Here is a 90253-nt window from a genome sequence, read left to right as displayed (position 1 = left end):
CTTGTAAGCTCTTTCTTATCTTCCAAAGTGGTATTAGTTGTATCATCGATGATGGTATAGGTTACTTTTTGCTTGTCAGCCTTGTATTTAACTATAACCTTGATGTCAGCCTGATCCGCAGTTACGTTTTCTGCGTCAACTTTAGCCTTATCTGGTGTATAGCCATCAACAGTTGGAGAAACTACCTCTGGGAAGGTTCCGACCGACGGAGTCCAAGTACCTTGCGTAGTCGTTTTAGTCACTTCATCTGTTTTCATTTCTCTAGAGAAAGTCAAGGTCGTTTTCTTCTCTGGAGCTGCTGGTGTATTGTCATCCTCGTAGAGGTAATTAATCGTTTGCGTTACAGTCTTGGTTTCTGTAGAAGTTGACACTTTGTGTTTCAAGCGAATGACAACGTTTTGGTCCACACTGCTATCAGTGTCAAATTGACTTGGAAGAGCATCCTGAGAAGCTACTTCGTAACCTTGTGCCAAGTAGCCTGCAACTACGGTGTCGTATTTCGTTTGAGCTGCGGCCGGAAGAGCTGCACCTGAATCACCTGTTGTCAATTCAACTTGATTTTCTAAAGTCTGGCCGGTTATCTCATCTAAAACTGTGTAAGTAACTTTTTGCGTTTGGATGGTGTAATGCACATCCTTGACAATATTTTCTTGAGTAACGGTTTCTGCTGGAACCGTCTCAATGTCAACACTATAGCCCGGAATCACTGGTGACGGCACAGCATCATAGTTTGCTTTGTCGCTTGTCCAAGGTGTGGCAGAAACTTCTGTACCTGTGATTTTATCTTTTGTTACGGTACGAGTCCAAGTCGCTGTTTGCACCTTATCTTCTGGTGTTTGTCCGCCAGCACCGTGGTAACGAACAGTCAAGTTTACATCCTTGCTTTCTTGGATATCAGTTGTACCATGCTTCAAGTGAACAACCACATTTTGATCGTGGTTACTATCAAGGTCGAACTTGGCTGGGAGCTGCTCTTTCGAAACCAATTCATAACCTTGAGCTAGATAAGCATTCACCATTAAATCATATTTTTCTCGGGCACTGTCTGGAAGAGGAGTATCAGAGCCTCCGCTGGTAAGTACTTCCTTATCTTTCAGCGTTTTTTGGGCAGTGTCGTCAATGATGGTATAGGTTACTTTTTGCTTATCTGCTTTATAGGTAACCGTTTCTTCAATATCTGCGCTATCTCCCGTAATCTGTTCAACGGCTGCTACAGTTGCCTTATCTGGTGTATAACCATCAATCTTTGGAGAAACTACCTCTGGGAAGGTTCCGGTAGACGGGAACCAAGGACCCTTATAGACAATCTTATTAGTCACCAGATCCTTGTTGTTAATCCGATAGAACTTCAAAGTCTGAACCTTCGTATCCGCTGCCTCTGTGTTATCTTCATAAACATACTTGATGGTCTCTGTGACTGTCTTTGTTTCTTGAACTGCAGCTCCCTTATGATGTAGATGAACTTCAAAGGTTTGAAGATTTTCATTATAGGTTACACCAGTTGCTGGATAATTATCTGAAACGAGTCCATAATTTCGATCAGTATACGTCTTAATGGTTTCAGCTGTTCGATAAGGATCAGTCTGCCCATAAAAACCATTCAAATCCTTCGTTTCAAGCGTTTCCCCTGTTGTGTCATCAATGTAAGTGACCTTTGCACTAGCTGGATTAGCCGTATAAACGACTGTCTTTTCGATATCGGCACTGTTAGCCGTAATATTGTCAACTGCTGGAACCTCCGCTAAATCTGGAGTGTAACCTTTGATTGTTGGTGATGTTACGGCCGCAAAACTTGTTCCATTTTCTGCTGTCCAATCACCAGTTGTAACATTTGTAACAAGGTCAGTTGTTGCTGTTCTGGTGAATTTTAAGCTACTAGTGCGGTCTGGAGCTGCTGGTGCACCGCCCTCGTATGTATAATGGATAGTTTCCTTAACCGTCTTTTCTTCTGCTACTGAAGTCTTTTTGTGTTTCAAATGAACTTCAAAGGTTTGAAGATTTTCATTATAGGTTACACCATTTGTTGGATAATTGTCTGAAACAAGTTCATAATTTTGATCGGTATACGTCTTAATGGTTTCAGCTGTTCGATAAGGATCAGTCTGCCCATAAAAACCATTCAAATCCTTCGTTTCAAGAACTTTTCCTCCGTTAGTATCATCGTCAATATACGTAACTTTGGCACTAGATTTTTTGGCTGAATAGACATAATAAAATTCTTGGTCGTTGCTAGTGAATGGAATTTGTTTAGTAGTCTTTAACTGTGTACCATACGACGCGATTGCCGTATCAGCTGTTACAAGTGTGTAGCCTGTAATTGTTTTTGGATTAGCGTTATAATCAGGGGTTGGAGTGGCAGTTCCTCCTGCTGGATAACCATATTTATAGTCCTGAGTTTCAATTTCCTTGCCGTTTGTATCGACATAGTGTATTGTAATCTTCTTCTGACCTTCAGCACGCGCAACGGACGGGGTTGTTGTGGCAGAAATCGTTTCTTCTTTAAGCTTAGTTACATTACCATTATCATCAACGTTATAACTATAACTTCTTGACTCATTCGTTATAGTATTCTTAATTGAGGAATCTGCAAAAGTAATTCGTGTTGAATGCCCAGTTCCTTGAATGACACTAGCATCCTTTAAAATAGCACTAACTTTTTTATTGACTTCTTCTGTTCTGTTGATTTCCTGATATTGATCGCCCATTTGAGCATAGTCGTCAGTTGGCCAAATATCATGATAGGTAGTAGCACCATTTCCTGTCATTTTTCCTAAATTAATAGCAACTGTGTAGGTCCCATCTCCATTATCAATAACAACTGAAGAATTTTTGCCTGCTTGCTTTAATGCTTTAAGAATAGTATCATTTGTTGAATTTGCAGGTAGATTTATTAACTTATTATCTGGATCTGAATTGATGCTAATAGAAGTTGAAGTATCTCCTTTAACAAGATATTTTCCATCCTCACTAATTGCTAAAGTAGAAGTATATCTTTTAAGGTCTGGTTTGATACTAACAATTTTTGACCCATTACCTGGTTTTATACGATGGACAGAAATGATATCACCATTTGGAATTCCTGTTTGTCCAGGGTTGGTACCATCGCTTGACAATAAATTATTATAATAATTTGCATCCCCAGTTGAAGTGCCTATTTTTATTGAATTTGCTCTATCGCTACTTGCACTATTATAAACAGCAAAAGGCGCCTGTGCTTTCTCAAATGTTCTTGGTGTTGGTTTAAAAGTAAACTTATTGCCATTTATTTCTAAAATAATATTTTCATAACTTGATTTTGCCGTAAATTTCCCAATAGTCGCTGCCTTTTGAATAACCGATACCGTCTTTTCAGTATTTTGAGGCATATCTTGGAAGCTTTGGTCTAATGTAATTTCATAGGCCAAATTATTGGGATCTGAATGCACAAATTTAATTGTTCCAACACCATCTATCCGTTCTGCTGTTCCAGAACCAAGATTTGAATAATAGGCACCATACGCATTATTTGTTAATTTAACTGGAATACGGAGAACATCACCTTTTTTCAGCGTCCCATCTTGTGTGATTTTAAAGTCCATTTGAACCTTGTCAAAGGGAACTTCTTGAGCAGGCAAAGGTTTTGTATCACCTGGACGCATAACAGTTCCATCTTTAGTCGTAACCGTTACTGAAAAATTCGAGATTTGAGTTGGGTTTTGTTGCAAACTTCTGCGCGTACGTACCGGAGCAGTCGAACGAGGAGTAGCTGCTGTTTGCCCATCAGTAGACTTTTCAACCAGCTTAGACTCAACAGGTGCCGGAGTTTCTTTCGCGACTGCTGTCGAGTTTGAAGGAGCTACGGATTTTTTGTCTGCCCCTTCCACTTTAGGTGCATTTTTTGAAACTGACACTTCCTTTTCTGCTTGTTCAACAGTTGGTGCTGGACCAGTAGCTTTTTCTGTTTCCTTAACTTCTGTGGTTGAAGATACTTTCTCTGACTCCACCACTGCTGATTGATCACTATTATTTTCTGATTTCACATCAGTTGTCGAGCTAGTCTCTACTAGACTGCTCAGATTGTTGTTTTCATCTGCTTGTACAGTTGGTGTGCCAAGCGCTACTCCATATATCGCCAAGCTAGCGATTGCAATCGAAACAAGTCCAACATTTTTCTTTCTTAGAGAAAATTTTTCATGTCTTCCCTTGTAAATTTTAAAACTCTTCACTTTCTATATTCCTTTCTAAGTTTGACATATGATTATTTTATTAGAGATGGACTTTTACAACCTCTACGCATAGGAAACCTCTGCTCTATATTATACATTTTACTCCTTGATAATTCAACTGATGCAGTTAAAATCTACCCACCTAATTTAATAAAAATCTTGATTCATATAGCTTTTAAGCACATGTATTGCTGAATATGTTATTCTATCAAATATCCCCCACTTTCTATATTTTATCTATTTTTAAATATTATATTTAAGCAAAAACATCTTCTTTTTATAAAGAAGATGTTTGTCAATATTCTACTCCTAAGTCGTATAAATCGTCGATGCGGTCGCAATGGTGTGCCACTGGTTAGCTGTGGTGGCTGCGAAGTCTTTGTCTCCATAAAAATCGTTGAATGGTAGGATTTCGACTTCTAATTCTTCGATACGGTCAATCTGACCTGCCAGATAAGCCTCGATGCGACTTTCTGCTCGCTTGATCCTTTGCAAGAGTCCGCCCATACGGATATCGACCGTATCCAAGCCAAAGACCTTATTTTCTTTCAGCCATTGGTGGCTAAAGAGCGCATGGAAGTGTTCAATCTCGCTTCTGAGTTCTGGTAATTCTTGTCTTGCGATTTCTTTCAAACTTTCTTTATCACCCGCTTGGTAGGCCTGACGAATGCGTCGTCCCACATCCACTTTACTACTTAAAATCTGGTTCAACTGGGCCTGAGTTTCAAAGAGATAAGAGTAGGCCCCAGCTTTTTCTTTGATTTCAGCAAGCGTCTCAGCAGCCTGAGCGAAGTGCGGCTTGTCCTGTTCAGGTGTCATGTGTCGATCAAGAATAGGGCAAAGAACATCCTGATAAAAGACGTAGCGGTTAGGATTGATGCCACTGAGATTGTCTGGTAGATCTGGCAAGAGATTGGCTAGGTCAATCTGCATAAAGCCCTCAACCGATAGACCTGTATTGGTTTTGAAGTGTGCAGACAGACAGTCTAGATCATTGCGATAGCTGAGTTCTGCCCAAATTTGCAAGCTGGGTAGAATAGAGAACTGTGCAGTTTCCCCACCGTTATCCCCCCAACCCGTCACGATAACTTCTTTTATCTGATTGGCACGACAGGCTTTATTGGCCTCGATAGCGATGAGACGGCTGAAATGGTTGTTGGGTGTGAAACCGATCCACTTCCAAGCTCCCCCTGCAAAGGCGATATCTTGGCTAATCTTGTGGTGATTACGGAAATTACGATTGTATTTTTCCTCGCTATCCTGATAATAGTCCCAGTAAACCAAGGTCACACGGTCTTTGAGACGGTCTAGGTAGACACGAGTTTCCTCTGGAATTTCCACGTCACGGTCGTACTGGCCATCTGCTGACATGAGTTTGAAGAACATGTCACTCCACATTTGGCAGTGGAAACCATACTTATCGGCAATATCCAGCACGCGCTCCAAGTGTTGACACATGAGGAGACTACGGTCCACAACACCGTTCAAAATGAGGTAGCGCCCCAAACCAACCAAGTGAGCTTCGTCCATCCCGATATTGACCTTGCGTGTCTGCAGTTTAGACAGAGTGGCAAACATCCCGTCAATCAAATCATAAACCTTTTCTTCACCGATAAGGAGAATGTCCTCTACATCACGGAGTTCCTGCACTTCTTTGACACCCCATTTGACGAAGGCCGACAAGTGGGCCAAGGTCTGGATACAAGGCACAAAGGTCATGTCAAACTGCTGGGCGTAGGCTTCTATTTCCTGCAACTCCTCAGCCGAGTAAGCACCACGGAAATAACCAAAGTAAGGTTGTCCTTCAATCTGATAAGTATCTTCCATGTAAAGCTCAAAGGTTGAGTAGCCCATGAGAGCCAAGACTTCAATCATCTGTTTGGCAGAAGCCACATTTAGTACTGCATTTCGCGAACAGTCTGCCATGTAGGCCAACTCTTCATAAGCAGCTTGTTCTTCAATCTCTACCTTATCACCTTCTACTAGAGCTGTTGCCAACAAGGACAAGGCGCGGTAAAGTTGGTGAGGTTTGCGATAAGTCAGTTGATAGTGGCCATCCTCACCCTTGATAGAGATAGAGGCTTGGTCAGACTGAGCGACAGCTACCTCTACATCTGGTAACGAAATGTGCTTTGTCAGCAAGTCGATTGCCTGAGTTTGTTTGGGACTAAGCCCTGTAAAAATTACCATTGGTTTTCCTCCTGCAACCAGTTGACAAGGGCACCGTAGAGATTGGCATCTGCGTGATAGGTGCAAGCTTGGATAACTGGTGCGACCGTGTATTCTTCGTAGGTTTCGACAAATGCTTCGACAGCTTTTTTGACCCCTTGGATAAAGTCTGGATTTTGACTGATAGAGCCTCCCAGACTAATGACATCTGGATCGATCAGATACTGGATATTGAGCAAGCCTTGAGCCAGATTACGGTTCATGCGCTCAATGGCTTCTTGGCAAAGGGCATTGCCAGCTGCAGCTTCTTGGTAAACCTTGCGTCCGTCCCAGTCAGTCTGACCAGATTTTTCAATTACGTAGCGAACCATATTTCCTGTAGATGCTAGTAGCGACCAGTTGTTGAGCTTTTCTGCTGGTGCAATGATTGTCATATAGCCAAACTCACCACCTAAGCCGTGGCGACCTCGGTGAAGTTTGCCATTGATAATCATAGCTCCGCCGATTCCTGTCCCAATCACGACACAGGCTGCATTTTCAATCTCTGGGTGAGCCAGCAGTTCACTAAGTCCAACACAGTTGGCATCATTTTCTAGATGGACAGATAGCTGATGATGAGCAAGAGCTTCATACCAAGAAAAGCCATGGATGTAAGGTACAGCACTGATGCCCTCGATGACACCTGTTTCTTGATTGACCGCGCCTGGCACACTCATGGCAATGCCGTTATAATCTTTCTCTGCCAAGCATTTGTCTAGCCAAGTCAGTAAATCCTCCAAACTTTCTGGCGTCGGAGTACTTGTCTTATCTAGTATTTTTCCATCAGGAGTTAGACTGGCAAACTTAATCCCAGTCCCTCCGATATCAATGGTTGCAATCGTCATATTTTCACCAAAAAAGGGGCGAATCAGTAGTTAATCCTTACTCTTTCGCCCCTCCTTTCTATCTCATAGTATTCGTTATAGAACACTTTATAACTATTAAATTTCTTCTTTTTTAATCAATTCTGTACGAATTTCTTGTGGAGCCAATAGTCCTGAATGAACTGGATATGGTCGTTCAAGTAAGTCAAGAATGGTTTGTTGGTGTTCAGATATGCGCACATTTTCTTGACTCATATTGTAGTAACGGAGAACATATCCTTCTTCATTTTCCGCCACTTTAAAGGCTGTTGGGCAAACTTGTGGTAAGCTGAGTGCCGCATGACTCAAGAGGCTACCAGTCGCAGCAACACTTCCTTCTTGTTTAGCAACTTGAAGACTAGTGAATGGTGTTTGGAAGGCTTTGGCACGACGGAAAGCTGAGAAGCGTTCTTGTGCTTGGTGACATTCAAGTGCAAACTCGACTTCAAAATCACGCAAACATTGAGCCTCTGGTGTCGGGAAGTAACCCCAGTCACCTAGCTCACCTGAAGCACGAAGGATGGTCACTGCAATAGTATCATCGCCAAGGATTTCATACTCATGCAATCCTTTATTGGCTACCGTCACCCCTTTTTCATCATCATAAAGGCTGACAAAGGCTTGTTGGTGTTGAGGATTTTCAGGATTTTCCCATGAAGCCGCTGGTTTGTGTGGTCGTGTCACCACCTCATAGATGCTTTCAGAGTCATTGCTTGGACGTGTGTTATGAGTCTTAACCAAGAGACGGATACGGTGGTCCTTGGCTGTGTTAGTAAAGCGAGTCTTGAAGCGGATTTGTGGATTGTCAACAAAGACGGTCATCTCCGTTTCAAGAAGAATGCTTGTCAATTCTTCTGAGCGCCCAGCTTCACGCGTCATAAACTCGATGATGCCTCTTTGTTCTGCATCTAATTTTTCGTCTGCACTTACTGGAATTGTCAATTCATGCTTGAGCAAGACCTTAGCAAAACGAGCTGTATTTTCCAAGACTTCATAGCCTTTGAGTTCTGCGTAAATAGGCTCTGTTCCTTTTGGTTGGAAATAGATGTACTCATTTCCAATGTCACCACGGTCTTCAAAGCGGATAACATCTTCATAAGCTTCATGAGTTGTCTTGTCGTAGACCGTGATATTTTCATCCACACTTACCGTTACAAATGGCGTATCAATCACTCCATTTTGGTAAATACCGTCACGGCCTTCTTGTTCTCCTTCAAGTAATTGGAAGGTTGTCCAAGAGAGAGGTGCTAGATGAACAGGGACTGTCACGCGCACTTGACGAGCGATGCGAGCCTGACGGAACTTGTCTTTTGGCAAATCATACTCAAAGTTAGCTCCCAGGTCTTCGATTTTCGCTTCTACAGCATGCCCCTCCAAGTCTTCGACACGGTAGTTTGGCAAGGTCAAGGCTGCCATTTTCTTGTAGCCTTCTGTTGGGTGCAATTCCTTGAAATCACAAATCGCCACATCAATCACTGTGCTGACAGTGTCAACCTTGTCATGCAAGCCTGTATTGATGACCGTAAAGAGATGGTCGCTTTGAGCTTCGTGGGTTGCAATTTTACCCTTCCACTCGTTGAGAAGATTGGTCTTAACGAAGTTTCCGACTTGGTTGACCTTGGCAAAACGTGTCTCCATCTCACGGTGAACTTCGTCCACGCTACAGCCACAGATACTATCATGCGGTGCATTTTGTAGAAGGACTTTCCAAGCATAGGTCAACTGGTCCTTGTGGTTGTGTCCACCAGTGATGACGGTCAAGGGTTCCACTACTTGCTCCAGCAAGTTGCTATTTTCTTGGAAGGCTTGTTTGAGGTAAATACGGGATGAAGAAGTGTTAGCCAGTGTATACCAACCATCTGTTTCCTGACTGGTCAACTCACCCGTAACGGTCGATAGTTGCTCTGGCAGAGCACTTTCTACTGCGTTGATATAGTCATCAAAAGAACTATGCACAAAGGTCACATCTGGGAAGAGTTCATTTGCCACACGAATGGCTTCGCTCAGATTTTTCTGCACAGGTTGGTGGTCACATCCGTTCATCATCAACCATTGGTTGGTCGAAGCGTAGTCACGCACGTCTGACAGTTTTTGTTTCCAGAAGGCCAGGGCCTCATCCTTATCAACTGGGATTTCATTTCCATTACTGTACCAGTTGGCAAAGAGGATACCGAGGACACGACTTCCGTCTGCACCCTGCCAGTACATTTCTGAAAACTGGGAAGTGAACTGCTCATCTTCGAGGACTTGGTTGTCAAAGCCAATCGGCTTGACACCACGGCCAAAGGCTGCCACGTGAATGCCTGATTTTTGAAGGATTTGAGGCGCTTGCCCCATATTTCCAAAGGTATCTGGGAAGTAACCAATCTGGGTTGATTTGCCCCATTTTGCACATTCTGCTTGACCAATCAAGGTGTTGCGGACATTGGCTTCGCTGGAAATCAAGTAATCATCCTGCAAGATGTAAAAGGGACCAATTTTGAGTTTGCCTTGGTCGATGTAACCTTGGACTTTGTCGCGATTTTCAGGGCGAATTTCCAAATAGTCATCAAGGACAATGGTTTGGCCATCCAAGTGGAAACTCTTGAACTCAGGGTCATTTTCAAAAAGGTCAAAAAGATTATCAAATAATTCCACCAACTGCATACGGTGGCTTTCAAAAGGTAAGTACCACTCACGATCCCAGTGACTATGTGAGATAATATGTACAACAACATTTTCCATGAGTAAAACCTCATTCTAACTTAAATTTTTATTTCTATCTAACTAAAGAACTGACTAGCGGATATCTAGATAATCCAAAACCAATTCACAAAACATCATGTTGGCCCAAGAGAACCATTCACGTGAGTAAAGCGTTGGGTCGTCCACGTGGAAGCTTTCGTGCATGACACCTGTGCCACCATCGCAGGCAACCAGCTGGTCCAGCAAGAATTTCTTCTCGGCCTTATCTCTTGTTGTCAAGCCTTGGATAGAAAGGGCAATGGGCCAGATATAGCGATAGAAGGTATGAGAACTTCCGAGACCGCTAGCGTATTCTCCTTGGTAGAAGTATGGATTTTCAGGGCTCAGAATGGTACGGCGTGTGGCTTGATACACTTCGTCTTCAATGTCGCAATAGCCCAGATAAGGCGCAGCCAGCAGACTCGGTACATTTGGATCATCCATGATGCTAGCATTTCCTAGGCCATCCACTTCAAAGGCGTAAATCTTTTCACCCTTGCTGTTAGTTGTGTAAGCGTAATTTTCGATGCCTTCTTGGATTTCAGCCTGGAGACGCTTAGCATCAGCAATAATACTCTCACTATCAGCTAGGTCTAGTTCTGTAAAGATTTCTTGCACGTACCCCAAGACTACTACAGCAAACATATTGGACGGAATCAAATAGCTATACTGGCAGCAGTCATCACTCGGACGAAAGGCTGACCAGGTCATACCTGTCACTGCAAAGGCAGGTCCAAAGCCATCATTTACCAGAGTATCTTCCTTGCGGTCCGTATCACGGACAAAACGATAAGGTGAATTGTTGTGGTCTTGTTCCACCGTCCACAGATGAAGAATTTCCTTGGTCGCTGCGACAAAAGTCTCATCAAACTGACTGGTTTCGCCAGTCTCTTTCCAAAGGAGATAAGCCAACTGCAAAGGATAGCAGAGAGAGTCCACCTCATACTTGCGCTCCCAAATCCAGCCGTTAAGGTCTGTGTGGTCTGTCTCATGGTGACCTTTCCAGTTCTCCTCAATGTTAAAGGAGTTGGCATAAGGATCCTTGAGCACCAAGGTCATCTGACGCTTGACCAAACCTGCAATGGTCTGACGCAGGAGAACATCTCTTTTAGCCACATGAAGGTAGGGTCTGAGTTGGGCAGTCGAATCACGAAGCCACATGGCAGGAATATCCCCTGTGAGCACAAAAGTTGAACCATCTTCCAATATCTCAACTGTATTGTCCAAGGTGTCGGTATAGCAACGCTCAAAGACATCCACCCACTCCGGATGGTCCTTGGCACGCTCTGCTACTTCGTCTAGCCATTCTCTAACAATTTCTTTTGAATAAATCATCGTGCAGTATCCTCTTTCAAACAAGTTTCATGTTCAGTATAAAAAAAAACGCCTCCAAAAGATATACACAAACTAAAGGCGTTTTGAAACAAACTTATGAAAAAATTATGTAGAGATTCCTATTGTTTCGTTTATTCTAAAAATCATAGTCATCATCTAGCATTGCTTCTGCATTTCCCATTAGATATCCCGCACCCACTTGAGAAAAGAAATCGTGATTAGCAGTTTCAATCGAAATACCATTCATGACAATTGGATTTACATCAGACGCTGTAATATTCGAAAAGTAACTTTGAAAACCCATATTTTGTAGCGCTTTATTGGCATTGTATTTAACAAATACCTTTATTTCTTCTGCCAGACCAATAGGTGCATAGACTTCATCTGTATATGCAAACTCATTTTCTAAAAGATCATCTAAAAAACGATACATCCAAGTTATGAACTCATGTTGTTCCGTTTCTGAGAGCTCATCAAAGGTTAAGCGAAACTTATATCCCAGATAAGTCCCATGTACAGATTCGTCCCTAATTACTAATTTGATTAACTCTGCTAGATTAGCTAGTTTATTTTGTCCACGATACCAAAGCGGTATGAAAAAGTTGCTATAGTATAGGATTCCTTCTAAAAACACACTCGCAACCATCACCTGTAGAGGGGTTCCATGCTGATACATCTCATTTATCTTTTGGGCTTTATACTGCATTTTAGAATCCTGATTCATCCAATCATATATTTTCTCAATTTCCTTAAAAGTATTTAACGAAATCAATATGGTACCGTATGTCTTAGCATGGATAGATTCCATAAATGTAAAATCACTCAGAACCGCTCTCTCCTTGCGAGTTCGAACGTGCTGTTTAATAGAATACAACCCCTCTTCGGATTGAAGCGTATCAAGCAAAGCCAAGCCCCCTACCGCTTTCTTGACAACCTCTTTTTCCGGATCTGATAGTTGCTTCCAATCAAGCAAGTCATTTGATACTGGAACACGAGTATCAATCCAAAATTGTGCCGTGGCTTTATCCCAAACATAGTCGTCTAACTCATCCTCAACTTCTTTCCAATTTAATGTCCGATGTAACATATAAATCCTCCTCAAAAATCATAGTCATCATCACGTGATTCTTCTATCCTATGGATAGACATCTGCCCGAGAAGCTCGTGCTTTCTCAGCCTGTTCAATACTCGATCAAGCGCAGAGAGAATCTCCCTATCAACCGGGTACCTCTCTTCAACCCCGATACTCTCTAACAAATGATTGGCTTCTCTTTGTACAAGGTTCTGAGTCAATTTTTGAATGTCAGCATCTACATAAAGTTCACGAATAATTTTCCCCTCTGTTTCTAAGATTCTATCAATCATTTCAACAGCCCAGGTTTGAAATGAAATTTGGCCAGCTCTATCCATTCTCGCCAAAAGAAGATTGACTTTATGTATCAGATAGTCACAATGCAATGACTCATTCAAGAGAATCATTTTCACCATTTCGCCAAGATTAGTAAAGCCCTTTTGAATCCACAGTTTCATCAAAAAAGCAAGTTGACTATAAGTCATAATTCCTTCCACACAAGTAGCCATAAAGCGCTTCTGAATCGCATTTTTACTATGATATACCGTATCGACTCTTTCTAGTCGCTCCACTACCAATTTATGTTGATCTACCCACTCAAATAAGGATGCCACCTCCCGCTCGTCCTCATTAAAGGAGTATAAAATAGTATTATAGGCCTTGGTATTTACCATTTCAGTGAACTGTAGATTATTTACAATAGCAACCTCCTGTTGCGAGCGTTCACTATGCCGTATAAACTCCTCCGCCTCTAGCGACTGGTAAGTTGATAAATTCGCCAGAAAGATCAGCGAGCGATTTAATTCTTGCTTCTCCTCTACCGACAAACGATTAAAAGCAGGTTTATCATTTTCAATTGGAATTCGATTGTCTAGCCAAAATAACGATGTCGCTCTCTCCCACGTAGCGTTATCCAATTCATCCTCAATCTCATTCCAGTTGATTGCTTTGTAATATAGAAATTTTTTTGACATCTTCTCTCCTTAAATCATACAAGATTCACAGCTATTTACACTGTTAAATTCGTCATCCTCTGTATAGGTTCTGACATAATAAAGTGATTTTATCCCTTTTCGCCATGCGTAATTCCGAAGACGATTCAAGTCACGTGTCGTTAGCATTGTATTTCCCTTAGTTTTCCATTCATATAGTCCTTCAGGTAATTGAGAACGCATAAAGAGAGTCAGACTCATTCCCTGATCAATGTGTTTTTGTGCGACTGCATATACATCAATAATTTTACGCTGATCCATGTTATAAGCAGTCTCATAAAATGGTAAGGTATCATTGGACAGATACGGAGCGGGATAAAAGATCGATCCCACCTTCTTTTCCTGCCGATTTTCTACCAACTGAGTAATCGGGTGAAGAGAAGCACTCGTTTCGTTGATATAAGAAATAGAACCATTAGGCGCCACTGCTAAACGATTTCGATGGTAGAGGCCATCTTTCATGACCTTCTCCCTTAGTACCTTCCAATCTTCTTTCGTTGGAATAGGAATATCCTTAAAAATGGCTGCTATCTTAGGAAATCTAAATACAAAATCCTGCTCTACATATGGTGAAAAGTAACTTCCATCGGCATAGCTCGAATCCGCAAATTCATAAAATGTCTCATGCCGCTCTCTTGCGATTCTATTGCTGGATACTAAAGAATAATAATTCAATGCCAAGAAGTAAGCTTCTGTAAATTCTAGAGATTCTTTTGAACCATACTTGATTTGGTGCAAAGCAAAAGCTGTGTGTAATCCCATCGCTCCGAGTCCTATCGTATGGTAGAGACGATTTCCTTTATTTACTGTAGGCACTTCTTCAACAGACTCTAGATCTGTAACAGTCGTTAAGGCACGAACCATTGTATCAACAGAGGCAGCAAAATCTTCAGATTTTAGTAAATTAACAATATTAGTTGATCCAAGGTTACAACTAATATCCGTTCCCACCTCATGATAGGATAAATCATCATTCAATACGGATGGAGTTTGTGGTTGCAAAATCTCTGAACAAAGATTACTCATAATGATTTTCCCTTTGACGGGATTCGCGCGATTAGCGACATCGATATTTAGAATATAAGGATAGCCAGACTCTTGTTGCAAGCGGGAAATTTCCTGTTCCAATTCTCTCGCTTGAACAACTGTCTTTTCAATAGCTGGATTTGCAACCAATCGGTCGTATTCAGCCGTGATATCTACGTACGAAAAAGGTTTCCCATAGACTTTTTCAACATGATAAGGATTAAACAGATACATGGGTTGATTTGTTTTAATCAGCTCGTAATACTTATCCGGAACGACCAACCCTAGAGAGAGGGTTTTAACACGAATTTTTTCATCTGCATTTTCTTTCTTTGTCGATAAAAAGGCGAGAATATCCTGATGAAAAACATTCAAGTAAACGACTCCTGCCCCATTTCTCTGTCCTAGTTGATTGCTATAGCTAAAAGAGTCTTCTAGTAGTTTCATTACAGGAAGTACTCCCGAAGAAGCATGTTCAATTCCTTTTATAGGAGAACCACTCGCACGTAGGTTCGATAAATTCACTCCAACCCCACCACCAAGTCTAGAAAGTTGCAAAGCAGAGTTGACCCCACGTCCGATAGATAACATAGAGTCATCGAGATCTATTAGAAAACAAGAAACCATCTCACCACGCCGTTTTTTTCCTGCATTTAAGAATGTGGGGGTCGCAGGTTGGTACCGTTGGGTAATCATTTCCTCCGCAATTTTTGTCGCTAAGTTCTGATCACCATTTCCTAGATAGAGGGCATTAAGGAACACCCGGTCCTCAAACGATTCCAAATAGGTCTTTGAATCATCAGTCTTTAGTGCATATTGATTATAAAATTTATAAGCTCCCATAAAACTCTTAAAGGTAAAATCATGTTCTTTGATTTTTTGATATAAGTCCTCTAAAAAATCACTATCAATCTCACCAGACTCTCCACGATACAAGCCCACAACCTCTTCATCCACATAATCCTCTCGAATTAAATACTGGAGACGTTCTTTCAGACTTGAAAAATGCATCGTATGAGGTTCAATTTCATTCTTTAAATAGTCTGTTAAGGCCTCTCTATCATAGTAAAGAGGAATTTCACCATCAATTGGAATGTTCACCATATTGTTCAAAACAAAATAATCCTTAGTAGCTGACATTTATTTTTTCCTCTACTTTCTCAAAACTAGCTAAAATATGTTTGGAGATCCTCTCTACATCTTCATCTGTCCCACGTAATTCAAAAACATCTATAACAGGAAAGCCAAACTGCTCTGCATATTGAAAAGCCGTTAGACAGAATTGCTTATTGAAATTTCGATTACCACTCCCGATAATTCCTAAGCAATAACGAAAATTTCCTTGATACTCCAAAAATTTTCGAAGATTCCCCGTCAGAATTTCTTGGAAACCAGTATCAATTCCATTTCCCCCCTCTAGATAAGTTGGTAAAAAACTGACAAAGGGACCATCTACCGTAATCGCTTTTCCCTTTAAATCTTTTATATTCAAAGACTCAACTTCTCTATGATGCGTCGTCTTTATATATTGACTGACCCGTTGTACAAAAGAACTTGTATTCCCACTTAAACTAATATAATAAAATCTAATTTTTTGCATGACTCCTCCTTTTTTGGTACAATATATTGTGTTTGTCGGATACATCTACGCTATATATTGTGTTTTTTATTTTACTGTATCTAAATGATAAAAAAATTGATATTCGTCAAGTTTCTATAAATTTCTTCAAAATTAGGAGTTTCTATGTCACAACCATGCTTTTATACCGTTCCCCTTTTTAGCTCCCTCTCCCGTGATGAACTTCAGGGTATCCAAAGTCTGTTTCACCATAAGAAATTTAAAAAGGGCGAGTTAATTTTCTCACCCTTTGATGAGGAAACTTTAATCATTGTTAATAGAGGACAATTTAAGGTCTATCGTCTAACTAATGATGGAACCGAGCAATGTATCCGTATCGTTGGCAAAGGAAATTATGAAGGAGAAAACTATCTCTTTGAAGAGAATAATCAGGATCTCTACGGGGAAGCCTTGGTCTCTACAGAAATCTGTGTCATTTATAAAAAAGATTTTCAATACCTTCTCCAGAGTTTTCCACATTTTAGTTGGCAACTTCTACGTCTTAATGCCAGAAAAGCAATCCAGACGGAAGAACAAGTCACCTTATTGGCCCTTGAAAAAATAGAACAACGCCTAGCTTGCTATCTTATTCATCTTACCGAAAAAAGTGACAATCCTAAATTCACCTTTACTTTGCCAATTTCAGAAAAGGAACTTGCTAGTTACCTCGGAACGAGACCCGAAACCATTTCGCGAAAATTTAAGATTTTTGAAGAACATCACTATATTCGAAAGATTCGTCGTACCATTCATATCATAGATGATCAAGCTTTAAGGAATTTATATTGATCTGAAGCTTTTTTGTTCATTTCATGTTATACTATATAAAATATAAAACGTTTACAAAGAGATAATCATGAAACTACTACTTGAGTCCATCGATACCCGCTTTGGCACTGCTAGCAAGCATGCCTTCTCTCGGGGAAATACCTTGCCCTACACGGGCGTGCCTTTTGGGATGAATTACTTTGTGCCCCAGACCAGTGACCAGGAGGGAGCTTGGTTTTTCGATCCGCATCTGCCCGTCTTTCAAGGGATTCGATTAACCCATCAGCCCAGTCCTTGGATTGGCGACTACTCTTGGCTCCTTCTGACACCTGTCACAGGCCAGCTTGGGGGTGACAGCCTCTTTCACCGTCAATCCTCCTATGATATGGATAAGGCCTCTTTCCAACCTCATTATCTGAAGATTTTCTCCCTGCGCTTTCAGATTGAAAGCCAACTGACACCGACTTGCTATGGCGCTTCTATTCGTCTAGAGCAAAAGCAAGGCAAAGTCCTCTCCCTCTATCTTCACGCAGCAGATGAACTGACAGTAGAACAAATAGGTAAGCGAACTCTTGCACTAAGACAAGAAGGCAAAACTGAGACCAATAAAAATCCTCTGATACTGTTTACTGCCCTACAAATAAATACGGATATTCTTGCTGTCAGCCAAGAAAGCGGAGACTGGCGAATTGACCTGACAGATAGTCATGCTGAAATCCAGCTAGCAACTTCTTTCATCTCTCCATCTCAAGCTCTGCTTAATCTACCTCAAAAGGACTTTGACAGCTGTAAAGCAAGTGCCCAAGCGAAATGGGAAAATCTTCTCCACCGTTTTGACGTTATCGAGACAGGAGAGGCTGACCGAACCTTCTTTGACCACTGCCTTTACAGACTCTTCCTCTTCCCGCAGACTTTTTATGAGGTTGATGAATCAGGGCAAGCCATCCACATGGATCTGGCTACTGGTACTGTCAAGCCCGGTGTCCTCTTTAGCAACAATGGCTTCTGGGATACCTTCCGCACCACCTTCCCCCTCTTTGCCCTTGTCATACCGGAACACTATCGTCTCTTTTTAGAAGGCTTTCTCAATAGCTACCACGATACTGGATTCCTTCCAAAATGGCTAGCTCCAGACGAACGGGGTATGATGCCTGGTACCCTTTTAGATGGCATTATCGCAGACAGCGCCTGCAAGGACATGGCCCCCGACCTAGAAAAAGAACTCCTTCAAGCCATGCTGGAGACAGCCACTAAGTCCGACCCTCTCGGCATCAATGGCCGCCACGGACTAGCCCAATACCAAGAACTGGGCTACCTCTCTACCGACCACCACGAAAGCGTCAGCCATACCCTAGACTATACCTATAGTGATTTTTGTATCGCCAGCTGTGCCGAAAAACTAGGTCAGAATGACATCGCGAAAACTTATAGAACTTCGTCACAAAATTACCACCATCTATTTGACACTGCGACGGGCTACATGCGTGCGCGAGATAGCCAAGGCAACTTCCGCCCCGACTTCTCTCCTTATAGTTGGGGACGCGACTACGCCGAATGCTCTGCCATTCAAGCGACCTTAGGCGTCCTCCACGACATCCCAGGCTTAATCCAGCTTATGGGCGGAAAAGAAGCCTTCAGCCGCTACCTTCTGAAAGCCTGTCAGGGTGCTCCTCTCTTTGAAACGACTGGCTATGGTTATGAGATTCACGAGATGAGCGAGATGGCTACAGCTCCTTTTGGGCAAATGGCTATTTCCAACCAACCTAGTTTCCACATCCCTTATCTCTTCCGCTACAGTGACTACCCTGACTACACTGCTCTACTCATCAAGTCGATAAGTCAGAAAGCCTTTCACCCAAGCTGGCAAGCCTATCCTGGCGATGAGGATAATGGCAGTCTCTCTGCTTGGTACATCTGGTCAGCTCTTGGATTCTACCCGACCTGTCCGGGCAAACCAAGTTACGATCTCGGAATCCCTCTCTTTGACCATCTCCGTATCTACCTAGCTAAGGAAAATAAATGGCTGGATATCCATGCCGAGCAAAACCACAGCCATTTCAACTTTGTCAAAGAATGCCGATTGGACAAGACCATAGTATCTAGCATTCAACACCAAGACCTCTTGAAAGCTGAGCAACTGACCTTCACCCTCAGCTGGCTACCAAATCACTCCTAACCAAAAGAACCTTTGCATCGCGCAAAGGTTCTTCTTTTATGAAACTTGGACCTGAAGTTGGTCAACAAGCTGCCCATCTACCGTCAAATTCAGATAAAAGTCCAAGGTTTTATCTCCTGCAAAATACAAGGTTGGTAGCGTTAGCTTTTTTTCAGTCTCGCCAACTTGAAACGCAAGGACTTGAATCTCGTCCCGATAAACGACACCATGCACACCCGTCCCTGGTTGAATCGAAATCTTAGCTTCCAAAGGACTGCTAGATTCTCTTCGCTTCACTGTAAAGTGGACATTTTCTCCCTTGGTCACAGCCAGACTTTTTTCTGAGAACTCTAGTTGCTGAACAGTTTCTTTTTTCGACAAGGTAGGTGTTTTATAGAGTGAAATCTTGGTTAACAAAGGCAAAGCCTGTGCCTCTGTAATGGTCACGCGTATCTTCTGAACCTCAACGACTGATCCTCGTAAGAGACGTTTGTAGCCAACAGTATAACCAGACCCAAACTCCTGCCAGACACCATCCAACTCTACCTGAACATGAAAAGCAGCGATGCGTTGCCCCAGCTTCAAATCTTCTCTTAACTCAATCACATCAAAAGTTTTAGGTGATCCTAAATCGAGCTCTAATTGGATTGGCAACTCTGCATCACTTGCCCATGAACTGGTCTCTAGCCCATCTGTCAGATGATGACAGGCATAGTCTGGTGATAGAGCAGGGCCAGATACCTTGGCTCCCAGAGCTAAATCTTCCCTATAGAGTGTGTCACGGTAGGCAGCAAATTCATAGAGACGCTGGATATCCTTTTCGTCAAAGAGGCCATCTTGGTTCGGTGGGATATTAAGCAAGAGTGGAGTTCCCCGCCCTACTGAGTGAAAGTAGATTTCGACCAACTCCTCGAGAGACTTGGGATCCTGATCCTCATGGTAAAACCAGCCCGGGCGAAGAGAAACATCTGCCTCACCGATTGAAAATAGCGTTCCAGAGGGGTCTCCGTGCTGTAGATAATCTAATTCCGCCTCGGTCCCCAACTGGTCTGGTTTGACTTTTTGCCACAAGGGATCTCCTGCATAGCCTCGTTCATTGCCAATCCAGCGAATACTAGTTCCCTCAGTTGAGAAAATCAAACAATCCCCCTGCAAGTCACGAATGGTTTCAAACTAAGTCTCAAATTCATAGTTGACTTTCTGGGCCCCTTCGCCTCGAGCACCATCCATCCACACCTCAGTGAACTTCCCAGCATTCCCATAGGCAGGATTTGACAAGATTTCCTTCAATTGAGCCAGATAGTAGGCATTGTAGTCCGCTTCTCGGCCCACGTGATAGAGGGGACTGTGAGCATCCCAAGGAGACAAATACACTCCCAAATCCATGTCAAACTCAGTTGCAGCTTTGGAAACCTCAAGGAGCAAGTCCCCCTTTCCATCCCTCCAAGGGCTAGCCTTGACCGAATAATCTGTGTGGGCTGTCGGGTAAAGCACAAAACCATCATGGTGCTTGACCACCAAAATTAGCTTTTTAAAACCTGTTTCTTTGAGCACTCGAACCCACTCACGCGCATCCAACTGAGTCGGGTTAAGGCGTTCAGGCTTCTCCTGACCTGTCCCCCATTCCTGGTCATAAAAGGTATTGGGTCCAAAATGGATAAAGGCAGCTAGTTCATCCTCTAAATAATCTAGTTGGGCCTGACTTGGTAATGGCCCATGTGGTTTTATGTTCGTCATCATCTCATATTTCTTTCTCTTGTTCACAAAGTTATCCACAACTTGTGGATAAGAAAACATGCCTACAAACTAATTTCTCCAGAATCCAGCTCTTAGACTTGGAAGCTTCCACCCTAAACAGACCTTTGTCAAATAGCTCTGTACTAAGGTTTTTACTAGCTCTCTAGCAAGTTACTAATGTACGGAACTATTATCAGAATACTTCAACACCATGAGTTGTATGTCATTTTCTCCTAGACTTATCCACAGACTGTGAATAAACTATTGTTCCAGACCGCTCTCTCCTTGACTATAACAAAAAGCGATAGTAGCGTCAATATGACTAAGATTTCTTCCTAAATTCCCTGAAAAGATTCTATAATTTGTACAATCGTAGCTTTTGCATTCGTCAGCTAGTTAGAAGCAGCAAGTAGAAAATGACTGCCTTATCACATTGTGAACAGCACTGCTGTGGTACTATAATACCTAACAACCTAATCATTTCTAGCAAAAAATCCCGCAGATTTGAGGGATTTTCTCTTGCATCAATGCGCCAACATTTCTTGGGCGATTTCTTGGCCAGATAGGTTATCTGGGTAGTAGGTTGGCCAGTTGTCCATCTCTTCAAAGAGGGCTTCTTGGCTGGTGCCTCCAAAGAAGATATGGAAATGTTCTGCCTTAACTGGGGCGATATTGTGGTCACTAAACTGAACGTACTTGAACTGTCCAGCGTCCGCATCTGTCGCTTCAAAAAGGAAGCGCACTCCACGATTACCTTTCTTATAAGTCAAGATTTTCTTGCCGACATACTTGTAGGTGAATTTCTTGCTTTGGCCACCTTGAACAAATTCCATAGTATTATCAGTGATGTTGATCTTAGTCACATCTGTCTGATAGCCTTTTCTATAGTAGGCCTTGTACTCATCCTTTGTCATCTTACCAGTCAACTTAGCCTTGTAGTCAAAGACTTGATCAAAGGTCCCATCTTCAAGGAAAGGATAGACTGACTGCCAGTTACCAGCATAGTCACTCAAGGTGCGATCCTTGACGTCTGCATCCTCAAAGTAACCATTGTGAACTGTCTTGGTGTTTTCTTCCTTCTCTGGTTCGATTTCTTGTCCTTCTTGGTCTGTTGTCTGCTTCAAAGCCTTGAGATTTTTCTCCATCACGGAGATGTAGTCCTCACCGGCCTTGGTTGCTTCTTCTGTCAGACTTTCTAGCGGATTGAGCACATCTAGTTTGACACCTGTTTCTTTTGAGAGTGTATTGGCTAGGGCTTGTGAGGCATTTTCTTCAAAGTAGATATAAGAAATCTTGTTTTTCTTGATATACTCTGTCAATTCTGCCAAACGTGCTGCTGATGGTTCTGCATCTGGTGAGAGACCTGAGATGGATACTTGCTTGAGACCGTAGTCCAAGGCAAGGTAGTTAAAGGCAGCATGCTGGGTCACAAAACTCTTTTGTTTAGCTTGAGACAAGCCATCTGTGTATGCCTTGTCCAAGGCTTGCAATTTTTCGATATAGGCAGCCGCATTCTTCTCAAAAGTCTCTTTTTTATCAGGATAATCTGCTGACAAACTGTCACGGATATGCTCTACCAGTTTGATAGCACGTGCTGGTGATAACCAAACGTGGGGATCGTACTCATGGTGATGGCCTTCTTCTCCATGGTCATGGTCTCCCTCTTCTTCCTCACCACCTGGCAAGAGGAGCATATCACCTGTCGCCTTGATGGTTTTCACTTTTTTCTTATCCAAGGATTCTAGCAATTTTGGAACCCAAGTTTCCATATTTTCATTTTCATAGACAAAGGTATCTGCATCTTGGATTTTAGCAACTGCCTTTGCAGACGGTTCGTATTCGTGAGGTTCTGTACCAGCACCGATTAGAAGTTCTACATTAGCAGTATCTCCTGCGACTTGCTTGGTAAATTCGTAGACAGGGTAAAAGGTTGTCACGATATTTAGCTTCCCATCTGCCTGTTTTTGATTGGAACAAGCCACTAAAAACAGGGCACATAGACTAGCTAGCAGTAAGCTCAGTTTTTTCATTTCATTCTCCTATTTGATAAAACGTTTCAGTAGACTGACTAACAAAAAGACAGCTACAAAGATAATGGTGATACTAGCGCTAGCAGGGGTTTCCGCATAGTAGGAAATATAAAGTCCTGCCACCATTCCCAAAAAGCCAATAGCGCTGGCTAGTAACATAACGGATTTGAAGTTTTTCCCCAAACGAAGGGCAATGCTAGCTGGCAAGACCATAATGGTCGACACCAAAAGGGCTCCTGCCGCTGGTATCATAAGGGCAATGGCAACCCCTGTCACCATGTTAAAGAGGATAGACATAGTGCGGACAGGTAACCCATCTACAAAGGCCGTATCCTCATCAAAGGTCAGGATGTACATAGGACGTAAGAACAAGAAAGTCAAGAGCAAAACGACTGCAGCAATGACAAAGAGGGCAATGACCTGCTCCTCACTGATAGTCACAATCGAACCAAAGAGGTATTGATCCAGACTCATGGAACTCGAACTTTTCCCCTTACTCATCACGATAAGGGAGACTGCAAGCCCTGTCGACATGAGGATGGCAGTCCCGATTTCCATAAAGTTCTTGTAAACCGTACGGAGATACTCCAGAAAGACCGCAGCTATCAAGACAATGACAATGGTCGAAATAGTTGGAGAAATCCCCAAAACCAGACCAAAGGCAACCCCTGACAAGGAAACGTGACTGAGAGTATCACTCATCAAACTCTGACGACGTAAGATAAGGAAGGTCCCCAGAACTGGTGAAAAGAGACTCATGGCAATGACCGCCAAGAAGGCACGCTGCATAAAGTCATAGGATAACAAACTAAGCATGTTCCACCTCCTGGTCGCTTTCGTGAACGTTGAAACAACGCCATGGCGAATCTTGATTGCGCACTAGATGAATATTGCGATCCGCATAGTCCTTGACCTCCTCAGGGTCATGGGTAATCATCAAAACGGCCTTGCCATGATGGTGGGCACTATGGTGCATGAGTTCGTAAAATTCATTTTTGCTTCCAGCATCCATCCCTGTTGTCGGCTCATCCAGGACAAAGATATCTGGGTCAGAAGCAAACATCCGAGCAATCACTGCCCGTTGCTTTTGCCCTCCCGAGAGGGAACCAATTCGTTTGTCACGGTGTTCCCACATACCAACTGAATCTAGACTAGCCTTGATATGCTCCTCATCATGGGCATTCAAGCGACGGAACCAGCCCTTTCGCGGATAGCGACCCGACTTGACAAATTCATAAACTGTACTTGGAAAACCAGCATTAAAACTAGCTATCTGCTGGGGAAGATAAGCTATCCTTAGCTTTTTCCCATGAGTATTTGTCTTTGAAATGGTTACCTTGCCAAATCTTGGCTGCAAGATGCCTAGGCTCGCCTTGATAAGCGTCGTCTTGGCAGCCCCATTTTCACCAGTCAGGGTGACAAACTCCCCACTATCAACACTATAGTTGATATGCTCGAGGACAGGTTCCTTGTCATAATAGAAAGACAAGTTCTCTACTGTAATATACCGCATTATTTGATTTCTCCTACTAAAGCAGTTAAAAACCGCTGGATAACTTCTTGTTCATTTGGAGTAAACTGACTTGCCACTTGTTCATAGGCTAAGAGCGTGTGTTCATGATGGTGGTGGTGTTCTGCCGCTACTGGTCGAGCTAGCTCTGTCAGTTGATAAAAGATCACACGCGCATCCTTTGGATCTCTAGATGTCTCTAACATGCCCTCTTTGACCAAAGACTTGATAGCCTTGGTCACTGCCGCCTGACTGACATTAAGGCGACGGGCCAACTCCGAGTTGGTTAGAGATTCTTCTGACAAGAGCATGAGGATGTGTTCCTGAGTGTTGGTCAAGGCAACGTCACTCGTGCAATGCCCAATCAGAATTTCATGCTGGTTCTCAGATCTCAAGATCACCTCGTTTAGAAAGTTATCGATTTCCTGTGCAAGCTGTCTCATGTGTTACTCCTTCCCTAGCTATCTTTTCCGTAAAAAAAAAACTTAGATAGCCACCGATTCTTTACTGGTTAATTATATCATAAACCAAAAAAGAGTCAAGGGAAAAAGGCGTAAAAACGTTTCCCTAGACTCTTCTAGATGGAAAATTTAACCTATTTTAGCTTTGGTTTTCGGCTCGATAAGATACCTGCCAAACCAGCTACCATTCCCATCAAGAGCAAGAAGATGGACTGCTCGCTTCCTGTATTTGGAAGAGCTTTTTCTGAGACAACTGCTTTCTTGCTAAATTGACCTGCCACCTCATAAGTCAATGGCACATTTGTAGTCGCATCGTTAGCAGCCGCATTCGTTTGAGGCGTTTCTACCGGCAGACTAAAAGTTGTAGAATCCACAGAAATCGTCCGTGAGTTCGGATTGATCTTTTCATACTGGGTCAAATCAGCAGTCTTCAGATACTCTTCAAAGGCTGCATCCATAGATGGGCCTTCTTCACGCGCACCACCTAACATAGTGTAGCCATCACCACCCGCAGCTAAGAAATCATTGGTTGCAAGATAGTAGGTTTTTGCAAGGTCTAGAAGATCATAACGACCAGTCGTGCGGTTTTTGACCTGGATGGCCAAGACACGTTTTCCTGATGGTAGGTTGGTATCATAGTAGACCTTCACACCCGAAACTTGCAAGAAGCCCCCACTTGGCTCTAACAATGGTTGCCCATTCTCATCCAAGACCTTCTTGCCATCCTTATCGACCTGCAAGATAGATCCGAGTGACTTTTCAAACATATCCAATACTTGTTGCCCAGTCACTTGGATTTGTGAAATTGTGTTTCCAAATGGAAGAACCGCAATGACATTTCCTTTCGTAATCGGTTTGCCTTTTGCTATGGTTTCACGCAAGCCACCACCATTTGTCACAGCGATGTCTGTCGGATGGCTAAATCCTGTCTGACCATACTGATAGAGGGAGTCCGCTACGACGCTTCCGAGGTTGGTTTCACGAACTCGAACATTTTCACGATCACCGTTTAGTTCTACAGGACTGTTTGAAACGACTTCAACAGCATTTTCAGCATCGTATTTTTGTTTAATGTCTTTGACTAGTTTTTCAACTGTTGGATTTGCAGTTAGTTTCTTGGGGTCAGCAGCTGCAATCAACGTAGGATTGCCCAAAAGCTGACGTGATTTGTAGATAACTTTCCCAACATTATGAAGGTAACTCCCTGTCTGGTTATAGGTAACATTGTCGCCATAAGTTGTAGAAGCTACTGTATGAGAATGCCCATCAATAACTGTCACACGTTTACCTTTGAGACGAGGATTTTTAGATAGAGCTTCTGCCAAGGTTGAACCACGCCACTCGACTGGGGTTGTAGTATCAACACCCAGGTGAGCGAGCACAACATAGTGTTTGTAGTCCTTACCTTCTGCACGAGCCTTTGCTTGAACTTCTTCGATGACCTTATTGACTTCAGAGATTGGATCTGTAAAAGTTACCCCTTTAATGTTTTTAGGGTGGGTTTTTGTAGCTGTTTCAGGTGTTGTTACACCGATTACAACAAACTCATCACCTTCCACAGTCTTATCTTTATCAACGATTGTAGAAGCTTCAAAGAGACGGGCGCCATTGACGTAGGTATTTGAGCTAAGTAATGGGAATTTCAGAATTTCCTTGTATTTTTTAACTTCATCAAGGCCAAAGTCAAACTCATGATTTCCTACTGCCATGGCATCATACTGCATCTGATTGAGAATTTCGGCGCGTGCTTCACCCTTAGTAGAGTTGGAAATCGGCAAACCTTGGAAAGCGTCTCCCGCATCTACGACGAGAGTCGTTTGATTTGATTTCGCGCGTTCCTGCTCAATGACAGTCGCTAACTTGGCATCTCCAATTACTCCCTTTTCCTCTACGATACGACCGTGGACATCATTGGTGTGTAAGATAACGGTGTCCTTTTCTTCGCTTTTAGTAGATTCAGCAGGAGCTGTCGGAGCTTCTGTAGGTGCAACGGTTGCTGGAGTCTCTACCTCATTTGTTGGAGTTGCTGGCGCTGAAGGGTTCGACACAGGAGCAGGAGTCTCCGGCGTGGCGGGAGTTGCTACAACAGCTGAACTTTCTGCAGGAGTTGTTACTTCTTCAGCATAGACTTGTCCAGCTAAAAAGGCTGGGGCTAATAGAGCTGTCGACAAGACAGGTAACAAAGAACGTTTGTTCATTTTGAAATCCTTTTCTTTTCTTTTTTTCCTTTATATTATACGATATTTCTAGAAAATTTGAAACCTTTGACTTATTTTCATCTAAAACATTCGCTATTTAAACAAAAAAGCTTGGGTTCAAATCCCAAACTTTTAACTTATTTTATTGGAAATCTTTGATGTTCCCATCATAGGTCGCCCAGTCATTGCTGAAGAAGCGGTCATTCATCTTGTAGTCTGGAGCTGGTTTCGGATCCGTCAAGAAAGGATTGACAACCTTATCAAAAGCTAGCCAACCTAACCATCCTAGATGAATGGTATCCTTGACAAAATAAGGGTCCCCTCCATTTTTTGAAAAATCAGCAATATTGGTAAAACCTTGACTTTCTAATTGGTATCGAATTTTCTCCACTGCATGCTGGTACATCTCTTCGCTGAGCCCTGTGTACTCCATCCACTTCTTGTTGACGGGCTGGATGACAAAGAGTACATTGACCTTCGATTTTGCAAATTGATTGAGTACCAACTGTAGATCATTGTACTCCGTTGAGCTGAGGAAGCTGTAATTTTTTTGGGAACCCTCCCATTTTTTTAGATCTTTTTTCACCCGAGTATTATAAAAATGATTTTCAATCCCCATATCGTTATTGGTCGTGTTTGCTTCCGCATCCTTACGAGCAATTTTCTCCAACTCATCATACGAAAACTGATCTGGAAGATCTTTTAAATAGTTCTCCACATGTTCCTTGTATTTGAGTTTTCCTCGAATGGAAAATTGACCAAAGAGAGAGGACTGTTTTTCATTGAATCGTGCAAAAATATCAATAGTAAGCCGATCAACCTCTGACAATTCCTCGCCCTTCGATAGCTTTTGAACAATTCCTTTTAATGCAACATTAGGATTCTGCTTTAACAAACGAATAGCTGCATGCTGAGTAGCAGTATCATCAGATTGATTTTCCAAAAAAGCTGTCAACTGATCGCTGTTAAAATAGCTCTGAAAAGCTGAAGAATCAATGTCTGACTGTGTAAACCACTGAGGTGAAATCACAAATACCGCTTGCTTATTCTCTATTTCCGGCAAGATTTGTTGTAATCCAAAATATTGGATGAGAGAGGTTGCTCCTGCCTGACCTAGAAAATAAGGACGATAGGGACGATTGTATTTTTCCGCTAAAACAGCAGGATGCATACTGTCAAATCGAACCCATTCACTTGACCCTAGAAAAGGGATAAAACGCATATTTGGATCCGTAAGGGCCCTTACTTTTTGGCTTCTCTCTTTAAAGCTCTCTGTACTAACAGAAGCCGCCGAGTACTTCTCCTCCGTCAGATTATGGCTTGTTGTACTTGGATAAAAAAAGATGAGTAGAAGAACTAAAAATCCAGCAATGAAGATAGGCCCGAAGATCAGCCACAAGCGTTTAAGCATTCTGCAACTCCGTAATACCTTCTACGATTTTATTAGCCGTATTCCAGTCATCACGACCGAACTCCGTCACTGGAACACGAATGTCAAAACGATTTTCAATCTCAACAATCAATTCAACCGTTCCCATACTATCCAAGACACCGGCATCAAAAAGATCTTCATCCATCATGTCAGAAACATCTTCCATAAACAACTCATCAATAATTTCAATAACTTCTGATTTGATATCCATTTTTTATATCCTTTTATTTTTTAAACCATAAATCATTCAAAAATCCAGAAAAGATTAAGAATGAAACCATCACGACATGGAAGGTGACAACCATGCCAAGCAACTGAATCCAGCGATTCTCAGGTAAGGAACCCTTTCCAGCTTTTTTCCGTTCTTTATTGAGCGCTTTTTTCTTACGAACCCAAGCGTCATTGATGACTAGCCCAATCCCATGGAAAAGTCCATAGGCGATATAGTACCAGGTCACACCATGCCAAAATCCCATAATCAGCATATTGAGAATATAGGCTACACTTGAAGTGACATTGCGATTTTTAAAGACCTTCTTTCTGGTCAACACCATGACCATCCGCATAAAGACAAAGTCACGGAACCAGAAAGACAGACTCATGTGCCAGCGATTCCAAAACTCTTTTAAATCCCTTGACAAAAAGGGTTTGTTAAAGTTGATAGGACTATGAATACCCATCAAGTTTGAAATGGCTAAGGCAAACATAGAGTAGCCCGCAAAGTCAAAGAAGAGCTCCAGACCAAAGGTATACATAACTGCAAGAGCATAATGGTTAAAGAAACCACCTGTCTGCAAGGCTAAGTTCTTTAAAGGAGGTAGCAAAATCTCTCCTAGAATATGGGCCAAGATAAACTTGTAGAGGAAGCCAAGCATGATATACTTGACAGCCTCTTCTAGCATGTCCATCAACTCATCCCGTTCAGGAATGGTCTCATAATTTTCATTGAAGCGTTTAAAACGATCAATGGGACCACTGGAGAAAGTCGGCATAAAGAGAAGAAAACGTAAGAATTGCCAGACCGTTAAATCCTTAATGACACCGTCTCTTAACTCAACGATAACCCCAAATGCACGAAAGGTCAAGTAAGAAATCCCTAAAAATCCAAACAAAGGTTGAGAGCCATGAATAGCAGGAGATACTTTCACAAAGACGATTGGCAATAGGGATAAAAAGCTAACTAGGTAAAATATCCATTTACTATCCCGCTTTTTCCTGTACCTTTTGTAGAAAGATACAAGAAGTACTTGCCAGATAACATAAAGGATAAGAGCGCTTATTTGATTCGTCTTTCCACCGACCAACATGGTGACGATAAAGAAGAGACTAACGAGCACCTCATACCAGGCAAAACGTTTCTTGAAAAAAAGACCGATGAAGATAGGTAAAGTCGCAACAATTACGTATAAAAAGTACTGAAGATCACCATAAGGTTCCAAATGAGGTAGCTGTTTATAAAGCTCCATCATCTACTGTTTACCTCGTTAATCAAGCCCTTGATATCAATTTTACCATTAGGCGTTAGCGGCAAACTATCTCGATAAAGAAACTTAGACGGCATCATATAAGACATCATGATATCTGCTAGGTCTTCCTTGATAGCCTTGGTAATATCGATATCGCGTTCAAATTGCTGACGGACGCCATCCTTTAGGATCACATAGGCCAGTAGATTCTGTACCTTATGGTCCTTGTTATAACGTGGGACAGCAACAGCCGACTCGATATAGCGAGACTTGTTGAGGTTTTGAGAGACATCTTCAAGCTCAATACGATAACCATTAAACTTAATCTGGAAGTCCATCCGTCCACCGTAGAGAAGCAAGCCCTCATCTGTCATAGTTCCCACATCTCCTGTGTGGTAGGCTGGAAGACCTTCGAACTCAAAAAAGGCTTCTGCTGTTTTTTCAGGATTGTTCATATAGCCTTTTGAAACAGCTGGTCCAGAAATGATGATTTCTCCCTGTTCACCATTGGGAACTTTCTGACCTTCCTCATCAAGGATAAAGGTCGGAGAATCCGCCTTGGTATAGCCGATTGGCAGGCGTTTCATAGTTTCTAGCATCTCATCTGTAATTGCCACTGCCGATAGGGCTACTGTAGCTTCTGTCGGACCGTAGGCATTGATAATACGAGCATTTGGGAAACGTTCGCGCAGTTTTTGAGCTGTTTTGACCGTCAATTCTTCACCATCAAAGTAGAAATGCGTGATTCCTGGCATTTTCTCGCTATTGAAGTCTTCTGACAACATGGCCATATCTGCAAAGGAAGGCGTTGATGTCCAGATAGCCATTGGCAATGAAAAAATCGTCGCAAAGAGTTTTTTGAAGTCCTGAGTAATGGCTGAAGGAAGAGCGAAAAGCGTACCACCTAGTGCCAAGGTTGGCGCCCAGTACATAACAGATAGGTCAAAAGAATAAGGGGGCTGAGCCAGCATTTGTGGACGACTTGGTGTCGCAAACTCCTTATCTGTAATCATCCAGTTGGTAAAACTGAGGAGATTGTCATGGGAAATCTGCACTCCCTTTGGCTTACCGGTCGTACCAGAAGTAAAGATGATGTAGTAATTATCATCTCCCTTGACTGAATGCGTCATCTCATAGCTATCCCCTTGAGCAAAGGCTTCTTGAACCTGAGCTAAAGTCATCATTGGCGTAGAGACTTGCTCCAATGGAAAATCTGAGATGGCAATAATCAAACTTGGCTCTGCAACTTCTACGATAGCCGAAACTCGTTCCAAGGCTGAATGGCTGTCAATTGGAATGTAGGCATGACCCGACTTAGTCAGCGCTACAAAGGTAGCCAACATCTCATATTCCTGACCACCAAAAACGACGACTGGAGATTTCTCAGGCAAGTCAAGTCGATCGATAGCTGCAGCTAAACTATCTGAATCAGCCTTCAGATTGCCATAAGTATGCTCTTGACCTAAAACATTGTAGACAGGATATGTTGGCTGTGTTTGAGCAAAGTGCTCAATCGTTTCAATCATATCTTTTATCGGTTTATTAGACACAGTTCTTTTTCTCCTTTAAACTAGAACTCATTATAAATAAAGCCACCTTGTCCCTGCCCAAGATAACTAAAAAAATAAAGCAAGCCAAGTAAGATTACAAAATATAGGGCCGTCCGGCCTAAAAATACATGTAGGTTTCGTTGTTTTTTCATAAGCTATCCATTAATATATCATTCCTATCGACTACAAATACGCACTATTAGTAACTTATCTTCCTAACATTTTACCACTTTATCAACCTTTTTTTCAACTGTTTACCATAACTTAAAAGTTCGTTTTAGGTTATTTTAAGATAAATTAAAATGTTAATGTTTTTACCATCAAAAAAGAGCCTGAGAATTCCATCTCAAACTCTGTTGCAAATTGCTCTTTTATCTTAGACTAGTGAAAACACAAGGACTGCTAAGGCCGCGCTGAAGATAGGTCCCATAATAGGCATCCAAGAATAAGACCAGTCTCCGTCTCCCTTATTTGGAATCGGCAAGATGCTGTGCATGATATGAGGTCCAAGGTCACGAGCTGGGTTCAAGGCATAACCAGTTGTCCCACCTAGTGAAAGCCCGATGCCAACAGTCAAAGTTCCTACTGCAACTGAAGGTCATAGAGTCCCAAAGCAAAGATTGTCAACACCCGAACAAAAATTCCAAGGATTTCACTAATCAAATTAGATACTGTGTTCTTGATGGCTGGTGGGTTGCCGAACAAGTCTATTTATTTTATTCTATATTTTCCCAAATCAATTACTTGATTATAAACCGTTTCTGAATCAATATGATGAGCAACTTCAATCAAAATGATGGGCAACTGCAAAAGTAATTGGCGCACTTGATATGCATTATCCTTGTCTAAGAATGATGTAACCTCATCCGCCAACACAATGTCTTTTTTTCGAAGCAGACAGCGAACTAATTCAAGTCGTAAACGTTGTCCACCTGAAATGTTTTCTCCATTATTTATCAGTTGATAATCTAAAATATTGGTGATTTCATTCGTTAAGCCAACTTGTTCTAGGCAACAGAGTAATTCTTTATCTGAAATCTCCTGTCCTAATGTTAAATTTTCTCGGATTGTCCCATGTCTGAAAAATGGATTCTGAGAAATATAAGCGACATTCCCCTGATAATGAGTAAATTCTCGGCCTGTTTTATCACGTACGATAATTCTACCACTATTCGGACTTATCTTTCCTGCTACCAATTGTAGAAGAGTTGACTTTCCGGTACCACTAGCTCCCTTTATTAAAACTTTACTTGGCTTAGTTAATCTAAGTGACAAATCGTAAAAGAGCACTTGCTCTCCAAACTGTTTTGAAACGCCCTCCAAAACTAGCTCAGCTAAAGATTTGACTGTCGGATATGATGTTTCTAAACAAGATTCTTCCAATAATGAAAATATTTTTTCTTTCACTGTTTGCGATCGCTGTATATCAGATATGCTATACATAATTCTTTGAATAGGTCCGCTAAGATTCATTGTAGCTATGTACATAGAGACCAAACTAGCTGTTGTTAACTCTATTCCACTCTTTTGTAATAAAAGGCCAAGTGCAAGAGGTAGTACCTGACTAAGGAATTCTAAAGGACCATTGAAAAAATAAACGACATTGCTAGTCCATTCATTTTTCCAACGAGCATTCTCGTAACACTCGTTGTTTTTTCTCATCTCAGCAAAGTTTTCTTTACTAGCGCCATAAAAATATATCGTATCTGCTCCCTTAAAAAAATCTCCTACAGATAGATGAAAAGCTTTTTGCATTTCCGAAAAATTTGCACCACTTTTCATTAAACGATTATTCATTATCCATTGAGGTAATGGTCGAAGAACAGAGAATACGATAAAAACAAGACCAAGCCAAAAATTTTGCACCAAAATAAAAATAATCGTTGTACAAAGTATAAAAACTCTTCCAACTATCATATCCAAGGGTAAAAAGAAGCGATTATAGAGCAGTTCCATATCTTGTGTAACAATTGAAACTTTTTCATCATATACAACGTTTTCTTTCAAAAATAGTTTCCTAATAAGCTGATCTTTTAAACGAATTTGCAGATGACGCTGCAGATTATTACTGACAAAATTTGCTAGCAGCATTGTGCTATAAAAAAATAGGTGCAGACACAGGCCATATAAAACAAAGTATGAAATTGTACCAATTGTAAGTTGCTCTTCACGAATATTCAATAGCTTATCCAATAACAATGGCTTTATTAAAGCCATCCCGCTATTCAAAAGTACTCCTATTAAAAAATAGATAAAAATATTAGTTTTAATATATTTTAGAAATTTCATAAATATGCCTATCTAAAAGAAAGCGAATAGATATAAAAGCCTCGGTCTAAAAGTTATAAACAAATTAACTCCAACTGAGACTATACAATAATTTAATTAACCTATATATGCTGCTGTTTATTAAGAATGATTATGTTACTATTGAAAAATAATTCTCCTGTTTCACTTTTCTTTCTTAAAATATATGGAGATAGAACTTGCATATTAAATACCTCAAAATTCATAATTATGGAGACAACTTCGAAAAATCCTATCGCTCAAATACAATGAACTGATAAAACAACCGTAATTGAAATTTCTAAAGATAATTCTACCAAAATATTATTTCGAGATACTTCCTTTCCCATATCTGCGTATTACTTTTTACTTGCTAAAATTTTTTCTAAGTGCCTTTCATAAGTCTTTGCTAAGTGGTTACTTCCCGCTAATTTCATTGCTCCAATACACTTCCTCATTTCAATAATTGCTTTGCAATCCGTCTCTTTTTTATAGCGATATAGATATTGGGCATACTGGAATACCAATCGCTCATAAATTTCAGTTTCAGTGAAAAAGCATTGGTTTAGTTGCTTTTCAAAATACAAAGCATCAAGAAATTTTCCTCTTTCAATACATGTAATGTAGCCGTTTAATAACATAGATGAAATCAATCTTCTGTTATTAGGAATTTCTTTATAAAAGTCTGAACGTCTAGACATCTCTCTAGCCAAAACCATGAAAACATCATGTTTTAGGACATCTAGAGTATTTGAAAAAATTAATAATTCATAGTATCCCCAATATTCTATACTAAAGAGATAATCGGTTAGATACGCTAATTCATCACTAGAATAATAAGCTTCTCCCGATAGATCTTGTAAACGAATTTTTAATAAAATGATATTAAGCTTATGAAATTTCCCCTGTTTAGAATCTGACTCCATCTGAGAATAAAGTAATTTTTTCAACCCATCAACATCGTGATTTGATACACAATGCCTAACCTTTGATAAGAGTTCGTTCAGTTCATCACGATGAAAATCATGAACAGCATACATAAATTCATCAATAGGCATGTTAATTTCATCTAAAATAGCCATAAATTTTGAAATGGTTAAATCTGTCTCTCCTTTTTCAAATCGAGATAGCTGGGACACTGATATACCAGCCTTTGCAACATCTTTTAGTCGTAATCCTCTAGATTCTCGAAACATTTTAAAAATTTCTCCAAATTTTTTCATTATACACCTCCAATAAGCATATATGGGAATAATTTTTGATTTTTAACATTTTAGCATAAAATAGAAAAAAATAAAAATGAGGTATTTCACATGAAAAATCAAAAACTACTGCCTTTATTGTTCCTACTCTTTGAAGGAATTATTATTATCGTTGTTGGCTAGCACTAAGAAGTTATGCTCAATGAAAAAGAGCCTGTGCTTCCCATCTCAAGCCCTTTCAAAAATAGTTGCTTTTGAATTCAAGGCCGATTTCCTCGTTATTATTCCCCAGAAACAGCAAACACACGGCTCCCCCTTTGGGCATTTTTATGCTAAAATAGAAGGTATGGATAAGATTATTAAAACTATATCAGAAAGCGGAGCCTTTCGTGCTTTTGTCCTTGACAGTACAGAAACCGTCCGCACTGCTCAAGAAAAACATCAAACTCAGGCCAGTTCAACTGTTGCACTTGGTCGCACCCTTATCGCTAGCCAGATTCTCGCAGCCAATGAAAAAGGAGATACCAAGATTACTGTAAAAGTTCTTGGAACGAGCTCTCTCGGTGCCATCATCACTGTCGCAGATACCAAGGGAAATGTCAAAGGCTACGTTCAAAACCCTGGTGTTGACATCAAAAAGACTGCAACGGGTGAAGTCCTTGTCGGTCCTTTTATCGGAAATGGTCAATTTCTCGTTATCACAGACTACGGTACTGGAAATCCTTACAACTCCATGACTCCTCTCATCTCTGGGGAAATCGGTGAAGACTTGGCATACTACCTGACAGAAAGCCAACAAACCCCTTCAGCAGTTGGCCTCAATGTTCTTTTAGACAAAGACGACAAGGTCGAAGTTGCCGGTGGTTTTCTTCTCCAAGTTTTGCCAGGAGCCAAGGAAGAAGAGATTGCTCGCTTTGAAAAACGCATCCAAGAAATGCCAGCTATCTCAACACTTCTGGAAAGCGAAGACCATATCGAATCTCTCCTCAAGGCCATCTACGGTGACGAATCCTACAAACGCCTATCTGAAGAAGAAATTCGTTTCCAATGCGACTGCAGCAAAGACCGTTTTATGAACGCTCTTGCCAGCCTTCCAAATTCAGACCTTGAAGAAATGAAAGAGGAAGACCACGGGGCAGAAATCACTTGTCAATTCTGCCGAACAACTTACAACTTTGATGAAAACGACCTGGAGGAACTCATTCGTGACAAATCTTAATACACCTTTTATGATTGGCAATGTTGAGATTCCCAATCGTACCGTTTTAGCGCCTATGGCTGGCGTGACCAACTCAGCCTTTCGTACCATCGCAAAAGAGCTCGGAGCTGGACTCGTTGTCATGGAAATGGTCTCTGACAAGGGAATCCAATACAACAACGAAAAAACCCTGCACATGCTTCATATCGATGAAGGCGAAAACCCTGTCTCTATCCAACTTTTTGGTAGCGATGAAGACAGCCTAGCACGCGCAGCAGAATTCATCCAAGAAAACACCAAGACCGATATCGTCGATATCAACATGGGCTGCCCAGTTAACAAAATTGTGAAGAACGAAGCTGGCGCTATGTGGCTCAAGGATCCAGACAAAATCTACTCTATCATCAACAAAGTCCAGTCTGTCCTTGATATCCCCCTTACTGTCAAAATGCGTACCGGCTGGGCTGACCCATCTCTGGCAGTAGAAAATGCTCTCGCCGCTGAGGCTGCTGGTGTCTCTGCCCTTGCTATGCACGGTCGTACCCGTGAGCAAATGTATACTGGTCACGCTGACCTTGAGACCCTTCACAAGGTCGCTCAAGCTTTGACCAAGATTCCATTTATCGCCAACGGTGACATCCGTACGGTTCAAGACGCTAAACAACGCATCGAAGAAGTTGGTGCTGACGCAGTTATGATTGGCCGCGCAGCCATGGGAAATCCCTACCTCTTCAATCAAATCAATCATTACTTTGAAACAGGAGAAATCCTTCCTGATTTGACCTTTGAAGATAAGATGAAAATCGCCTACGAACACTTAAAACGCTTGATTAGCCTCAAAGGAGAAAAAATTGCAGTCCGTGAATTCCGCGGCCTCGCTCCTCACTACCTCCGGGGAACATCTGGCGCTGCTAAACTTCGTGGAGCCATTTCACAAGCTAGCACTCTTGCAGAGATTGAAGCCCTCTTGCAATTAGACAAAGCATAGTCTCACATCTACAACTCACAAAAACGGCAAAGCTCAAAAATGAGTCTTGCCGTTTTTATATATTTTCATCTTGTAAATCTAATTGCTTCACTCTAGCTATATAATAGGACATAATCAAAAACAAATTGAGGCTGACAATCCATATAGACCATTCATGAAGAAAATGCATCAATACAGCCAAGCTGATTGCGCCCACTATGAAACTTCCCACAACAATCCCATAATTTAAGGCCTGACGACGATATTCTTGGATATTTCCGTCTCTTCTAGCAATGCGATACAAAGCGGTCAGCATCTTTCGGTAATTTCCAGACGTCATAAAAATGACATAGGGATGATCTTCAATCAAACTGCCCGTAAATGTTAGCATCATCATTCCTGTTCCAAAAGCGATGAAAGGAACTTCTAATAGAGGAAATCGTGAAAAGAAAGGTAGAATGAGAGTTCCAATAAATAAAGGGAGCAGCATCTTAACCCGCCAGTAGGCCGTTTTGCGGTATTCTTTCATGTGCAATGCAAACAGAAATCCTAGAGAAAAGAAAATAATTGAGCAGAATCGTAGCATCGTATTGATGACATTTGAGTCGTGCCAATCAGATATCAATAGGAGAATATTCCCTGTCTGTGTCGCTACCAAACTATGGTATTGAATATGGCAAAACACATCCAAAGAACCACCTACAAACCCAAGAAATACTCCCATCAATCGTGTGTTTTGAGGTAAGATTAATTTATCCGCCATGTACTATCACTCGTTTTCCTTTGATTTTTTTATTATACCACTTTCTCTTGGAGAAACTAAGTGAAAAACAGTTGGCTCACTCTTTTACAGCACGATTTCTAGTAAAAGTTAAGGCACCAAATTTTATTATTGAATCAAGGCAACGCTTGAAACTTTACCATCCGCACCTGTTGTAATTTGGATGATTTTTCCTCCACCGATTTTGGCATTATACTTACCATCATCAAGAGTGTAAGAGTAGCCTCTGATAGAATAGTTTTCTTTCTTTCCATCTGCAGTTTCTACTGTGAATTGTCCCCCTGATGAAACCGTAATGGTTTCGCCATTTGCTCCCTTCCAGTTGCCCGCTGCGGCTGAGAAGTCACCATCCACCATGGTTAAAACTCCCTTGTAGCGTTTGTTGTATTCTGCTTGCTTGTCTTGAAGTTGGCGGTCAGTTGTCGGGTCATAGCTTGACTGGTTAGACTGGGCTTGAGAAGCCTGTTGAGTTGAAGGAGCCTGAGATGGGGCTGGTTGACTAGGGGCTGCTTGTTCTTGTCTTGATTCAGGTGCAGGTGCCGCTTGTGACTGTTCTGCCGTTGTAGAAGACTGACTAGAAGATGATTGAGCTTTTTCAGATGAAGCTGAGCTTGAAGATTTTTGAGTCTTGCTTTCTTTGCTAGAAGAAGCCGCTTTAGAGCTTGATGATTGACTTGTCTTTGCAGAGCTACTGGTTTGAGTGGTTTCGTTTTTATTTCCACAAGCTCCCAGTAGCAAGGTAGAAGCCAATACAGTCGCTGCCATCAATTTGATATGGGTTTCCTTTTTCATTTTTCACTCCTTTGTAACTTTTTTGAAATATTAAGAAATCTTTTTGTAATATAATTGTAACATTGGACCTTGAATCTGTCAACTATTTAGAGAAGCTATTTTAAAAATTGTTCCCTCCACTATTTCAATTCGTAATTGAAACGAAAAAATAGAAAATTTCTTAGATTAGAGTCCTATTTTTTGCATCGCTCTTGTGTAATTCTAAGAAAGATAGTCATTCATAAAAAATGATAATAAATAAAGAGGTCGGGATTTTGGTCCCGACCTCTTTATTTCAATCGATAGGTTTTTCTTGGTTTCTTTTTAGGCACTCGTTTGAGCCCGACTTCTTCTACATATTCGCCGTATTTTACGAGAAAGTTATTGCTGACGATGGACCGACCTGGGTTGATGAGATTGACCAGTTCGGTTCCTTCATAGACAGTAAACTCTTCCTCCAGCAGATAAAGGAAGGTCGGATTCCAGTCAAGTCGCCCTTGGATTCGTTTGATGGATTCTTGGATAATGGCATAATGATCAAAGGCGAAGGCTTGCTCGTCCAACTCGACTCCCTCTAGGAAGCATTTGCCTGTCTGGAAATCCACATCTACGAAAACGACATCCTTGGCATCGTCTCCAGCCTGAACGAGGTCTAAGGCACGACTAGGTAGGTACACCAAGTGGGCAATGGTCACCGTCCAGCCCCGTGGATCACGACCGGGGGTCGATACGGTCATCAATTGCTCGATTTTTTCCAAAGGTAGATCGAGATTGACTTCTTCTCTCACCTCGCGTTGACAGGCATGCGCAGCATCCTCTCCCTTATCCATAAAGCCTCCAACCAGAGCCAAACAGTTTTGATAAGGGTGGGCCTTGCGACGGATCAGTAAGAGCTTGATCTTTCCTTCGACAAAGCAGTAAGCCACCATATCTACTGTCACACTTGGTTTTTCATATTGAGGGAGTTCCTGCCTGTAGTACCAGTCTAAAAACTCCTCCTGACTGGCATGGATTTCATAATATTCTTTTTCCGTCATCCCGGCTGGAATCATCGTATCTGCCATCTTATGCCTCCTTTCGAACTGCCTTAGTCCATTGGTACCATCCCACTAGACTGTTGAGTGTGTAAACCCAGTACATCCCTTGAATGTGGATATTTTCACCCCACCAGAGATAAATACTAAAGAGATTGGTTGCAATCCAGAAAATCCATTGCTCACGGTAGAGACGTGTCATCAAGAGCTGACCAACACCATTGGTCGCATCAGTAACACTATCACGGAAAGGGCGAGCGCTATTGATACTTTGATAAGCCAAGCCCATACCAATCCAGATAATGGCAGTCAAGGCTAAGTACTTGAGCCAGTCAATCACAGATAATTTCTTAGCTTCAAAGTGGGATTCTTCTGGTTTTTCCTGTTCATTGATACGATTGGACAACCAAGCATAGAGACCAATCGGCTGCATGACAAAGAAGTAAACAGTCGTCAAGACTTCTCCATAAAAAGTCGCATTCATGGCCAAGATCAAGTAGATAGCCGAGTTAATAGCCCCAAAGAGATAATTGCTTGCACGCCCTTCTGCTACCAAGATAACACAGACAATCCCAGTCCAAGATGCAAACAAGCTCAGCCAGTCATGGCTTTCTGTATTTTGCGTGAACTCTAAGATCAAGGGAACACTTGATAAGGCGATAAGATACAACCACTGGAAAAGGCTACGGCCGACAAAGAGATCTTTCCATAGCAGGCGCATGATTCCTGCAAAACCAATCTTGCGAGCTTCGGCATGGACATTTTTAAAGTTTTCGATAAATTGTGTGATTTTTTTAGTTACTGTTTTCACCATTTTCTCCTAATCTGCTTGGTAAATGGCATCAATAGCCACTTTTGCTGCTTCATAATTGCCTAGGTAATCCTCCGCTAGATAAACTAAAGGAATGGTCGTTAAGTATAGCTCCCTCATCTGATCCAAATGCTGGGAAAAACTGTAGCGAATGTGGTCTTCTGCCATGGTCATATCTCTAAATCCGTCATTGACATAGGAACCGACAGGTTGCACGAAGAGAATCAAGTCCCATTTTTCCTTAGCCAAGATTGAAACAAAGAGATTGTCAAAGGTTTCTCCTGATAAGTCCCCTTGATCCTCAGTCTCCATGTAATAGTCATAGTAGCCCTTGGTTACCAAGGAGTTGGTATCGGCTATCACTAGACCTCGATTGGCATTGCTATCGATTAGCTTTGAGGTCTGGTCATACTGCCCTAAAAGGAGATAGTAGTAATCCTTTGGAGTCAATTCATCGTCGCGGACATTGTTTTTGATCTGGTACTCACGCGCGTATTCCAGACTGACCGGCGCATCGTAATACCTTGCCAAATCCTTGGCTAGAGTAGTCTTCCCATTGCTGGCACTTCCCATAATCAACACTTTCTTTGTAAACTGACGACGGAAGGGTTGAGCAATGTATTTCCAATATTTGCTTGGATTTTCTCGAATCATAGTCGCTGAAATACCAAATTTTCTTTCTTGCAAGACAGTCTCAAATCCACGTTTAGATAGCTCTTTCTGGTAGTCTTCTTCTCCTACAAAGAAGATCAGCTCTTGCTGGTTTTCATCGTAGGAAATCTCCGCTAACATCTGGTCCAACCACTCCTGCCAGCCCATAGGGTAACGGGGAAGGTTGGTCTCATCCAGCTTACAGACAGAGGTCAACTCATCGTCACGAAAAGCTTCTCGGATATAGCGAAATCGTTTTTGAAGAGTTAAGCCTACCTGCTCACCTCGGTCTCCTTCGTAGCCTGAAACGACTACCCAGACCTGGTCACACTGACGCTTCGCTCGCTGGATTAGATCGATATGACCCTGATGAAGAGGGGCAAAGGTTCCAAATACGACTGCTGTTTTCTTTTTCATAAACGTTTTGCCTTTTTATAATTTTTGATATTTTTATTTTATATGTTTTTATTATATACTATATTTTTGTTTTGTCAATAGTTTTTTATTATTTTTTATAAAAAGGTTTCAAAAAAAGAGAAGGCCATCTTTATACTGCCCCTCAAAAGTTGGACATAAAAACTCTAACTTTTGCGGTTCACTAGCCTTCTCTTTTTATATCTTAGATTCATCTCTATATGAAATGATTTATAATTATTAGATACCAATTATAAGTAAAATCTTTGGAATCTTCAATGGTTAACCAATCAAATGCTAAATATCGAAAGTGGATATTTTTAAAAAACTGAATCATTATTTTCTTCTTTTCATCGCGATGAATGAAGTTCCAATCAAACCAAGGAGACCAATGATCTCAAGAACTAGATTAGACGCTACTCCTGTAGATGGCAATTTCTTCTCAGTTGCTGATGTAGAATTTCCTTTTGCTACTGTTTCATTTTCAGTAGCCAGTGATTTACGATTAACTTCTTTATTCTGGAATTTTCCAGTTTGGCTCTCTCCTATCTGTGTTTGACTATCTTGGATAGACGGCTTAGTCTGCTTAGGTGTAGTGACATTTTGATTCTTAGAAAGTGTCTTAATCGCAAACAAACTGAAGTGGCTCGTTTTAAAGACAACTTGCCCATTTTCAACTTTAGAAGGAATGCGTTCAAGGTCGCCATTTTCCTTTACGTGATAGACGTGAACATCTGAGCCAGTCTGCCCAAGCGCGAGCCGAACAGTTCGCTCTCCATTGACATGGGTTTCCTTGCCTCCTTTAGAAAGAGATAAGTCAAACACACGAACTGTTCCTCCTCCTGTTTTACGAGCAATTTTATCAGCCAACTCTTTCGTCGTTACTTCCTTGAGATGTAACTTATCAGCATCTGTAGGTTTATCAAATACTACTGAAACTTTCGTCTTGCCATCTGCTGCTGTAAAGATTTTATGTGTCTTTGGTTGTGCCGGTGTGTGTGGTTTCTTGCCTTCTGGTTGAGGACTTGGTTGCATACCCGGTTTTGGAGCAGATGGCTTCTGATTTTCAGTACCGGGTTGTGCCGGCGTGTGTGGTTTCTTGCCTTCTGGTTGAGGACTTGGTTGCATACCTGGTTTTGGAGCAGATGGCTTCTTATCCTCAGTACCGGGGTGTGCCGGTGTGTGTGGTTTCTTGCCTTCTGGTTGAGGACTTGGTTGCATACCTGGTTTTGGAGCAGATGGCTTCTTATCCTCAGTACCGGGGTGTGCCGGTGTGTGTGGTTTCTTACCTTTTAACTTAGCTCCATCTGGGACTGTCTTCATTTCTTCTTCAAGCTGACTGATAGCCCTCTGAAGTTCCACAATCTGCTGAATCTTATTAAAGGATGGAAGAAATTCGTCCTTAAAGTAATCCGCTAGATATTTTCCTTCTAAGGTAGCGTAATTCTTATTCCATGTTTGCTTGATACCTGATTCAAATTCTTTTTCTAGACTAGGAATTTTTGCGTATTTTTCTCGATACAAAGCGACTTGTCTTGTCATCTTTTCGATTTGTGCATGGATTTGATAATAGATAAAGTCATCTATAAACGTTTGGAGAGTTTTGGCAGTGTATGAACCTTTTTCTAACTGCTCTCTAAATGCTTTTATTTTATCAGGAGCAATCTTTTTAGAATCATCCCAAATATCTTTTTTCTGCACCTTATAATCACTGTTATTTTCTGGTAACTCTGGATAGTTATTCACTTCAGCCAAAGCTTGCTCTAGTTTTTTTAGCTCTTCCTTAGCCTTATTCTTCAAAGATTCTATCTCTTTCGTTTCTTCAGTCGGTGTCTGAGATTTCCCATCTTTAGTTGGAGGAATATGACCTTCCATATCAGGCTTTCTTTGAGGCTCAGTTGGTTTCGTTAACCCTTTTTTGAATTCCTCCACAGTAGCATTTAGCTCTGACTTCGCTGTTTCTAGAATCCGATTTAGTTCCTCTTTTGTTTGAGCTTTAGAAAGCTCTGATCTATATTTATTTACAATTCCTAAGGCATTTTTAATTAATTCATCAAATTTAGACTCATACTCAGATTTCAGATCTTTTTTAGTTCTATCCAACAGCTCACTCATGTGATTAGAAAGCGATAGATTAGCTTCTGAAATTTGTTTAGCTAAATCTTGCTGATCAGTCTCCTTAGCACTTCGTTTGTCTCTCGGTTTCGTTGTCTCTTTATTGCCATTAGATGACTTGAGTTTTGCAATCTCATCAAGAAGACTGTGTTTAGCCTTCAGCACCTCTTCATTTTTCGCGGCCTGATCGAGTTGCTGAAGCGCCTTTTTTTCCAACTTGCGTAACTGTTTGATTGTGGCATCCTCGTTTGCTTCTTCTTTGTTTAGTTTTTTCTCCTTTATGTTTTCGTCCACTTGTTGATTGACGTAGTTTTGAATTTCTTTTTCAACGTAAGCTTTGTAAGATTTGAATAACTTACCTAGATCAGCAATAACTTCTTGTTTAATCGTTTGGAGTGATTTATCCGACTCGTTCTTAAAATCATTTACAATTCGCTCTTTGATTTTATTGATTTCGCCTACTAAAGAACTTTTATCCTCTTCAGTGATACCTTTTGTAGTTGCCATATCGCTAATCAATTTCTTTTGATGGTCGAGTTCTTCATTGATTTTTTTGAAAGTATCTTCCAGCTCTCTATGACTATTCTCCAATTCTCCCTCAATCTCTTTTATCAAGGAATCTTTCCGCTCATTTGGTAGAGTACCTTTTCTGATTTCTTCTTTTAAACGTTTTTGAATTTCAGCGACCGCACCTGTGTTCTCTTTTGTAGAAGTATCGTAAGACTGTTCCGAGCTCTCCTTAGTCGGAGGAACTACCTTATTTTCATCTTTCGATTGATTTTCTTTTTCCTTCCTTTCTTGTTCCATATGCTGCTTTTCATGGTGTTTTAGTAAGTCTAGGTGAAAATCATTATCTATCGAAAGCAAGCTTTCTGTATCATTCGCCTGTTCGATTTTCTGCTGATATGCTGCTTTTTTATCTGTAGGAAGGTCACTTTCCGCTAGCTCTTTTATTAATTTTTCTTTTGCATCTTTCAAAGTTTCTCTAGCTGGTTCTGTTTTTTTACTATTTTCAGAAGAAGTTTCTTTGTTTTCTCCTGCCTTACTCTTAGATGAAGTTTGCTCAGTGACCTTGGCACTATTTGTGGATGCACTAGAGCTTATCTCACCAGCATGAGCAACACTCCCCATAAAGAAGCTAGCTACTAGTACACTAGCTACTCCTACACTAAATTTACGAATGGAATAACGCATTCTTCGTTCATGATTTGATTTAAACATATCTATATCCTCCATGATTTTAATTAACTACAGTATATCCTGCTAATATGAATTGTATATGAAATTTGCTATATTATTTTCGCTATCCTTTCATTCTTCCATTAGGAATGATAACTTCTTGCAGTAATTTCTCTTCTTCTGCTATTCTTTGATAAAGAATAACCGCATAGACAGGAAAAATAAAGATAAAAGTTACGTAAGCATGACTCACCAAAGCTAAACCAACTAACTCAGGAAGAATATTCAAAAAGTAATTGGGATGTTTCACAATTCGAAAGAGAGGATGATCTACATATTTGTGATTATTGACAAGCATTAGCTTTACTGTCCAAATATCTCCCAACAAGTGAATCACCAACATCAACATCAGCATAGAAAAAATAAGCAAGACTAAACCAACCATGCTTATGCCATCAAACCTTGTCTTATGTACCATTGCTTCAACAAAGCAAGAGAGATAGAAAACAATATGAGCCATCGTTAATCGTTTTGTATTCTCAACTCCAAATTCTTTCCCGCCCTTGCTAAGGATTCGTTTTTCATTCTCCATTGAACGTTTTAAAAAAATCAATCGAACGAGGAAGGTTACTAAAATAATCGCTAATACCATACCAGTATCCTTTCTTTTTTCTATATTTAAAATAATATTCTCATGTTAAACCTATGTGAACTTTAACAAAAAAGAACGGAGAGATTTTCGTTCTTTTGCTTTATACAACTAATCTGCTTGCAAGCAAATTTTAAATTCCATTCCTTGTTCATAAGGGAGAAAACTATAGGACATTTGATAACTTTCTAGGATGTTATTCACGATATAAAGTCCTAAACCAGACCCTTCAGACTTGTCTGTGACAACTTGAGAGTGGTAAAAAATATCAAACAAATGATTCAACTCTTCTTGATTAAGAGGTTGGCAGGTATTTTTGATAGAAAGATAGCCATCTTGCTCGGATATGGTTACGCGCCCATTTTTATCTGAATATTTAATTGCATTACTAATCAGGTTTGTCAAAACCTTATCCAATGCCTTGAGACTCATGACGACCCTAGTAGCATCTGTCAATTGATTTTCAATTTCTATTCCTCTTGAGCGTGCTAATTCCTGATAGCGAGATAAAATATCCGTCAAAATAGTCTGGACTATCAAGGTCTCGCTACACTCTGTCCACTCTTGGAACTTAGAGGACTCCAAAACTTCTTCGAGCAAGTGGCTCATTTGATCAATTTGATCGATACTCTTTGCTATATACTTAGGGTGGTCTTTATAATCCCCAATATTGTACTGCATATTCTCTAGAATAATTCGAAGACTGGCTAAAGGAGTTTTCAACTCATGTGACGCTCCACGAACAAAAGAAACTTTCTGCTTTTGCAACCTGATAATCCGTTCATTTCTTCTTTCAGATTCATCAATGACTGTCAGCAAGTTTTCATACACATCATTGATTTGCTTTCCAACTTCCCCAACTTCATCCTTTCGCGTTTCATCAAAGTGAATATCATGATCCAACTCCTGCATCTTACCTGTAACTTTTGAGATATAAAAGAGAGGCTCCAATAAACGTTTCGTATAGAAGTAGGAAAAGAGAAAGGCAAATACAAGCGTTGCTAAAAAGGTATACGGGAGATAGAGAAGCATAATCCGTGTTGCCTCTTTATAAATATCCACACCTTGAATAAATTGAATGATTACCTTTTTACCATCAGCTGTCGTAATCTGACGGTCAATCGTTACGATATAGTTAGTGGGACTGCCTTCCTTTATTTCCAAGTCGTGCACAAGGGAAATTCTCTTATCCAGTACGTCATCTTTCAAATGGGCAGAGATGCGAAGAGATTTCGAATAGGACTCCAGCAAACTAGGCAGTTCATGAAAATTTTTGCCTTCTAAGTACTTGCTCATAATAGTAGCACTCTCATTAAACTTCTCACCCTCTTGCTGAATGTAATAAAAAGGAAAGGTCAGATAGATGGCAATGTGGATGACCAAAGCAATTGCACCTAAAAGCGAAAAACTTCTTAAAAATGATTTGGTTAATAATTTGGGGTTTTTTATCATAAGCTAATTTTATATCCGGCATTTTTCACTGTTACAATACAATCCAGATCCAACTTCTTACGAAGATTTCGAATGTAAACATCAACTACTCTATCAAGAGGCAAATCTGCAAAATCATTTGAGATAGACTCGAGTATCTGCTCTCTACTCAAGACCTGGTTCTTATGTTGGATTAAACATTTTAAAACCAACAATTCTTTCGGCTTAATTGCAACCTCCTCGTTCTTGACTCGAGCTTGGTAGGATGTGAAATCCACTGTCACATCTTGATAATGCCAAATATCCTCCACAACATAGTAACGCCTAAGCAAGGCTTGAATCCGTTTGACTAGGAGCACCAGTGAAAATGGTTTCGTCACATGATCATCAGCATAAAGGTCAAATACCTGCATCTGAGTTTCCTCATCTCCGAGCGCACTTAAGACGATTACAGGAATATCATGATTTCCATTAATTCCTTTTAACACCTCAAATCCACTCCGCTTCGGTAACATCAGATCCAAGACCATCAGATGAATAGGGAACTCATGAAATTTCTCCAAAGCCTCCTGTCCATCCTTTGCTAGAATGACATGATAGCCTTCTTCTCTCAAAAAAGCAGCTACTCCCTCTCTAATCATATCCTCATCATCTACAACTAAAATGTTCATCTATTTCCCTTCTTAACCTATCTAAAATTCACTCTTTGGCTAGGTTTACATTATTTTCATTTCATACGCAAAAAAAGAAACAGGGCTCTATTGAAATGGTGGAAATTTCAGGAAACTCTGCTCTTTTTCATTCTATACAAATCTTAATATCTATTTATTCTTATTATAACCAATATTTACATATTGTCAACTTATTTCCTTTAGTTTTATAAAAATAAATACAAAAAGAATCAGGATCACTCCTGATTCTCCATTTTTAAGCAATATCAAATTTTAATTGACCTGCTTTGACACCAATCTTGAGAGTCTTGCCTGCCACTAATTCTCCCTTAAGAAGAAGTTCTGCCAACTTGTCTTCCACTTCGGTTTGCAGTGTTCTGCGAAGTGGACGGGCTCCCATTTCTGGATCATAACCTTGGCTTGCTAGTAACTTCAACGCTGAAGCTTGCAGTTTCAAGTCGATGCCTTTCTCTGCTAGGCTGGCAATCAATGGTTTCACCATGATCTTGACAATTTCCTGCATGTGTTCGCTGTCCAAACTATGGAAGACCACCTTCTCATCAATACGGTTGATAAACTCAGGTCGATAAGCTTTTTTCAACTCTTCGAAGATTCGTTTTTCCATATTTTCCTGATCAAAACGAATGTCCTTGGCCCCAAAACCGACAGTCTTGTCATCACGAAGGGCTGTCGCACCAAGATTTGACGTCATGATGATAATGGTATTTGAAAAGTCAACCTTGCGACCCTTGCTATCTGTCAAGATACCGTCGTCCAAGACTTGCAAGAGGACATTAAAGATATCTGGGTGGGCCTTCTCTACCTCGTCAAAGAGAAGCACTGAGTAAGGTTTATTGCGGACCTTCTCTGTCAATTCCCCACCTTCTTCGTAGCCCACATAGCCCGGAGGAGCTCCATTAAGACGGCTGGCTGCAAATTTCTCCATATACTCACTCATATCAAAGCGGATAAGGGCTGATTCGTCATCAAAGAGAACTTCTGCCAAAGCCTTTGCCAATTCGGTCTTCCCGACACCCGTCGGTCCTAGGAACATAAAGGAACCAATCGGACGCTTGTGGCTGCGAATTCCTGATTGGTTGCGGCGAATAGCTCGGCTAATACTTGAAACAGCTTGATCTTGGCCGATGACACGTTTGTGTAGTTCAGCTTCGAGGTTAAGGTATTTCTTAGCATCTGTTTGCGTCAGCTTTTGGACTGGGATCCCTGACAAGCGGCTCAAGGTAGTCAAGATCTCAGTCTCTGTCACCAAGTCCTTATAAACTGGCAATTTTTGTTCTTTTGCGATTAGCTGACCTGCTTGTTTCCACTTGCCATCCATCAAGGCCTTGTCAGCTGGACTCAAGTCGGATTCGTCCATTCTCACATGTTTGGATTTGTTTTGCACTGTTGCTGCCGCCTCATCCAAGAGGTCGATAGCAGAGTCTGGCAAGTGACGACTAGTCAAGTAACGATGCGCCATCTTAACGGCTGTTTCGACAGCTTCATCTGTGATTTGCACACGGTGGTGTTTCTCATAGGTAGCCTTCAAACCTTGCAAAATAGTCATGCTGTCAGCTAAACTTGGCTCTTCAATCGTCACTTTTGCAAAACGACGAGAAAGGGCAGCATCTTTTTCGATGTGTTTTTGGTATTCTTCCTGAGTGGTTGCACCAACCGTTCTCAACGTTCCACGTGCCAAGGCTGGCTTCAAAATATTGGCCGCATCCAGAGTCGAATCAATACCGCTACCAGAACCCATGATGGTGTGGAGTTCATCGATAAAGAGGATCACTTTGCCATCTTCCTCGATATCCTTGATGATGTTGTTCATACGCTCTTCAAAGTCACCACGGAAACGTGTCCCTGCAACGACATTCATCAAATCAAGCTCTAGAACACGCATCTTTGCCATTTCCGCAGGTACATCCCCACTAGCAATACGCTGAGCAAGTCCAAGTGCTAAAGCTGTTTTCCCGACACCAGCATCTCCAACCAAGACAGGATTGTTCTTGGTTTTACGGCTCAAGATTTGAATCATACGTGAGATTTCCTTGTCTCGACCGATAACTGGCTCTAACTTGCCAGAACGCGCTTGCTCCGTCAGGTCATGCGTGTAGTCCTCTAGACCGCCACTTTGAGCTTGAGGCATGCCCATCATATTGGCCATGGAATTTTGCTTGTCAGTTACTGTGCGATGACGTTGACGCAAAGCCTTAAGGTCTTCACGAGTCCACCCTGCACGCTCTTCTAGATTGCGACGAAGAGCAGCAATTCTGACCTGATCTTTCTGGTCTTCATAAGAAAAGCCTGCTCTCTCCAAGATGCGAGTTGCCAAGGCATTACCATCATGTAAAATCGCATAGAGGACATGCTCTGTCCCTAGCACCTTTGCATGGACCACTGAGGCCACATACTCTGCTTCTGCAAAGAGAACCTCTAAACGATGGGAAAAGGGCAATTCCGTAATGGTTTCGTCTTGGCTATAGTCCGTTTCAGTTAGTTCTAAAGCAACCTCTTCTAAACGGTCCATTTCATAAGGATAATCATTTAGAGTTGCACCTGCCACACTGTAACTGTGATTGGACATGGCAATCAATAAATGCCAAGACTCTAGATAACGAGCTCCAAAATGGCCCGCAACCATGTAGGCACTTTCGATACATTCATTCAATGCTTTTGAATAGTTCATCTTACTTCTCTTTTCTATCTACCTCTTGTAATAGCTGTCGGAGCATATTGGCACGGACAACTGAGGATTCTTCCCCTAGGACACGATCTGTTGCTACAGAAGTCAGCAAGGTCATTTCCTGCTTGGTCATCAAGCCCTGCTCCACCAAAAGCTGGAGAATATCCTCATAGATCTCCTGACTAACTCGTTCACCAATCGAGTAAAGCAAATCGCGGAGCATCTCATGATGACTGGAAAACTCAATCCGCCCTATGCGAATGTAGCCTCCACCACCACGCTTGCTCTCAACCAAGTAACCTCTGCTTTCAGTAAAACGTGTCTTGATGACATAGTTGATCTGACTTGGCACAACCTGAAAGGTATCCGCCAACTGACTCCGCTGCAATTCCACGATACCAGACTGGTCTAAAATCGCCTTGATATAGGCTTCGATATGATCTGATGTATTTTTAAATCTCATAGTAAATCAAACTCCTTCTTTGAACCTTGACTATCTTTGACTATTATACCGAAATTTTCTCATTTTTAAAAGAAAAAGGGCGCTGATAAAGGATAATCTTCACCAACTCCCTATTTTTCTACTTATCTAATCCCAATTCTGCTAATATTTGTCGTTTGTAGGCAATTTTTTGGACGTCCTTGTCCTCGTCTTCAGACCAATCTAGTTTAATTTCTGAAACAATCTGCCCAGGGCGATTGTTCAAAATATAGATGCGGTCGCTGAGATTGAGGGCCTCCTCAATACTATGTGTGATGATCAAGGTCGTCAACTGCAACTGCTTATGAATCTCAAGGTACCAAGAGTGGAGTTCCATCTTTGTCATCTCATCCAAAGCGCTAAAAGCCTCGTCAAGAAGAAAGAGCTTGTGCCCAAAAAGATGGGTCCGGAGCAGGGCTACACGCTGACGCATCCCGCCACTGAGTTCATGAGGATACTTGTCCCGTACAGCTGTCAACTGGAAAGTCGCAAGAATTTCTTCCGCTCGGGAAATAGCTTCGGCCTTATCAACCTTTTGAATCAAGAGGGGCAAAATGATATTACCAAGCACCGTCTTGTGCTCCAAGAGGAGATCCTTTTGCAACATATAACTCACGCGCCCCTTGGGATTTTCCTCTCCGTCAAGGACAATTCTACCTGACTGGACTTCTAAAATCCCAGCGATTAGGTTAAAGAGGGTGGTCTTTCCAACACCACTAGGTCCCAGGATAGAAACTACTTCACCTGAAGTCACCTGCAGGTTGATATCCTCTAAAATCTTTTCATCGCCATAGGCATAGCTTACGTGTTCGAGTCTAATTTCTGTCATTATTTTACAAATTCGTTAGTGAAGCCTTTGTCTGTCAAGTCTTCTTTAAGGATACCATTTTCTTTATCCCATTTGTAGAAGGCATTCCAGCGAGCTGCGTCAAATTGTCCCCATTTTTCCTTGTCGCTTGCGTATTCTTTTGACAAGTATTTTTGCGATTCGATGACAAAGTCACGTTTTTCCTTAAGTTCAGGGGCATTCTTGATAAGAATATCCGCAGCTTCTTCTGGATGTTCCATAGCATATTGGTAGCCTTTTTTGATGGCTTGGATAACTTTACGAGCTTCTTCTTTGTTGTCTTTGAGATAGTCGTTGTTTGCAATGATAACTGGTGAGTAGTAGTCAAATTCCTTGACATAGTCTTTCAAGTACATGAAGTTGGCATCTACACCTTGAGATTTGGCAAGGATACCATCCCAACCGTAGTAAATCCAAGCAGTGTCAAAAACGCCATTGGCAATTGGTGTGATGGAGTTTGAGTCGTTGTTTGGTACTTTTTCGACCTTCTCAAAGTCTCCACCTTGCGATTCTACCAAGGTTTTCAACATAGCCAGTTCCGTTGGGTCATTCCAAGTACCGTATTTCTTACCAACCAAGTCCTTTGGACTAGTTACATTGTCAGATTTACGTGAGATGATACCTGATGTATTGTGCTCAACGATAGCGGCAACGGCAGTAATCCCTGCGCCTTTTTCCAATTTCTTAGCCATGTAGTCTTGGAAATAGATAGCAAATGGTGCCTTGCCATTGATTACCAAGTCAGATGAGCTTTCTTCTGGTGGCAATTTCAAATCAACATCCACTCCAGCTTCTTTGAAATAACCTTTTTCCTTGGCAACATAAAGCCCTGTGTGGTTAGTATTTGGCGTCCAGTCTAGGATAAAGTCAATCTTCTTAACTTCTGCTTCTTTGTTGTCCTTAGAAGCAGTCCCTTGACCACAAGCCACCAGCACGACAGCCACAAAAGCTGTTACAAGCGTTAAAAACACTTTCCATGTTTTCTTCATTTTATTTCCTCTTTTCTTTTTACAAAATGCTTCTTTTAAGTACGTTTCCATTTAATCACATATTTTTCACTAATATCGACCAACTTCATACCGAGAAGGCTGATAATCGACACCAGAATAATAATGGCAAACATGGTATCATACTGAAACAGTTTTTTAGACTGAATCATATAAACACCAAGTCCTTCAAAACCTCCCAACCACTCAGACACCACAGTTGTGATAAAGGCGTAGGAGACACTGACTCTCAGACCTGCATAAAAGTAAGGCAGGCTGACTGGGATTTTAAAATGCCAAAGGATTTGCCAAGGCTTGGCCCGCATCAGACTAAACAAGGTCAGCATATCCTTGTCACAATGCCTAAATCCATCCAAAATACTAACGATGATAGGGAAGGTTGTCGTCAGGATTATCAAGACAATCTTGGGTAAAATCCCATAGCCCAGCCACAAGACCAGGATAGGCGCTATGGCAATGGTCGGAATGGTCTGAACAACCACCATCATAGGGTAGATAAGATCATTGAGCCAAGTCAAACTGTCCATGAGCACCGCCATGAGACAGGCAATCAAGACACCTAAAACTAGACCTAGCAAAGCCACTCTCAAGGTCGCCCAGCTATGGTACCAGAGAAATTCTCTGTCACGAATAAAGGACTGGAGGATCTCAAGAGGAGTTGGCAGGATAAACTTGGGTAAAAGTTTGAATACTCCTGCTAACTGCCAGATTGACAAGACTCCTAGAAAACCCAACAGACTAATGTGTCGTCTCAGTATACTTTTCAAGTTTGTCATCGATGCCTAAAATCTCTCCTATATTTATTTTGACATTGGCAAAGACATTATCTGCCTCCTGCCCGGCCACTTCAAGCGCTTCTTTGAGAATGCGCATGAGCTCATCCAACTCCCCTTCCAAGACCGTTTCAAATGGTGTCACCACCATGGTCACGGACTGAGCTTGCAGATAAGCAATCACTTGATCGATAATAGCAATTCGATCAATCCCCTGTGATAGGGGCAAGACTTGCAAGGCAATGCTTGCTTTCATAAAAACCTCCTCTTCTCAGTTTTTCTTTTTGACAAAAAGAAAAACCTTTACCATATATGGAAAAGGTGCAGAATTCGGCTAAGTATCGTTCCCTACGCTGGCATTACCCAGATCAGGTGCGGTCGAAGTTTAACACTTCCTCTCAGACTGTACACAGACTCCCATATCTTATATGGACATATAGTAACGCAAATACAAGGAAAAGTCAAGGAAACTGCTTACAGAAAACCATGAAAAAGAGCTTGAAGGCAAATGCTTCAAACTCTTTCATAACTTTCTTATTTAGCCTCGTACCAGGTTGCCCCTTCATTTTCATCTGCAATGAGTGGAACACTGAGTTGGATGGCTTCTTCCATGGTTTGTTTCACTAGTACTTTAACAGCTGCTAGTTCTGATTTCGGAACTTCAAGGACGATTTCATCATGCACTTGCAAGAGCATCTTGGTCTGATAACCACCCTCAACTAGAGCTTTGTCTAGCTGGATCATAGCAATCTTGAGGATATCTGCTGCCGAACCCTGAATAGGGGAGTTAATGGCAGTTCGCTCTGCAAAACCACGAATATTAAAGTTGCGCGAATTGATATCTAGTAGCTCTCGACGACGTTTGAAGAGGGTCTCTACATATCCCTTATCACGCGCTTCACGTACCACTTCTTCCATATAGTTTTTAATCCCAGGAAAACGCTCAAAGTAGGTATCAATGTAGGCTTTGGCCTTCTTACGACTAATACCAAGATTGTTCGCCAAACCAAAATCTGAAATCCCGTAAACCACTCCAAAGTTGACAGCCTTGGCATTGCGACGGTCGTTTGGCGTCACATCCTCAGGACGTTCAATTCCAAAGACACGCATAGCTGTCGAAGTATGGATATCTGCTCCCTCTTGGAAGGCCTTGATTAAGTGCTCATCCTTAGAGATATGCGCCAAAACGCGCAACTCAATCTGTGAATAGTCCGAGCTGAGCAGCACGCTATCCTCCCACTCTGGCACAAAAGCCTTACGAATGAGGCGACCTTGTTCCAAGCGAACAGGGATATTTTGCAAGTTTGGATCTACACTAGACAAACGCCCAGTCTGAGTCAAATCCTGCACATAGCGCGTGTGGATCTTGCCATCATCTAAAATCCAATCCTGCAAGCCAACCACGTAGGTGGATTGAATCTTAGCAATCTGACGGTAGTCTAGAATTTTCTTAACAATTGACGCAATAGGAGCCAGACGCTCTAGCACATCCACGGCTGTCGAGTAACCTGTCTTGGTTTTCTTGGTGTATTCTAGAGGAAGACCGAGTTTTTCAAAAAGAAGGACGCCCAACTGCTTAGGCGAGTTGATATTAAACTCCTCACCAGCCAGTTCGTAAATCTCTTGAGTGAGTTGCTCAATGACGACCTCATTTTCAGCTTGCATCTCAAGTAGGGTTTCTTTTTTGACCTTGATACCAGCGATTTCCATCTTGGCAAGGACAAAAGCCAGAGGTTGCTCCATGTCATAGAGAAGGTCTAACTGTCCATGTTCACTGAGTTTTTCAAGTAAAACAGGCTCAGTCTCAACCAATACAGCAACCTTGCGAGCCAAATGCTCCAAGAATTTCTCTCTCTCAGGGATAGCTTTCTTGACCCCCTTGCCGTAGAAGGTCTCATCATCGACTATGTAAGTCTGACCATAAAGATTCGCAATGGTTGAAATTTCATTATTCTCGACAGTAGAGAGGAGGTATTTGGCCAAGCGACTATCAAAAGCAGGGGCCTGCAGGTTCAAGTCCAAACGATTTAAAAGAACCTTCGCTTTCTTAAAATCATACACTTTTAGAGGTGTTTTTTCTAGAAAATCCTTGAGAATCGGCTCCTGCAAGAGCTCAAGTTTGTCTGTAGCGTAAAGTTTGTCCCCACAGGACCAGGCAAAACCAACCAAGTCATCTGTATGGTAATTCTCACCAAAAAGTTCAAAGTGGAAGATGGAGTCTGCGCTCAGCATATCCTCCTTCACTTGGTCAACGATAGTGAAGTCTAAACTCTCAGGCGCATCCGTCGACGAAACATTTAAAGCTTGTTTAAGCTGTTTGAAGCCCATCTCATCGTAGAATTTTCCGAGATTTTCCACATCTGGGCCATTATAGACCAAATCATCTAGTCCAATCTCAATTGGTGCCTGAGTCTCAATGGTCGCCAAGGTTTTAGACAAAAAGGCTTGTTCCTTGTCATTGATGAGATTTTCCTTCATCTTAGAAGCCTTCATCCCATCGATATTTTCATAAATACCCTCTAACGAACCGTGTTCTAGCAAGAGCTTGATACCCGTCTTTTCACCGATTTTCGTGACACCAGGGATATTATCAGACTTATCCCCCATAAGAGCCTTAAGATCAATAAACTGAGCTGGTGTTAGTCCCATCTTTTCCATGAGATAAGCTGGTGTAAAGGCCTCAAACTCAGCCACACCTTTCTTGGAAATCTCAACCACTGTGTGTTCATCCGTCAACTGGATCAAGTCCTTGTCCCCGCTGACAATGGTCACATCGAAGGAATCTTTCTCAGCCAAGCGACCAAGAGTCCCGATGATGTCATCCGCCTCATACTGGGGCAACTCATAATGGCGAATCCCAAGATGGTCTAGTAATTCACGAATGAAGGGAAATTGCTCACGAAACTCATCTGGAGTTTTAGCACGGCCACCCTTGTAGTCTGCATACATCTCTGTTCGGAAAGTCGTCTTACCTGCATCAAAAGCTACCAAAACATGGCTGGGTTCAACTCGCTCCAAGACATGATTCAACATAAGTTGAAATCCGTAAATTGCATTGGTATGAAGGCCATTAGCATTTTTAAATCGATCCAGTTGCTGATAGAGCGCAAAAAAAGCTCGAAAGGCAACAGAAGAGCCATCAATTAATAATAATTTTTTCTTGTCCATACACCCATTATAAAGGAAAGCAAGGAAAAATACCATCGGAAAGAATAGGCAAATGGTAGTGAAGCCCTCTTTTTTATATTCTTTCTAGATTCTAGCTCCATTACTATCCACTCGATAGCCATCTACAGTAGTATTCACTGCTAAAGCCCCTGAAGCATTGACGTAATAAGACTTTCCTCCTACCTGGAACCACTGGCTAGACTTCATAGCCCCTGAACTCTCCAAATAATACCATGTTCCATTTTCCTTGAGCCATCCCGTCTGCATCTCCCCTGATGCCTTTAGATAGTACCAATGCGAACTATCCTTCACCCAACCTGTTGACATGGTTCCATTGTCTTTAAAGTGATACCAACTGCCATTTATTTTCTTCCAACCAGTTGCGAGTTTCCCATTCTCTCGGTAATACCAACTCCCTCCTTCTTTTTTCCAGCCCTTTTCTGTATTGCTTAGCTCTGCATACTGCACATATCTTCTAGAACCGCTATAAGACAAATAACCAAGCCACTTATAACCATCCTTTTCAAGAACCTGATCATAACTCACACTCTCACCAGCATAATAGTAGTCAATAACTTGTCCTGTACTTGATGGTTGGTCCATAATAGGCGATTTCCCCGTGAATACTATTGTCCCACTAGACAGAAGCTCTGAGCTACGAGCATTCTCACCCGCACTATGGCTAGTGGATAAATCCCTGAAATGAATAAAACCTGTCATCGAACTAGCCTTGACCTTTCGACGGTTATACTTTTCTCGAACTCCATAATTATACTCTTCTATCTCAATCGTATCCCCTGATACATTTGATACCCAGGCCACGTGCCCATAATAACCTTCTGTCGACCAAGCAATAGCCCCAACTTCTGGCTTAGTATCCACACGATAACCTTCACGACGAGCACGATGCCCCCATTCATTCGCATTTCCGTAGGCAGGAGGAATCTCAAAGCCATTTACACTACTCAAACGAAAGGCCGCAAAAGACGTACACTGGCGAGAATACATCCGCCACTGATCGATTTCAACACTACCATTTTTGTAGTGAAGCGGATAGTCATCTCCACGCGCTACACTGTCGGCCTGAACCGATTCCCCACCAAACAAAAAAGTACTCGTAACGAACAAAGTAGCCAGCCCTACACCCAACTGAGTATATCTACTCTTCTTAACTCCTGATTTAAAAAACGTCATTCATTCTCCTTAGTGATATAAATTTCTGAGGTTACCCTCGTTTATACTATTCGGGAGAAAAAGAAAAAAGTGAGCAAAGCTCACTTCATTTTAGGATTCTTGGTCTAGATAGCGAATCAAGTTCTTCTCTGTCAAGATATCTGAGTAGGTGAAGGATTCAACATAGACATTGGCTTGTTTGTCACCCTCAACATCCCCAAATTCAACGATAAATAGAGATGGATAAACCTCAATTAACTTACCCAATCTATTTTTTTGGCGCTTACGACCATTTTCCAAAGTCATTTCAACGACTTGTCCCTCATGCGCCTTGATCTCTTCTTTGATTTTTTTCATCTTGGCTACATCTGTAAATGCATCTGACATCTTATGCCTCCCTCTTTGAGATACTTGAAAATTTATTGTATTCTTTTTGGAAAATCAATTCCACCGTTCCACGAGCTCCACTACGGTTTTTCTCGATGATAACCTCTACCTTGTTATTTGGAATTCCTTCCTCTTCTTCACCCGCACGATCATAGTAGTCGTCACGGTATAGAAAGGCTACAATATCCGCATCCTGCTCAATGGAACCCGATTCACGAATATCAGACAAGACTGGTCTCTTATCTTGACGCTGTTCCACTCCACGAGATAACTGACTGAGAGCAATGACTGGAACCTTTAGCTCCTTAGCTAGAATTTTCAACTGACGAGAAATTTCAGAGACTTCTTGTTGACGATTCTCACGACCAGTCCCTGTGATAAGCTGTAGGTAGTCGATCAAAATCAAACCTAAATTACCTGTTTCTTGAGCCAGTTTACGTGAGCGCGAACGAATTTCCGTGATCCGAATTCCTGGTGTGTCATCGATATAGATACTCGCGTTGGCTAGGTTCCCTTGAGCAATGGTATATTTTTGCCACTCTTCATCAGTCAATTGACCCGTACGAATAGAATGAGACTCCACCAGACCTTCTGCTGCCAACATACGGTCTACTAGGCTTTCTGCACCCATTTCCAGTGAAAAGATGGCAACCGTCTTGTCCAACTTAGTACCGATGTTCTGCGCAATATTCAAGGCAAAGGCTGTCTTACCAACCGCTGGACGCGCCGCTAGGATAATCAACTCCTCCTCATGGAGACCTGTCGTCATATGGTCCAAATCACGATAACCTGTTGCAATACCTGTGATATCCGTTGTTTGTTGAGAGCGAACTTCTAGATTCCCAAAGTTGATATTCAGAATATCTCGGATATTCTTGAAACCACTACGATTGGCGTTTTCGCTAACATCAATGAGTCCCTTTTCAGCTTGAGCAATGATTTCATCTGCAGGCTTAGACGCTTCATAGGCCTGGTTGACAGACTCTGTCAACTTGGAAATCAAGCGACGTAGCATAGCCTTTTCTGCAACGATTTTAGCATAATACTCCGCATTAGCTGAAGTTGGCACAGAGTTGACAATTTCAACAAGATAGGACAAGCCACCAATATTTTGGAGATCACCTTGGCTATCCAAAATCGTCCGTACTGTCGTCGCATCAATCGCTTCTCCACGATCCGACAAGTCTATCATCGCTTGGAAAATCAACCGATGAGCATACTTAAAGAAGTCAAGAGAATCAATGTATTCTCGGACAAAAACGAGCTTACTCTCATCTATAAAAATAGCCCCCAGAACAGATTGTTCGGCCAAAATATCCTGAGGTTGAACTCGCAGTTCCTCTACTTCTGCCATCCGACTTTCCTTCCTTTTACAATCTTGTCAAGAAGTTGTAAACTTAACCTTCTTTTACACGAAGATTGATGACACTTGTAACATCTTGATAGATCTTTACTGGTACATCAATCAAACCTACTGCTCGAATTGGTGCTTGCACTTGAATATTGCGTTTGTCAATCTTGATACCAAATTGCTTTTGCAATTCTTCTGCAATTTTCTTGTTAGTGATGGAGCCAAATGTACGGCCATCTGGTCCAACCTTTTCAACAAACTCTACAACCGTTTCTTCTGCTTCAAGCTTAGCCTTGATGGCTTTTGCTTCAGCAATCATTTCAGCATGAGCCTTTTCTTCTGATTTTTGTTTACCACGCAACTCGCCCACTGCTTGAGCAGTCGCTTCCTTGGCCAAATTCTTTTTAATCAGGAAGTTTTGAGCATAGCCAGTTGGCATTTCCTTGATTTCGCCCTTTTTTCCTTTTCCTTTAACATCTGCTAAAAAGATTACTTTCATTCTTCTTTCTCCTTTTCCTTTAGTTCATCCAAGATAAGTTGGGTCAATTTTTCTCCTGCTTCTGACAGACTCATATTCTCGATTTGTGCAGCAGCTAGATTAAAGTGACCACCGCCACCCAACTCTTCCATAATACGTTGCACATTGATTTTACTGCGGCTTCGAGCTGAGATAGAGATAAATCCTTGTGTATTTTTTGCTAGAACGAAACTAGCCTCAATACCAGACATAGCCAACATAGCATCGGCAGCCTTACTGATGACAACCGTATCATAAGTAGTTGAGTCCTTAGCTTGGGCAATCAAGATATCTGACCCCAACTTACGACCTTGTAAAATGAGTTCATTTACCTCACGGTACTCTTCAAAATCTGTCGCAGCAATCTCCTGGATAGCAATACTGTCACTTCCCCGTGTTCTCAGATAGCTAGCCACATCAAAGGTTCGACTCGTTACGCGAGATGTAAAGTTCTTGGTATCCAACATCATTCCAGCCATCAGTACGCTAGCCTGCATACGACTCAAACGATTTTTCTTAGAATTTTGGAACTGAATCAATTCTGTGACCAGCTCACTCGCACTACTTGCTCCACTTTCAATATAGGTGATGACTGCATTCTCAGGGAAATCCTGATCACGTCTATGATGGTCAATAACAATAGTTTGAGTAAACAAATCATAAAAATCTTTCGATAAGGTCAAAGCCGTCTTTGAGTGATCCACTAAAATCAATAACGAACGGCTTGTAACTAGCTTCATCGCATCTGTAAGAGATAAGAGTTTCGTAGTATCTTCCTTCTTTAAGAACTGGATAGCACGCTCGATATCTGCTGACATTTTATCTGCATCATAGACAGCATAACTGTTTTCAATAATATTACTTGCAAACAACTGCATACCGACAGCAGAGCCCAAGGCATCCATATCTAGATTTTTATGACCGACTACAAAAACCTGGTCAACACTTCGAATCTTATCAGAAATGGCTGTCATCATGGCTCTCGTACGTGTACGAGTACGTTTGATAGACGCAGCAGTTCCTCCACCGAAGTAGACTGGATTCTTGGTCTCATCATTTTCCTTGACCACCACCTGGTCACCACCGCGAACTTCTGCTAAGTTCAAGTTGAGCAAGGCAATTTTCCCTATCTCTTCATGATTTCCATCACCATAAGAAAATCCCATACTTAAAGTTAGGGCTAGCTGCCTCTGTTTTGATTCTTCTCGGAAAGTATCAATAACAGAGAATTTATCATTCATCAATTCCTCGAGTACTGTATAATCTGTGAATAAATAAAAACGATCCATCCCCACACGGCGAGAAAACATAGCATACTTACTAGCAAATTCTGAAACAAAATTAGCTACAAAGCTATTGATATGGCTGATATCAGAGTCGGACGTCGCATCCTCCAAATCATCGTAATTATCCACTGAGATGACCCCAATGACTGGACGGCTAGTTACCAATTCGACAGTTGCCTCGTACTCCCCAGAAACATCAAAAAAATACAAAACGCCTGAAGCCTTGTCCATATGGACAGCATATCGTGTTTCGCCCAAGGTAGCATACGAACCAGGATTCCCAACAGAAGCCTTGATGATGGTTTGAATTAACTCAACATCAATTTCCCCTTCTTCATTTGTCAAAATTAACTCAGCATAGGGATTAAACCATTCCACTTCGCCACTAGATAAGTCTAATTTCAGGACTCCCACCGGCATTTGATCAAGCAATGTGCTCAAGCTATTTTCGGCTTGGTGATTTACATATTGGATTTGTTCAATTTCGCTCTTTTCATACTGTTTTTTTTGCCATACAAATAAAAGCAGATAAAGCAGTACAAATAAAAACAAAACAGTGATTGTTACAGCAATATTATGTGAAAAAATAATCAGCAAAGTTAAGATTCCGAAAGTTGCAAGTCCTAGCAAGACCGCAGAAAACGGGATTAAATTATTTTTTTTCATTCTAAACCTCTTGCGCATTATTATATCACAAATGCCCTTAAAAAGCGACTTTTAAAGAGAAAGCACTGCTTTTATTATAGCAAGATGCTCTTAAAAACCATATATAAAAAAGGACAGCAAATGCCTCGCTCTCCTTTTTCCACATCAGTGCAGAATCTTCCACCTAGATTACATTATTCACCTAATCCTAGTCGAATGTCTTGTAAGCGCTCTTTCGCCTGTTTCACAATTGATTCTAAAATAGCCTTGCATGGCTTGATGTCTTTCACCAAACCCGCAATTTGTCCACTCATCATTGAACCATGAACAGTATCACCTTCATAGACAGCCTTAGATAGGGAACCGATCGTGATTTCTTCCAGTTCCTCTCGGTTTGTACCTTTCTGCTCTAATTCAATGTAGTGATCCGTCATCTCATTGCGAATACAACGAACTGGCGCTCCCGCAATGCGGCCTGTAACCGCAGTCGCTGTATCACTTGCCGCCAAAATAGCTTCTTTATAGGCTGGAGAAATTGGACATTCTTCTGAAGCAAGAAAAACTGTTCCCATTTGAACTCCTTGTGCCCCTAGGGCAATCGCAGCAGCAAGTCCACGACCATCTGCCACACCTCCTGCAGCAATGACTGGAATCGTCACCGCATCAACGATTTGTGGGATAAGAGCCATTGTATTGGTCTCTCCAATATGGCCACCAGCTTCTGAACCTTCAGCGATTACAGCATCAACTCCCAATTCTTGCATTTTTTGAGCATGCTTGACACTGGCAATAACTGGAATAACCTTGATTCCTGCTTCTTTCAAGTAAGGCATGATATGCTTAGGTGTTCCTGCACCTGTAGTTACCACCGGAACCTTTTCTTCGATGATAACAGTCACAATATCCTTGATGTTTTTCATCATCAACATGATGTTGACACCAAAAGGCTTATCTGTCAACTTTCTCAGTTCACGAATTTCTTCTCGTAATTGCTCTCCAGTCATACCACCTGAAGCAATAATTCCCAATCCTCCAGCTTCAGAAACAGCTGCTGCGAGTTGATAGTGCGAGATTTGAGCCATAGCCCCTTGGAAAATTGGATATTGAATCTGTAAAAGTTTTGTAATTGACATATGAGTCCTCCTTTTATTTTCTGTTGATTCTTGTTGGCAAATGGATGCATGATGCACCAATATCCCCGTCAACAAGAAAATGTTATATTTGTCTCCTCATATTCTGCTATCCTAAAAAATCTGGCTTACGATCCTGCTGATCTGTAAAAGGAATGAGCGGAGGGCGAGATCGTAAAACATAATCTACAAATTCCTTCCCTTCCTTATCGAACTCTGCTACTGCAAAAAATTGATCATGATAAAAGAAAAACTTGTAATGATTCTCAAAAGCCTGACGAAGCCATTTATCCTTTGCTAAAATTGATTTCATAGGATAATCATCAACTGCTGGAACCCAGAGAGGATTTCGATGAACATGTGTTAACATCAAGTCCCCCATATGGATCATCGTATCTTCACCTTGCTTCAATAAAACAATACTATGACCATTACTATGACCACTAGTACGAATCATTTGAATCTCAGGAATGACATTGATATACTCTGAGAAAGTCGTCACCTGATCTTGAATCGGTTCCCAGTTTTCTCTCAGATAAGTTCCCCGCGTTCGATCATTAGGGTTTCTCATCTCATACCACTCGACATCATTCACAATAATCTTGGCGTTTGGATACTTGGAAACCAGCTTCCCTTGATCATTCACATACGTCAAGCCACCAGAATGATCGTGGTGCATATGTGTCATCAGCACGATGTCAATGTCTTCAGGCGATAGTCCTAAAAGAGCCAAACTTTCTTCTACCCGACTTTCAGACAAGATTCCTAAGTTACGCCTTTGTTTATCGGATAATTTTGCTGTATCAAAACTTGCATCTATCAAGTAATTTTTACCCTTGTACTGGATCAAAATAGGATCCGTCAATTCTGCCATCATATTAGCATCATTTGTTGGGTAGTAACGAGACCACACAACTTTCGGAACCGGACCAAAAAGAGTCCCTGCATCCGTCAATTTATCGGCTCCACGTAGCCATATCAGTTTCATATCATGAAATTGATATTCCTGTAAGGTGAGTTCTGCCATGCTTTACTCCTTTATCCATTGGGCTGCTATTCTTTTACGAATCGAATCCCCAGATTTTCCATAGATTTCAATCGTTTTGGCATCCTTTAGATAACGGTCTATAGGGATGTCATCCAAGGTTTCAAGAGGTCCAATTAATCTAATAATTTCCTCAGAAATCTCAATTGCTACTTTTGTAGTATAAAGTTTTATCTGAGATACAAAGAGAGAATCCGCCTTCATCCTATCCTTGTAGGAGGCAAAGTAAGATTCAGCTGCACACAGCTTAGTATACAAGTCTGCAAATTGATGTTGATAGACTGTCGCATCGATTAATCGTTTCCCAAATCCTCTTTTGACCTTTACAAAAGCCAGACCTTTTTCAAAAGCTCCCTCAGAGATACCAATAGAGATTGCGCTTAATCCTAGCTGTAATTTTTTGATAATATCATTTAACTGAGTTTCCCCATTTAAAGTCAATCCTAGCAGACTATCTTCTGGCAATATGACCTGGTCAAAAGTTACCGAATTCACAGGTAAACCCTGTAAACCAGGTTTTGCTATATCATCTCCAAAAGCAACCCCCGGTCGAGTCGTATCAACAATGAAAAATCCATATCCATCTTCTCCGTTAGTTTCCTGAACCTTGGCTAAGATTAACAAAATATCCGTATAGCGGCAATTTGATACAATTGACTTCTTCCCAGTTAAAGACCAACCTGCCTCTGTTTTCCTTGCGGTTGTTGCAATAACCTCCAAGCTTTCCATCAATTTTCCTTCGGAAAATCCCAAGCCAGCTAAGATTTCTCCCCTTACTAATGGTTCTACATAACGCGATTTTTGTTCCTGACTTCCATATCGTAAAATAGGATAGATACCATAACATGCCTGAGTTAGCAGAACAGCAGAAAAAGCAGGGAAATCTTTTGAAATCAAGCGAATAAAGGTCAAAAACTCGGTTCTCAAAACAGAATCTTGACTATCTAAAAGCAAGGAAAAGATATCAAATCGCTCAATAAACTGATAAAGCAATTCTCTAGGGAACTGTTGTTCATCCTCACGAGACTTGAAATAGTCCCGAATCAACACTTTCACGTCTGCCTTCAATTCTCGCGCCAGCACGTCATTATAGGTCATCGCATTCACCTCAGCTTAGTTGTCAGAAAACGGTTGATAATAATCTTTCAACAATTCTTCATATATATAAGACTCTACTTCATTGTAGGAGTTTTTATAGGGTCTACAAAACCAAATATTAAATGGAATAGGATCCTTGAATCTAACTGCCTTAAAACGACTCTTGTCCACAAAATATTCAACCGGCCTTGGTAAAAGGGCAATCAAATCTGTCTGATAAGTTGATTCAACTAGGAAGTCCCAAGTAGAGGAAAGATAAGCAAATTTAGCCTCAATTCGTTGTGAACGAAGTTTTTCTGTCACTAAATCATAAGTCGTAAATGTTTTGTTGAAGGTTGCCAATTCATAACCAGCAATATCAGACCATTCCAACAAGCTTTTCTGAGCCAGCGGATGATCCTTATCCATATAAGCAACGTATTCATCCAATTGAATGATATGTTGTTCATATTTTTTAGCATCCAGGCTCGTAGGCTCTATCAGAATAGAGAGATTCAAATCTCCATCAACCATTTTTTGACGAATTTCCTTCCCTCCACCTTCCGTAACCTGGATATGGATATGAGGATTATTTTTCAGAAAATGAGGCAAAGCACTAGCAAAATAAACTCGTAAAATCAAGGACGGAATACCAAGATTAATGGTGCCCTTTTGCTTTTGAGCTTCTATATGGATCATGGAAAGCATTTCTTCATGTCGATTCACAATCTCGGTCGCATAACGATAAATTTTGCGTCCCGCCTCTGTTAAACTTTCTAATCTTCCATTCTTGCGATTGAATAATTGAACCCCTTCAGCTGCTTCAAAATTTGTCACAAATTGACTCAAGGCTGATTGACTAATGTGAATCTTCTTTGCAGCAATGGAAAGGTTGCATCCGCATTCTATGATATTGATGAAATAGTTCATTTGGATAATATCCACTTACCCATCACCTAGCTTTCCTTCACTATTTTAGTAAGTCAATTAGACAACTATTCTAGTGTTTGATAGTTGTCTACTGACTTTTTATCGAAATAACATTTCGAATACTTCATTTTAATGTTGTATATAAAGCGCTTACAATACTATCTAGTTTATATCATAACACACTAAGTAGAAAATAGCTCTTTTTTTGCTTAAATCGGCATTGTTTTTAGGTCTTCTGAGACAATGACTTCCCCAGCTGTTTTTTCAAGAACTTCTTCTAATGTCACACCAGGAGCCAACTCTTTCAATAAGAACTTACCATCTTGAATACCAAACACCGCTAAATCAGTGATAACGAGATCCAATACTCCCTTAGCTGAAAGTGGCAAGGTACATTCTTTCAACAACTTAGATTCCCCATCAGCAGTTGTGTGTTGAATAGCCCCGATTACACGCTTAGCACCTACCAATAAGTCCATTGCGCCACCCATACCAGGAGCAAATTTCCCTGGGATAATCCAGTTCGCAATGCTACCATCTTGGCTGACTTCTAGCGCTCCCAGAACGGTTGCATCCACGTGTCCACCACGAATAATGGCAAAGGAAGTTTGTAGATCAAACAAGGCTGCTCCGGGCAACAATGTGATAGGAGCTCCACCAGAGTTCGCTAAATTAGCATTATAGGTGTCTTTAGTTGGTGTTTCTCCAAATCGAAGGGCGCCATTTTCTGCCTGCAAAATAACATTTACTCCTTCCGGAATATAATCAGCAGAAGCGTTTGGAATCCCAAATCCAAGATTGACCACATCTCCATCTTTAAATTCAAGCGCTACACGTCTTGCGATAATTTCTTTTGCTTTCATCTTATTTCACCCCCGCCAGTTTTTTTGTCTCTGTCCACAAGTCTCCCATCATCTGATGATGTTCTTGTGGGGTCAATCCTTGAACGACATAGTCAACTAGGATACCAGGGATGTAAATATCATTTGGATCAATTTTCCCGACTTCAACCAACTCGTTTGTCTCAACAATGACTGTATCAGCCGCTAGAGCGAGTTGAAGAGAGATGTTTTTGGTAGTCCCATCTAGATAAAGGTTGCCATACTTATCCGCCTTAGTAGCTTTAATCAAGGCAACATCGATTTTCAATGGATCATAAATCAAATATTCTTTTCCATTTCGAGTTACTTTTTCGTGCTCATCTTCAAGAATTGTTCCTACACCTGTTGGCGTTAAAACTGCTCCAAGACCTGCACCTGCAGCATGTAAGCGTTCTACGACAGTTCCCATCGGAGTGAACTCCACTTTCATGGTTCCTGAGAAATAATCATGCTGAGCAGCAGCAGATGTTCCTACATGGGCTGCAATATACTTTGTAACCTGATGATTTTCACAAAGACGACCAACTCCAACTTCCTTACCTGGTTGAGAGGTTACAACAGACACCAAGGTCAAATCTTGCTGGTTTTGACGAACTAGTTCCTCAATTAACTCAAATGGTTCTCCCACTCCAAGAAATCCAGAAATACCAACTTTATCTCCTGAATGAATCAAGGAAATAGCTTCAGACAATGTTACAACTTTCATAACCTATCTCCTCTCTTATTTACGTTGAAAGACAGCTTTGCGTTTTTCAACAAAAGCGCGCATTCCTTCTACCTTATCTTCTGTTGAGAAGAGTAGAGCTTCCGCTTCTGTTTCCAAACGAATAGCATTTTTCAGAGGGAGTTCTGAGCCAACTTGGATAATATGTTTAGCTTTTTCAACTGCTAGCGGTGCATTTTTCATAATCGTTGCTGCCAGCTCTTCTGCCGCAGGTAATAGTTCTTCTGCCGCTACCAACTTGTTAAGAATTCCAAGATCATATGCTTCTTGTCCTTTAACCATTCTAGCAGTGAAAATTAATTCCTTTGTTTTACTAGTACCAATCAAACGAGACATTCTTTGGGTACCTGCAAAACCAGGAATGATTCCCAAGCCGACTTCAGGGAAGCCAACCATTGTCTTGTCATAGCCGATTCGGATATCAGTTGAAAGAGCTAATTCTAAACCGCCTCCCAAAGCATAACCATTCAATACTGAAATAGTTGGCTGAGTCAATTCAGATAAGCGGGTAAAGGTGTCGTTCGCATAGGTCATGTATTCATGAGCCTGAATTGGAGACATTTGGTCCATCTCTTTAATGTCTGCTCCCGCGACAAATGCTTTCTCTCCTTGACCGGTCACAATGACAACACGAATGTCCTCGCTTGCTTCAATCTGGTCTAAAGCGAGATTCAAATCCTTTAAGACTTCTGAACTTAAAGCGTTCAAAGCCGATGGACGGTTAATTGTTAGATAGCCAAGACCATTCTTAACCTCTAATAAAACAGTTTTACTCATTGTTCTGCTCCTACTTGATTTATTTTGAGTACAGGGTACAGCGTCAACAAATACCAGCACAAAATGTAAGAGCTTACATTTTCATCATAAACCTTTTTTCCCCATCCGTCTACTTAATCTTTATTTATAGACCTATAAGTCCAGCTTATAGAATATGGTTGTCCAATCCATCCTTAAAATCTTAGAAAAAATAAAAATACCTTATCAAGCCCTTTTAGAGAAAGACACTTGATAAGGTATGTAACTATGAGATCGGATCAAAATCTCATTTTGTAATCGTAATATTGAAAAAGAGGAAATGACGTTCAGTTTTCTAATAACTAACGTTCAACGATGAGGGCTGTTCCCATCCCTCCTCCGATACAGAGAGTAGCTAAACCAGTTTTAGCATCACGTTTCATCATCTCATGTACCAGAGTCACTAGGATACGGCAACCTGAAGCCCCAATTGGGTGACCAAGAGCAATCGCGCCACCATTGACATTGACAATATCTGTGTTAAAGCCAAGTGTTTTCCCAACCGCACAAGCCTGAGCAGCAAAGGCTTCATTTGACTCGATCAAGTCAAGATCATCAACTGTCAAATTACCTTTTTCAAGAGCTTTACGGGTCGCATAAATCGGTCCACAACCCATAATCTTAGGATCCAAACCTGCACTTGCATACGAACGAATGCGCGCAATGACTGGAAGTCCTAATTCTTCAGCTTTTTCAGCACTCATGACCAAGACAGCCGCCGCTCCGTCATTGATACCTGAAGCATTTCCCGCTGTAACAGAACCGTCTTTTTTGAAAACAGGACGTAGCTTAGACAGACTCTCCAAGCTAGCATCTTTTCTAGGAAATTCATCTGTATCAAAGATGATAGGATCGCCTTTACGTTGAGGAATGAGCACCGGAACAATCTCTTCTTTAAAGCGTCCAGATTCTATAGCCGCCACTGCTCGTTTTTGTGATTCCAAAGCAAGCGCATCTTGATCAGCCCGACTAATACCATATTCTTCGGCCACATTCTCAGCTGTAATACCCATATGGTATTCGTTAAAGGCATCAGACAACCCATCCTTAATCATGGTATCTACCACTTTCGAATCTCCCATACGGCCGCCCCAACGGAAGCTTGGCAAAACATATGGAGCCTGGCTCATATTTTCTGCACCACCAGCCACGACAATATCTGCATCTCCGCACTGAATCGCTTGAGCAGCTAACTGCACTGCCTTCAAACCGGAACCACAAACCTTATTAATGGTAAAGGCTGGAGTAAATTCAGGAAGCCCAGCATGAATACTCATTTGGCGAGCCACGTTTTGGCCTAAACCTGCGCCTAGGACATTCCCCATAATCACTTCATCTACCTGCTCTGGTTTAATATTCGCTTTTTCCAAAGCACTCTTAATTACCAAAGATCCCAAATCAACAGCAGAAACATTCTTCAAGCTCCCGCCAAAGGAACCTAAAGGTGTTCGCACTGCCGAAACAATAACTACGTCTTTCATGACTACCTCCATCAGTGTCTAGTAAGTAAAGAAACCTTCTTTTGTCTTCCGTCCCAATTTTCCTGCTTCGACCATTTTCTTAAGAAGAGGAGCAGGTCGGTATTTTTGATCGCCAAACCCTTGGTTTAGGACGCCCATAATGGCCAAACAAACATCCAATCCAATCAAGTCGGCAAGAGCCAAAGGTCCAATAGGATGATTTGCACCAAGCTTCATCGCTTCATCGATTTCCTCGGCACTAGCCACTCCTTCACCTAGAATGTAAATGGCTTCATTGATCATAGGAATCAAAATTCTGTTCACAACAAAACCATAAGAATCTTTAACATCAACTGGTGTTTTACCAATTTTCACTGTCAATTCACGAACCGCCTGAACCACTTCTTCTGAAGTCTGCAAGGCCTTAATAACCTCTACAAGTTTCATGATTGGGGCAGGATTAAAGAAGTGCATTCCAATCACGCGCTCCTGATGTTTGGTAGCAGCAGCTATATCCGTGATTGACAAAGAGGATGTGTTTGATGCTAAGATAGTTTTAGGATCTGTCAATTCATCCAATTGTTTGAAAATATTCAACTTAATCTCACGATTCTCAGTTGCAGCTTCAATCACCAATTGGACTTGTTTCGCATCTTCATATGAAACAGATGGAAGCAAATTGGCCAATACCTGATCCTTCTCATCCGCAGACATCCGTCCTTTTTCAACTGAACGTTCCAATTGTTTCGTGATATTATTCAAGCCTCTTTGAACAAATTCTTCTTTAATATCGTTTAAGTAAACTGTAAAACCAGTCTGAGCAAATACTTGAGCAATTCCGCTTCCCATTTGACCAGAACCAATAATCATCACCTTAGATATCATTATTTTCTCCTTCTTATTTTACAAAAATCCATTGCATGAAGCAAGAACGATTGAACAGAAATCCTTCAATCGTCCTCCTGACATTAAACAAAGGCACCTAATCCAGTAATCTCACGACCAACAATCAAGGCATTTACTTCGTGTGAACCTTCATAGGTATAGATTGATTCAGCATCTGCAAAGAAACGTGCAACGTTTGTTTCAAGTGTAATACCATTACCTCCGCAAGTTTCACGAGCAAGGGCAACTGTTTCGCGCATTACCAAGGAATTGTGCATCTTAGCAAGAGCAGAGTTAAGCATCAATTCATTCCCTTTCTCTTGCATCTCAGCAATACGAGTTGAATAAGCAATAACTGCTACAGCATTTGCTTGCATACGAGCCAATTTTTCTTGAACAATTTGGAATTTGGCAATTGGACGTTTGAACTGTTCACGATCTTTAGCATATTTAAGTGCTGAAACATATGATCCACAAGTTACTCCCATAGCAATGTGAGCAACGTCCGCACGAGTGAAGGTCAAGATACGGGCTACATCACCAAAACCATTGATATTTACCAAACGGTCTGAATCTGGAACCTCTACATTATTCATAGTAATATGACCATTGCGGACACAACGAAGAGCAATCTTATGTGGGATTGGTTCTGCATGATATCCAGGAGCTCCCTTACGAACGATAAAGCATTTCACCTTGCCATCCGCAACATCACGAGCAAATACAGGAACAACGTCTGCAGTGTCTGAACCACCAATCCAGCGTTTCTCACCGTTTAGAATCCACTTGTCCCCAACACGTTCTGCAGTAGTTGCAAGTCCTCCAGCAATATCAGAACCTGAAAGAGGTTCAGTTAAAGCGAAGCAACCTTGCCAATCAAATGCAGCTAGTTTTGGAAGAAATTCTTTTTGTTGACGCTCATCACCACCCAAGAGAATTGTGTTGTAGCAAAGTCCGCCATGAACGGTGTAGAATGTTGCCATAGAAGCATCGAAGCGAGCAAGTTCAAGATACAAGAAAGCAATATAAAGTTCAGATGGTTTCCAGCTACCCTCACGTCCCTCAAACAATTTCGGATTGTTCATAATTTGAGCGCCCTTAGCCACAGCATAGAATTCTTCAAAAGGAAAATCAGGTTTTTCCCAATATTCATTAATAACAGGACGGAGATGTTTCTCAATCAAACGGCGAGTTTCTTGTAAAACCTCTGCTTCTCCCAAAGTAAGACCATCCGCATAGTGAAAAAGGTCTTCAGGGTATAGTTCGCGTAAAATTTCTTCTTTTGTTGCCATAGTGATGACTCCTTTATTTGTTATAATAGCGCTTACATTTTTGTGTTCACTATTTGTTGACAACCCCATTCTATCCCTTAGGGTATTATTTTGTCTACTTAATAAATATAAACACCCCTATAACTTCAGATTATAGGGACCGATTCTGACTGTTTAATCAAGGACTTCCTCGTTTTTCTACTTACTTAGGCACAAGAAAAAGTGGTTTACAAATCAGTAAACCACTCTTATTAGTTATTTCAATTTTGTGATTCTTTTACTTCGAGCAAACCAACTTCACCATCTTCACGACGATACAAAACATTTGTTGTTTGATCTTCTACGTCTACATAGATAAAGAAATCATGTCCCAACAAATCCATTTGAAGAAGCGCTTCTTCTAAATCCATTGGCTTCAAATCAATTTGTTTTGAACGAACGACTTTTGGTTGCACAACATTTGCATCTTCAACTAGGGCATCTGTAAAGAGTTGGCTTGTTGCAACTTTATTTTTATTTTTACGTTCGATTTTAGTTTTATTTTTACGAATCTGACGTTCAATTTTATCTGTTACAAGATCGATAGAACCATACATATCTTGAGAAACATCTTCTGCACGAAGAGTAATAGATCCAAGTGGAATTGTTACTTCAACCTTTGCTGTTTTCTCACGGTAAACTTTCAAATTCACACGTGCATCCAACTCTTGCTCTGGTTGGAAATACTTTTCGATCTTTTCGAGTTTAGAAACTACATAATCACGAATCGCTTCTGTTACTTCTAGGTTTTCACCACGGATACTATATTTAATCATATAAGTACCTTCTTTCTAAACATTTTTGTTTTTCTAACTATATTATAGCGCTTTCATTTTCATTTTGCAAATTTTTTCCTCATCTTACAAGGGAAAAAGTTTTAACATCCAAAGATCCTGCTTCTTCAAAAAGACGCTTCACACGATTGACAGTCGCACCTGTTGTATAGATGTCATCAATAACCAAAATTTTCTTAGGAAGAGGGGCTTCAGTTTTTATAAAAAATGGAATTTCAGTAGCTAATCGTTCTGAGCGATTCTTAGAAGAACTAGCCTTTTCTTCCCTTTTCCCTAGTAAATCTTGAAAAGAAAATCCTGCCGCCTCAACCAATCCTTCAACCTGGTTAAATCCCCTCTCAAGCAATCTTTCAGGACTTAGGGGAATTACAACAAATTGATAATCTCTATACTTTTTCAGCTCCTCAGCAAGAACGGAAGCAAAAACTTTTCTAAGCAGAAAATCGCCATCAAACTTATATCGACTAAAGAAGCCTTTCATAGCTTGATTATAGGTGAAGATTGCATTATGATCGACTCGAATCTCTTCTTTACACCAAAGTTTACAATCTTGACAAATGGTTGACAGACCTGTTTTCATACAGTTCGGGCAATAGTCCTCACCAATCTTCTCAAAAGTAGACTCACAATCTGAACAAAGATAGTTGTTCTCATTCTTAAACAGCAAGAGGTTACTAAAAGTCAACGCATTCTTTGTTGTCTGTCCACATAATAAACAGTTCATAAACCTGCCTCCTTGTTCATCTGCTTAATTTCCTTAATTGCTTTTTTAATGGAAACATTTAACCCATCATGAAAGAAGAGCAATTCACCAGTCGGTCTATCCATACTACGCCCAACTCGCCCACCAATCTGAATCAAACTAGACTTGGTAAAGAGATGATGATTAGCTTCTACTACGAAAACATCCACACAAGGGAAGGTAACCCCGCGTTCCAATATTGTCGTACTGATCAGTATTGTTAGTTCTCCATCTCGAAAAGCTTGCACCTGATCTAATCGGTCTTCTGTCACAGAAGACACAAAGCCGATATTCTCATTTGGGTACTGCTCTTGCAAGATTTCTTTTAGTTTTTCGCCTTTCTTAATCTCAGATGCAAAAATCAGCAAAGGATAACTTGTTCTTCTCTGCTTCTTAATGTAGGATTTTAACTTTGGAGACAACTGACTCTTTTCTATATAGCAATTAAAGTCCGATAACCAAACTGGTTTTGGAATAATCAATGGATTTCCATGAAACCGTCTTGGCAAGCTCAATCGTTTTAATTCTCCTGTGCGGACCTTCTTATCTAACTCATCTGTAGAAGTCGCTGTAAGGAATATCCTTAACCCTTCCTCCTTTACACATCGCTTTACAGCATAGTAAAGAACAAAGTTGTCAACATAAGGGAAGGCATCTACTTCATCCACTATCAGCAAGTCAAAAGCATGATAAAATTTTAACAGCTGATGAGTCGTTGCAACAACTAGTGGTGTTCGAAAATAGGGTTCTGACTCACCATGAAGTAGTGCTATATCACAAGCAAAGTCATTCTGCAGTCGCTTATATAACTCCAAGCAAACATCTATTCGAGGACTTGCTAAACACACTGCACCACCTTCATCAATCACTTTGGCCACAACTTGATAAATCATCTCTGTCTTTCCAGCTCCTGTTACAGCGTGAACTAAAGTCGGCTCTTTCTTTTCTACTGCTCGAATCAGTCCCTCTGACACCTTCTCTTGAAAAGGTGTTAACTGGCCACGCCATTTGAGAACATCTTGCTTAGGAAAATCTTCCTGCGGAAAATAGTATAAAGCTTGATCACTCCTGACTCTCTTCATCAATAAACACTCCCTACAATAGTAAGCACCTATAGGCAAATGCCATTCTTCTAGAATCGAACTATTACAACGTTGACAAAACAGTTTCCCCTTCTCTTTTATCATTGCTGGCAGTTTCACTGCTACCTGTCGTTCTTCTTCAGTTAATTCTTTCTCAGTAAACAAGCGACCGAGGTAATTTGGATTTACTTTCATACTTTAATATTCGTAAAAATATAGCGCTTTAGGTAATTTTTTAGTACAATTAAATCATGGAATTTAGAACAATTAAAGAGGACGGGCAAGTCCAAGAAGAAATCAAAAAATCACGCTTTATCTGTCACGCAAAGCGTGTTTATAGTGAAGAAGAGGCTCGTGACTTTATCACTGCTATCAAAAAAGAACACTACAAAGCCACCCATAACTGCTCTGCTTTTATTGTAGGGGAACGCAGTGAGATTAAGCGTACGAGTGATGATGGTGAGCCCAGTGGTACTGCTGGAGTCCCTATGCTTGGCGTCTTAGAAAATCATAATCTTACGAATGTCTGCGTAGTGGTTACACGCTACTTTGGGGGAATTAAACTAGGAGCTGGTGGTTTGATCCGCGCTTATGCAGGAAGCGTAGCCTTAGCTGTCAAAGAAATAGGCATTATTGAAATCAAAGAGCAGGCTGGTATAGCCATTCAGATGTCTTACGCTCAGTATCAAGAATATGGCAATTTCCTTAGGGAACATAAACTCACGGAAATCGAGACAAACTTTACAGATCAAATTGATACTATAATTTATGTTGATAAAGAAGAGAAAGAAAATATCAAGGCTGCTCTTGTTGAGTTCTTTAATGGGAAGGTTACTTTAACGGATCAAGGTTTACGAGAAGTTGAAGTTCCTGTAAACTTAGTGTAAATAAAAGAGAAATACATGGCGTTTGGAAAATTTATTCAAGGACTTGCTGGAAACTTTAGCGAGGAAAACAAAGAAGCCCTTATCAAAGAATATGGTCAATACCTACTAGAAAACGAAGAAATTCAAAGCGGGTATAAACTTATTCGTGATTCAATCATCTTTACAAATATCCGTATCATCTTTACAGATAAGCAAGGTGCTACTGGTCGCAAGATGTCTGTTAAGTCACTCTTTTTGATGAACATTGTTAACGTTGAAATGGAAACTGCGGGAGCAGGTATAGACGATAGTGAGATTACAATCACTTATTTAGAAAATGTCTTTCTAAAAGCACATAATGAGCATTTTAGTTACCACAAATTTGAATTTCCTAAGAAAACAGATATCCTTCCCCTTTATACCTATTTACTAGAATTGGCTTATCACAATCGATTAAAAATTAATGGCTTAGAGCTTTGATATAAAAAAATCCTATCACTTCGATAGGATTTCTATATTTTACAAATAGCCTAGAGCACGTTATACTAGTATCATCTTATACAAAGAGGTATATCTATGACTATCTACAATAATATTACTGAACTAATCGGTCAAACTCCAATTGTTAAACTCAACAATATCGTTCCAGAGGGTGCTGCAGATGTTTATGTAAAACTTGAAGCTTTTAACCCTGGATCGTCAGTAAAAGACCGTATTGCCCTTAGCATGATTGAAAAAGCGGAACAAGATGGCATTCTAAAACCCGGTGCTACTATTGTTGAAGCAACAAGTGGGAATACTGGAATCGGACTTTCTTGGGTTGGTGCTGCTAAAGGATATAAAGTTGTTATCGTTATGCCAGAAACTATGAGTGTGGAACGACGTAAGATCATCCAAGCTTATGGTGCTGAACTCGTCCTTACTCCTGGTAGCGAGGGAATGAAAGGGGCTATCGCCAAAGCTCAAGAAATCGCAGCTGAACGTGATGGCTTCCTTCCGCTCCAATTTAATAATCCAGCTAATCCTGAAGTACACGAAAGAACAACAGGAGCTGAAATACTAGCTGCTTTCGGTTCTGATGGACTAGATGCCTTTGTGGGTGGTGTCGGAACTGGTGGAACAATCTCAGGTGTTTCTCATGCGCTCAAAACAGCAAATTCAAGTATTCAAGTTTTTGCAGTTGAGGCAGACGAGTCAGCTATTCTGTCTGGAGAAAAACCTGGCCCTCACAAAATTCAAGGTATCTCAGCTGGATTTATTCCTGATACACTTGATACAAAGGCCTATGATGGTATCGTCCGTGTAACATCAGACGATGCTCTCACACTTGGCCGTGAAATTGGTGGAAAAGAAGGCTTCCTTGTTGGGATTTCTTCCGCTGCAGCGATTTACGGTGCAATTGAAGTTGCTAAGAAATTAGGTACAGGTAAGAAAGTCCTTGCTTTAGCACCAGATAACGGCGAACGTTATTTGTCTACAGCACTCTATGAATTTGAAGTGTAGTCTCCTAAATGCACTTAGCCCTTATTAAAGGGCTTTTTATATACTCATTCTAAAACAAAATTTTGGGGCAGATAAAGGCTTGTTGGAGTTACAAGAGATGTGATCTGAGAGGTAAGCGTCAAGCAAGAATTAACATGTTATTCATACTCATGGCCAACAACCTCTTAAAATACAATAAGAGAGGGAGTCAAAATTAAAAAGCTAGAGTTCCTCAATTGGAAATCTCTAGCTTTTTTATGGCTGAGAACTATTTGTCTCAGATTTTTTAGTTATTCAAAGCTGCTGCCATTGTAGCTGCAACTTCAGCTTCAAAATCATTTGCAGCTTTTTCGATACCTTCACCCACTTCAAAGCGAGCGAACTCAACTACTGAAGCATTTACTGATTCAAGGTAAGCTTCAACCGTCTTGCTGTCATCCATGATGTAGACTTGTGCAAGAAGTGTGTATGCTTGGTCAACTTTAGTGTTGTCAAGCATGAAGCGATCCATTTTACCTGGGATGATTTTGTCCCAGATTTTTTCGGGTTTGCCTTCTGCAACCAATTCAGCTTTGATATCTTCTTCAGCTTGAGCAATCACTTCATCAGTCAATTGAGCTTTTGATCCATATTTCAAGTGTGGAAGAGCTGGTTTACCAACCATTGCACGGCTATCATTATCTTGGTCAATCACGTGGTTCAATTGTGCCAACTCATCTTTAACGAACTGCTCATCCAATTCTTTGTAAGAAAGAACTGTTGGTTTCATCGCAGCGATATGCATTGAGATTTGTTTAGCAAGTGCCTCATCTCCACCTTCGATGACAGAGATAACACCGATACGTCCACCATTGTGTTGGTATGCTCCAAAGTGTTGTGCATCTGTTTTTTCAAGTAAAGCAAAACGACGGAATGAGATTTTTTCACCGATTGTAGCTGTTGCAGATACATAGGCTGCTTCAAGAGTTTCACCTGAAGGCATTGTCAAGGCAAGAGCTTCTTCGTTGTTAGCTGGTTTTCCTTCAGCAATTACTTTAGCTGTAGCATTTACCAACTCAACGAATTGAGCATTTTTTGCAACGAAGTCAGTTTCAGCATTTACTTCAACTACTGCTGCAACGTTACCGTTAACAAATACACCAGTCAAACCCTCAGCTGCAACACGGTCAGCTTTCTTAGCTGCCTTAGCCATACCTTTTTCGCGAAGCAATTCGATTGCTTTTTCGATATCACCTTCAACTTCAACCAATGCTTTCTTAGCGTCCATAACACCAGCACCAGATTTTTCACGCAACTCTTTAACAAGTTTAGCTGTAATTTCTGCCATTTTGATTCTCCTATATTTTTTAAAAATAGAAGAGCCGGGCTAAGCCCCGCCCTCCTAGGTAATGATTACTTATTTGAATTAAGCGTTGTCGCCTTCTACAACTTCAACGATTTCTTCGATTGAGTCAGCTTGAGCTTCTGAAGCTGCAAATTCAGCTTCAACTGCTGTCGCGTCTTCACCTTGACGACCTTCGATGATAGCGTCAGCCAATTTAGCTGTAATCAATTTAACCGCGCGGATAGCGTCATCGTTAGCTGGGATGATTACATCGATATCGTCTGGATCAGTGTTTGTGTCAACCATCGCTACAACTGGGATTCCCAATTTTTTAGCTTCTTTAACAGCGATTTGTTCTTTATGTGGGTCAACTACGTACATTACATCTGGGATACGAGGCATGTCTTCGATACCACCCAAGAATTTTTCAAGACGTGCACGTTGTTTGTTAAGAAGTGCAACTTCTTTCTTAGGAAGAACATCAAAGATTCCTTCTTCTTCCATACGTTTGATTTCTTTCAAACGAGCGATACGTTTTTGGATAGTTCCCCAGTTAGTAAGAGTTCCACCCAACCAACGGTGGTTGATGTAGTATTGACCTGAACGTTCTGCTTCTTCCTTAACAGCATCAGCAGCTTGTTTCTTAGTACCAACAAACAATACAACTGCATCGTTAGCTGCCGCATCACGCATGAAGTCGTATGCTTGGTCAGCGTATTTTACAGTTTGTTGTAAGTCGATAACGTGGATTCCGTTACGCTCAGTGAAGATGTACTTAGCCATCTTAGGATTCCAGCGACGAGTTTGGTGACCAAAGTGTACACCAGCCTCAAGAAGTTGTTTCATTGAAATTACTGCCATGAGTATTTCTCCTTTTTGTTTTTTTCCTCTTCTCGATTTCAACTTGCAAAACGACCCGAGGGCAACAGTTTCACAATTCATCAAGAATGAGTATTATCGTTTACACGACAAGTTTCATTCTACCACATTTTAGCGATATTTTCAAGTGATTTTGATAGATTTCGGTCTTGCTTTCGATAGAAAATAATAAAAGAGACTCAAATCGAGCCTCTTCGTTTCATTCATTAGTTTGGATAGATGTAAGTAACATAACCTTCAGATGTTGTAGTTGGATTGAACCATCCACGTTTGTTACCGATTGTACGATCTCCACCATAGTTTGATTCTGATACTTGAATACGAGTAGTTGAATCAACTGCTGTAACAACCGCTACGTGTCCATATCCACCGTCATTCCAACATGCAATCGCACCAACTTGTGGTGTTGACCCTGTACGGAATCCTGCAGCAGCTGCACTTGTAGCCCACTGTGCTCCGTTACCCCAGTAATCTCCAGCCCAAGGTGCTAATGTTTTAGCTCCCCAAGTACATTCACCAGTTGGATAACTTGAAGCATTTGTACTGTATGTTGGACGTTGTCTAGTAGGAGTCGGAGTAGGTGTAGGTGCTGGAGTGTAGCTTGAGTCCTCGTCGTCAGATGCTGATGCTGACGTTGATGTAGATGCTGCTTGCACTTGAGCTGAGAAACTTGTGTTTCCAGAAGCAACAACTGATTGTTGTTGACTTGTTTGACGTGCTTTATAAGCTGCCTCTGCTTCAGCTGCTGCTTTCGCTTCTGCCTCTGCTGCTGCTTTTTGTTCCAATAAGGTAGCTTTCTCGCCTTCTGCAGTAGCTTTCTCTGCAGCAAGGTTCAACTCAGCAACTTTTAACTCCGCCTGTTTTGTTGTCAATGTTTGTGCATCGTCAGCAAGCGTTTGTTGGTTCGCAATTACAGTATTGATTGCTTCATTATTTGCAACTTGTTTTTCTGAGATTGATTTTTTATCAGCTTTTTGTTGCTCTAACATTTTGTTGTTAGCCGATACAATCTCGCTCATAGCCGCAACACGGGAAATGGCTTCTGTAATTGATTTTGAATTTACAATTGTATTGATATAGCTAGTTGCAGCACCGTTTGTTTGTGCGCTACGTGCTTGTTTTTCCAAAGATTCATTACGAGCAACAATGTTCTTAGAGAGCTCTGTAATTTCTCCTTCAAGTTTTTTAGATTCCGCTTGTAGTGTTTCATTTTCAGCTTGCAAGTTTGTTTGCTGTGTTTGAATGGCTGTAACTTGCGTTTGGATTTCATCTACCTGTTTTTGAGCTTCTTTTTGTTGAGCCGTCAAGTCACTAATCTTACTATCTTGAGCAGCAATTTTTTCATCAGTTGTTTCAGCGTGAACAGTTGTTAACACTGCCACTTGAGACACTAATACTGTACTTAATAAAAGTGACGCTAAGATTTTTTTCTTCATATTGTGTAGATACTCCTTCTATTTAAGACATTACTAGTATACCAAAAAAAGACATAATAAATATTACGCCTTTGTTACATTTTTATTTCTTTCTTATAGATAATATTTTTCAAAAATATACTGGAAAATCACCATCCACAAAAAGTTTAAAATCATTGATGGGACAAGACTGTAGACAATGAAAACTGGCATTGATTCTACTGTCAGTCCCATAGCAAGGGCCAGGAGATAACTACCCATATCAAATAGGAAGCTCATCACAACTATTGTTAACATTCTCGTCCAACGGTTCAACAAACTCACACTATTAAACTTGTGAAGTGAGGCACCTATCAAGATAAATAAAAGTGTCGCAATTCCTATCAAGTGGAAAAAATAGATATCGTACACCAAACCTGCTATACAGCAATAAGCTAGATAGAAGTATTCTGATACCTCAATTGTCTCAAACAAGAGAAATAAAAACAGGAAATGACTGGCTAAGTGAAAATGTGGATAAAAGGATTCTACTAATTGACCAATATGTGCATCAATTAGCACAAGAAAAGGAAGTAAAAAGAAAATACCAACTTGTTTTAACAGTCTCATTGCTAATTCCCCACTAACTCTACCACATGAAGATCTTTAGTATCAGCACTTAACTTTACTGTTACCTCTCGTGTTAGATAATCACTGCTATGAGTTGTCGCAACAACCTCTCCAACAGGAATATCCTTAACATTAAAGTTTCCAAGCCCCCCTGTAGTCACCCTATCTCCAGCACTAATGTCGCTGTTACTGTTTAATTGACTAATTTTAAGAAGTTCGGTTTCTTTGTCATAACCAACGATAATTCCGTAAATTTCAGTAGAACCATGCAAGATTTTAACGGAAATTTTATCCGAATTTTCGGTGTTTGTCAATAGGTTGACAGTCGTTGAATGATCCTCCACTTTTGAAACACTGCCAATCAAGCCCCCATTTGCAATGGCCAACATATTTTCAGAAGCACCCTTTGAACTTCCTGCATCTATCGTTAACTCTTGCTTCCAAAATACCGGTGAGCGCGTAATTACATCTGCTGCTAAGGTTTTTGTAGCCTGCAATTTTGACTTCATATCCAGCAACTGACGTAGTTGTTCATTTTCATTTTTTAAACTTTCTGATTGATTAGATTCTACCTCTAGTTGATAGAGCTGTTTTTTTAGACTTTCGTTTTCATTGTAAGTCTGCGTCAAATGTCCCAAATCTGATTTGAAAGTATCAAACCACTGAAAAGGTTTTTGAACAATTCTATCTACTAAGGAAATCCCATCTCCTAGTTTCGTCACAATAGCGCTTGAATAGGTTGTCACTAATAGTACAGAAACTGCCAGAACTGTGACAAAAACGATGATTAGATATTTTGATTTTTTAAAACGGTTCATATTCCTACCTTTATACTAAAAATCTGCTACAGTGAGCTTCTTATCAATCCTACAAATCCGCTAAGATTTTAAGAAAAATAAGAAACATCCCAGCACCAAAATCACAAGAATTGCCAGTGTATCCTTTTGACTCCATCTCAACTGTCTATACTGACTCCTACCCTTTCCTCCCTGATAACCACGCGCTTCCATGGCAATTGCCAATGAATCTGCACGCTTTAAGCTCGTCGCAAAAAGAGGAATTAAAATTGGAATCATAGCCTTTACTTTTTGAACGATGCTACCTTCGCCAAAGTCAACTCCACGAGCTTTTTGAGCATTCATAATCCGTGTCGTATCATCCATCAAGGTTGGAACAAAACGCAAACTCATTGATAACATGAGACCAATTTCATGAACGGGAACTTTCACGCGTTTCAGAGGCGCTAAAAGAGATTCAACTGCAGCCGCCAAACTTAAAGGCATGGTCGTTAACGTTAGCAAAGTTGAAAAGAAAATAATCAACACAAAACGACAGAAAATAATCCCAGCTTGTTGCAAAGCATAATCCGTTATTCTTATAAAAGAAAACTCAAACAAGACAGTTCCACTTGAAATGAAAAAGAGTTGAAATAGAGTCGTAAAAGCAATCAAGAAAAACATGGATTTTAATCCCTGAACAAAAAATGAGAGGGAAACGCCCGACAAAGCGATAAATATACCTGTTGCTACAAAAAGAATGAGATTGGCGAGGGGATTATTGGCCCAAAACACAATCAAAATCAGCAGGATCATGGCAAGCAATTTACTACGGGGATCCAAGCGATGAATGATGGAATCTCCTGGTATATAACGCCCTAAAATCATACTATCCATTTAGCGACTCCTTAAACTCCTCTATCTTGATTGGCAGTTTTTTAAAAGCTACACCTCTGTCTGCCAAACGTTTACAAAAGGCTGTGATTTTAGGCACACCCAACTGTACATTTTCCATAGAGGCTACATCTTGGAAGACATCACTTGGTTTGCCACTTTTGACCAAACGCCCCTTTTCCATAACATAGACCTGATCAGCATACGCTGCTACATCATCCATCAAATGCGTTACCAGAACGATTGTCATTCCAGCAAGGTGGAGTTCTTTAAACAAGGTCATCAATTCTTTTCTGCCCAAAGGATCTAGCCCTGCTGTCGGCTCATCCAAAACCAAGACAGTTGGCTCCATGGCCAGCATACCTGCTATAGCCACACGTCTCATTTGGCCGCCCGAAAGTTCAAAAGGACTGCGCTCAAAGAGTGACTCATCGATACCTACCAAGGCTAACTTTTCACGCGCAATTTTCTTGGCCTCTTCCTCAGAAACTCCAAAATTTTGCGGTCCAAATGCAACATCTTTCAAAACAGTCTCTTCAAAAATCTGATTTTCAGCAAATTGAAACACTAGACCAACTTGCTTTCGAATCTGGCGAATTTCTTTATTTGTTGATGTAGGGGTAATGACGGTATCGAAAACTCGAACAGAACCCTTACTTGGAAGCAATAGGCCATTTAAAAGCTGTAAAATCGTCGATTTCCCACTACCTGTATGTCCTATCAAAGCTGTATAGGAGCCATCCTCAATCATCAAAGAAACATCGGTCAAGGCTGATGAAGATAGGGGAGTCCCCTCTTGATAGGTAAAGCTCACATTTTCTAGAGTAATTCCCATAACTTGTCCTCTAGCTCTCCTTCTGTCAAATAGCCATCCGGCAACTGATAGCCAGTCTCTCTCAGAGATTCTTTCAATTGATTCGTAAAGGGATCATCTAAGCCTATCTGGTCAAGGTCATCCCGAGAAAAAAGTTCTCTTGGGCTGCTGGTTGACTCCACTTGACCTTTTTTCATGACCAAGACACGGTCACTCATTGCAACTTCTTCCAAGTCATGCGTAATGGAGACAACTGTCATCTGATAGTCTTTTCGAATCTCTTGAACTGTTTGAATTAGTTCTCTGCGCCCCTCAGGATCCAACATACTTGTAGCCTCGTCCAAAATCAAAATAGCTGGCCTCAGGGCAACAACTCCTGCAATGGCCACCCGTTGTTTTTGGCCGCCAGATAAACGAGCTGGTTCTCTCTTCTTAAAGTCCAGCATACCTACCAACTCCAAAGATTCAGCCACTCTCTTCTTCATTTCTTCTCGAGGAAGCCCCTGATTTTCTAATCCAAAGGCGACATCATCTTCAACAGTCGCCCCCACAAATTGGTTATCTGGATTTTGAAAAACCATACCAATTTGACGGCGTAAGTCCCAAACATTCTCAGGGGACAGCAATTGCCCATCTATCCAGATTTCCCCAGACTCTGCTTCAAGCAATCCATCAATCAAACGGATAGTTGTCGATTTTCCACTCCCATTATGACCTACAATCGAAAGCCATTCTCCCCGTTTCACGTGAAACGAGACATTATTAACATCATAATGATCCTGATCTTCCTTGTAACGAAAAGACAGATCTTTTACTTCAATAATCGCTTTCATTTCGAACCAAATGTCCCTTTGAATACATGAGCGCTACCCTTGAAATAATCATAGCCAGAGTAGATAGTGAAAAACAAAGCGATATAAAGCAACAGCTGACCAATTAAATTCCAATGTAAGAGCAAAAAGATAATCGCAAACATCTGACTAAAGGTCTTGATTTTCCCTGGCATAGCTGCCGCTAGAACTGTCCCTCCCGTCTCAACAAGTAACAAGCGCAAGCCTGTCACCGCAAGTTCACGACAGATGATAATAGCAACAACCCAAGCCGGAGCCATACCTAACTCAATCAACATGATAAAAGCTGACATAACCAACAGCTTATCGGCCATCGGATCAGCAAACTTTCCAAAGTTGCTGACTACATTCCATTTACGAGCAAGGTAGCCATCGAGATAATCCGTTATACTAGCAACTGCAAAGATGACTGCTGCTAGCAAATGACTGCCTTGTGAATGGCCCAAAGTCAAAATAAGAATAAAGAGAGGTATAAAGAGAATTCTACCAATAGTTAATACATTAGGAATTTGTTCTTTTTTCATTGGTTCTTCCTTAATCTGTCGTGAATGTAAGTGTTACAGTTCCAGTCTGGGTCGTCAGTTTTGAGGTATCGATTGTTTGATTGTCCACAGTTAAAGAAACTCCCTTCACTACACCCAAAGTAATGGTCACAGGTTCTTTCGTCGAAACTGTTGTTTTTGCGTTCTTATTGTCTGCGGATAGTGTCACACCACCTTCCAACTCACTTCCCGAAACACTAACCCAGCTAGTTGCATCTAAAACCGTCAGTTGAACCGTAGCGGTTTCCTTACTCGTTTTATAGAGAGCTTCAATGCGATTTCCTTCGCCTGACACTGTAATAGTTGATTCCGTAGTAGAAGGTGAGCTAGACGTCTGACTACTAGAAGATGAACTAGTTGAGGTTGTGGAACTAGTTGAGTTCACAACACTATAATTAGTTGAAGACGGACTTGGCTGAGTTTGGATATAGTTCCAAACATAGTAAGTGACAAAAATTAAAATTGACAAAGCAAATAGAACGAAATAAAACAAGGGGAGATAAGACGTTTTTTTCTTATTTGATCGTCTGCGATCAGACAAGTCTTCTTCATCAACATCGACCTCTTCATAAGTAATCATACTACCCGAATCATAGGCATCCAAGACAATTCTCTCATCCAACTCTACTGCCCAGGCATATTTTCTTAAAAAAGAACGAGCATAGAAGGTACTAGGAAGTTGATCAAAATCATCTGCCTCCATAGCTTCTAGAAAGTTCAACTGAATTTCAGTTTTTTCCTGTAATTCTTCCAGACTCAATCCCTGGTTAATTCTAGCTAAACGTAGAACCTCGCCAATTGTTTTTTTTCTCATACGTACCATTCCTTCTTTCTAGTGTTCTTGCCTTATTTAGGCTGGAAAAATTGTAAAATCAACTAGATCACCATTATCAATCAAACGATGTCCAGCTTCAAGAACATCTTCCAAAGTAATTTCCTGTAAAATTTTCGGAAAATCAAAAATTGTTTCTCCGCGATCCATCGGATCGTACTGAGTTGCAATAAACTCCAAGGAGTTCATACTGCTGAAAAACTCCCCAAACATCTCACTCTTAACAAGATCTAAATGTTCCTCGGTAATATCCGCGTCATTACTAAACTGACGAATCGCTTTACGAAATTGATGCGACAGAGAAACAGGCTCTTTGGTATCCATCGTCAATATCACAAAATGAAAGCGACTGTTGACTTCAACCTCAAGTGACAATGACGCATCTAACTTCCCAGTCTCATATAACCTTTGAAAACGGTCAGAAGTCCAACCAAACATCATCGTAAATAGCAATTTCAATAAAATATTATAACGATAGGACTCAGCTTCTGTTATTTGCCCATTACCTCTAATCGCAACAGCAAGTTTGGGTGAAGAAACTTCCATCCGAAGGCTATCTGTTTGCTTCACAGTCTCCAAGGGTAGTTTCTCTTTTGTAACTGTAAACTGTTCTAAAGTCTTCTTTTCCTTTTTCGAAAAGTATTCCTCAACAACTTCCACATCAATATTCCCAACTAAAAACAGTGACATGTTGACAGGCTTGTAAAAGTCTGTAAAGTTCTCTTTTAAATTTGAAACTTGAATCTCAGAAATTGATTTTTCACTTCCAACAATATCTGTTGCTAAAGGAGTATCAGGATAAAGGTTGGCTAATGTTGCAAAAAACAAGCGTGAGTCTGGATCGTCTTGATACATTTCTCGTTCTTGCTGGATAATATCCTGTTCTCTCAAAACAGACTCTTCTGTAAAATGAGCATCTCCGACTAACTCATCAAGCAAATCTAAATTTTCTAATAAATGGTCAATTGTTGAAAAAAGATAACTGGTCTTAGTAAAGCTTGTAAAGGCATTGCTGTCTGCACCTAATCGAGTAAAAGCTGCCATCATATCCTCAGAATTTTCTCTTTCAAACAATCTATGTTCAAGAAAATGTGCAATTCCTGCTGGATGATGACGTAAACCTTTGTCTAAACTTGTATAAGTTGCATCTACGGAACCAAATTGAACCGTTACAATCCCATAAACCTCATTGAAATCTTGTTTAGGGAGTAAAGAAACTGTCAATCCATTTGACAATTGTGTTTTGTAGATTGTTTCCTTTACAGCAGGATAGTATTTTTCTTCAAAAGTAATCTTTGTCATTCTACTCCTTCCATAAAGTAAATCGCTTGTAACTTCAAACTGTTGGCAACTTTACATACCGCTTCTTTATCAACACTCTCTAATTTTGCCACCAATCGATCAATATCAAAGCTTGATTTTCCAAATAGAGCATTCAAATAGGCTCTTTCAACCAGGGTCTGTTGATTATCTTGAGCAATCAATAAAGATCTTCGAATCATCTCCTTGGTTTGTTCAAGTTCAAAATCTGTAAAGTTGCCCTTTTTCATATCTAGCAATTGATGATTCATCATTTTTCTAGCTTGATTCCGATCTCCTCTATCGATACCTGCATACATTCTTAACAAGCCACTAAACAAATCCAATTGACTAGAGACCGTATAGGCTATCCCAGCATTCTCACGAACGTTTGTAAAAAGTTTCGAATGTGCAAATTCACCCAACAAACCATTCATAACAAGCATAGGCAGATGCTGATCATCACCATATTTTACAGGAGAATGATAACCCATTTCCAAAATAGATTGTCCTACATTTCTCTGAACCATGCCTTCTTGTAGAACATTCGAATAAGACTGCTGGTACTGGATGGCAACATCACTCTTTCTAGCTATAAAGGGCAATGACTTCAGCGATTCTGTAATTTCTACTTCATTAAAATCACCTAAGAAAAAGAAATCAATCCGATCATTTTTCAGAGCATCTTGAAAGCAAGTGTAGCTACTTTCCGGATACTCATTTGAAATGCTATTTCGTAAATCACTGTATCTCAATTGAAGACGCTCATCATGGAAAAACAAGCTATCCAACTCCTTATGAGCAAAATAAAATGAATCATCCATATCAGTAGCTAAACTAACCAACAACTGTTTTCTTTCAATTTCAAATAGGGCTGGCTCAAAAGCACCATCTTGAGCTAAGGGAGCAAATAAAGTCTGTTTCACCAATTCCAAAATTCGAGAAGTCAAGACATTCTTTTTACTTAAAAAATCATCCCTCACATAAGTAAACGTTAAGTCAAGAATATGTGCCTGTCCCCTACGATAAGCACTTGTGGAAATATCAGTTCCATATAAACTTGCCAAGTATCTGCGAAATACTTGTGATGTTGGGTAAACTTGATTTGCCGTTTCCAACATACTTGCACTTAACATGCGTCCTGCTATCGTCTCAAGAGATAAGGGAGCAGTAAAACGAATAGTGATTTTATTTGTTTTAAACTTTTTGGATTGAACAAAATGTGCTGAAATTCCAGGCACTAATTCCATACCTTACCTCCTTACATATAGAGTTCTATTATACCACGAAAATCAAAATTTTTCTTGTTCTCTTTATAGCTTTAAAGAGTAAAATCGTTTTCATTTCAGCTAACTTTCCTTCAGCTATTTCAAGGAAAATATGGTATAATACCAAAGATTGAGGTGAATTATGGAATACAAATTATTTGAAGAATTTATTACGCTCCAAGCCCTCCTAAAAGAGCTTGGAATTATACAAAGCGGCGGTGCTATTAAATCCTTTCTAATGGAGCATCAAGTTTACTTTAATGGTGAATTAGAAAATAGACGTGGGAAAAAAATTCGTGTTGGAGATACGATTGACATTCCTGATTCAAAGCTTGACATCACCTTGACACAACCAAGTTTAAAAGAGCAAGAAGAATATCAAGCAGATAAGATTGAGAAAGAGCGAATTGCTAAACTTGTCAAAGAGATGAATAAAGGTGTCAAGAAAGAAAAACAAAAAACTTCTTCATCGCCTAAAACCAAACAAATTCCACGTTTTCCAGGAAGATAACCATGTGGCTCCAACATTTAACAATTAAAACTTTTCGAAACTACAAAGAGGCAAAAATTGATTTCAATCCAAAATTAAACGTCTTTCTAGGTCAAAATGCACAAGGAAAAACCAATATTCTAGAAGCAATCTATTTCTTGGCCTTAACACGTAGTCATCGGACTCGTACAGATAAAAATCTCATTCATTTTGATGACGAGCAACTCCATCTTTCTGGCTTGCTACAGAAAAAAACAGGTTCTATCCCTCTAGAAATTGATTTAACGCCAAAAGGGCGTGTGACTAAAGTCAATCACTTAAAGCAAGCTCGCCTATCAGACTACATCGGACATATGAATGTGGTCCTCTTTGCACCTGAAGATCTCCAGTTAATTAAAGGGGCGCCCTCTGTTCGTCGAAAATTTATAGACATTGAACTGGGACAAATTAAACCAATCTACTTGTCAGACTTGTCAAACTATAACCATATACTCAAGCAAAGAAATACTTACCTAAAATCCAGCCAGAAGATTGACGAAACATTTCTGTCAGTCTTAGATGATCAGTTAGTAGAATACGGTTGTCGCGTCATAAAGCATCGGATAAAATTCATTAAAGAGTTAGAGAAATTTGGTCAAAAAAAACACTTAGAAATTTCAAATCAATTAGAAGAGTTATCAATATTTTATCAATCATCTGTCAACTTCACTGATGAAGAACAGCTAACGAATTCTTTTAAAATGGCTTTAGATAAAAGTAGATCAAGAGACTTGTTTAAAAAGAATACTGGTGTTGGCCCTCATCGAGATGACATTACCTTTTACATCAATGGTATGGACGCTAGTTTTGGAAGTCAAGGTCAACATCGCAGTCTTGTTCTCTCTGTCAAACTAGCAGAGATTGAGCTAATGGAAAGTATTACCAACGAGTCTCCGATACTCTTGCTTGATGATGTTATGAGCGAACTTGATAACACCCGGCAACTAAAATTACTAGAAACCATTTCTCAATCTATCCAAACCTTTATCACAACAACAAGTTTGGATCACTTACAAAACTTGCCAGAAAACCTTAGTATTTTCAATATTCAAAACGGTCAGATATCTGTAAATTAAATTGACACTGTTGTAAATAAAAGAACCCCTAATTTTGTACTGACCCCAAAAAGTTAGACAAATAATTTAAGTGAAGGATTTAGTTCTGTATTGCACAGGACTAAGTCCTTT

At 40.7% G+C, this 90253-nt stretch carries 76 protein-coding genes, 2 pseudogenes and 1 riboswitch; of the genes and pseudogenes, 9 read left to right on the top strand and 69 right to left on the bottom strand.

Features of this window, described 5'->3' with window-relative positions; all coding sequences use genetic code 11:
• The 9 genes from ACIY14_RS06055 to nrdI form a co-directional block, all read right to left on the bottom strand.
• On the bottom strand, positions 1-4205 hold a 4205-nt coding region (locus ACIY14_RS06055), incomplete at its 3' end, for a mucin-binding protein (protein WP_409001927.1).
• A 309-nt stretch (positions 4206-4514) separates the two neighbouring features.
• Positions 4515-6395, bottom strand: a complete 1881-nt coding sequence (locus tag ACIY14_RS06050) for a beta-N-acetylhexosaminidase (protein WP_409001926.1) — start codon at positions 6393-6395, stop codon at positions 4515-4517.
• On the bottom strand, positions 6389-7258 hold the full coding sequence (locus ACIY14_RS06045) for an ROK family protein (protein ID WP_409001925.1): 870 nt from the start codon (positions 7256-7258) through the stop codon (positions 6389-6391). Before ACIY14_RS06045 ends, ACIY14_RS06050 begins: the two co-directional genes overlap by 7 nt.
• A gap of 96 nt (positions 7259-7354) precedes the next feature.
• On the bottom strand, positions 7355-10000 hold the full coding sequence (locus ACIY14_RS06040) for an alpha-mannosidase (protein WP_409001924.1): 2646 nt from the start codon (positions 9998-10000) through the stop codon (positions 7355-7357).
• A 54-nt stretch (positions 10001-10054) separates the two neighbouring features.
• Positions 10055-11335, bottom strand: a complete 1281-nt coding sequence (locus ACIY14_RS06035; protein WP_409001923.1) for a glycoside hydrolase family 125 protein — start codon at positions 11333-11335, stop codon at positions 10055-10057.
• A gap of 136 nt (positions 11336-11471) precedes the next feature.
• A complete protein-coding gene (gene nrdF / locus ACIY14_RS06030) occupies positions 11472-12422 on the bottom strand; it encodes a class 1b ribonucleoside-diphosphate reductase subunit beta (protein WP_409001922.1) in 951 nt (316 codons plus the stop codon).
• Positions 12423-12433: 11 nt separating this feature from the next.
• Positions 12434-13381, bottom strand: coding sequence for a ribonucleotide-diphosphate reductase subunit beta (locus tag ACIY14_RS06025; protein ID WP_409001921.1), 948 nt, complete (start codon positions 13379-13381; stop codon positions 12434-12436).
• A gap of 9 nt (positions 13382-13390) precedes the next feature.
• Positions 13391-15565 (bottom strand): class 1b ribonucleoside-diphosphate reductase subunit alpha, encoded by a 2175-nt coding sequence (nrdE, locus tag ACIY14_RS06020; protein WP_409001920.1) that lies wholly within the window; start codon positions 15563-15565, stop codon positions 13391-13393.
• Positions 15552-16025, bottom strand: coding sequence for a class Ib ribonucleoside-diphosphate reductase assembly flavoprotein NrdI (gene nrdI / locus ACIY14_RS06015; protein WP_084911166.1), 474 nt, complete (start codon positions 16023-16025; stop codon positions 15552-15554). Before nrdI ends, nrdE begins: the two co-directional genes overlap by 14 nt.
• 144 nt (positions 16026-16169) lie before the next feature.
• On the opposite strand from nrdI, the gene ACIY14_RS06010 reads away from it, so the two are divergent.
• Together ACIY14_RS06010 and ACIY14_RS06005 are read left to right on the top strand one after the other, a co-directional pair.
• A complete protein-coding gene (locus ACIY14_RS06010) occupies positions 16170-16832 on the top strand; it encodes a Crp/Fnr family transcriptional regulator (RefSeq protein WP_409001919.1) in 663 nt (220 codons plus the stop codon).
• Positions 16833-16899: 67 nt separating this feature from the next.
• Positions 16900-18987, top strand: a complete 2088-nt coding sequence (locus ACIY14_RS06005) for a GH92 family glycosyl hydrolase (protein WP_409001917.1) — start codon at positions 16900-16902, stop codon at positions 18985-18987.
• 36 nt (positions 18988-19023) lie between these two features.
• Here ACIY14_RS06005 and ACIY14_RS06000 read toward each other — a convergent pair.
• The 14 genes and pseudogenes from ACIY14_RS06000 to ACIY14_RS05935 all read right to left on the bottom strand — a co-directional run bounded on the left by ACIY14_RS06000 (position 19024) and on the right by ACIY14_RS05935 (position 34859).
• A pseudogene (locus ACIY14_RS06000) lies at positions 19024-20703 on the bottom strand (alpha-L-fucosidase).
• A gap of 524 nt (positions 20704-21227) precedes the next feature.
• Positions 21228-22733: a zinc ABC transporter substrate-binding lipoprotein AdcA gene (gene adcA, locus ACIY14_RS05995; protein WP_409001916.1), complete on the bottom strand. Its 1506-nt coding sequence runs from the start codon at positions 22731-22733 to the stop codon at positions 21228-21230.
• Positions 22734-22742: 9 nt separating this feature from the next.
• Positions 22743-23549 carry a metal ABC transporter permease gene (locus ACIY14_RS05990; protein ID WP_084877208.1) on the bottom strand — a complete coding sequence of 269 codons (807 nt, stop codon included), beginning with the start codon at positions 23547-23549 and terminating at the stop codon, positions 22743-22745.
• Positions 23542-24246, bottom strand: coding sequence for a metal ABC transporter ATP-binding protein (locus ACIY14_RS05985; protein WP_409001915.1), 705 nt, complete (start codon positions 24244-24246; stop codon positions 23542-23544). The genes ACIY14_RS05990 and ACIY14_RS05985 overlap by 8 nt, the downstream gene beginning before the upstream one ends.
• Positions 24246-24686: a zinc-dependent transcriptional regulator AdcR gene (adcR, locus tag ACIY14_RS05980; RefSeq protein WP_001249324.1), complete on the bottom strand. Its 441-nt coding sequence runs from the start codon at positions 24684-24686 to the stop codon at positions 24246-24248. The genes ACIY14_RS05985 and adcR overlap by 1 nt, the downstream gene beginning before the upstream one ends.
• A gap of 152 nt (positions 24687-24838) precedes the next feature.
• Positions 24839-26902, bottom strand: a complete 2064-nt coding sequence (gene nt5e, locus ACIY14_RS05975; RefSeq protein WP_409001914.1) for a cell surface ecto-5'-nucleotidase Nt5e — start codon at positions 26900-26902, stop codon at positions 24839-24841.
• Positions 26903-27044: 142 nt separating this feature from the next.
• On the bottom strand, positions 27045-28313 hold the full coding sequence (gene dltD, locus ACIY14_RS05970; RefSeq protein WP_409001913.1) for a D-alanyl-lipoteichoic acid biosynthesis protein DltD: 1269 nt from the start codon (positions 28311-28313) through the stop codon (positions 27045-27047).
• A complete protein-coding gene (gene dltC, locus ACIY14_RS05965; protein ID WP_000351973.1) occupies positions 28306-28545 on the bottom strand; it encodes a D-alanine--poly(phosphoribitol) ligase subunit DltC in 240 nt (79 codons plus the stop codon). The genes dltD and dltC overlap by 8 nt, the downstream gene beginning before the upstream one ends.
• Before the next feature lie 13 nt (positions 28546-28558).
• The gene (dltB, locus tag ACIY14_RS05960) at positions 28559-29803 is read right to left on the bottom strand and encodes a D-alanyl-lipoteichoic acid biosynthesis protein DltB (protein ID WP_409001912.1); all 1245 of its coding nucleotides are present in this window, start codon (positions 29801-29803) and stop codon (positions 28559-28561) included.
• On the bottom strand, positions 29800-31350 hold the full coding sequence (dltA, locus tag ACIY14_RS05955; RefSeq protein WP_409001910.1) for a D-alanine--poly(phosphoribitol) ligase subunit DltA: 1551 nt from the start codon (positions 31348-31350) through the stop codon (positions 29800-29802). Before dltA ends, dltB begins: the two co-directional genes overlap by 4 nt.
• Before the next feature lie 20 nt (positions 31351-31370).
• A complete protein-coding gene (locus ACIY14_RS05950) occupies positions 31371-31502 on the bottom strand; it encodes a teichoic acid D-Ala incorporation-associated protein DltX (protein ID WP_007518064.1) in 132 nt (43 codons plus the stop codon).
• Positions 31503-31726: 224 nt separating this feature from the next.
• Positions 31727-32052 (bottom strand): annotated as a pseudogene (locus ACIY14_RS05945) (aquaporin); the annotation flags it as partial.
• Between the two features lie 9 nt (positions 32053-32061).
• The gene (locus tag ACIY14_RS05940; RefSeq protein ID WP_409001908.1) at positions 32062-33639 is read right to left on the bottom strand and encodes an ATP-binding cassette domain-containing protein; all 1578 of its coding nucleotides are present in this window, start codon (positions 33637-33639) and stop codon (positions 32062-32064) included.
• A gap of 356 nt (positions 33640-33995) precedes the next feature.
• Positions 33996-34859, bottom strand: coding sequence for a helix-turn-helix domain-containing protein (locus ACIY14_RS05935; RefSeq protein WP_409001907.1), 864 nt, complete (start codon positions 34857-34859; stop codon positions 33996-33998).
• A 325-nt stretch (positions 34860-35184) separates the two neighbouring features.
• On the opposite strand from ACIY14_RS05935, the gene hslO reads away from it, so the two are divergent.
• Positions 35185-36057 (top strand): Hsp33 family molecular chaperone HslO, encoded by an 873-nt coding sequence (gene hslO / locus ACIY14_RS05930; protein WP_409001906.1) that lies wholly within the window; start codon positions 35185-35187, stop codon positions 36055-36057.
• Entirely contained in the window at positions 36044-37024 is a 981-nt protein-coding gene (dusB, locus tag ACIY14_RS05925) for a tRNA dihydrouridine synthase DusB (RefSeq protein WP_409001905.1), read from the top strand. Before hslO ends, dusB begins: the two co-directional genes overlap by 14 nt.
• A gap of 55 nt (positions 37025-37079) precedes the next feature.
• Here the strand turns inward: dusB and ACIY14_RS05920 are convergent, their stop codons facing one another.
• The 34 genes from ACIY14_RS05920 to ACIY14_RS05755 all read right to left on the bottom strand — a co-directional run bounded on the left by ACIY14_RS05920 (position 37080) and on the right by ACIY14_RS05755 (position 74881).
• Positions 37080-37766, bottom strand: coding sequence for a YoaK family protein (locus ACIY14_RS05920; RefSeq protein WP_000764007.1), 687 nt, complete (start codon positions 37764-37766; stop codon positions 37080-37082).
• A gap of 126 nt (positions 37767-37892) precedes the next feature.
• A complete protein-coding gene (locus tag ACIY14_RS05915) occupies positions 37893-38576 on the bottom strand; it encodes a hypothetical protein (RefSeq protein WP_409001904.1) in 684 nt (227 codons plus the stop codon).
• A 269-nt stretch (positions 38577-38845) separates the two neighbouring features.
• Entirely contained in the window at positions 38846-39619 is a 774-nt protein-coding gene (locus tag ACIY14_RS05910) for an NUDIX domain-containing protein (protein ID WP_409001903.1), read from the bottom strand.
• A gap of 1 nt (position 39620) precedes the next feature.
• Positions 39621-40403, bottom strand: a complete 783-nt coding sequence (gene pnuC, locus ACIY14_RS05905) for a nicotinamide riboside transporter PnuC (RefSeq protein ID WP_409001902.1) — start codon at positions 40401-40403, stop codon at positions 39621-39623.
• A 6-nt stretch (positions 40404-40409) separates the two neighbouring features.
• Positions 40410-41468 (bottom strand): AAA family ATPase, encoded by a 1059-nt coding sequence (locus ACIY14_RS05900; RefSeq protein ID WP_409001901.1) that lies wholly within the window; start codon positions 41466-41468, stop codon positions 40410-40412.
• A 333-nt stretch (positions 41469-41801) separates the two neighbouring features.
• A complete protein-coding gene (locus ACIY14_RS05895; protein WP_409001900.1) occupies positions 41802-44801 on the bottom strand; it encodes a GAG-binding domain-containing protein in 3000 nt (999 codons plus the stop codon).
• Between the two features lie 82 nt (positions 44802-44883).
• Positions 44884-45411 carry an isoprenylcysteine carboxyl methyltransferase family protein gene (locus ACIY14_RS05890; protein WP_409001899.1) on the bottom strand — a complete coding sequence of 176 codons (528 nt, stop codon included), beginning with the start codon at positions 45409-45411 and terminating at the stop codon, positions 44884-44886.
• 108 nt (positions 45412-45519) lie between these two features.
• Complete coding sequence (gene bgrS, locus ACIY14_RS05885; RefSeq protein ID WP_409001897.1) at positions 45520-46860, bottom strand: sensor histidine kinase BgrS; 1341 nt, start codon at positions 46858-46860, stop codon at positions 45520-45522.
• Positions 46857-47510: a response regulator transcription factor BgrR gene (gene bgrR, locus ACIY14_RS05880; protein ID WP_409001896.1), complete on the bottom strand. Its 654-nt coding sequence runs from the start codon at positions 47508-47510 to the stop codon at positions 46857-46859. The genes bgrS and bgrR overlap by 4 nt, the downstream gene beginning before the upstream one ends.
• Before the next feature lie 256 nt (positions 47511-47766).
• Positions 47767-50199, bottom strand: a complete 2433-nt coding sequence (locus ACIY14_RS05875; protein ID WP_409001895.1) for an ATP-dependent Clp protease ATP-binding subunit — start codon at positions 50197-50199, stop codon at positions 47767-47769.
• A gap of 1 nt (position 50200) precedes the next feature.
• Entirely contained in the window at positions 50201-50659 is a 459-nt protein-coding gene (locus tag ACIY14_RS05870; protein ID WP_409001894.1) for a CtsR family transcriptional regulator, read from the bottom strand.
• Positions 50660-50777: 118 nt separating this feature from the next.
• Positions 50778-51506, bottom strand: coding sequence for an ABC transporter ATP-binding protein (locus tag ACIY14_RS05865; RefSeq protein ID WP_409001893.1), 729 nt, complete (start codon positions 51504-51506; stop codon positions 50778-50780).
• Positions 51506-52513 carry an ABC transporter substrate-binding protein gene (locus ACIY14_RS05860; protein ID WP_409001892.1) on the bottom strand — a complete coding sequence of 336 codons (1008 nt, stop codon included), beginning with the start codon at positions 52511-52513 and terminating at the stop codon, positions 51506-51508. The genes ACIY14_RS05865 and ACIY14_RS05860 overlap by 1 nt, the downstream gene beginning before the upstream one ends.
• A gap of 35 nt (positions 52514-52548) precedes the next feature.
• Positions 52549-53307: an ABC transporter permease gene (locus ACIY14_RS05855; protein WP_409001891.1), complete on the bottom strand. Its 759-nt coding sequence runs from the start codon at positions 53305-53307 to the stop codon at positions 52549-52551.
• Entirely contained in the window at positions 53270-53560 is a 291-nt protein-coding gene (locus tag ACIY14_RS05850) for an MTH1187 family thiamine-binding protein (RefSeq protein WP_409001890.1), read from the bottom strand. The genes ACIY14_RS05855 and ACIY14_RS05850 overlap by 38 nt, the downstream gene beginning before the upstream one ends.
• Before the next feature lie 72 nt (positions 53561-53632).
• Positions 53633-53735, bottom strand: a riboswitch (TPP riboswitch).
• Between the two features lie 103 nt (positions 53736-53838).
• Positions 53839-56472, bottom strand: a complete 2634-nt coding sequence (gene polA / locus ACIY14_RS05845; protein ID WP_409001889.1) for a DNA polymerase I — start codon at positions 56470-56472, stop codon at positions 53839-53841.
• A gap of 84 nt (positions 56473-56556) precedes the next feature.
• Positions 56557-57666: a CHAP domain-containing protein gene (locus ACIY14_RS05840; RefSeq protein ID WP_409001888.1), complete on the bottom strand. Its 1110-nt coding sequence runs from the start codon at positions 57664-57666 to the stop codon at positions 56557-56559.
• 90 nt (positions 57667-57756) lie between these two features.
• On the bottom strand, positions 57757-58032 hold the full coding sequence (locus tag ACIY14_RS05835) for a Veg family protein (protein WP_001278166.1): 276 nt from the start codon (positions 58030-58032) through the stop codon (positions 57757-57759).
• A gap of 1 nt (position 58033) precedes the next feature.
• A complete protein-coding gene (dnaB, locus tag ACIY14_RS05830; RefSeq protein WP_409001887.1) occupies positions 58034-59386 on the bottom strand; it encodes a replicative DNA helicase in 1353 nt (450 codons plus the stop codon).
• 43 nt (positions 59387-59429) lie between these two features.
• Complete coding sequence (gene rplI / locus ACIY14_RS05825; protein ID WP_000864201.1) at positions 59430-59882, bottom strand: 50S ribosomal protein L9; 453 nt, start codon at positions 59880-59882, stop codon at positions 59430-59432.
• Positions 59879-61852, bottom strand: coding sequence for a DHH family phosphoesterase (locus tag ACIY14_RS05820; protein WP_409001886.1), 1974 nt, complete (start codon positions 61850-61852; stop codon positions 59879-59881). The genes rplI and ACIY14_RS05820 overlap by 4 nt, the downstream gene beginning before the upstream one ends.
• 173 nt (positions 61853-62025) lie before the next feature.
• Complete coding sequence (locus ACIY14_RS05815; RefSeq protein ID WP_409001930.1) at positions 62026-63006, bottom strand: nitronate monooxygenase; 981 nt, start codon at positions 63004-63006, stop codon at positions 62026-62028.
• Positions 63007-63070: 64 nt separating this feature from the next.
• Positions 63071-63988: an MBL fold metallo-hydrolase gene (locus tag ACIY14_RS05810; RefSeq protein WP_409001885.1), complete on the bottom strand. Its 918-nt coding sequence runs from the start codon at positions 63986-63988 to the stop codon at positions 63071-63073.
• A gap of 3 nt (positions 63989-63991) precedes the next feature.
• A complete protein-coding gene (locus tag ACIY14_RS05805) occupies positions 63992-65104 on the bottom strand; it encodes an acyl-CoA dehydrogenase family protein (RefSeq protein WP_409001884.1) in 1113 nt (370 codons plus the stop codon).
• Between the two features lie 15 nt (positions 65105-65119).
• Positions 65120-66028 carry a LysR family transcriptional regulator gene (locus tag ACIY14_RS05800; protein WP_409001883.1) on the bottom strand — a complete coding sequence of 303 codons (909 nt, stop codon included), beginning with the start codon at positions 66026-66028 and terminating at the stop codon, positions 65120-65122.
• A gap of 194 nt (positions 66029-66222) precedes the next feature.
• Positions 66223-66876 (bottom strand): 3-oxoacid CoA-transferase subunit B, encoded by a 654-nt coding sequence (locus tag ACIY14_RS05795; RefSeq protein ID WP_000644733.1) that lies wholly within the window; start codon positions 66874-66876, stop codon positions 66223-66225.
• A 1-nt stretch (position 66877) separates the two neighbouring features.
• On the bottom strand, positions 66878-67600 hold the full coding sequence (locus ACIY14_RS05790) for a CoA transferase subunit A (RefSeq protein ID WP_409001882.1): 723 nt from the start codon (positions 67598-67600) through the stop codon (positions 66878-66880).
• 15 nt (positions 67601-67615) lie between these two features.
• Positions 67616-68395 carry an enoyl-CoA hydratase/isomerase family protein gene (locus ACIY14_RS05785; protein WP_125840548.1) on the bottom strand — a complete coding sequence of 260 codons (780 nt, stop codon included), beginning with the start codon at positions 68393-68395 and terminating at the stop codon, positions 67616-67618.
• Positions 68396-68715: 320 nt separating this feature from the next.
• Positions 68716-69894 (bottom strand): acetyl-CoA C-acetyltransferase, encoded by a 1179-nt coding sequence (locus ACIY14_RS05780; RefSeq protein WP_409001881.1) that lies wholly within the window; start codon positions 69892-69894, stop codon positions 68716-68718.
• Between the two features lie 18 nt (positions 69895-69912).
• Positions 69913-70761, bottom strand: coding sequence for a 3-hydroxybutyryl-CoA dehydrogenase (locus ACIY14_RS05775; RefSeq protein WP_409001928.1), 849 nt, complete (start codon positions 70759-70761; stop codon positions 69913-69915).
• 80 nt (positions 70762-70841) lie between these two features.
• Positions 70842-72050 carry an acyl-CoA dehydrogenase family protein gene (locus ACIY14_RS05770; protein WP_409001880.1) on the bottom strand — a complete coding sequence of 403 codons (1209 nt, stop codon included), beginning with the start codon at positions 72048-72050 and terminating at the stop codon, positions 70842-70844.
• A gap of 239 nt (positions 72051-72289) precedes the next feature.
• Positions 72290-72844 (bottom strand): ribosome hibernation-promoting factor, HPF/YfiA family, encoded by a 555-nt coding sequence (hpf, locus tag ACIY14_RS05765; protein ID WP_409001879.1) that lies wholly within the window; start codon positions 72842-72844, stop codon positions 72290-72292.
• A 79-nt stretch (positions 72845-72923) separates the two neighbouring features.
• Entirely contained in the window at positions 72924-73586 is a 663-nt protein-coding gene (locus ACIY14_RS05760) for a ComF family protein (RefSeq protein WP_409001878.1), read from the bottom strand.
• Positions 73583-74881 (bottom strand): DEAD/DEAH box helicase, encoded by a 1299-nt coding sequence (locus tag ACIY14_RS05755; protein WP_409001877.1) that lies wholly within the window; start codon positions 74879-74881, stop codon positions 73583-73585. Before ACIY14_RS05755 ends, ACIY14_RS05760 begins: the two co-directional genes overlap by 4 nt.
• A gap of 56 nt (positions 74882-74937) precedes the next feature.
• Here ACIY14_RS05755 and ACIY14_RS05750 point away from each other — a divergent pair, with 56 nt between their 5' ends.
• From ACIY14_RS05750 to cysK, 3 genes are all read left to right on the top strand, one after another.
• Positions 74938-75573, top strand: a complete 636-nt coding sequence (locus tag ACIY14_RS05750; protein ID WP_409001876.1) for a YigZ family protein — start codon at positions 74938-74940, stop codon at positions 75571-75573.
• Between the two features lie 15 nt (positions 75574-75588).
• Complete coding sequence (locus ACIY14_RS05745; RefSeq protein WP_409001875.1) at positions 75589-76032, top strand: PH domain-containing protein; 444 nt, start codon at positions 75589-75591, stop codon at positions 76030-76032.
• A 96-nt stretch (positions 76033-76128) separates the two neighbouring features.
• Positions 76129-77055 carry a cysteine synthase A gene (cysK, locus tag ACIY14_RS05740; RefSeq protein ID WP_409001874.1) on the top strand — a complete coding sequence of 309 codons (927 nt, stop codon included), beginning with the start codon at positions 76129-76131 and terminating at the stop codon, positions 77053-77055.
• Positions 77056-77320: 265 nt separating this feature from the next.
• Here the strand turns inward: cysK and tsf are convergent, their stop codons facing one another.
• From tsf to yfmF, 12 genes are all read right to left on the bottom strand, one after another.
• Entirely contained in the window at positions 77321-78361 is a 1041-nt protein-coding gene (gene tsf, locus ACIY14_RS05735; RefSeq protein WP_000808089.1) for a translation elongation factor Ts, read from the bottom strand.
• 78 nt (positions 78362-78439) lie between these two features.
• Positions 78440-79219 (bottom strand): 30S ribosomal protein S2, encoded by a 780-nt coding sequence (rpsB, locus tag ACIY14_RS05730; protein WP_000268477.1) that lies wholly within the window; start codon positions 79217-79219, stop codon positions 78440-78442.
• 224 nt (positions 79220-79443) lie between these two features.
• Positions 79444-80673 carry a peptidoglycan hydrolase PcsB gene (pcsB, locus tag ACIY14_RS05725; RefSeq protein ID WP_409001873.1) on the bottom strand — a complete coding sequence of 410 codons (1230 nt, stop codon included), beginning with the start codon at positions 80671-80673 and terminating at the stop codon, positions 79444-79446.
• Positions 80674-80766: 93 nt separating this feature from the next.
• Positions 80767-81261, bottom strand: a complete 495-nt coding sequence (gene mreD / locus ACIY14_RS05720) for a rod shape-determining protein MreD (protein WP_409001872.1) — start codon at positions 81259-81261, stop codon at positions 80767-80769.
• A gap of 2 nt (positions 81262-81263) precedes the next feature.
• Positions 81264-82079 (bottom strand): rod shape-determining protein MreC, encoded by an 816-nt coding sequence (mreC, locus tag ACIY14_RS05715; RefSeq protein ID WP_409001871.1) that lies wholly within the window; start codon positions 82077-82079, stop codon positions 81264-81266.
• 60 nt (positions 82080-82139) lie between these two features.
• Positions 82140-82934: an energy-coupling factor transporter transmembrane component T family protein gene (locus tag ACIY14_RS05710; protein ID WP_409001870.1), complete on the bottom strand. Its 795-nt coding sequence runs from the start codon at positions 82932-82934 to the stop codon at positions 82140-82142.
• On the bottom strand, positions 82927-83766 hold the full coding sequence (locus ACIY14_RS05705; protein WP_409001869.1) for an energy-coupling factor transporter ATPase: 840 nt from the start codon (positions 83764-83766) through the stop codon (positions 82927-82929). Before ACIY14_RS05705 ends, ACIY14_RS05710 begins: the two co-directional genes overlap by 8 nt.
• Positions 83751-84578, bottom strand: a complete 828-nt coding sequence (locus ACIY14_RS05700) for an energy-coupling factor ABC transporter ATP-binding protein (RefSeq protein WP_409001868.1) — start codon at positions 84576-84578, stop codon at positions 83751-83753. The genes ACIY14_RS05705 and ACIY14_RS05700 overlap by 16 nt, the downstream gene beginning before the upstream one ends.
• Positions 84575-85120, bottom strand: a complete 546-nt coding sequence (gene pgsA, locus ACIY14_RS05695; protein WP_409001867.1) for a CDP-diacylglycerol--glycerol-3-phosphate 3-phosphatidyltransferase — start codon at positions 85118-85120, stop codon at positions 84575-84577. The genes ACIY14_RS05700 and pgsA overlap by 4 nt, the downstream gene beginning before the upstream one ends.
• 10 nt (positions 85121-85130) lie before the next feature.
• On the bottom strand, positions 85131-85952 hold the full coding sequence (rodZ, locus tag ACIY14_RS05690; protein ID WP_409001866.1) for a cytoskeleton protein RodZ: 822 nt from the start codon (positions 85950-85952) through the stop codon (positions 85131-85133).
• 36 nt (positions 85953-85988) lie between these two features.
• Positions 85989-87272, bottom strand: coding sequence for an EF-P 5-aminopentanol modification-associated protein YfmH (gene yfmH, locus ACIY14_RS05685; protein WP_409001865.1), 1284 nt, complete (start codon positions 87270-87272; stop codon positions 85989-85991).
• A complete protein-coding gene (gene yfmF, locus ACIY14_RS05680) occupies positions 87269-88519 on the bottom strand; it encodes an EF-P 5-aminopentanol modification-associated protein YfmF (protein ID WP_409001864.1) in 1251 nt (416 codons plus the stop codon). The genes yfmH and yfmF overlap by 4 nt, the downstream gene beginning before the upstream one ends.
• A gap of 160 nt (positions 88520-88679) precedes the next feature.
• Between yfmF and yaaA the strand changes: the two genes are divergently transcribed.
• Positions 88680-89048: a S4 domain-containing protein YaaA gene (yaaA, locus tag ACIY14_RS05675; RefSeq protein WP_409001863.1), complete on the top strand. Its 369-nt coding sequence runs from the start codon at positions 88680-88682 to the stop codon at positions 89046-89048.
• Between the two features lie 2 nt (positions 89049-89050).
• Entirely contained in the window at positions 89051-90142 is a 1092-nt protein-coding gene (gene recF / locus ACIY14_RS05670) for a DNA replication/repair protein RecF (RefSeq protein ID WP_409001862.1), read from the top strand.
• Positions 90143-90253: the final 111 nt, after the last annotated feature.

The organism is Streptococcus sp. ST16 (assembly GCF_046098135.1).
Lineage (GTDB): Bacteria > Bacillota > Bacilli > Lactobacillales > Streptococcaceae > Streptococcus.
This window is presented reverse-complemented; position numbering and strand designations above follow the sequence as displayed.

Coding starts and splice junctions, on each gene's coding strand:
- ACIY14_RS06050 (WP_409001926.1), bottom strand. CDS start 6,395: ATGGTAATTTTTACAGGGCTTAGTCCCAAACAAACTCAGGCAATCGAC.
- ACIY14_RS06045 (WP_409001925.1), bottom strand. CDS start 7,258: ATGACGATTGCAACCATTGATATCGGAGGGACTGGGATTAAGTTTGCC.
- ACIY14_RS06040 (WP_409001924.1), bottom strand. CDS start 10,000: ATGGAAAATGTTGTTGTACATATTATCTCACATAGTCACTGGGATCGT.
- ACIY14_RS06035 (WP_409001923.1), bottom strand. CDS start 11,335: ATGATTTATTCAAAAGAAATTGTTAGAGAATGGCTAGACGAAGTAGCA.
- nrdF (WP_409001922.1), bottom strand. CDS start 12,422: ATGTTACATCGGACATTAAATTGGAAAGAAGTTGAGGATGAGTTAGAC.
- ACIY14_RS06025 (WP_409001921.1), bottom strand. CDS start 13,381: ATGTCAAAAAAATTTCTATATTACAAAGCAATCAACTGGAATGAGATT.
- nrdE (WP_409001920.1), bottom strand. CDS start 15,565: ATGTCAGCTACTAAGGATTATTTTGTTTTGAACAATATGGTGAACATT.
- nrdI (WP_084911166.1), bottom strand. CDS start 16,025: ATGCAAAAAATTAGATTTTATTATATTAGTTTAAGTGGGAATACAAGT.
- ACIY14_RS06010 (WP_409001919.1), top strand. CDS start 16,170: ATGTCACAACCATGCTTTTATACCGTTCCCCTTTTTAGCTCCCTCTCC.
- ACIY14_RS06005 (WP_409001917.1), top strand. CDS start 16,900: ATGAAACTACTACTTGAGTCCATCGATACCCGCTTTGGCACTGCTAGC.
- adcA (WP_409001916.1), bottom strand. CDS start 22,733: ATGAAAAAACTGAGCTTACTGCTAGCTAGTCTATGTGCCCTGTTTTTA.
- ACIY14_RS05990 (WP_084877208.1), bottom strand. CDS start 23,549: ATGCTTAGTTTGTTATCCTATGACTTTATGCAGCGTGCCTTCTTGGCG.
- ACIY14_RS05985 (WP_409001915.1), bottom strand. CDS start 24,246: ATGCGGTATATTACAGTAGAGAACTTGTCTTTCTATTATGACAAGGAA.
- adcR (WP_001249324.1), bottom strand. CDS start 24,686: ATGAGACAGCTTGCACAGGAAATCGATAACTTTCTAAACGAGGTGATC.
- nt5e (WP_409001914.1), bottom strand. CDS start 26,902: ATGAACAAACGTTCTTTGTTACCTGTCTTGTCGACAGCTCTATTAGCC.
- dltD (WP_409001913.1), bottom strand. CDS start 28,313: ATGCTTAAACGCTTGTGGCTGATCTTCGGGCCTATCTTCATTGCTGGA.
- dltC (WP_000351973.1), bottom strand. CDS start 28,545: ATGGATATCAAATCAGAAGTTATTGAAATTATTGATGAGTTGTTTATG.
- dltB (WP_409001912.1), bottom strand. CDS start 29,803: ATGATGGAGCTTTATAAACAGCTACCTCATTTGGAACCTTATGGTGAT.
- ACIY14_RS05950 (WP_007518064.1), bottom strand. CDS start 31,502: ATGAAAAAACAACGAAACCTACATGTATTTTTAGGCCGGACGGCCCTA.
- ACIY14_RS05940 (WP_409001908.1), bottom strand. CDS start 33,639: ATGAAATTTCTAAAATATATTAAAACTAATATTTTTATCTATTTTTTA.
- ACIY14_RS05935 (WP_409001907.1), bottom strand. CDS start 34,859: ATGAAAAAATTTGGAGAAATTTTTAAAATGTTTCGAGAATCTAGAGGA.
- hslO (WP_409001906.1), top strand. CDS start 35,185: ATGGATAAGATTATTAAAACTATATCAGAAAGCGGAGCCTTTCGTGCT.
- ACIY14_RS05920 (WP_000764007.1), bottom strand. CDS start 37,766: ATGGCGGATAAATTAATCTTACCTCAAAACACACGATTGATGGGAGTA.
- ACIY14_RS05915 (WP_409001904.1), bottom strand. CDS start 38,576: ATGAAAAAGGAAACCCATATCAAATTGATGGCAGCGACTGTATTGGCT.
- ACIY14_RS05910 (WP_409001903.1), bottom strand. CDS start 39,619: ATGGCAGATACGATGATTCCAGCCGGGATGACGGAAAAAGAATATTAT.
- pnuC (WP_409001902.1), bottom strand. CDS start 40,403: ATGGTGAAAACAGTAACTAAAAAAATCACACAATTTATCGAAAACTTT.
- ACIY14_RS05900 (WP_409001901.1), bottom strand. CDS start 41,468: ATGAAAAAGAAAACAGCAGTCGTATTTGGAACCTTTGCCCCTCTTCAT.
- ACIY14_RS05895 (WP_409001900.1), bottom strand. CDS start 44,801: ATGTTTAAATCAAATCATGAACGAAGAATGCGTTATTCCATTCGTAAA.
- ACIY14_RS05890 (WP_409001899.1), bottom strand. CDS start 45,411: ATGGTATTAGCGATTATTTTAGTAACCTTCCTCGTTCGATTGATTTTT.
- bgrS (WP_409001897.1), bottom strand. CDS start 46,860: ATGATAAAAAACCCCAAATTATTAACCAAATCATTTTTAAGAAGTTTT.
- bgrR (WP_409001896.1), bottom strand. CDS start 47,510: ATGAACATTTTAGTTGTAGATGATGAGGATATGATTAGAGAGGGAGTA.
- ACIY14_RS05875 (WP_409001895.1), bottom strand. CDS start 50,199: ATGAACTATTCAAAAGCATTGAATGAATGTATCGAAAGTGCCTACATG.
- ACIY14_RS05870 (WP_409001894.1), bottom strand. CDS start 50,659: ATGAGATTTAAAAATACATCAGATCATATCGAAGCCTATATCAAGGCG.
- ACIY14_RS05865 (WP_409001893.1), bottom strand. CDS start 51,506: ATGACAGAAATTAGACTCGAACACGTAAGCTATGCCTATGGCGATGAA.
- ACIY14_RS05860 (WP_409001892.1), bottom strand. CDS start 52,513: ATGAAGAAAACATGGAAAGTGTTTTTAACGCTTGTAACAGCTTTTGTG.
- ACIY14_RS05855 (WP_409001891.1), bottom strand. CDS start 53,307: ATGACAAACTTGAAAAGTATACTGAGACGACACATTAGTCTGTTGGGT.
- ACIY14_RS05850 (WP_409001890.1), bottom strand. CDS start 53,560: ATGAAAGCAAGCATTGCCTTGCAAGTCTTGCCCCTATCACAGGGGATT.
- polA (WP_409001889.1), bottom strand. CDS start 56,472: ATGGACAAGAAAAAATTATTATTAATTGATGGCTCTTCTGTTGCCTTT.
- ACIY14_RS05840 (WP_409001888.1), bottom strand. CDS start 57,666: ATGACGTTTTTTAAATCAGGAGTTAAGAAGAGTAGATATACTCAGTTG.
- ACIY14_RS05835 (WP_001278166.1), bottom strand. CDS start 58,032: ATGTCAGATGCATTTACAGATGTAGCCAAGATGAAAAAAATCAAAGAA.
- dnaB (WP_409001887.1), bottom strand. CDS start 59,386: ATGGCAGAAGTAGAGGAACTGCGAGTTCAACCTCAGGATATTTTGGCC.
- rplI (WP_000864201.1), bottom strand. CDS start 59,882: ATGAAAGTAATCTTTTTAGCAGATGTTAAAGGAAAAGGAAAAAAGGGC.
- ACIY14_RS05820 (WP_409001886.1), bottom strand. CDS start 61,852: ATGAAAAAAAATAATTTAATCCCGTTTTCTGCGGTCTTGCTAGGACTT.
- ACIY14_RS05810 (WP_409001885.1), bottom strand. CDS start 63,988: ATGGCAGAACTCACCTTACAGGAATATCAATTTCATGATATGAAACTG.
- ACIY14_RS05805 (WP_409001884.1), bottom strand. CDS start 65,104: ATGACCTATAATGACGTGCTGGCGCGAGAATTGAAGGCAGACGTGAAA.
- ACIY14_RS05795 (WP_000644733.1), bottom strand. CDS start 66,876: ATGAAAGCAAAAGAAATTATCGCAAGACGTGTAGCGCTTGAATTTAAA.
- ACIY14_RS05790 (WP_409001882.1), bottom strand. CDS start 67,600: ATGAAAGTTGTAACATTGTCTGAAGCTATTTCCTTGATTCATTCAGGA.
- ACIY14_RS05785 (WP_125840548.1), bottom strand. CDS start 68,395: ATGAGTAAAACTGTTTTATTAGAGGTTAAGAATGGTCTTGGCTATCTA.
- ACIY14_RS05780 (WP_409001881.1), bottom strand. CDS start 69,894: ATGAAAGACGTAGTTATTGTTTCGGCAGTGCGAACACCTTTAGGTTCC.
- ACIY14_RS05770 (WP_409001880.1), bottom strand. CDS start 72,050: ATGGCAACAAAAGAAGAAATTTTACGCGAACTATACCCTGAAGACCTT.
- hpf (WP_409001879.1), bottom strand. CDS start 72,844: ATGATTAAATATAGTATCCGTGGTGAAAACCTAGAAGTAACAGAAGCG.
- ACIY14_RS05760 (WP_409001878.1), bottom strand. CDS start 73,586: ATGAACTGTTTATTATGTGGACAGACAACAAAGAATGCGTTGACTTTT.
- ACIY14_RS05755 (WP_409001877.1), bottom strand. CDS start 74,881: ATGAAAGTAAATCCAAATTACCTCGGTCGCTTGTTTACTGAGAAAGAA.
- ACIY14_RS05750 (WP_409001876.1), top strand. CDS start 74,938: ATGGAATTTAGAACAATTAAAGAGGACGGGCAAGTCCAAGAAGAAATC.
- ACIY14_RS05745 (WP_409001875.1), top strand. CDS start 75,589: ATGGCGTTTGGAAAATTTATTCAAGGACTTGCTGGAAACTTTAGCGAG.
- cysK (WP_409001874.1), top strand. CDS start 76,129: ATGACTATCTACAATAATATTACTGAACTAATCGGTCAAACTCCAATT.
- tsf (WP_000808089.1), bottom strand. CDS start 78,361: ATGGCAGAAATTACAGCTAAACTTGTTAAAGAGTTGCGTGAAAAATCT.
- rpsB (WP_000268477.1), bottom strand. CDS start 79,219: ATGGCAGTAATTTCAATGAAACAACTTCTTGAGGCTGGTGTACACTTT.
- pcsB (WP_409001873.1), bottom strand. CDS start 80,673: ATGAAGAAAAAAATCTTAGCGTCACTTTTATTAAGTACAGTATTAGTG.
- mreD (WP_409001872.1), bottom strand. CDS start 81,261: ATGAGACTGTTAAAACAAGTTGGTATTTTCTTTTTACTTCCTTTTCTT.
- mreC (WP_409001871.1), bottom strand. CDS start 82,079: ATGAACCGTTTTAAAAAATCAAAATATCTAATCATCGTTTTTGTCACA.
- ACIY14_RS05710 (WP_409001870.1), bottom strand. CDS start 82,934: ATGGATAGTATGATTTTAGGGCGTTATATACCAGGAGATTCCATCATT.
- ACIY14_RS05705 (WP_409001869.1), bottom strand. CDS start 83,766: ATGGGAATTACTCTAGAAAATGTGAGCTTTACCTATCAAGAGGGGACT.
- ACIY14_RS05700 (WP_409001868.1), bottom strand. CDS start 84,578: ATGAAAGCGATTATTGAAGTAAAAGATCTGTCTTTTCGTTACAAGGAA.
- pgsA (WP_409001867.1), bottom strand. CDS start 85,120: ATGAAAAAAGAACAAATTCCTAATGTATTAACTATTGGTAGAATTCTC.
- rodZ (WP_409001866.1), bottom strand. CDS start 85,952: ATGAGAAAAAAAACAATTGGCGAGGTTCTACGTTTAGCTAGAATTAAC.
- yfmH (WP_409001865.1), bottom strand. CDS start 87,272: ATGACAAAGATTACTTTTGAAGAAAAATACTATCCTGCTGTAAAGGAA.
- yfmF (WP_409001864.1), bottom strand. CDS start 88,519: ATGGAATTAGTGCCTGGAATTTCAGCACATTTTGTTCAATCCAAAAAG.
- yaaA (WP_409001863.1), top strand. CDS start 88,680: ATGGAATACAAATTATTTGAAGAATTTATTACGCTCCAAGCCCTCCTA.
- recF (WP_409001862.1), top strand. CDS start 89,051: ATGTGGCTCCAACATTTAACAATTAAAACTTTTCGAAACTACAAAGAG.